This is a genomic window from Pseudomonas sp. Irchel 3F3, from assembly GCF_900187545.1.
GTDB classification, from domain to species: Bacteria; Pseudomonadota; Gammaproteobacteria; order Pseudomonadales; family Pseudomonadaceae; genus Aquipseudomonas; species Aquipseudomonas fortuita.
Window position 1 is genome coordinate 168,224 of the sequence record NZ_FYDS01000008.1, and the last position, 115,343, is coordinate 283,566.

The 115,343-nt window shown below is 62.6% G+C and carries 92 protein-coding genes and 1 tRNA gene (2 of these 93 running past the window's edge); 46 read left to right on the forward strand and 47 right to left on the reverse strand.

All coding sequences use genetic code 11. The features are described 5' to 3' along the window. From dgcA to CKW35_RS19230, 5 genes are all read left to right on the forward strand, one after another. On the forward strand, nt 1–613 hold the final stretch of the coding sequence (gene dgcA / locus CKW35_RS19210; RefSeq protein WP_016484521.1) for a dimethylglycine demethylation protein DgcA. It extends 1,448 nt beyond the left edge of the window; the window shows 613 of its 2,061 coding nt (coding positions 1,449–2,061); its start codon lies beyond the left edge, outside the window; its stop codon occupies nt 611–613. Between the two features lie 164 nt (nt 614–777). Further along, a complete protein-coding gene (gene dgcB / locus CKW35_RS19215) occupies nt 778–2,730 on the forward strand; it encodes a dimethylglycine demethylation protein DgcB (RefSeq protein WP_095116630.1) in 1,953 nt (650 codons plus the stop codon). Further along, nucleotides 2,730–3,962, forward strand: coding sequence for an electron transfer flavoprotein subunit alpha/FixB family protein (locus tag CKW35_RS19220; RefSeq protein WP_016484523.1), 1,233 nt, complete (start codon nt 2,730–2,732; stop codon nt 3,960–3,962). The genes dgcB and CKW35_RS19220 overlap by 1 nt, the downstream gene beginning before the upstream one ends. Before the next feature lie 10 nt (nt 3,963–3,972). Further along, nucleotides 3,973–4,743: an electron transfer flavoprotein subunit beta gene (locus tag CKW35_RS19225; protein ID WP_016484524.1), complete on the forward strand. Its 771-nt coding sequence runs from the start codon at nt 3,973–3,975 to the stop codon at nt 4,741–4,743. Nucleotides 4,744–5,510: 767 nt separating this feature from the next. Beyond that, nucleotides 5,511–6,317 carry an RHS repeat-associated core domain-containing protein gene (locus tag CKW35_RS19230; RefSeq protein WP_224372423.1) on the forward strand — a complete coding sequence of 269 codons (807 nt, stop codon included), beginning with the start codon at nt 5,511–5,513 and terminating at the stop codon, nt 6,315–6,317. A 78-nt stretch (nt 6,318–6,395) separates the two neighbouring features. Here CKW35_RS19230 and gbcA read toward each other — a convergent pair whose 3' ends face one another. Next, complete coding sequence (gbcA, locus tag CKW35_RS19235; protein ID WP_016484527.1) at nt 6,396–7,688, reverse strand: glycine-betaine demethylase subunit GbcA; 1,293 nt, start codon at nt 7,686–7,688, stop codon at nt 6,396–6,398. 308 nt (nt 7,689–7,996) lie between these two features. Between gbcA and gbcB the strand changes: the two genes are divergently transcribed. Next, entirely contained in the window at nt 7,997–9,097 is a 1,101-nt protein-coding gene (gene gbcB / locus CKW35_RS19245) for a glycine-betaine demethylase subunit GbcB (RefSeq protein WP_016484528.1), read from the forward strand. Nucleotides 9,098–9,218: 121 nt separating this feature from the next. Here the strand turns inward: gbcB and CKW35_RS19250 are convergent, their stop codons facing one another. Together CKW35_RS19250 and CKW35_RS19255 are read right to left on the reverse strand one after the other, a co-directional pair. After that, complete coding sequence (locus CKW35_RS19250; protein ID WP_095116632.1) at nt 9,219–9,674, reverse strand: transposase; 456 nt, start codon at nt 9,672–9,674, stop codon at nt 9,219–9,221. A gap of 528 nt (nt 9,675–10,202) precedes the next feature. After that, nucleotides 10,203–11,828, reverse strand: coding sequence for a methyl-accepting chemotaxis protein (locus CKW35_RS19255; RefSeq protein ID WP_060518026.1), 1,626 nt, complete (start codon nt 11,826–11,828; stop codon nt 10,203–10,205). 276 nt (nt 11,829–12,104) lie between these two features. Here CKW35_RS19255 and CKW35_RS19260 point away from each other — a divergent pair, with 276 nt between their 5' ends. From CKW35_RS19260 to mcpH, 3 genes are all read left to right on the forward strand, one after another. Then, nucleotides 12,105–12,335 carry a hypothetical protein gene (locus CKW35_RS19260; RefSeq protein WP_016484531.1) on the forward strand — a complete coding sequence of 77 codons (231 nt, stop codon included), beginning with the start codon at nt 12,105–12,107 and terminating at the stop codon, nt 12,333–12,335. Further along, nucleotides 12,332–12,634: a cell division protein ZapA gene (locus CKW35_RS19265; RefSeq protein WP_016484532.1), complete on the forward strand. Its 303-nt coding sequence runs from the start codon at nt 12,332–12,334 to the stop codon at nt 12,632–12,634. The genes CKW35_RS19260 and CKW35_RS19265 overlap by 4 nt, the downstream gene beginning before the upstream one ends. 120 nt (nt 12,635–12,754) lie before the next feature. Beyond that, the gene (gene mcpH, locus CKW35_RS19270) at nt 12,755–14,692 is read left to right on the forward strand and encodes a methyl-accepting chemotaxis protein McpH (RefSeq protein ID WP_016484533.1); all 1,938 of its coding nucleotides are present in this window, start codon (nt 12,755–12,757) and stop codon (nt 14,690–14,692) included. A gap of 105 nt (nt 14,693–14,797) precedes the next feature. Here mcpH and CKW35_RS19275 read toward each other — a convergent pair whose 3' ends face one another. Beyond that, nucleotides 14,798–15,838 (reverse strand): low specificity L-threonine aldolase, encoded by a 1,041-nt coding sequence (locus CKW35_RS19275; RefSeq protein WP_016484534.1) that lies wholly within the window; start codon nt 15,836–15,838, stop codon nt 14,798–14,800. A 319-nt stretch (nt 15,839–16,157) separates the two neighbouring features. On the opposite strand from CKW35_RS19275, the gene CKW35_RS19280 reads away from it, so the two are divergent. The 7 genes from CKW35_RS19280 to fdhA all read left to right on the forward strand — a co-directional run bounded on the left by CKW35_RS19280 (nt 16,158) and on the right by fdhA (nt 25,193). Beyond that, the gene (locus CKW35_RS19280) at nt 16,158–17,411 is read left to right on the forward strand and encodes a serine hydroxymethyltransferase (protein WP_016484535.1); all 1,254 of its coding nucleotides are present in this window, start codon (nt 16,158–16,160) and stop codon (nt 17,409–17,411) included. Between the two features lie 15 nt (nt 17,412–17,426). After that, entirely contained in the window at nt 17,427–18,677 is a 1,251-nt protein-coding gene (locus tag CKW35_RS19285) for a sarcosine oxidase subunit beta family protein (protein WP_016484536.1), read from the forward strand. A 14-nt stretch (nt 18,678–18,691) separates the two neighbouring features. Further along, on the forward strand, nt 18,692–19,027 hold the full coding sequence (locus CKW35_RS19290; protein WP_016484537.1) for a sarcosine oxidase subunit delta: 336 nt from the start codon (nt 18,692–18,694) through the stop codon (nt 19,025–19,027). Further along, on the forward strand, nt 19,024–22,038 hold the full coding sequence (locus CKW35_RS19295) for a sarcosine oxidase subunit alpha (protein ID WP_016484538.1): 3,015 nt from the start codon (nt 19,024–19,026) through the stop codon (nt 22,036–22,038). Before CKW35_RS19290 ends, CKW35_RS19295 begins: the two co-directional genes overlap by 4 nt. A gap of 181 nt (nt 22,039–22,219) precedes the next feature. After that, a complete protein-coding gene (locus tag CKW35_RS19300) occupies nt 22,220–22,852 on the forward strand; it encodes a sarcosine oxidase subunit gamma (protein ID WP_016484539.1) in 633 nt (210 codons plus the stop codon). Between the two features lie 12 nt (nt 22,853–22,864). Then, nucleotides 22,865–23,722: a formyltetrahydrofolate deformylase gene (purU, locus tag CKW35_RS19305; protein WP_016484540.1), complete on the forward strand. Its 858-nt coding sequence runs from the start codon at nt 22,865–22,867 to the stop codon at nt 23,720–23,722. A 271-nt stretch (nt 23,723–23,993) separates the two neighbouring features. Beyond that, a complete protein-coding gene (fdhA, locus tag CKW35_RS19310; protein ID WP_016484541.1) occupies nt 23,994–25,193 on the forward strand; it encodes a formaldehyde dehydrogenase, glutathione-independent in 1,200 nt (399 codons plus the stop codon). A gap of 58 nt (nt 25,194–25,251) precedes the next feature. Here the strand turns inward: fdhA and CKW35_RS19315 are convergent, their stop codons facing one another. Then, nucleotides 25,252–26,247: an RHS repeat-associated core domain-containing protein gene (locus CKW35_RS19315; RefSeq protein WP_083283738.1), complete on the reverse strand. Its 996-nt coding sequence runs from the start codon at nt 26,245–26,247 to the stop codon at nt 25,252–25,254. Between the two features lie 166 nt (nt 26,248–26,413). On the opposite strand from CKW35_RS19315, the gene CKW35_RS19320 reads away from it, so the two are divergent. Next, nucleotides 26,414–26,989, forward strand: coding sequence for a DUF2780 domain-containing protein (locus CKW35_RS19320; protein ID WP_023048954.1), 576 nt, complete (start codon nt 26,414–26,416; stop codon nt 26,987–26,989). A gap of 115 nt (nt 26,990–27,104) precedes the next feature. Here CKW35_RS19320 and CKW35_RS19325 read toward each other — a convergent pair whose 3' ends face one another. Together CKW35_RS19325 and CKW35_RS19330 are read right to left on the reverse strand one after the other, a co-directional pair. Continuing rightward, entirely contained in the window at nt 27,105–28,454 is a 1,350-nt protein-coding gene (locus CKW35_RS19325) for an APC family permease (RefSeq protein ID WP_070086837.1), read from the reverse strand. Between the two features lie 242 nt (nt 28,455–28,696). Further along, the gene (locus CKW35_RS19330) at nt 28,697–29,584 is read right to left on the reverse strand and encodes an acyltransferase (RefSeq protein WP_095116634.1); all 888 of its coding nucleotides are present in this window, start codon (nt 29,582–29,584) and stop codon (nt 28,697–28,699) included. A 182-nt stretch (nt 29,585–29,766) separates the two neighbouring features. On the opposite strand from CKW35_RS19330, the gene CKW35_RS19335 reads away from it, so the two are divergent. From CKW35_RS19335 to creD, 4 genes are all read left to right on the forward strand, one after another. Then, a complete protein-coding gene (locus CKW35_RS19335) occupies nt 29,767–30,267 on the forward strand; it encodes an ATP-dependent zinc protease (protein WP_095116636.1) in 501 nt (166 codons plus the stop codon). A gap of 92 nt (nt 30,268–30,359) precedes the next feature. Continuing rightward, complete coding sequence (gene creB, locus CKW35_RS19340; protein WP_023048955.1) at nt 30,360–31,040, forward strand: two-component system response regulator CreB; 681 nt, start codon at nt 30,360–30,362, stop codon at nt 31,038–31,040. Then, nucleotides 31,040–32,476, forward strand: a complete 1,437-nt coding sequence (creC, locus tag CKW35_RS19345) for a two-component system sensor histidine kinase CreC (RefSeq protein WP_095116638.1) — start codon at nt 31,040–31,042, stop codon at nt 32,474–32,476. The genes creB and creC overlap by 1 nt, the downstream gene beginning before the upstream one ends. A 107-nt stretch (nt 32,477–32,583) precedes the next feature. Then, nucleotides 32,584–33,912, forward strand: coding sequence for a cell envelope integrity protein CreD (gene creD / locus CKW35_RS19350; RefSeq protein ID WP_095116640.1), 1,329 nt, complete (start codon nt 32,584–32,586; stop codon nt 33,910–33,912). Between the two features lie 142 nt (nt 33,913–34,054). Here creD and CKW35_RS19355 read toward each other — a convergent pair whose 3' ends face one another. From CKW35_RS19355 to aceE, 5 genes are all read right to left on the reverse strand, one after another. Then, a complete protein-coding gene (locus CKW35_RS19355) occupies nt 34,055–34,678 on the reverse strand; it encodes a glutathione S-transferase (protein WP_016484549.1) in 624 nt (207 codons plus the stop codon). A gap of 3 nt (nt 34,679–34,681) precedes the next feature. Continuing rightward, entirely contained in the window at nt 34,682–35,350 is a 669-nt protein-coding gene (msrA, locus tag CKW35_RS19360) for a peptide-methionine (S)-S-oxide reductase MsrA (protein ID WP_016484550.1), read from the reverse strand. Between the two features lie 168 nt (nt 35,351–35,518). After that, entirely contained in the window at nt 35,519–38,206 is a 2,688-nt protein-coding gene (locus CKW35_RS19365) for a bifunctional diguanylate cyclase/phosphodiesterase (RefSeq protein WP_016484551.1), read from the reverse strand. Between the two features lie 313 nt (nt 38,207–38,519). Beyond that, on the reverse strand, nt 38,520–40,160 hold the full coding sequence (gene aceF, locus CKW35_RS19370) for a dihydrolipoyllysine-residue acetyltransferase (protein WP_016484552.1): 1,641 nt from the start codon (nt 40,158–40,160) through the stop codon (nt 38,520–38,522). 13 nt (nt 40,161–40,173) lie between these two features. After that, the gene (gene aceE, locus CKW35_RS19375; RefSeq protein WP_016484553.1) at nt 40,174–42,819 is read right to left on the reverse strand and encodes a pyruvate dehydrogenase (acetyl-transferring), homodimeric type; all 2,646 of its coding nucleotides are present in this window, start codon (nt 42,817–42,819) and stop codon (nt 40,174–40,176) included. 383 nt (nt 42,820–43,202) lie between these two features. Between aceE and glnE the strand changes: the two genes are divergently transcribed. From glnE to CKW35_RS19415, 8 genes are all read left to right on the forward strand, one after another. Next, nucleotides 43,203–46,136 carry a bifunctional [glutamate--ammonia ligase]-adenylyl-L-tyrosine phosphorylase/[glutamate--ammonia-ligase] adenylyltransferase gene (glnE, locus tag CKW35_RS19380; protein WP_095116642.1) on the forward strand — a complete coding sequence of 978 codons (2,934 nt, stop codon included), beginning with the start codon at nt 43,203–43,205 and terminating at the stop codon, nt 46,134–46,136. Nucleotides 46,137–46,362: 226 nt separating this feature from the next. Next, on the forward strand, nt 46,363–47,412 hold the full coding sequence (waaF, locus tag CKW35_RS19385; RefSeq protein ID WP_016484555.1) for a lipopolysaccharide heptosyltransferase II: 1,050 nt from the start codon (nt 46,363–46,365) through the stop codon (nt 47,410–47,412). Beyond that, nucleotides 47,413–48,471 (forward strand): lipopolysaccharide heptosyltransferase I, encoded by a 1,059-nt coding sequence (gene waaC, locus CKW35_RS19390; RefSeq protein WP_016484556.1) that lies wholly within the window; start codon nt 47,413–47,415, stop codon nt 48,469–48,471. Next, on the forward strand, nt 48,471–49,595 hold the full coding sequence (locus tag CKW35_RS19395; protein WP_016484557.1) for a glycosyltransferase family 4 protein: 1,125 nt from the start codon (nt 48,471–48,473) through the stop codon (nt 49,593–49,595). Before waaC ends, CKW35_RS19395 begins: the two co-directional genes overlap by 1 nt. Beyond that, nucleotides 49,592–50,398, forward strand: a complete 807-nt coding sequence (gene rfaP / locus CKW35_RS19400) for a lipopolysaccharide core heptose(I) kinase RfaP (protein WP_023048018.1) — start codon at nt 49,592–49,594, stop codon at nt 50,396–50,398. Before CKW35_RS19395 ends, rfaP begins: the two co-directional genes overlap by 4 nt. Beyond that, a complete protein-coding gene (locus CKW35_RS19405; RefSeq protein WP_016484559.1) occupies nt 50,398–51,132 on the forward strand; it encodes a lipopolysaccharide kinase InaA family protein in 735 nt (244 codons plus the stop codon). The genes rfaP and CKW35_RS19405 overlap by 1 nt, the downstream gene beginning before the upstream one ends. After that, on the forward strand, nt 51,129–51,881 hold the full coding sequence (locus tag CKW35_RS19410) for a lipopolysaccharide kinase InaA family protein (protein ID WP_016484560.1): 753 nt from the start codon (nt 51,129–51,131) through the stop codon (nt 51,879–51,881). The genes CKW35_RS19405 and CKW35_RS19410 overlap by 4 nt, the downstream gene beginning before the upstream one ends. Next, nucleotides 51,881–53,323 carry a lipopolysaccharide kinase InaA family protein gene (locus tag CKW35_RS19415; protein WP_060518008.1) on the forward strand — a complete coding sequence of 481 codons (1,443 nt, stop codon included), beginning with the start codon at nt 51,881–51,883 and terminating at the stop codon, nt 53,321–53,323. The genes CKW35_RS19410 and CKW35_RS19415 overlap by 1 nt, the downstream gene beginning before the upstream one ends. 18 nt (nt 53,324–53,341) lie before the next feature. Here the strand turns inward: CKW35_RS19415 and CKW35_RS19420 are convergent, their stop codons facing one another. The 8 genes from CKW35_RS19420 to CKW35_RS19455 form a co-directional block, all read right to left on the reverse strand. Continuing rightward, a complete protein-coding gene (locus tag CKW35_RS19420) occupies nt 53,342–56,128 on the reverse strand; it encodes a dermonecrotic toxin domain-containing protein (RefSeq protein ID WP_095116644.1) in 2,787 nt (928 codons plus the stop codon). Nucleotides 56,129–56,195: 67 nt separating this feature from the next. Further along, nucleotides 56,196–56,381, reverse strand: coding sequence for a hypothetical protein (locus CKW35_RS19425; RefSeq protein ID WP_016484563.1), 186 nt, complete (start codon nt 56,379–56,381; stop codon nt 56,196–56,198). Beyond that, nucleotides 56,378–57,490: a PepSY domain-containing protein gene (locus CKW35_RS19430; protein ID WP_016484564.1), complete on the reverse strand. Its 1,113-nt coding sequence runs from the start codon at nt 57,488–57,490 to the stop codon at nt 56,378–56,380. Before CKW35_RS19430 ends, CKW35_RS19425 begins: the two co-directional genes overlap by 4 nt. A 55-nt stretch (nt 57,491–57,545) precedes the next feature. Then, nucleotides 57,546–59,978, reverse strand: coding sequence for a TonB-dependent siderophore receptor (locus tag CKW35_RS19435; RefSeq protein ID WP_016484565.1), 2,433 nt, complete (start codon nt 59,976–59,978; stop codon nt 57,546–57,548). Nucleotides 59,979–60,126: 148 nt separating this feature from the next. Beyond that, nucleotides 60,127–61,083, reverse strand: a complete 957-nt coding sequence (locus CKW35_RS19440) for a FecR domain-containing protein (RefSeq protein ID WP_016484566.1) — start codon at nt 61,081–61,083, stop codon at nt 60,127–60,129. Continuing rightward, entirely contained in the window at nt 61,080–61,598 is a 519-nt protein-coding gene (locus CKW35_RS19445; protein ID WP_016484567.1) for an RNA polymerase sigma factor, read from the reverse strand. The genes CKW35_RS19440 and CKW35_RS19445 overlap by 4 nt, the downstream gene beginning before the upstream one ends. Before the next feature lie 235 nt (nt 61,599–61,833). Then, nucleotides 61,834–62,544 carry a PolC-type DNA polymerase III gene (locus CKW35_RS19450; RefSeq protein ID WP_095116646.1) on the reverse strand — a complete coding sequence of 237 codons (711 nt, stop codon included), beginning with the start codon at nt 62,542–62,544 and terminating at the stop codon, nt 61,834–61,836. Continuing rightward, on the reverse strand, nt 62,541–64,478 hold the full coding sequence (locus CKW35_RS19455) for a DUF294 nucleotidyltransferase-like domain-containing protein (protein WP_095116648.1): 1,938 nt from the start codon (nt 64,476–64,478) through the stop codon (nt 62,541–62,543). Before CKW35_RS19455 ends, CKW35_RS19450 begins: the two co-directional genes overlap by 4 nt. Nucleotides 64,479–64,594: 116 nt before the next feature. On the opposite strand from CKW35_RS19455, the gene CKW35_RS19460 reads away from it, so the two are divergent. Next, nucleotides 64,595–65,134 (forward strand): response regulator, encoded by a 540-nt coding sequence (locus tag CKW35_RS19460; RefSeq protein ID WP_060517998.1) that lies wholly within the window; start codon nt 64,595–64,597, stop codon nt 65,132–65,134. A gap of 120 nt (nt 65,135–65,254) precedes the next feature. Here CKW35_RS19460 and CKW35_RS19465 read toward each other — a convergent pair whose 3' ends face one another. Beyond that, nucleotides 65,255–67,432: a malate synthase G gene (locus CKW35_RS19465; RefSeq protein ID WP_095116649.1), complete on the reverse strand. Its 2,178-nt coding sequence runs from the start codon at nt 67,430–67,432 to the stop codon at nt 65,255–65,257. Between the two features lie 449 nt (nt 67,433–67,881). Between CKW35_RS19465 and CKW35_RS19470 the strand changes: the two genes are divergently transcribed. Continuing rightward, nucleotides 67,882–68,400 carry a glycine cleavage system protein R gene (locus tag CKW35_RS19470; RefSeq protein ID WP_016484572.1) on the forward strand — a complete coding sequence of 173 codons (519 nt, stop codon included), beginning with the start codon at nt 67,882–67,884 and terminating at the stop codon, nt 68,398–68,400. A 249-nt stretch (nt 68,401–68,649) separates the two neighbouring features. Here the strand turns inward: CKW35_RS19470 and rarD are convergent, their stop codons facing one another. The 4 genes from rarD to CKW35_RS19490 form a co-directional block, all read right to left on the reverse strand. Beyond that, nucleotides 68,650–69,537, reverse strand: a complete 888-nt coding sequence (rarD, locus tag CKW35_RS19475; RefSeq protein WP_016484573.1) for an EamA family transporter RarD — start codon at nt 69,535–69,537, stop codon at nt 68,650–68,652. 64 nt (nt 69,538–69,601) lie between these two features. After that, on the reverse strand, nt 69,602–70,576 hold the full coding sequence (locus tag CKW35_RS19480) for a serine/threonine protein kinase (protein WP_016484574.1): 975 nt from the start codon (nt 70,574–70,576) through the stop codon (nt 69,602–69,604). 164 nt (nt 70,577–70,740) lie between these two features. After that, nucleotides 70,741–71,505 (reverse strand): TOBE domain-containing protein, encoded by a 765-nt coding sequence (locus CKW35_RS19485; protein WP_016484575.1) that lies wholly within the window; start codon nt 71,503–71,505, stop codon nt 70,741–70,743. A gap of 59 nt (nt 71,506–71,564) precedes the next feature. Next, nucleotides 71,565–72,296 carry a ComF family protein gene (locus tag CKW35_RS19490; protein WP_095116651.1) on the reverse strand — a complete coding sequence of 244 codons (732 nt, stop codon included), beginning with the start codon at nt 72,294–72,296 and terminating at the stop codon, nt 71,565–71,567. Nucleotides 72,297–72,385: 89 nt separating this feature from the next. Here CKW35_RS19490 and bioB point away from each other — a divergent pair, with 89 nt between their 5' ends. From bioB to CKW35_RS19535, 9 genes are all read left to right on the forward strand, one after another. After that, nucleotides 72,386–73,444, forward strand: a complete 1,059-nt coding sequence (gene bioB / locus CKW35_RS19495) for a biotin synthase BioB (protein ID WP_016484577.1) — start codon at nt 72,386–72,388, stop codon at nt 73,442–73,444. Nucleotide 73,445: 1 nt separating this feature from the next. Then, on the forward strand, nt 73,446–74,618 hold the full coding sequence (bioF, locus tag CKW35_RS19500; RefSeq protein ID WP_023047097.1) for an 8-amino-7-oxononanoate synthase: 1,173 nt from the start codon (nt 73,446–73,448) through the stop codon (nt 74,616–74,618). Further along, nucleotides 74,611–75,342, forward strand: coding sequence for an alpha/beta fold hydrolase (locus tag CKW35_RS19505; protein WP_095116653.1), 732 nt, complete (start codon nt 74,611–74,613; stop codon nt 75,340–75,342). Before bioF ends, CKW35_RS19505 begins: the two co-directional genes overlap by 8 nt. Continuing rightward, nucleotides 75,335–76,165 (forward strand): malonyl-ACP O-methyltransferase BioC, encoded by an 831-nt coding sequence (bioC, locus tag CKW35_RS19510; protein WP_095116659.1) that lies wholly within the window; start codon nt 75,335–75,337, stop codon nt 76,163–76,165. The genes CKW35_RS19505 and bioC overlap by 8 nt, the downstream gene beginning before the upstream one ends. Nucleotides 76,166–76,175: 10 nt before the next feature. After that, nucleotides 76,176–76,856 (forward strand): dethiobiotin synthase, encoded by a 681-nt coding sequence (gene bioD / locus CKW35_RS19515; protein WP_016484581.1) that lies wholly within the window; start codon nt 76,176–76,178, stop codon nt 76,854–76,856. A 192-nt stretch (nt 76,857–77,048) separates the two neighbouring features. After that, entirely contained in the window at nt 77,049–77,345 is a 297-nt protein-coding gene (locus tag CKW35_RS19520; RefSeq protein ID WP_016484582.1) for a hypothetical protein, read from the forward strand. A gap of 288 nt (nt 77,346–77,633) precedes the next feature. Further along, on the forward strand, nt 77,634–79,439 hold the full coding sequence (locus tag CKW35_RS19525) for a phenylacyl-CoA dehydrogenase (RefSeq protein WP_016484583.1): 1,806 nt from the start codon (nt 77,634–77,636) through the stop codon (nt 79,437–79,439). 177 nt (nt 79,440–79,616) lie between these two features. Further along, nucleotides 79,617–80,900 (forward strand): diguanylate cyclase, encoded by a 1,284-nt coding sequence (locus CKW35_RS19530; RefSeq protein WP_016484584.1) that lies wholly within the window; start codon nt 79,617–79,619, stop codon nt 80,898–80,900. A gap of 124 nt (nt 80,901–81,024) precedes the next feature. After that, on the forward strand, nt 81,025–82,803 hold the full coding sequence (locus tag CKW35_RS19535) for an acyl-CoA dehydrogenase C-terminal domain-containing protein (protein WP_016484585.1): 1,779 nt from the start codon (nt 81,025–81,027) through the stop codon (nt 82,801–82,803). 280 nt (nt 82,804–83,083) lie between these two features. Here the strand turns inward: CKW35_RS19535 and CKW35_RS19540 are convergent, their stop codons facing one another. Beyond that, entirely contained in the window at nt 83,084–84,007 is a 924-nt protein-coding gene (locus CKW35_RS19540; RefSeq protein WP_016484586.1) for a LysR family transcriptional regulator, read from the reverse strand. Between the two features lie 210 nt (nt 84,008–84,217). Between CKW35_RS19540 and CKW35_RS19545 the strand changes: the two genes are divergently transcribed. Both CKW35_RS19545 and CKW35_RS19550 read left to right on the forward strand, forming a co-directional pair. Beyond that, nucleotides 84,218–85,498 carry an aspartate aminotransferase family protein gene (locus CKW35_RS19545; RefSeq protein ID WP_016484587.1) on the forward strand — a complete coding sequence of 427 codons (1,281 nt, stop codon included), beginning with the start codon at nt 84,218–84,220 and terminating at the stop codon, nt 85,496–85,498. A 152-nt stretch (nt 85,499–85,650) separates the two neighbouring features. Then, nucleotides 85,651–85,809, forward strand: a complete 159-nt coding sequence (locus tag CKW35_RS19550) for a YqaE/Pmp3 family membrane protein (protein WP_003177654.1) — start codon at nt 85,651–85,653, stop codon at nt 85,807–85,809. Between the two features lie 64 nt (nt 85,810–85,873). On the opposite strand, the gene CKW35_RS19555 is transcribed toward CKW35_RS19550, so the two are convergent. From CKW35_RS19555 to CKW35_RS19600, 10 genes are all read right to left on the reverse strand, one after another. Then, on the reverse strand, nt 85,874–86,797 hold the full coding sequence (locus tag CKW35_RS19555) for a heparin lyase I family protein (RefSeq protein WP_159971686.1): 924 nt from the start codon (nt 86,795–86,797) through the stop codon (nt 85,874–85,876). A 159-nt stretch (nt 86,798–86,956) separates the two neighbouring features. Next, the gene (locus tag CKW35_RS19560) at nt 86,957–88,795 is read right to left on the reverse strand and encodes a S9 family peptidase (protein ID WP_095116661.1); all 1,839 of its coding nucleotides are present in this window, start codon (nt 88,793–88,795) and stop codon (nt 86,957–86,959) included. After that, a complete protein-coding gene (gene pqqE, locus CKW35_RS19565; protein ID WP_023047100.1) occupies nt 88,761–89,921 on the reverse strand; it encodes a pyrroloquinoline quinone biosynthesis protein PqqE in 1,161 nt (386 codons plus the stop codon). Before pqqE ends, CKW35_RS19560 begins: the two co-directional genes overlap by 35 nt. Continuing rightward, nucleotides 89,893–90,168 (reverse strand): pyrroloquinoline quinone biosynthesis peptide chaperone PqqD, encoded by a 276-nt coding sequence (pqqD, locus tag CKW35_RS19570; RefSeq protein ID WP_095116663.1) that lies wholly within the window; start codon nt 90,166–90,168, stop codon nt 89,893–89,895. Before pqqD ends, pqqE begins: the two co-directional genes overlap by 29 nt. Continuing rightward, the gene (pqqC, locus tag CKW35_RS19575; protein ID WP_095116665.1) at nt 90,165–90,920 is read right to left on the reverse strand and encodes a pyrroloquinoline-quinone synthase PqqC; all 756 of its coding nucleotides are present in this window, start codon (nt 90,918–90,920) and stop codon (nt 90,165–90,167) included. The genes pqqD and pqqC overlap by 4 nt, the downstream gene beginning before the upstream one ends. A gap of 73 nt (nt 90,921–90,993) precedes the next feature. Next, complete coding sequence (gene pqqB / locus CKW35_RS19580) at nt 90,994–91,905, reverse strand: pyrroloquinoline quinone biosynthesis protein PqqB (RefSeq protein ID WP_016484592.1); 912 nt, start codon at nt 91,903–91,905, stop codon at nt 90,994–90,996. Between the two features lie 79 nt (nt 91,906–91,984). After that, nucleotides 91,985–92,056, reverse strand: coding sequence for a pyrroloquinoline quinone precursor peptide PqqA (pqqA, locus tag CKW35_RS19585; protein WP_008365141.1), 72 nt, complete (start codon nt 92,054–92,056; stop codon nt 91,985–91,987). A gap of 171 nt (nt 92,057–92,227) precedes the next feature. Continuing rightward, entirely contained in the window at nt 92,228–94,516 is a 2,289-nt protein-coding gene (pqqF, locus tag CKW35_RS19590; RefSeq protein WP_095116667.1) for a pyrroloquinoline quinone biosynthesis protein PqqF, read from the reverse strand. Nucleotides 94,517–94,573: 57 nt separating this feature from the next. Further along, complete coding sequence (locus CKW35_RS19595; protein ID WP_016484594.1) at nt 94,574–95,368, reverse strand: carbon-nitrogen hydrolase family protein; 795 nt, start codon at nt 95,366–95,368, stop codon at nt 94,574–94,576. Between the two features lie 14 nt (nt 95,369–95,382). Continuing rightward, entirely contained in the window at nt 95,383–97,065 is a 1,683-nt protein-coding gene (locus CKW35_RS19600) for an NAD(P)/FAD-dependent oxidoreductase (protein ID WP_060517982.1), read from the reverse strand. Between the two features lie 621 nt (nt 97,066–97,686). Between CKW35_RS19600 and CKW35_RS19605 the strand changes: the two genes are divergently transcribed. Further along, nucleotides 97,687–97,977 (forward strand): hypothetical protein, encoded by a 291-nt coding sequence (locus CKW35_RS19605; RefSeq protein ID WP_095116669.1) that lies wholly within the window; start codon nt 97,687–97,689, stop codon nt 97,975–97,977. Between the two features lie 4 nt (nt 97,978–97,981). Here CKW35_RS19605 and CKW35_RS19610 read toward each other — a convergent pair whose 3' ends face one another. The 6 genes from CKW35_RS19610 to rpsU all read right to left on the reverse strand — a co-directional run bounded on the left by CKW35_RS19610 (nt 97,982) and on the right by rpsU (nt 107,176). Next, entirely contained in the window at nt 97,982–98,443 is a 462-nt protein-coding gene (locus tag CKW35_RS19610) for an Lrp/AsnC family transcriptional regulator (protein ID WP_016484597.1), read from the reverse strand. Between the two features lie 244 nt (nt 98,444–98,687). Beyond that, nucleotides 98,688–98,764: transfer RNA gene (locus CKW35_RS19615), tRNA-Ile, on the reverse strand. Nucleotides 98,765–98,780: 16 nt separating this feature from the next. After that, on the reverse strand, nt 98,781–102,524 hold the full coding sequence (locus tag CKW35_RS19620) for a bifunctional diguanylate cyclase/phosphodiesterase (protein ID WP_016484598.1): 3,744 nt from the start codon (nt 102,522–102,524) through the stop codon (nt 98,781–98,783). Between the two features lie 229 nt (nt 102,525–102,753). Beyond that, entirely contained in the window at nt 102,754–104,604 is a 1,851-nt protein-coding gene (rpoD, locus tag CKW35_RS19625) for an RNA polymerase sigma factor RpoD (RefSeq protein WP_016484599.1), read from the reverse strand. A gap of 67 nt (nt 104,605–104,671) precedes the next feature. Continuing rightward, entirely contained in the window at nt 104,672–106,657 is a 1,986-nt protein-coding gene (dnaG, locus tag CKW35_RS19630; protein WP_016484600.1) for a DNA primase, read from the reverse strand. Between the two features lie 303 nt (nt 106,658–106,960). Beyond that, complete coding sequence (gene rpsU, locus CKW35_RS19635) at nt 106,961–107,176, reverse strand: 30S ribosomal protein S21 (protein ID WP_003255575.1); 216 nt, start codon at nt 107,174–107,176, stop codon at nt 106,961–106,963. Nucleotides 107,177–107,380: 204 nt separating this feature from the next. On the opposite strand from rpsU, the gene tsaD reads away from it, so the two are divergent. Next, nucleotides 107,381–108,406 (forward strand): tRNA (adenosine(37)-N6)-threonylcarbamoyltransferase complex transferase subunit TsaD, encoded by a 1,026-nt coding sequence (gene tsaD / locus CKW35_RS19640; protein ID WP_016484601.1) that lies wholly within the window; start codon nt 107,381–107,383, stop codon nt 108,404–108,406. 17 nt (nt 108,407–108,423) lie between these two features. On the opposite strand, the gene plsY is transcribed toward tsaD, so the two are convergent. Then, on the reverse strand, nt 108,424–108,993 hold the full coding sequence (gene plsY, locus CKW35_RS19645; RefSeq protein WP_095116671.1) for a glycerol-3-phosphate 1-O-acyltransferase PlsY: 570 nt from the start codon (nt 108,991–108,993) through the stop codon (nt 108,424–108,426). Between the two features lie 74 nt (nt 108,994–109,067). Between plsY and folB the strand changes: the two genes are divergently transcribed. Both folB and folK read left to right on the forward strand, forming a co-directional pair. Beyond that, nucleotides 109,068–109,424, forward strand: a complete 357-nt coding sequence (gene folB, locus CKW35_RS19650) for a dihydroneopterin aldolase (protein WP_016484603.1) — start codon at nt 109,068–109,070, stop codon at nt 109,422–109,424. Further along, nucleotides 109,415–109,924, forward strand: coding sequence for a 2-amino-4-hydroxy-6-hydroxymethyldihydropteridine diphosphokinase (gene folK, locus CKW35_RS19655; protein ID WP_016484604.1), 510 nt, complete (start codon nt 109,415–109,417; stop codon nt 109,922–109,924). Before folB ends, folK begins: the two co-directional genes overlap by 10 nt. 48 nt (nt 109,925–109,972) lie before the next feature. Here the strand turns inward: folK and CKW35_RS19660 are convergent, their stop codons facing one another. The 4 genes from CKW35_RS19660 to CKW35_RS19675 form a co-directional block, all read right to left on the reverse strand. After that, nucleotides 109,973–111,079, reverse strand: coding sequence for a multifunctional CCA addition/repair protein (locus tag CKW35_RS19660; RefSeq protein ID WP_016484605.1), 1,107 nt, complete (start codon nt 111,077–111,079; stop codon nt 109,973–109,975). Between the two features lie 55 nt (nt 111,080–111,134). Beyond that, nucleotides 111,135–112,703: a SpoVR family protein gene (locus tag CKW35_RS19665; protein ID WP_016484606.1), complete on the reverse strand. Its 1,569-nt coding sequence runs from the start codon at nt 112,701–112,703 to the stop codon at nt 111,135–111,137. Beyond that, nucleotides 112,700–113,974: a YeaH/YhbH family protein gene (locus CKW35_RS19670; protein ID WP_095116673.1), complete on the reverse strand. Its 1,275-nt coding sequence runs from the start codon at nt 113,972–113,974 to the stop codon at nt 112,700–112,702. The genes CKW35_RS19665 and CKW35_RS19670 overlap by 4 nt, the downstream gene beginning before the upstream one ends. A 141-nt stretch (nt 113,975–114,115) precedes the next feature. Then, a protein-coding gene (locus CKW35_RS19675; protein ID WP_016484608.1) for a PrkA family serine protein kinase crosses the window boundary here: on the reverse strand, nt 114,116–115,343 show its 3' portion. It continues 695 nt past the right edge of the window; 1,228 of the gene's 1,923 nt are visible here — the last part of the coding sequence; its start codon lies off the right edge, out of view — the gene reads right to left on this strand; the stop codon is at nt 114,116–114,118.

The following is a 115,343-nucleotide window of genomic DNA, read 5'->3' on the forward strand; positions in this document are numbered from 1 at the left end:
CGGCCATCCGTTCGTCGAGCAGAACGAGCACTGGGGCGCTGCCGAAGGGCTGGTGGTCAGCAGCTGGGACGTACTCGACGGCAAGGTTGCGCCGGGCAAGAACGTGCTGGTGTACGACACCATTTGTGAATTCACCGGCATGTCGGCAGCAGACTACATTGCCGACAAAGGCAGCCAGGTTGAAATCGTCACCGACGACATCAAGCCGGGCGTGGCCATGGGCGGCACGACCTTCCCGACCTACTACCGCAGCATGTACCCGAAAGAAGTGATCATGACCGGCGACATGATGCTGGAAAAGGTCTACCGCGAAGGCGACAAGCTGGTGGCGGTGCTGGAGAACGAATACACCGGCGCCAAGGAAGAACGCGTGGTCGACCAGGTGGTGATCGAGAACGGCGTGCGGCCTGATGAAGCACTGTACTACGCGCTGAAGGACGGCTCGCGCAACAAGGGCCAGATCGATGTGGAGGCGCTGTTCGCCATCAAGCCGCAGCCGATCCTCAGCCAGCCGGGCGAGGGCTACCTGCTGTATCGGATCGGCGACTGCGTGGCCCAGCGCAACGTGCATGCAGCGATCTACGACGCCTTGCGGCTGTGCAAGGATTTCTGATCCCGCGCGCCTAAACGCCGTAGACCCCTGTGGGAGCGGGCTTGCCCCGCGAATGCGTCAGCACCAACAACGATGTTGTCAGGCCGGACGTCTTCGCGGGACAAGCCCGCTCCCACAAGGGGCATAGCGGCGCAAGAATTCAGCTGTTGTTGTGGGAGCCTCCCATGTTGAACACCCTTCTACCCATCCTGCTGTTCGCTGCCCTTGGCCTGGCAGTGCTCGGCGCCCTGCGCCGGGTGCGCATGTGGCGGCGTGGCCGGGCTTCCAAGGTCGACCTGATCGGCGGCCTGCTGGCCATGCCGCGGCGCTACCTGGTGGACCTGCACCACGTGGTCGAGCGCGATAAGTACATGTCCAAGACCCACGTGGCTACCGCAGGCGGCTTCGTGCTGTCGGCCGCGCTGGCGATTCTGGTGCATGGCTTTGGCCTGCAGAGCAAAATCCTCGGCTACGCGTTACTGGTAGCCACGGTAATCATGTTTACCGGGGCCATCTTTGTCTTCAAGCGCCGCCTCAACCCGCCATCGCGCCTGTCCAAGGGGCCGTGGATGCGCTTGCCGAAGAGCCTGCTGGTATTCGCCGCAAGCTTCTTCATTGCCACCCTGCCGGTCGCCGGCATCCTGCCCGCCAACACGGGCGGCTGGGTGATGGTCGCCGTACTCGGCCTGGGCGTGCTGTGGGGTGTGTCGGAGCTGTTCTTCGGCATGACCTGGGGCGGCCCTATGAAGCACGCCTTCGCCGGTGCCCTGCACCTGGCCTGGCACCGCCGTGCCGAGCGCTTCGGCGGCGGCCGCTCCGCCGGTCTCAAGCCGCTGGACCTGGAAGACCCGAACGCGCCGCTGGGCGTGGAAAAGCCGGCGGACTTCACCTGGAACCAGCTGCTGGGCTTCGACGCCTGCGTGCAGTGCGGTAAATGTGAAGCCATGTGCCCGGCCTTTGCTGCCGGCCAGCCGCTGAACCCGAAAAAGCTCATTCAGGACATGGTCATCGGCCTGGCCGGCGGCACGGACGCCCAGTTCGCCGGCAGCCCGTACCCGGGCAAGCCGATCGGTGAGCATGGCGGCCACCCGCACCAGCCGATCGTCAATGGTCTGGTCGACGCCGAAACGCTGTGGTCGTGCACCACTTGCCGTGCCTGCGTCGAGGAATGCCCGATGATGATCGAGCACGTCGATGCCATCGTCGACATGCGCCGCCACCTCACCCTGGAAAAGGGCGCCACCCCGAACAAGGGCGCCGAGGTGCTGGACAACCTGATCGCCACTGACAACCCAGGCGGCTTCGCCCCCGGCGGGCGCATGAACTGGGCGGCCGACCTCAACCTGCAACTGCTGTCGGAGGTGAAAACCACCGACGTGCTGTTCTGGGTTGGCGACGGTGCCTTCGACATGCGCAACCAGCGCACCCTGCGTTCGTTTGTCAAAGTGTTGAAGGCCTCGGGCGTGGACTTTGCCGTGCTCGGCCTGGAAGAACGCGACAGTGGCGACGTTGCCCGCCGCCTGGGCGACGAAGCGACTTTCCAGCAACTGGCCAAACGCAATATCCAGACCCTGGCCAAGTACACGTTCCAGCGCATCGTCACCTGCGACCCGCACAGCTTCCATGTGCTGAAGAACGAGTACGGCGCATTGGGCGGCGACTACCAGGTGCAGCACCACAGCACCTACATGGCCGAACTGATCGCGGCCAACAAGCTCAACCTCGGCCAGCACAAGGGCGGCAGCGTCACCTACCACGACCCTTGCTACCTGGGCCGCTACAACGGTGAGTACGAAGCACCGCGTGAAGTGCTCAAGGCGCTGGGTATCGAAGTGCGCGAGATGCAGCGCTCGGGCTTCCGTTCCCGCTGCTGCGGCGGTGGCGGTGGGGCGCCGATCACTGACATCCCGGGCAAGCAGCGTATCCCCGACATGCGCATGGACGACATCCGGGAGACCGAGGCCGAGCTGGTGGCCGTGGGTTGCCCACAATGCACCGCCATGCTCGAAGGCGTGGTCGAACCGCGCCCGCAGATCAAGGACCTGGCCGAGCTGGTGGCCGACGTGCTGATCGAAGAGGACGCGCCGTCTGCCGCAAAGCCGCAAACGGCCAAACGTGAACCTGCGGAGGTGCACTGATGAGCGACATTATCCGCCGCGACCCACGCGCCGAGTGGATCGCCCGTAACCGCCTGCACCCGCTGCATGCGGCCATGCAGACGCAACAGACCAGCTGGATGGGGCCCAATGGCCTGATCCGCAAGAACCCCCATGCGATTGCCGCAGGCTTCATCGGCCCGGCCGGCATCAAGCGCATCGACCGCAGCGGCGCCCAGCAGGGTACCGGTGTGGGCGGGCGGCGCACGGCGGCGGCAGAGGTCAAGCTGCCGCTGCACCAGGTGCCGGCGCCGGCGTTCTACATCGCCGTGGTGCCGGACATGGTCGGTGGTCGCCTGAGCAGCCACGACCGCGATTTGCTCGGCCTGGCCCACAGCCTGGCCGGCAGTGACGGCGCGGTGCTGGCGGTGGTCTTTAACGAGCACAAGGAAAGCAACTTTTCCACAGCCGGTGTCGACCGCCTGCTGGTCATCGAGGGCGAGGCCTTCGAGGGTTATGCACCGGAGCAACTGGTGCAGGGCCTGCGGGCTGTGGATAACCAGTTCACCCCGCGCCACTGGCTGCTGCCCGACAGCCGCACCGGTGGCGGCGAACTGGGCCGACGCCTGGGCGCGGCGCTGGGCGAGCGCCCGGCCACGCGGGTGTGGCAGGTCAAGGACGGCCAGTGCATCGGCCGCGCCGGTGCTGGCCAGCAAGACCTGCAACGTGCCGTGCCACGGCTGATCCTCGCGGCCGCCGAGTGCGCGGAGCCGGTCAGCGAAACCCGTCACGAAGCCTTGCCGGTGGAGTTGTCCACACGCGTGGCGCGCAGCCTGTCGCGCATCGAAGACCTGGGCTCGGTGGCCGTGGACCCGGCCACCATTGCCATGGCCGAGGCCGAGTTCATCATCTCGGGCGGCAATGGGGTCAAGGACTGGGACCTGTACCACCAGGCCACCGCAGCCCTTGGCGCCACCGAAGGTGCCTCGCGGGTGGCGGTGGACGACGGCTTCATGCCGCGCAATCGCCAGGTGGGTGCCACCGGTACCTGGGTCACCGCGCGCGTGTACGTGGCTGTGGGCATCTCGGGTGCCATCCAGCACCTGCAGGGCATCGGCGCCTGCGACAAGGTGGTGGCGATCAACATGGACCCGGGCTGCGACATGATCAAACGGGCGGACCTGTCGGTGATTGGCGACAGTTCGGCGATTCTCAAGGCACTGATCGAGGCTGTGGACAACTACCGCAGCGGCGGCCAGCGCGACGCGGCATAAGGGCACGAGCATGAGTACGAAAGTGATCAGCCTGGTTTCCATCGGTGCCCACCCAAGCTCCGGGCGCGCTCGCCGCGCCGAGCAGGATGCCCGCGCCGTGGAACTGGGTTTGCAGCTGGCTGGGGATAACTTGCAGGTGGTCCATGCCGGCAACCCACAGGAAGAAGCGCTGCGCGCCTACCTGGGCATGGGCCTGGACCATCTTGACGTGCTGGAGCAGCCGGCCGGTGCCGATGTGCTGGGCGTGCTGGGGGATTACCTGCGCGACGCCGGGGCACAGCTGGTGCTGACCGGTAGCCAGGCCGAGACGGGTGAAGGCTCGGGCATGCTGCCCTTCCTGCTGGCCGAAAAACTTGGCTGGCCGTTGATCGTGGGGCTGGCTGAGGTGGAGTCGATCGAGAACGGCACCGCCCAGGTCTTGCAGGCGTTGCCGCGGGGCCAGCGGCGCCGGCTGAAAGTGCGCCTGCCGTTGCTGGCGACTGTGGATAACGCTGCGCCCAAGCCGCGCCAGAGCGCATTCGGGCCCGCGCGACGGGGTGTGCTGGCTGCGCGTAATGTGGCCATTGTCGAAGATGAGTTGCTGGCCGATGCCGAGTTGCAACCGGCCCGTCCCCGGCCCAAGCGCCTGAAGGTGATCAAGGCCAAGAGCGGTGCGGACCGCATGAAAGCAGCAACGGCAAAGGCCAGTGGCGGCGGTGGCAAGGTGCTGAAGGATGTTTCGCCACAGGAAGGTGCTGAGGCCATCCTCAAGCTGCTGGTGGAAGAGGGCGTGCTGCGCTAAAGCCTTACGCGCTCTTCGGCAAGCCCCCCTCACTCTGTGGGAGCGGGCTTGCCCCGCGAACACCGGCGCAGCCGGTGCCATGCACCGCGTCGCCAGCTTCGCGGGGCAAGCCCGCTCCCACAACGACCCCCTGATCTGTTGCAGGCACATTCCGCCTGTGCATAAGTCCCTCCTTTTCCCCACCACACCGCCAGATTTGACGGAAATGGCACAACCATCAGGTGCAACTCTGTTTTGCCCACGGAATCTGTTCGCCAAGGTGTGGATAAAGTGTTGGTGCATGGCTGGGGGCCATATATAACGGGGCTCAGAGAGTTTTGATCATAAACTGATCAAATGTGAGCCGGCTCCTCAGCCACAGATATGCGTGCGTCCCGCAGGTTTTGCCCACAATCGCTGTTAGCGGGTCTGTGGATAATCTGTTCGGCGCTACCTGAAAGCCGCGCAGCTCCTGGCTTGTGAGTGATTGATTAAGAAATGATCAAATGGGCATGGATATCTTCAGATCACTGATTTTCAAGGCGTTGAATCGCTTATCCACACCCGACGCGCTGCATGTTCGCGCTTTGTTCACAAACTCTGTTGGTGAGTCTGTGGATAAGGTGTATGGAGTCCTCTGTGGCCCAACAGTTAGGCTGCCTTGCTGGCTTTGATCAAAAAATGAGCAGTCATTCACCTGATATTTATGTCAGTAGCCACACCTTTCATTCACCGCTACGGTATTCCAAACAATTAAAACTTGTGCATAACCTATGGCGGCTCATTTTTTGACGACAGACCTGCAGCGCTCCGTGTTGCCAGGTCTGCACGCTTATTCACCTTACGGCTTCATGAAAACCAGCCCAGCACCGGTGCTGGCTTTTGGTGGCCAGCATCGTGATCCGCTCACGGGCAATTATCCGTTGGGCAATGGCCGTCGCTTCTATAGCCCGACCCTCTTGCGCTTTACGACCTGTGACTCGCTCAGCCCGTTTTCCAAGGGGGGTATCAATGGGTACGCCTACTGTGGCGGAGATCCGGTAAACCGGCATGACCCAAACGGTGCATTCTGGGGCGTCATACTCAGGGGCATTGGCTTGCTCTCCAGCGGTGCCACCTTCTCGGGCGCGACGGTTCGAACAATGAGGAATGTGGTCGGGCGCAGGTCGGCTGCTCGGTTGGCTAACGGCGTGCCCGCTGATTATCAGGAGCTACCGCTTACAGCCAGAATTTCGAACCAGCAGTTCAGTTTGACAGGCGCTTTTGGCGTAGCCGGGCAGGTGGTCGCCGCCGCCAACGGGGTGACCCCAAGCGTTCAGAGCGCTGTGGATCTCATCGCGCTAGGAAATACGGTCACAAATCTGAGCGGTGGTTTGACAGGAAATTTTGCCGCAGCACGTGAAGTAGCCCACTACATGCGGACTTATCCACGTGACACTCACCGGTTATTGGGGAATACGTTCATGGATTTGACGATGTTGGACGAGATGCTCTCTACCGTAGGCCGTGGGTTGGCATACGTAGGCAGAGGATTTGCAGCCGCTGCGAGCTGGATCAGGTCGTTACGATCGGTGCCTCATGATGTCCAGGTATAGGGAAATCTCCGAGCATACGGTTTGCCTGGCGCGCTCACGCTGTTAAGTTCGGAGCGCTGCCAGGCCACCGATGATGGTTTACTGCGCCTTCACCTCTTTCAGGTATGGAGCAGGCTCTGCGCCCAAGTTGGCCAACACGCGGTCGCTGTACCAGTCAATGAAGTTCACCACACCAAACTCGTAAGTCTTCGAGTAAGGCCCAGGCTGGTACGCCGTGGAGTTGATGCCACGCTGGTTCTCTTCCGCCAGGCGGCGGTCCTGGTCGTTGGTAGCGTCCCACACCTTGCGCATGCGCTCCGGGTCGTAATCGACGCCTTCGACCGCATCCTTGTGCACCAGCCACTTGGTGGTGACCATGGTTTCCTGGGCGCTGATCGGCCACACGGTGAACACGATCATGTGGTCGCCCATGCAGTGGTTCCACGAGTGCGGCAGGTGCAGGATGCGCATCGAGCCCAGGTCCGGGTTCTTGATGCGGCCCATCAGCTTCTGGCAGGCCTGTTTGCCGTCCATGGTCATCGATACCGTGCCTTTGAGCAGGGGCATGCGCACGATACGGTTACGCAGGCCATGGCTCTTGTGCAGGTACGGGATCTTTTCGGCTTCCCAGGCGGCGGCCGAAGCGGCCACGTGGTCCTTGAATTCCTGGCTGGCGCGCGGGTCGTTGGTGTCGTCCCACTCCAGCAGGGTTTGCAGCAGCTCCGGGTGCGAACCGCTGCAGTGGTAGCACTCGCGGTTGTTTTCCAGCACCAGCTTCCAGTTGGCCTTTTCCATCAAGGTGGTGTGCACCGCCACCTTGGTGTTCTCCATGTCGTACGGTTCCATGTAGTGTTCCAGGGTAGCCAGGAACTCGTCGATGGCAGGCGGGTTTTCTGCCAGGCTGATGAAGATATAGCCACCGGCCACCTTCACATGCACCGGCTTCAGGCCGTACTCCTTCATGTCGAAGTCGGCGCCCATTTCGGTGCCGGCGAACAGCAGGCGGCCGTCCAGTTCATAGGTCCACTGGTGGTAATGGCAGACCAGCTTGGCCACCTTGCCTTTGTCGCTGACGCACAAACGCGAACCACGGTGGCGGCAGACGTTATGGAAGGCGTGCACCTTGCCTTCGGCACCACGCACCACCAGGATCGGGTTTTTGCCGATCTGCAGGGTGATGTAGTTACCTTTCGCCGGAATTTCGCAAGTCATGCCAGCGATCAACCATTCTTTCTGGAAGATCTCCTGCATGTCGATCTGGAACAGACGCTCGTCGGTGTAGAAAGGCTGGGGCAGCGAGTAGGTGCGCTCGCGGGTCTGCAGCATCTCGGCGGTAGCCTTGCGTGCAGGTTCCAGTGGATCGCCCAGGCTCAGGGTTGCGGTGACGTCCATCGTGTATTCCTCGGGGCCGTGTGCGGCCGGCAAAAGGTGGCTAATCGTTGTTGTTGCCGCAAGGCGGTTATCAGCGGCTTTTTGTTTAAACAGCAGGCATGTTTATTTGCCGTGGAGTGTGCGTCCGAAGACGCCGCGAACCGTATCCATGGGCGACATGGCCGAATTGAATTACGACGCGCCAGCCCTTGTAGCGCGGGGCTGGTCGCGATAAGCACGCCGATGTCGCTGGCAGGAATGTACGTCGCTCTCAGCTTGCGCATTATCCAAGCCATAAAAAGCCCACTAGTCGGCTGCTGGAGATGAACATGTCCGATACCTTCCTCAATCCGGTCACCACCCAGACCTGGGCCAACGGCCGCCACATCGTGCGCTGCGTCAAGGTCATCCAGGAGACCTGGGACGTGCGCACCTTCTGCTTCATGGCCGACCAGCCGATCATGTTCTTCTTCAAGCCCGGGCAGTTCGTCACCCTGGAGCTGGAGATCGAAGGCAAGCCGGTGATGCGTTCCTACACCATTTCCAGTTCGCCGTCGGTGCCCTACAGTTTTTCGATCACAGTGAAGCGCGTGCCGGGTGGCTTGGTGTCCAACTTCTTGCACGACACCATGCACGAAGGCGCCGAACTGCCGGTACACGGCCCGGTGGGGCTGTTCAACGCCATCGACTTCCCGGCGGGCAAGGCGCTGTACCTGTCGGGCGGTGTCGGCATTACGCCGGTCATGTCGATGGCGCGCTGGTTCTATGACACCAACGCCAACGTCGACATGGTGTTCGTGCACAGCGCCCGTTCGCCGAAGGACATCATCTACCATCGCGAGCTGGAACAGATGGCCTCGCGCATCCCCAACTTCAGCCTGCATATCATTTGCGAGAAGCATGGCCTGGGCGAGCCATGGGCGGGGTACCGCGGTTACCTGAATCAGCGACTCATGGAACTGATCGCCCCTGACTACATGGAGCGCGTGGTGTTTTGCTGCGGCCCGACGCCTTATATGACGGCGGTCAAGCGCATGCTCGAAGCCGTCGGTTTCGACATGAAGAATTATCACGAGGAGTCGTTTGGTGCGACGCCGGCCGAGGCCAAGGCCGATGCGGTGGAGCACGCCGAACAGGCGGCCGACGCACCGGAGCTGGATGTATCCGACCTCAACCTGGTGGAGTTCATCGGCAGCGACAAGAGCATCCGCATCGCCCCGGGCGAGACTGTGCATGCGGCCGCAGCCAAGGTTGGCCTGATGATCCCGAAAGCCTGCGGCATGGGTATCTGCGGCACTTGCAAGGTGCTCAAGCTGGGCGGCGAAGTGGAGATGGAGCACAACGGCGGCATCACCGAAGAGGATGAAGCCGAGGGCTACATCCTGTCGTGCTGCAGCGTGCCGAAAGGGGATGTGCGGATCGATTACTGATCCTGTAAAGCCGGGGCTGCGTTGCAGCCCATTCGCGGGACGAGCCCGCTCCCACAGGTTAACCCCTGGTCTGAAGGTTTCGGTAAACCTGTGGGAGTGGGCTTGTCCCGCGAAAGGGCCATCAGATCCATACAGCATCCCAATGTGAGTAGTCGCCCGCACGGTCAACCAGCCCGGCTCTTATGGGATTGGCAACGATGTACCTCGCCACGTGCAGCACACTTTCTTTCCGCCGCAAGGCCCGGTTCTGATAGCCCGGCTGCCATATTTTCTTGCGTGACATGCCCCGCTGATAGAGCGCATGACTACTCCGTGATTTGAACCTGCGCATCAAGCAGCTCAACGTGCCACTTTGCAACTCAATCAGCCAATGCACATGGTCGGGCATGACCACCCAGGCCAGGGACCGGCAAAGCCCATCGAGCTCCGCCTGTCTCAGTTGCTGGATCACGCCACGGGCGTAGTTGAATTGAGTGAAGATCTGCTGACGTTCATGAGTGACCGTGGTCAGCAGGTAAAGCCCCCCCGGCTGAGAAAAACGGCCGCGGCGCAGCAGATGGGATTGGGCACGGTCCATGTGGGGTCCCTGATGTGAGAGCTGGGACAACACTAGGTGAGATGTCAGTGGCGTGCGGTGTGGAATGTTTTCTGGATGTTGGGTAGCAACGCTGGCCTCTTCGCGGGGCAAGCCCGCTCCCACAGGCTCACCGTACCCTTCAGATCAGCACAGACCCTGGGGGAGGCTCACCGTAGCCCTCACACCAGCCCCGAGCCTCTGGCAGGCTAACAGAATCCCTCAAGCCAGCGCCGAGCCTCTGGCAGGCTAACAGAATCCCTCAAGCCAGCGCCGAGCCTCTGGCAGGCTAGCAGAATCCCTCAAGCCAGCGCCGAGCCTCTGGCAGGCTAGCAGAATCCCTCAAGCCACCGCCGAGCCTCTGGCAGGCTAGCAGAATCCCTCAAGCCACCGCCGAGCCTCTGGCAGGCTAGCAGAATCCCTCAAGCCACCGCCGAGCCTCTGGCAGGCTAACAGAATCCCTCAAGCCAGCGCCGAGCCTGTGGGAGCGGGCTTGTCCCGCGAATGGGCCGCACAGCGGCCCCAGCATTGTCATGTACGGAACCGTGCCACCAACCCATTCAGGTCCACGGCCAAGCGCGACAGCTCAGCACTCGCCGCACTGGTCTGATGCGCCCCCGTAGCACTCTGCACCGACAGGTCATTGATGTTCACCAGGTTGCGGTCCACTTCCCGCGCCACTTGTGCCTGCTCTTCCGCCGCGCTGGCGATCACCAGGTTACGCTCGTTGATCTGTGCCACCGCCCCGGCAATGGTGTCCAACGCCAAGCCAGCACCGCGGGCGATGTTCAGCGTCGACTCGGCGCGTTCAGTGCTGGTGCGCATCGACTCCACTGCCTCTTCCGTGCCGCCTTGAATGCTGCCAATCATCCGTTCGATCTCGCTGGTCGACTGCTGGGTACGGTGTGCCAGCGCACGCACTTCATCCGCTACCACGGCAAAGCCACGGCCCGCTTCGCCGGCGCGCGCCGCCTCAATGGCAGCATTGAGCGCCAGCAGGTTGGTCTGGTCGGCCAGGCCGCGGATCACGTCGAGTACCTTGCCAATGTCGCGCGACTGTTCGGCCAGGTGCGTGATCAGTTTTGCTGTGGCCTGCACGTCACCGCTCATGCGCTCGATGGCGCCCACCGTCTCCATCACCAAGTCACGACCGTCGCCAGTGGAACGGCTGGCTTCACTGGATGCCTCTGAGGTACTCACGGCATTTCGCGCCACTTCCTCCACCGCGCTGGTCATTTCAGTCACGGCAGTGGCGGCTTGTTCAATTTCGTTGTTCTGCTGTTGCAGGCCACGGGCACTTTCGTCGGTGACGGCGTTCAATTCTTCGGCCGCCGAGGCCAGCTGGGTGGCGGAGCCGGCGATCTGCTGCAGGGTGTCGCGTAGCTTGTCTTGCATGCGGGCCATGGCACGCAGCAGGCGGGCGGCTTCGTCGGTGCCTTCGGCGCGGATGATGTGGGTCAGGTCACCGTCGGCGACCTGCTCGGCGCATTTGAGCGCCTCATCAATCGGCTTGACGATGCTGCGGGTCAACAAAAGGGCGCACGCGAATGTCAGCACGGTAGCGGCAACCAGCAGGCCGATCACCAGGGTGAAGGCAGTGTCGTACTGGCTGGCGGCCTTCTCGTTGGTGGAACGGGTCTGTTCGGTGTTGATACGCACCAGGGTTTCCATGACCTTGTTGATTTGCTCGGAGTTGGCCAGCAGGTCGCGGTTGAGCAGGTCGCGCAGTTCGTCGACGCGGCCGGCCTGGCTCAGGCTGCGCATGCGCGATTCCAGTTGGCGGTACTGGTTGAGCAACTGGCCGTACTGGTCGAACGCCGCCTGTTCATCACCGGCGGCGATCATCGGCAAATAGGCCTGGCGCGCACGGTCGATCTGGCTGTTGCGCTGGTCCAGCAGGTTGAGGGTATCGCTTTGGATGGCAGGCTCGCGGTTGATCAGCAGTCGATAGGACAGGGTGCGCATGCGCAGGTTGAGCGCGGTGATTTCGTCGAGGATCTTGATGCTGGGCACGTTGACTTGCTCGATGGCCACGCCCGCGTGGCGAATGTTGCCCATTTGCACCAGTGAGAAGATACCAAGGCCGAGCATCAGCAGGCCGATGAGCGCGAAGCCGAGCAGCGCGCGCGGGGCGATATTCATGTTGCGTAGAGACATGGAGGGGAAGATCCAGGCAAGGGATAAAGAGTGCGCGAAGTGCGACAAAACATGACTTGCCGGGCTATCGGTCGTGACTGGCCAGTCTTGAGCGCGCCCCGCTAAATTTGTGAGCGCGCTAACCTTTTCCTGACCGGCGGTTGACCCAGGTCGGAACAAGGGGGTGATTACCCTGTCAATCTGCGGGCCAGACACCTTGTGAATCCGATTTTTAATGGCGATGGGCCGCGCTTTTCTTTATCGTGTGCGCCCCTCGCAACAACCTGAGATAGACCCATGCTGGAAGCTTCCCTGAATCAAATTGAGCAACTGGTCAGCGACCTGATGCAGAAGAACGCTCAACTCACCGAGCAGAACACCGCCCTTGGCACGCAATTGGCCCAGGCCAAGGAAGAAAACGAAACCCTGCAGCTGTCGCTGATGGAGCAGGAAGAGAAGAACGGCAGCACCGCCGCCCGCCTGCAGGCCCTGGTTGATCGCGCCAGCGCTGGCGTTGCTGGCGCATGAGATTGCAAGAGCAGCCGGTCAATGTCGTGTCGATTCTCGGCATCGACTATTCGATCAAGGCGCCCGAAGGCCAGGAAGAAACCCTGGCCCAGGCGGTGCGGATGCTCAACACCGCCCTGAACGAAACCAAGCGTCAGTACCCGACCCTGATCGGTGACAAATTGCTGGTGCTGGCTGCCCTTAACCTGTGCTCCAAACAGGTTGAACTGCAGAAAGAACATCAGCAGACCCTTGCGCGTACCCAGGCGCAGATCGACGCCACGGTGGACGCCATCGTGCGGACCATTGCAGAGTCCTGATCGATAGCTGGGGCGCTTTGCGCCCCAAAGCCCCAACTCATTGTTCCAGGTCACTGGATTAACTGGATACGCAAGTGTATACACTTCTCGCAAAACAATAATGTGCGGGGGAGTAGGGGCATGCGTATCTGGCGCAAAAGCATCCAGTGGCAGTTGATCACCAGCATGGGCGCAGCCCTGTTGGCCAGCATCCTGGTGGTGGTCATCATCTTCACCGTGGCGCTCAACCGCCTCACCGACCGCTACCTGGTCGACACTGCCCTGCCTGCCAGTGTCGAGGCCATCCGCAATGACATCGAGCGCATGCTCGGCCAGCCACTGGTGGCTGCGGCGGACATTGCCGGCAACACGCTGCTGCGCGACTGGTTGGCTGCCGGTGAAGACCCCGCCCAGGCTGCGGCATTCATCGAATACCTGGGCGCCGCCAAACAGCGCAACCGCGCCTTCACCACCTTGTTTGCCTCGACCGAAACCGGCCATTACTACAACGAAAATGGCCTGGACCGTACCCTCAGCCGCAGCAACCCCAAGGACAAGTGGTTCTACGGCTACATCGACAGCGGCGCCGAGCGGTTTATCAACATCGACATCGACGGAGCCACTGGGGAGCTGGCGCTGTTCATCGATTATCGCGTGGAAAAGGCTGGCAAGCTGGTGGGCGTGGCCGGCATGGGCCTGCGCATGACCGAGCTGTCGAAGCTGATTCACGACTTCAGCTTTGGCGAGCATGGCAAGGTCTTTCTGGTACGTAACGATGGCCTGATCCAGGTGCACCCGGACGCTGCCTTCAGTGGCAAGCGCCAGCTCACCGAGCAGCTCGGTACGGACGCTGCCAAGGCTGTAATGACGGGCGGCGAAGGCCTGCGCAGCAGCCGCTTCAGCCGTGACGGTGAACGGTATCTGGCACTCGGCCTGCCCCTGCGCGACCTTGACTGGACCTTGGTGGCCGAGGTGCCGGAGTCGGAAATCTACGCGCAAATGCATCAGGCGGTATGGCTGACCAGCCTGATCGGTGGCGGTGTGGCCCTGGTGTCGCTGCTGCTGGTGGTGCTGCTGGCGCGCGGCCTGGTGCGGCCTATCCGCCGCGTTACCGCTGCGCTGGTGCAGATTGGCAGTGGCGCAGGCGACCTTAGCCACCGCCTGGATGACTCGCGCCAGGATGAGCTGGGTGACCTGGCCCGGGGTTTCAACCGCTTTCTCGACAGCCAGCGCAGCCTGATTGGCGAGGTTTTGCACACCTCCGAACGGCTGCATCGTGCGGTTGAGCAGGTAACCCAAGTGGTGGACAACACGGCCGAGCGCTCAGGGCGGCAACAGGAAATGACCGAAATGGTTGCCACTGCCGTGCACGAAATGGGCCTGACGGTGCAGGACATTGCCCGCAATGCGGGTGATGCGGCGCAGGCCTCGCAGTCGGCACGGGATGAAGCCTTGCAGGCGCGTGAGGTGGTACGGCGTTCGATTCAGGGCATCGAGGGCATGTCGGGCGACATCGTCAAGGCAGCCGATGCCGTCAGCCAGCTGGCCAACGAAGTCGCCTCTATTGATGAAGTTCTCGCGGTGATCCGCAGCATTTCCGAACAAACCAACCTGCTGGCGCTGAACGCAGCCATCGAGGCGGCGCGGGCCGGGGAGATGGGGCGCGGGTTTGCTGTGGTGGCCGACGAGGTGCGAACGCTGGCGCGACGTACGCAACTGTCCACCGACGAAGTGCAGCAGATGATCCAGCGCCTGAAGCAGGGCGCGGGTTCGGCGGTGAGCTCGATGCAGGCGGGGCAGCAGGCGACCGGCAGTGGCGTTGAATCAAGCCAGCGTACCGGGGCGTCGTTGGGCGCGATTACCGACCAGGTGGAACACATCAGCGACATGAACCATCAGGTGGCGACGGCGACCGAAGAGCAGTCGGCGGTGACCGAAGAGATCAACCGCACGGTGCAGGGGATTTCTGACCTGGCCCGGGAGACGGCGGCGGAAGTTCAGGGCTGCCGTGAAGAGTGCCAGGCGTTGCGTGGCTTGGCTGATGACCTGGCACGGCAGATGGGTGGGTTCAGGCTTTAGATCGGTGTGGGCTTCATCGCCGGCAAGCCAGCTCCTACAGGATCACCACAGGCCTGAGCCTTGTGTGGTCCATGTGGGGGCTGGCTTGCCGGCGATTGGGGCCTGTCAGGCGGTGATGATACTGCGGATATCCGCTGCCAGTTCGCGCACCCGCTCTTGCTCGGTATCCCAGGAACACATGAACCGTGCCCCGCCGCTGCCGATAAAGGTATAGAACCTCCACCCCTTGCCGCGCAGCGCTTCAATCGCAGGCTCCGGCATTTGCAGGAACACCCCGTTGGCCTCCACCGGGAACATCAGCTCCACCCCCGGCAAGTCACTCACCAACGATGCCAGCAACTGCGCGCAATGGTTGGCGTGGTTGCCATGGCGCAACCAGGCGCCATCTTCCAGCAGCCCCACCCATGGCGCAGACAGGAAGCGCATTTTCGACGCCAGTTGACCGGCCTGCTTGCAGCGGTAATCGAAGTCTTCGGCCAGTTGGCGGTTGAAGAACAGGATTGCTTCACCCACCGCCATGCCGTTCTTGGTGCCGCCGAAGCACAATACATCCACACCGGCCTTCCAGGTCAGCTCCGCCGGGCTGCAGCCCAGGAATGCGCAGGCATTGGTAAAGCGCGCGCCGTCCATGTGCAGGTTCAGCCCCAGCTCCTTGCAGGTCGCGCTGATCGCCTTCAGCTCGTCGGGGCGGTACACGGTGCCCACTTCTGTGGCCTGGGTAATGGTCACGACCCGCGGCTTGGGGTAGTGGATGTCCTGGCGCTTCAGCGCCACTTCGCGGATGGACTCTGGCGTCAGCTTGCCGTCGACGCTGGCGGCCGTCAGCAGCTTGGAGCCGTTGGAAAAGAACTCCGGCGCGCCGCATTCGTCGGTTTCGACGTGGGCGGTCTCGGAGCAAATGACGCTGTGGTAGCTCTGGCACAGCGAGGCCAGGGCCAGGGAGTTGGCGGCGGTGCCGTTGAAGGCGAAAAATACCTCGCAGTCGGTTTCAAACAGGTTGCGGAAGTATTCCGAGGCGCGCTCGGTCCATTGATCGTCGCCATAGGCGCGGTCGTGGCCGTGGTTGGCCTTTTCCATCGCCGCCCAGGCTTCGGGGCAGATACCGGAATAGTTGTCGCTGGCGAATTGTTGGCTCTTATCTGTCATGACACGGTCCTGTGAACGACGCAGAACAGCACTCTAAACCATCGATTCAGCGGTTGCCTATACAAGCTGCTTTCAGTGGGATCTGCGTCGGCCTCTTCGGGGGGCAAGCCAGCTCCCACAATGGCCATGCATACAGCAATCATTGTGGGAGCGGGCTTGCCCCGCGAAGAGGCCGGCAGCATCAACCCAAAGGCAATGTCGTAAACGCGCCATTGCAAGGCGTGCGCAGGCATCTGACCCGACCCCGCCAGTCATACCATCGCCACAAAGGGCCACAGTGCCCCACGACAAAAAAACGATCGCTGCCGGGAGATACACGATGTTCAGCAAGCAAGACCAGATCCAGGGTTACGACGACGCACTGCTGGCGGCGATGAATGCCGAGGAACAGCGCCAGGAAGATCACATCGAGCTGATCGCCTCGGAGAACTACACCAGCAAGCGCGTCATGCAGGCCCAAGGCAGCGGCCTGACCAACAAGTACGCCGAAGGCTACCCGGGCAAGCGCTACTACGGTGGCTGCGAGCACGTGGACAAAGTAGAAGCCCTGGCCATCGAGCGCGCCAAGCAGCTGTTCGGTGCCGACTACGCCAACGTACAGCCGCACTCCGGCTCGTCGGCCAACGGCGCCGTCTACCTGGCCCTGCTGCAGGCCGGTGACACCATCCTCGGCATGAGCCTGGCCCACGGTGGCCATCTGACCCACGGCGCCAAAGTGTCGTCCTCGGGCAAGCTCTATAACGCCGTGCAGTACGGCATCAACACCGACACCGGCTTGATCGACTACGACGAAGTCGAGCGCCTCGCGGTCGAGCACAAGCCGAAAATGATCGTTGCCGGTTTCTCGGCCTACTCCAAGACCCTTGACTTCCCACGCTTCCGCGCCATTGCCGACAAGGTGGGTGCGCTGCTGTTCGTCGACATGGCCCACGTAGCCGGCCTGGTTGCCGCTGGCCTGTACCCGAACCCGATCCCGTTCGCCGATGTGGTTACCACCACCACCCACAAGACCCTGCGCGGCCCTCGTGGCGGTCTGATCCTGGCCAAGTCGAACGAAGAGATCGAGAAGAAGCTGAACGCCGCTGTATTCCCGGGCGCCCAAGGCGGCCCGCTGATGCACGTGATTGCCGCCAAGGCCGTGTGCTTCAAGGAAGCGCTGGAGCCTGGCTTCAAGGCCTACCAGCAACAAGTGATCGAAAACGCCCAGGCCATGGCCCAGGTGTTCATCGACCGCGGCTACGACGTGGTGTCCGGTGGCACCGACAACCACCTGTTCCTGGTCAGCCTGATCCGCCAGGGCCTCACTGGCAAAGATGCCGACGCCGCCCTGGGCCGCGCGCACATCACCGTCAACAAGAACGCCGTGCCGAACGACCCACAGTCGCCGTTCGTCACCTCGGGCCTGCGCATCGGCACCCCGGCCGTCACCACCCGCGGCTTCAAGGTTGCGCAGTGCGTGGCCCTGGCCGGCTGGATCTGCGACATCCTCGACAACCTCGGTGACGCAGACGTCGAAGCCGATGTGGCGAAGAACGTCGCGGCGCTGTGCGCAGACTTCCCTGTTTACCGCTGAGTGGAGTAAACGACCATGCAACGCTACTCGGGCTTCGGCCTCTTCAAACACTCCCTCAGCCACCACGAAAACTGGCAGCGCATGTGGCGCACGCCCACCCCTAAAAAGGTGTACGACGTGGTTATCGTCGGCGGTGGCGGCCATGGTTTGGCCACGGCCTACTACCTGGCCAAAGAGCACGGCATCACCAACGTCGCCGTGATCGAGAAAGGTTACCTGGGCGGCGGCAACACCGCCCGTAATACCACCATCGTGCGTTCCAACTACCTGTGGGATGAGTCGGCGCAGTTGTACGAGCACGCCATGAAGCTGTGGGAAGGCCTGTCCCAGGACATCAACTACAACGTGATGTTCTCCCAGCGCGGCGTCTACAACCTGTGCCACACCTTGCAGGACATTCGTGACTCCGAGCGCCGCGTCAGCGCCAACCGCCTCAACGGCGTCGATGGCGAGCTGCTGAACACCGCCCAGGTCGCGGCCGAAATCCCGTACCTGGATTGCTCGAAGAACACCCGCTACCCGATCCTTGGCGCAACCGTTCAGCGCCGTGGTGGCGTGGCCCGCCACGACGCCGTGGCCTGGGGCTATGCCCGCGCTGCCGACGCCCTGGGTGTGGACCTGATCCAGCAGACCGAAGTGATCGGTTTCCGCAAGGAAAACGGCGCGGTCATTGGTGTGGAAACCAACAAAGGCTTCATCGGCGCCAAACGCGTCGGCGTGGTCACCGCCGGTAACTCCGGGCACATGGCCAAGCTGGCCGGCTTCCGCCTGCCGCTGGAATCGCACCCGCTGCAAGCGCTGGTATCCGAGCCGATCAAGCCGATCATCGACAGCGTGATCATGTCCAATGCCGTGCACGGCTACATCAGCCAGTCCGACAAGGGCGACCTGGTAATCGGTGCCGGTATCGACGGCTGGGTCGGCTACGGCCAGCGCGGCTCGTACCCGGTGATCGAGCACACCCTGCAGGCCATCGTCGAGATGTTCCCCAACCTCTCGCGCGTGCGCATGAACCGCCAGTGGGGCGGCATCGTCGACACCTCGCCGGACGCCTGCCCGATCATCACCAAGACCCCGGTCAAGAACATGTTCTTCAACTGCGGTTGGGGTACTGGCGGCTTCAAGGCGACCCCAGGTTCGGGCAACGTCTTTGCCGCGAGCCTGGCCAAGGGCGAAATGCACCCGCTGGCCGCGCCGTTCTCCATGGACCGTTTCTACAACGGCGCACTGATCGACGAACACGGCGCCGCCGCCGTCGCCCACTAACCGGAGACACCGTCATGTTGCATATTTTCTGTCCCCACTGCGGCGAGCTGCGCTCCGAAGAAGAATTTCACGCCTCTGGCCAGGCGCACATCGCCCGCCCGCTGGACCCTGCCGCTTGCTCCGACGAGGAGTGGGGTACCTACATGTTCTACCGTGACAACCCACGCGGTATTCACCATGAACTGTGGGACCACGTTGCCGGTTGCCGCCAGTACTTCAACGTCACCCGCGACACCGTGACCTACGAAATTCTGGAAACCTACAAGATTGGCGAAAAGCCGCAAGTGACCGCCAACGGTAAAGCTGCGAACGCACCGTCGACCGTCAAAGGCCAAGGGGAAAAAGTATGAGCCAGACCTATCGCCTCGCCAGCGGCGGCCGCATCGACCGCAGCAAGGTCCTGAACTTCACTTTCAACGGCAAGACCTACCAGGGTTATGCCGGTGACAGCCTGGCCGCTGCGTTGCTGGCCAACGGCGTAGACATCGTCGGCCGCAGCTTCAAGTATTCGCGCCCACGCGGCATCATCGCTGCCGGCACTGAAGAGCCGAACGCCATCCTGCAGATCGGTTCCAGCGAAGCCACCCAGATCCCGAACGTGCGCGCCACCCAGCAGGCGCTGTACGCCGGCCTGGTCGCCACCAGCACCAACGGCTGGCCGAACGTCAACAACGACGTGATGGGCATCCTCGGCAAGGTGGGCGGCAGCATGATGCCGCCGGGCTTCTACTACAAAACCTTCATGTACCCGAAATCGTTCTGGATGACGTACGAGAAGTACATCCGCAAAGCTGCAGGCCTTGGCCGTGCACCGCTGCAGAACGACCCGGACAGCTACGACTACATGAACCAGCACTGCGACGTGCTGATCGTCGGCGCCGGCCCTGCTGGCCTGGCCGCTGCACTGGCTGCTGCGCGCAGCGGCGCCCGTGTGATCCTGGCTGACGAGCAGGAAGAGTTTGGCGGTAGCCTGCTCGACAGCCGCGAAACCCTCGACGGCAAGCCTGCCGCCGACTGGGTCAACGCCGTGATCAAAGAGCTGGAAGGGCTGCCGGACGTGACCCTGCTGCCACGTGCCACGGTCAACGGCTACCACGACCATAACTTCCTGACCATTCACGAGCGCCTCACCGACCACCTCGGTGACCGCGCACCGATCGGCCAGGTACGCCACCGTGTGCACCGTGTACGCGCCAAACGCGTGGTGCTGGCGCCCGGCGCCCACGAGCGCCCGCTGGTGTACGGCAACAACGACGTACCGGGCAACATGCTGGCCGGTGCAGTCTCCACCTACGTTCGCCGCTACGGCGTGGCCCCGGGCCGCAAGCTGGTGCTGTCGACCAACAACGACCACGCCTACCGCGCCGCGCTGGACTGGCACGACGCTGGCCTGCAAGTGGTCGCCATCGCCGATGCCCGCCACAACCCACGGGGCTCGCTGGTTGAAGAGGCGCGTGCCAAAGGCATCCGCATCCTCACCTCCAGCGCCGTGGTCGAGGCCAAAGGCAGCAAGCATGTCACCGGCGCCCGCGTGGCGGCCATCGATGTGCAGGCGCACAAAGTCACCAGCCCAGGCGAAACCCTTGAGTGCGACCTGATCGCAACCTCCGGTGGCTACAGCCCGATCGTGCACCTGGCTTCGCACCTGGGCGGTCGCCCGGTATGGCGTGACGACATCCTCGGCTTCGTGCCGGGCGATGCACCGCAGAAACGTGAGTGCGTGGGTGGTATCAACGGCGTCTACGCCCTTGGTGATGTGATTGCCGACGGTTTCGAAGGCGGCGTTCGCGCAGCCACCGAGGCGGGCTTCAAAGCCTCTGTCGGCACCTTGCCAAAAACCGTGGCGCGCAAGGAAGAGGCCACCGTGGCACTGTTCCAGGTGCCGCACGACAAAGGCACCAAGGGGCCGAAGCAGTTCGTCGACCAGCAGAACGACGTGACCGCCGCCGGTATCGAGCTGGCCACCCGTGAAGGCTTCGAGTCGGTTGAGCACGTAAAACGCTACACCGCGCTGGGCTTCGGTACCGACCAGGGCAAACTGGGCAACATCAACGGCCTGGCCATCGCCGCTCGTTCGATCGGCATCACCATCCCGGAAATGGGCACCACCATGTTCCGCCCCAACTACACGCCGGTCACGTTCGGCGCGGTAGCGGGCCGCCACTGTGGCCACCTGTTCGAGCCCGTGCGTTTCACCGCCCTGCATGCCTGGCACGTGAAGAACGGCGCCGAGTTCGAGGACGTTGGCCAGTGGAAGCGCCCTTGGTACTTCCCCAAAGCCGGTGAAGACATCCATGCCGCCGTGGCCCGCGAGTGCAAGGCCGTGCGCGACAGCGTGGGCCTGCTGGACGCCTCGACCCTGGGCAAGATCGACATCCAGGGCCCGGACGCCCGTGAGTTCCTCAACCGCATCTATACCAATGCCTGGACCAAGCTGGACGTGGGCAAGGCCCGCTACGGCCTGATGTGCAAGGAAGACGGCATGGTGTTCGACGACGGCGTAACCGCCTGCGTTGGCGACAACCACTTCATCATGACCACCACCACCGGCGGCGCCGCCCGCGTGCTGCAGTGGATGGAGCTGTACCACCAGACCGAATGGCCAGAGCTGAAGGTGTACTTCACCTCGGTTACCGACCACTGGGCCACCATGACCTTGTCCGGCCCCAACAGCCGCAAGCTGCTCAGCGAGCTGACCGACATCGACATGGACAAGGAAGCCTTCCCGTTCATGACCTGGAAGGAAGGCAACGTCGGCGGCGTGCCCGCCCGAGTGTTCCGTATCTCGTTCACCGGTGAGCTCTCGTACGAAGTCAACGTGCAGGCCAACTACGCCATGGGCGTGCTGGAACAGATCATCGAGGCCGGTAAAAAGTACAACCTGACCCCGTATGGCACCGAGACCATGCACGTACTGCGTGCCGAGAAGGGCTTCATCATCGTGGGCCAGGACACCGACGGTTCGATGAACCCGGACGACCTGAACATGAGCTGGTGCGTTGGCCGTAACAAGCCGTTCTCGTGGATCGGCCTGCGTGGCATGAACCGTGAAGACTGCGTGCGCGAGAACCGCAAGCAGCTGGTAGGCCTGAAGCCGGTCGACCCGACCAAGTGGCTGCCGGAAGGCGCCCAACTGGTGTTCGACCCTAAACAGCCGATCCCGATGGACATGGTTGGCCACGTCACCTCCAGCTACGCGTCCAACTCCCTGGGGTATTCATTCGCCATGGGTGTGGTCAAAGGCGGCCTCAAGCGCATGGGCGAGCGTGTCTACTCGCCGCAGGCGGATGGCAGCGTGATCGAAGCGGAAATCGTGTCTTCGGTGTTCTTCGATCCGAAGGGTGAGCGGCAGAACGTCTAAGGCCCTGAGATAGGTCTGCTTGAAATGCAAGCCCTGTGGGAGCGGGCTTGCCCCGCGAATGCGATGGTGGCCTCACCGCCCTCTTCGCGGGACAAGCCCGCTCCCACAGGCCACCGCTAGCATTCGGGCATTGCATGTGACCTCTGGTCTTACGGACAACAGAATTCAAGGCAGGTAAGAAATGAGCGCTATCAACGTCTTCCAGCAAAACCCCGGCGCCGAGGCCAAGGCCCAGTCGCCACTGCACCACGCCGACCTGGCCAGCCTGGTTGGCAAAGGCCGCAAGAACGCAGGCGTGACCCTGCGTGAACGCAAGTTCCTTGGCCACCTGACCCTGCGTGGCGACGGCCATAACCCGGAATTCGCCGCCGGCGTGCACAAGGCCCTGGGCCTGGAGCTGCCAGTAGCCCTGACTGTGGTCGCCAATAACGACATGTCGCTGCAATGGGTCGGCCCCGACGAGTGGCTGCTGATCGTGCCCGGTGGCCAGGAACTGGCGGTCGAGCAAAAGCTGCGTGCAGCCCTTGAAGGCCAGCATATTCAGGTGGTCAACGTCAGCGGCGGGCAAAGCCTGCTGGAACTGCGCGGCCCGAACGTGCGCGAAGTGCTGATGAAATCCACCAGCTATGATGTTCACCCGAACAACTTCCCGGTGGGCAAGGCCGTGGGCACTGTGTTCGCCAAGTCGCAACTGGTGATCCGCCGTACCGCCGAAGACACCTGGGAGCTGGTGATTCGCCGCAGCTTCGCCGACTACTGGTGGCTGTGGTTGCAGGACGCTTCGGCCGAATACGGCCTGAGCATCGAGGCTTAAGGAGAGCAGAACATGAGTCGGGCACCGGATACCTGGATTCTCACCGCCGACTGCCCGAGCATGCTCGGCACCGTCGACGTGGTGACGCGTTACCTCTTCGAGCAGCGCTGCTACGTGACGGAGCACCACTCCTTCGATGACCGGCAGTCGGGGCGCTTCTTCATTCGCGTCGAATTCCGCCAGCCGGACGATTTTGACGAAACGGGCTTCCGTGCCGGCCTGGCCGAGCGCAGCGAAGCGTTCGGCATGGCTTTCGAGCTGACCGCACCGAACCACCGCCCGAAAGTGGTGATCATGGTGTCCAAGGCCGACCACTGTCTGAACGACCTGCTGTACCGGCAGCGTATCGGCCAGCTGGGCATGGACGTGGTTGCAGTGGTGTCCAACCACCCCGACCTCGAACCCCTGGCGCACTGGCACAAGATCCCCTATTACCACTTCGCACTCGACCCCAATGACAAGGCGGGGCAAGAGCGCAAGGTCCTGCAGGTGATCGAGGAAACCGGCGCCGAGCTGGTTATTCTCGCCCGTTACATGCAGGTGCTGTCGCCCGAGCTGTGCCGGCGCCTGGATGGCTGGGCGATCAACATTCACCACTCCTTGTTGCCAGGGTTCAAGGGCGCCAAGCCTTATCACCAGGCCTACAACAAGGGCGTGAAGATGGTGGGCGCCACGGCGCACTACATCAACAATGACCTGGACGAAGGGCCGATCATTGCCCAGGGGGTCGAGGTGGTGGACCACAGCCACTATCCGGAAGACCTGATTGCCAAGGGGCGGGATATCGAATGCCTGACCCTGGCGCGTGCTGTGGGGTATCACATCGAGCGGCGGGTGTTCCTCAACGCAAATCGGACTGTCGTTCTCTGACATCCTGTACCGGCCTCTTCGCGGGACAAGCCCGCTCCCACAGGTTCATCGCCATGTTCGAAAGAGCGGTGAGCCTGTGGGAGCGGGCTTGTCCCGCGAATGGCCTGACACCTTTGTGCCTGCCGCTAAAAGACATCCCTCTGTCGCTTCCAGTCAGTGCAACCCGCCCTATCAGGCCCACAATCTCCTGCATTCCAGTAACACATGCCGCCCACGGATGGCGGCGCTTCAACCAACGCTGCATAAATAAAAATCAAGCGAGGTAAAAGCAATGTCTGGCAATCGTGGAGTGGTATATCTCGGCGCCGGCAAGGTCGAAGTGCAACACATCGACTACCCGAAAATGCAGGATCCGCGCGGCAAGAAGATCGAACACGGCGTCATTCTGAAGGTGGTCTCCACCAACATCTGCGGCTCCGACCAGCACATGGTCCGCGGCCGTACCACTGCCCAGGTCGGCCTGGTCCTGGGCCACGAAATCACCGGTGAAATCGTCGAGATGGGGCGTGACGTCGAACGCCTGAAAATCGGCGACCTGGTGTCGGTACCCTTCAACGTTGCCTGCGGCCGCTGCCGCTCGTGCAAAGAGATGCACACCGGTGTCTGCCTCACCGTCAACCCAGCCCGCGCCGGTGGTGCCTATGGCTATGTCGACATGGGCGACTGGACCGGTGGCCAGGCTGAGTACGTGCTGGTGCCATACGCCGACTTCAACCTGCTGAAACTGCCGGACCGCGACAAGGCCATGGAAAAGATCCGTGACCTGACCTGCCTGTCCGACATCCTGCCCACCGGCTACCACGGTGCCGTGACGGCTGGCGTAGGCCCAGGCAGCACCGTATACGTTGCAGGCGCTGGACCGGTCGGCCTGGCCGCTGCAGCCTCGGCCCGCCTGCTGGGCGCTGCCTGCGTCATCGTCGGCGACCTGAACCCGGCCCGCCTGGCCCACGCCAAGTCCCAGGGCTTTGAAGTGGTCGACCTGTCCAAGGACACCCCGCTGCACGAGCAGATCATCGACATTCTTGGCGAGCCGGAAGTGGACTGCGCCGTCGACGCCGTCGGCTTCGAGGCCCGCGGCCATGGCCACGAAGGTGCCAAGCATGAGGCCCCGGCTACCGTGCTGAACTCGCTGATGCAAGTGACCCGCGTTGCCGGCAACATCGGTATCCCGGGCCTTTACGTGACCGAAGACCCAGGCGCGGTAGATGCCGCCGCCAAGATCGGCGCGCTGAGCATCCGCTTTGGCCTGGGCTGGGCAAAATCGCACAGCTTCCACACCGGCCAGACCCCGACCATGAAGTACAACCGCCAGCTGATGCAGGCGATCATGTGGGACCGTATCAACATTGCAGAAGTGGTAGGGGTGCAGGTGATCAACCTGGATCAGGCGCCGGAAGGGTATGGCGAGTTTGACGCGGGTGTGCCGAAGAAGTTTGTGATTGACCCGCACAAGATGTGGGGCGCGGCGTAATTCGGCTTCAACTAAAAGAGCCCCTCCAGTTGAGGGGCTTTTTTTTAGCTGTTTTCAATTATCGTGCATTTTGTATGTTGGTTTGCCCTGATCTCAGTGTCTTTATTTGGTTTTCAATTAGACGGTATTTTGTGGTTTCAAGGTGAATATCTCGTTTGATTTGTGAAAGTAATTTTTTCTCGTGAGTAGGCTTATTCCCGACGCTCTTTTGTCTGTTTATTGTTGAGGAAAGTTTGCTTTTTTCCGCCCCTAGAGCAACTAATCGATCTCCGCTACTTGTCAGTTCGGTCTGTAGATACATCGCTTGACGTGCATCACTGGGGGAAGAATATCCAATATTTAATTGATGGTTGGTGCGCGATTCTGCAAGTCTAGCTCCAGCCGGGGGGGGAGGCAGTGGTCTACCTTCATTCGGCCGGCGTTGTGGAGCCGCTGAATAATTGTTGGCAGCCCCGCTGGCGGGGCGATTGGGAGTAGTAGGAAGGTTGCGAGAGGGAGTTCTCAAGCCCATCATGTTGCCGAGCCCCTTCAGCGCTCTGATAATCAAGATTGACGCTTGTCCAGATGGATCTATTTTGTTGATCGGATCATTCTCGCAATAAGCGTAGGCGTTTACGCCACCATCGCCAAATGGGCTCTGATGTAAATCCGGATTGCAAAAACGTCTGAGTGTCGTACTGAATTGACGGTGTCCGTTACCTAAAATGTCCATTTGGCTCAACGGATCGCGCCATTGCCCATTGAAGAGGATTAGTGTTTTGATATCTTGGGAGGAGAGATATCCATAAGGTGATAGTGACACAGCCTCAAGTTGTATGCCGAGAACTGAATTGGCACGATCAATTGACAGTAAATTTGATTTTTCCGATGTTGCGAGCTGTGCAACGGGTGTTTCTTGCGCCCACATAATTTGCCGATGTCCCTTAGCCGATATTTCAGATGCCAGGTGCCCATTTTGGTAAAAGTGCATCACATCTGAAGTTGCCGATTTTTCGGGGCGTACCGTTGCGACATCAGCGTTTTTTAAAATTTGAGCTACTGGATTGTCGGTCATGGCTTGTTGCCTTCGGAGATGTATCTAGGGTGTTCAATTTGCATGCCCGAATTTGCCAGCACAACTAGCATATTTATCAGGTGGTTGGGCATTTGGAACAAACCCCTACACTTGGAGTCCAATACGCACGTTTCCCCAGCGCTCCCGGCCAACGAGGTCCCTCCTGATGAAAGCATTCACCCTGGCAACCCTGATGACTCTGGCCGCAAGCCCGGTGTTCGCCTTCAACCTCAGCGACGCCGCTAACGCCGTGACCGCTATGCAAAACCAGAAACAACAAGGCCAAGTGCAGGCACCCGAGGCGCAGGCCAATTTGCTTAACACCTTGGGCAGCGAATTGAAGATCACCCCCGAACAGGCCGTGGGTGGGGCAGGGGCAATGCTGGGCTTGGCGCGCAATAACCTGAGTACCGATGACTATGGGCAACTGACCAAAGCGGTACCTGGCCTGGACCTGCTGGCCGGGGCCAATGCGCTGGGCGGCTTGAGTGGCTTGGGCGATTTGCTGGGCAAGAACAGCGAAAGCCAGTCGGCCCTGAGCAACGCGCTGGGCAATAACGTGGAAAACCGCAGCGACCTGGACAGTGCGTTCAAGGCGCTGGGGATGGACACGGGGATGATCGGGCAGTTTGCGCCGTTGATTCTGCAGTACCTGGGGCAGCAGGGGATTGCCGGGTCGTTATTGCAGAATTTGGGTAGTTTGTGGACTACGCCGGCGCCGTTGGCCCAGCCTTCGGTCTAGGGGGTTGTAGGGGCAGTGTGGGTATCACCGCTGTGGAAGGCTGGCGCCGTCCTGTAGGAGCGGAGCGGCACAAGGCCGCTCCTACAAGGGGCCGCGCAGGCCTTGGGCTATTGGGTCAGGCGGCTTCTGTGAAGTCCACCAGGCGCACGGGGCGGCGGAAGCCGGCGGTCAGTATCGCCAAGTAGGCCAGGCCCAAGGCAAACCAGCACAGGCCAATCACCAGCGTCAGCGCCGACAGGCTGGTCCACAGCCACAGTGTCAGCCCCAACCCTACCAGCGGCACCACGCCATAGCTCAGCAGCCCCTTGGCATTACGCTGGCTGGCATCATCCAACAGATGCGTCTTCACCACCGCCAGGTTTACCGCCGAGAACGCCACCAGCGCGCCGAAGCTGATCAGCGAGGCGAGGGTAGCCAGGTCGATCACCAGCGCCAGCAGCGAGAAGGCTGACACCAGCAAAATAGCGAACACTGGCGTACCAAAGCGCGGCGACAGGTAACCAAAGCTACGGCGTGGCAGCACGTTGTCGCGGCCCATGGTGAACAGGATGCGCGACACCGCCGCCTGCGAGGCCAGCGCCGAACCCAGGCTGCCCGCAACATACGCGGCGGTGAAGAAGTTGGTGAGGAACTGCCCGCCCGCCTTGAACATCACCTCGTTGGCCGCTGCATCGGCATTGGCAAAGCTGCTGCCCGGCAGCACCAGCTGGCTGACATAGGCCAGCAGGGTAAACAGCAAACCGGCAAACAGGGTGGTGAGGATGATCGCCCTTGGCACGTCGCGGCGTGCGTCGCGGCATTCTTCGGCCAGGGTCGACACAGCGTCGAAGCCCAGGAACGACAGGCACAGCACCGCTGCGCCCGCCATCAAGTGGCCGAAGCCCGGTTTGCTGCCGTCACCCAGCAGCGGCGACAGCAGGTCGAGCGGCTGGCCGGCCAATGTCTGGCAGGACAGCGCGACAAACACGCCGATAAACACGATCTGCGCGCCAACGATCAGGTTGCTGGTCTTTGCCACCGAGTTGATGCCGACCACGTTCAGCACTGTCACCAGGGCGATGCAGGCGAGCACGAAAGCCCAGGCGGGTACTGCCGGGAAGGCGATGTTGAGGAACAGGCCGATCAGCAGGTAGTTGATCATCGGCAGGAACAGGTAGTCGAGCAGCAACGACCAGCCGGCGAGAAAGCCGATGTTGGGGCCGAAGGCCATGTTGGTGTAGGAATAGGCCGAGCCTGCAACCGGGAAGCGTTTGACCATGAAGCTGTAGGACGCAGCGGTGAACAGCATGGCCACCAGAGTGACCAGGTAGGCGCCGGCGGTGCGGCCACCAGTGAGTTCGGTGACGATGCCGTAGGTGGTGAAGATGGTCAGTGGGACCATGTAGACCAGGCCGAAGAACACCAGAGCGGGCAGGCCGAGGACACGGCGAAGCTGGGCGGGGGTGGAGCTAGATGGGTTGGCCATTGATCGATCCAGGCTTTTTGTAATTGTGCTTTGATCGATTTTTATCCACTTAGGTGGGGTGTGACAAAGAAGTAATCCTAATGTCGATTATTAGCCTGGGTTTTAATCGGGCATTTGTCGGGTATTCATTGGCCTCTTCGCGGGACAAGCCTGCTCCCACAGGTACCGCACACACCTGGGGAAGGGTGGAGTATCTGTGGGAGCGGGCTTGCCCCGCGAAGAGGCCGGTCCAGGATGACGGCTTAGCCAATCTCCGAGCGCAGTTGCTCGATCCGCTGGTCCTTCTGCACCCACACCTGATTCACCCAGGCCTGCACAGTCTGGCGGAAGGCCGGATCATTCTCGTAATCCCCCGCCCACAGTGCCGGGTCCAGCTCTCGCACCTGAATGTCGATAATCACCCGGCTAATGCTGCCATTGAGCAACGCCCAGAACCCCGGTGCCTGGTTGCCGGGGTACACGATGGTCACGTCCAGCAACGCATCCAGCTGCTCGCCCAATGCCGCGAGCACAAACGCCACGCCCCCTGCCTTGGGCTTGAGCAGGTAGCGGTACGGCGACTGTTGCTGCTGGCGCTTGGCTTCGGTAAACCGGGTGCCCTCCAGGTAGTTCACCACGGTCACCGGCTGGCGCTTGAACAGCTCGCAGGCCGCCTTGGTGATTTCCAGGTCCTTGCCCTTGAGCTCGGGGTGCTTTTCCAGAAACGCCTTGCTGTAGCGCTTCATGAACGGGTAATCCAGCCCCCACCAGGCCAGGCCGAGCAGCGGCACCCAGATCAGCTCCTTCTTGAGGAAGAACTTGAAGAACGGCGTGCGGCGGTTGAGGCTTTCGATCAACGCAGGGATATCGACCCAGCTCTGGTGGTTGCTCACGGCCAGGTAGGACGTGTCCTTGCGCAGGTTCTCCACGCCGCGGATGTCCCACTGGGTAGGAATGCACAGGGCGAAGATGGCCTTGTCGATTTCCGACCAGGTTTCGGCCACCCACATCACCGCCCACGAGGCATAGTTGCGGCCACGGCCCGGCAACACCAGCTTGAGCAGGGCGAAGACCAGCAGCGGGCAGATCAACACCACCGTATTGAGCAGCAGCAGAGTGGCAGTGAGAATGCCGGTCAGCAGGCGACGCATAAAGAGACTCTTGTTGTGGGAGATTAACGGTTGGCAATGATAAGCAGGGCCGTGGCCTACGCCAAATGTCCAATGCCCTGCGGCGGCAACAAATGTTTCACATTATGTTGATTAGGCTTGGCACAGCGAACCTATCCTGCCAGTGCAGTCTAAGCACTGACCCTTCTCAAGGAAGCCTGCTTGTGAAATCTCTGTTTGCCATGTTGTCACTGTTGGCGCTGCCAGTCATGGCCGCCGAGCCTACGATATACGGCCGGTACGAGAACATCGCCCTGCCCGAGCTGGGCGAAACCCTGAAAGCCAAGATGGACACCGGTGCCTTCACCGCGTCGCTGTCGGCCAAGGACATCGAGCTGTTCACCCGCGATGGCGAGGAATGGGTGCGCTTCCGCCTGGCGACCAAGGATTCCGATGGCAAGGTGTATGAGCACAAGGTCTCGCGCATCAGCAAGATCAAAGGCCGTGCCGATGAAGAGGAAGAAGGCGATGCGCCGGAAATCTCCAAGCGCCCGGTAGTGGACCTGGAGCTATGTCTGGGTGATGTGAAACGCACCGTGGAGGTGAACCTGGTGGACCGCAGCACCTTCAATTATCCGCTGCTGGTGGGCTCCAAGGCGCTGCGCGAGTTCAAGGCCGCGGTCAACCCGGCCAAGAAGTTTACCGCTGGCAAGCCTGACTGCTAAGCAGTAGCTGCAAGCTGCAAGTGAGAACAGATCAGTGTAAGTTCACGTGATCCGCTTTCACTTGAAGCTTGCAGCTTGAGGCTTGTAGCTCGATGCCCCATATCCTCATCGTCGAAGACGAAGCCGCCATCGCCGACACCTTGGTTTATGCCCTGCAGGCCGACGGCCACAGCACCGAATGGGTGACCTTGGGCGGCGCCGCCCTCGACCAGCAGCGACAGCGCCCAGCCGACCTGATCATCCTGGACATCGGCCTGCCCGACATCAGTGGCTTCGAAACCTGCCGCCAATTGCGCCGTTTCACCGAAGTGCCGGTGATGTTCCTCAGTGCCCGCGACGGTGAAATCGACCGGGTGGTGGGCCTGGAAATCGGTGCCGACGACTACGTGGTCAAACCCTTCAGCCCACGTGAAGTGGCTGCGCGAGTGCGGGCGATCCTCAAACGCATGGGCCCCAGGGCCGAGTCTGCCACCGATGCGGCGTTGTTCCAGCTCGACACCCTGCGCATGCAGATCACCTATCGCGGCCAGCCACTCACGCTGACCCGCCACGAATTCCGCCTGCTGCAATCGCTGCTGGAGCAGCCGCAGCGGGTATTCAGCCGAGAACAGCTGCTTGATGCCCTGGGGGTGGCCTCCGATGCAGGCTACGAGCGCACCATCGACAGCCATATCAAAAGCCTGCGCGCCAAGCTGCGCCAGGTAGCGGGTGACGCCGAGCCGATCCAGACCCACCGCGGCCTCGGCTACAGCTACAGCCCGGACCACGCCTGATGCGCCTGGGCATCCGGATTTTTCTGGTGTACTTCCTGTTCGTCGGCCTGGCGGGCTATTTCCTGCTCAACACGGTGCGTGAACAGATCCGCCCGGTGGTGCGCCAGTCATCCGAAGAAACACTGGTCGACACCGCCAACCTGTTGGCCGAGATCCTGCGCGATGACGTCAAGGCCGGCACCTTGAGCCAGAGCCGCCTGCCGCAAGTACTCAAGGCCTACGGCTCGCGCAGCCCGGGCGCGCAGATCTGGGGCCTGGCCAAGAACCAGGTCAGCCACCGCATCTATGTGACTGACGCCAAGGGCATCGTGCTGCTGGACTCCAGCGGTGAGGTGCTGGGCAAAGATTACTCGCAGTGGAATGACGTGCTGTTGACCCTGCGCGGCCAGTACGGCGCCCGCTCCACCCGCAGCGACCCCAATGATGAAAACACCTCGGTGATGCACGTCGGCGCACCGATCATCGACGACGGCAAGATCATCGGCGTGGTCACCGTGGCCAAACCCAACAGCTCGCTGCAGCCGTACATCGACCGTTCCGAGCGGCGCCTGCTCACGCTGGGTCTGGGGCTGATCGGCCTGGGCTTGCTGATTGGCGCGGCGCTGTCGTGGTGGCTGGCGCGATCGCTGCGCCGGCTGGCGCGTTATGCCCAGGCGGTCAGCGAGGGCGAGCGTGCCGCGTTGCCGCACTACAAGGGCGGCGAGCTGGCGCACCTGGCCCAGGCGGTGGAACGCATGCGCACCCAGCTGGAGGGCAAGGCTTATGTCGAGCGCTATGTGCATACCCTGACGCACGAACTGAAAAGCCCGCTGGCGGCCATTCGTGGGGCTTGCGAGCTGCTGCAGGACGAGGGCATGCCCGCCGACCAGCGCGCGCGCTTTGCCGGCAACATCGAGCGCGAGAGCGAGCGTTTGCAGCAGATGGTCGAGCGCCTGCTCAACCTGGCCAGGGTCGAGCAGATGCAGGCCCTGGAGGATGAACAGCAGGTGGCGCTGGCGGCGCTGGTGGACGAGTTGCTGTTGGCTCATGGGGCGCGGATCGAAGGCGCCGGTTTGCACGTGCGTCAGCGGGTGCCGGCGGGTTTGCGCTTGCTGTGTGATCCGTTCCTGATGCGCCAGGCGCTGGCCAACCTGCTGGATAACGCACTGGATTTCACCCCCGCAGGTGGCGCCCTGCTGTTTGACCTGGAGCGCGACGGCGAGCGGGTGGCATTGAGCCTGTTCAACCAGGGGCAGGCGATACCGGCATATGCCATCGGGCGGGTCAGCGAGCGGTTCTACTCGCTGCCGCGGCCGGGTAGCGGGCGCAAGAGCACCGGGCTGGGGCTGAATTTTGTGGCCGAGGTGATGCAACTGCATGGCGGGGCGTTGGCGGTGGATAACGTCGATGGCGGGGTGCGGGTGCGGTTGTGGCTGCCGGTGCGGCGTATCAGCTGAGATTGCCGGGGCTGCACAGCAGCCCCAAATACACTCAAACCACACAGGCTCTTCACACAGCCTCCACGCAAGACGCAGACACTGCGCCCACTGCCACTGGAGGCCCCATGAACAAGACCCTCGGTTACAAACTCGGCATGATCGCCGTGCTCATATTGCTGCTGCTCATCCCGCTGTTGCTGATCAACGGCCTGATCGATGAACGCCAGGCCCTGCGCGACAACGTGCTGCGCGACATTGCCCAAAGTGCCAGCTTCGACCAACAGCTCAGCGGCCCGCTGCTGGTGGTGCCGTACCGCAAGTACCAGCGCCGCTGGATCGAAAAGGACGGCGAGCGCACACAGGAAACCAGCACCATTGCCGGCCACCTGTACTTCCTGCCGGAAACCTTCGCCGCCGACCTGGGCGTGGACACCGAACTGCGTGCCCGCGGCATCTACCAGGCCCGGCTGTTCCACGCCAAGGGGCGTATCAGCGGCCGTTTCAAGCTCCCGGAGCGCTGGGGCATCGACAAGGACTTCGACGACTACCGCTTCGACAAACCCTTCCTGGTGGTGGGCATCAGCGATATCCGCGGCATCGAGAATGGCCTGGAGCTGAGCTTGGACGAACACAAGGTGCCGTTCGAGGCTGGCACCCAGCTCGACTGGATGCGCGGTGGCGTGCATGCCAGCCTGCCGGGGCTGGACGGCATGCAGGCACGGGAATTCAGCTACGGCTTCGACCTTGCATTACAGGGCACCGGCCAGTTGCACATCGTGCCGGTGGGGCGCACCAGCAACGTGGACATGCGCGCCAACTGGCCGCATCCGAGTTTTGTCGGCAACTACCTGCCCAACCGCCGCGACATCGATGCCCAGGGCTTCAGCGCCCACTGGCAGACGTCGTTCTTCGCCACCAACCTTGAGGATGCCCTGCGCCAGTGCGCCACCGCCGGGCAGTGCGCAGATTTCAGCGAGCGCAGCTTCGGCGTGAGCTTTGTCGACCCGGTGGACCAGTACCTGAAGAGTGAACGGGCGATCAAATACGCGTTGCTGTTCATTGCGCTGACCTTCGCCGGCTTCTTTCTGTTCGAGGTGTTGAAGAACCTGAGTGTGCACCCGGTGCAGTACATCCTGGTCGGCGTGGCGCTGGCGTTCTTCTACCTGCTGCTGCTGTCGTTGTCCGAGCACATTGGCTTTGGCCTGGCGTACGGGCTGTCGGCTTCGGCGTGTGTGCTGCTGATCGGCTTCTACCTGAGCCATGTGTTGCGCAGCCTGGGACGGGGGGTCGGGTTTGCGGCTGGGCTGGCGGCGCTGTATGCGCTGCTTTATGGGCTGCTGAGTGCCGAAGACTATGCACTGCTGATGGGATCGCTGCTGTGCTTTGGCTTGCTGGGGGTGTTCATGGTGCTGACCCGTCGGCTGGACTGGGCGCGGGTGGGGAGGTCGGCATGAGGGAGGACAGAGAAATCGGGCGGTGGCTGGCCCTGAGGATTGGGCAGCTGTTTCCTGCATTACCTAGGTGAAGCTTTCGCGGGCACGCCCGCTCCCACAGCACTCTACCTGTGGGAGCGGGCGTGCCCGCGAAGAGGCCCTGTCAGGCAACTGGAGATGTGGCGACCATCGACGGCCGCTTGGCCACTTCGGCATACCAGGCAGCCAGGCCTGGCTGGCGTTCACGCCAACCAAACTCCGGCTGACGCAAATCCAGATACCCCAGCGCACAGGCCACGCCAATCGCCGCCAGGTCGAACCCGGACATCAGCTCGGGCAGGTGCTCCTGCTCCAGGTTGGCCAGGCTACGGCGGATCTTGTCGCTCTGCGCCTGCAACCAGCCATCCCAGCGTTTGTCCTCTGGCCGCAAGAAACTTTCATAGCGCGACGACACCGCCGCATCCATGATCGCATCGGCCTGCGACACCAGGGTCATGCGCCGCCAGCGCGCCGAGCCTTCACGGGGCAGCAGTGGCAGGCCGACGTGTTGCAGGTCGAGGTACTCGCAGATCACCCGGCTGTCATGCAGCACGGTGCCGTCGTCCAGGCGCAGGGCCGGGATCTTGCCGATCGGGTTGTCCTGGTTGAGCTGCGGGTCGCCACTCACCGGGCTGATGTTTACCGCTTGCAGCTTTACCCGCTCAAGCTGCGAGGTCTCGTGCAGCACCACCATGACCTTGCGCACAAAAGGTGACAAGGGCGAGTGGAACAGGGTCATCGTGGTCATGGTTCAGTTGCCTTGCAGGCTGGGTGGCAGGCATACACCGGTGCCGCCGATGCCGCAGTAACCGTCCGGGTTCTTGGCCAGGTACTGCTGGTGGTACGCCTCGGCGAAATACACGGTCGGTGCCTGGTCGATTTCGGTGGTGATTTCACCAAAGCCGGCTTTGGTCAGTTCGGCCTGGTAGGCGTCGCGGCTGGCCTTGGCCTGTTCCAGCTGTTCAGGGCTGGTGCAGTAGATGGCCGAGCGATACTGGGTGCCGACGTCGTTGCCCTGGCGCATGCCTTGGGTGGGGTTGTGCAGTTCCCAGAACATCGCCAGCAACTCGCGGTAGCTGACCTTGTCTTTGTCGAACACCACCAGCACCACTTCGGTGTGGCCGGTCAGGCCCGAGCAGACTTCTTCGTAGGTAGGGTGCGGGGTGAAACCGCCGGCGTAGCCGACCACGGTGCTGACCACGCCTTCGCGCTGCCAGAAGCGCCGCTCCGCGCCCCAGAAGCAACCCAGGCCGAAGATGGCGAAGTCGATGGCGCCTTCAAAGAAGGGGCCGAGCAGCGGGGTGCCTTCGAACACGTAGTGGAACTCGGGCAGGCTCATTGGCGTTTCGCGGCCAGGCAGGGCCTGCTCCGCAGTTGGCATGACGTTTTTGTTCACCAGGATTTCCGAACGCAGGACCATGGCCGTTCCTCTGTGTTTATTCAGTGGGATAGGTGTTTGGGCATTCGCGGGCAGGCCCGCTCCCACAGGTACAGCACAGGTTCCAACGATTGTGGTGTTCCTGTGGGAGCGGGCGCGCCCGCGAAAGGGCCCGAATGGGTCCTATAGTGCCCGAGGTTTGAGCTGCTGTCAGGCCACTGGTCCGCGCGGATAACGCTTCAGCCGTTCGGCCAGCTCGCGCCCAGGGATCGGCCGGTCGAACAGGTAGCCCTGGCCCACGTCGCAGCGGTGCCGGCGCAGGAACGCCAGTTGCTCCGGCGTCTCGATACCCTCGGCCACCACCTTCAGCTTGAGGTTGTGGGCCATGGCCACCACCGCCGAGGTGATTTCCATGTCGTCCTGGTTATCCGGGATTTCGTTGATGAAGCTACGGTCGATCTTGAGGATGTCGATCGGAAACTTCTTCAGGTAGCTCAGCGATGAATAACCGGTACCGAAGTCGTCCATGGCAAGGGTCAGCCCCAAGGCCTTCAGCTCGTCCAGCTGGCGGTGCGTGTCTTCGCTGGCTTCCAGCAGCAGGCCTTCGGTCAGCTCCAGCTCCAGCAAGTGCGGGGGCAGGGCTTCTTCCTTGAGGATGCTGCTGATTGATGCCACCAGGTCCGGGTCGGAGAACTGCTTGGGCGACAGGTTGATGGCCACGTGCAGGTTGCCCAGGCCGGCCTCACGCAGTTGCTTGCTCATGCGGCACGACTGGCGGACCACCCACTTGCCGATGGGTATGATCAGGCCGGTTTCCTCGGCCACGCTGATGAACTGGTCCGGGCGGATCATGCCGCGCTCGGGGTGGTTCCAGCGCAACAACGCTTCCAGCCCCAGCAGGCGGCCGCTGCGCAGGCAGATCTTGGGCTGGTAGAACACCTCCAGCTCGTTCTGGGTCAGGGCGCGGCGCAGGTTGTTCTCGACGAACAGCTTGTAGCTGGCCTCGGCGTTGAGCACTTCAGTAAACACCTGCACCTGGTGCTTGCCGTTGGCCTTGGCCTTGTGTAGCGCAAGGCCTGCGTTCTTCATCAGGCTGGCCGGGTCGGTGCCATGCAGCGGCGCGCAGGCCAGGCCTACCGAGGCGGTGACGTTGATCAGCTGGTTGTCGACGAACATGGGTTTGTCGAGTGTGCTCAGCAACTGCAAGGCAACGCCCTGGCCATCTTGCAGGCTGGTGTCGTCGAGCAGCACGGCGAACTCGTTACTGGCAAAGCGCGCCAGGATGCCACCGCTGTGCAGGCTGTTGCGCAGGCGCCGGGCCAGGCTGATCAGCAGCTTGTCGCCGGTCTGGTGGCCGAGGCTGTCGTTGATGCGCTTGAAGTTGTCGATGTCCACCAGCAGCAGGCACATCGCGCTTTCGCCATCACGGACAAAGCGCTCGTCCAGGCTGCGGATGAACGCCGGGCGGTTGCCCAGGTTGGTCAGGTTGTCGGTGTAGGCCAGGCGCTCGATGCGCTGCTGGGCCAGCTTGGTCTGGGTGACGTCTTCGTAGATGCCGATGTAATGGGTCAGCTCACGATTGTCGCCGTACACCTTGGAAATCGACAGTTGGCCCCAGTAGGGCTCCAGGTTCTTGCGCCGGCTCTTGAACTCACCCTGCCAGCTATTGCCCATGGCCAGGCTGGAGGGCGAGTCGAACAGCAGTTCGCTCAGGTTTTCCAGTGCAGGCAGTTCGCCCAGGTGGCGGCCTTGCACTTCGTCAGTGCTGTACTGGGTGATGGCGGTGAAGCTCGGGTTCACGTATTCCACCCGGCCATCACGATTGACCAGCAGGAAGGCGCTGGCGCTTTGCTCCACTGCACGCTGGAACAAGTGCAATGCGCTGGCGGCAGCGCGCCGGTTGTGGTTGGTGATGACCTGGGCGAACTGGTCGGCCAGCTCCCCGGCAAAGGCGATTTCGTCCGATTGCCAGGCCCGTGGTTGGCCGCTCTGCTCCAGGCACAGCACGCCGACCACCTGGCCATCAACGCGGATACTGGCATCGAGCATGGCCTTGTTTTCCGGGCGCAGGCTTTGCGTCAGGGCGCGGGTGCGTGGGTCGTGGCCGGCGTTGTGGGCGTCGATGGCGCGGCTGGCGTGCAGCGCCTCGAGGTAGTCGGGGAAGCGGCTGGCATCGATAGCTTCAGGCTGGCGATGCTCCTGTGCGTCACGGTACCAGGCGGTGATCGGTTCCAGGCGCTGGTCGTCCAGGTGCCAGATGCTGGCGCTGTCGACCTTGTAGATTTCGCAGGCGCTTTGGGTGATCAGCTGGGCGGCTTCCAGCAGGGAGTTCTCGGCGCTGTAGCGCTGACGCGCCAGGCGCAGGATGAGGTCCTGCTGACCGCGTACGCGCTCCAGGTGTTCCAGTTGTTCTTGCTGGGCACGCTGGTTCAGTTGCAGGGCCAGTTGCAGGCGGTTGTTGCGCGACTCCAGGTCGCTGGCGCTCTCGCCAGGGTCGTCGGGCTGGTCGTCGAGCACGCTCATGTAGCCGCGCAACAGCTGGCGGTTGTGCTGCTTGTAGGCTTCACCGGTCTCCAGCAGGCGCAGCAACTTGCCTGGCGTGTGCAGGGAGTAGCGCACGCGGTAGTAGCCGCGCTGGGCCAGTTGCAGCTGGATCTCGTCGTGCAGCCGGTAACGGGCCTCGGGTTCCATCAGGCTGGCGTACGGCGCGTCCACCAGGGCACACAGGTCGGCGGCGTGCAGGCCAAAATGGCGCTCGCAGGCCGGGTCCAGATAGAGCATGGCCCAGGTGGCTTCGTTGAGCCTTTCGAAACGCAGCATACCGAGCCGCGAGGGCACGGGTAACGGCGTGACGACCTCGGCCGCCACACGGCTGGCGGCATCGGTTTGGCTTTTCATCGAAGACTCGCTTGAACAGGGAGCGCGGCCATGTAGCGGCAGCGGATTCGGCAAGGTTGCATCATGTCCCGAGGGCTGGCAAGCGGCCATGCTTGATGCTGTGGACAGGTTATCGGCGGGTGGGGCGGAAAACTTAGATCGCCTTGGGGTTTTTGCCGCCTGGGAGATCGAGCGCCGCGCGGGCGGCGCTCGATCTCCCAGGCGCCGAATACTTTCGCCGGACAAAAAAAGCCCCGCCAATTGACGGGGTTGAGGTACGAGCGTGGCAGCTCGAAAAGGGTACCGCCCCTCCGGGGAGGGGCAGCGGGCTGCCTTACAGCAGCATGGTGCGGATATCGCCCAGCACGTCGCCCAGACGCTTGGTGAAGCGCGCGGCGGCAGCGCCGTTGATCACACGGTGATCGTAGGACAGCGACAGCGGCAGCATCAGCTTCGGCTGGAAGGCCTTGCCATCCCACACTGGCTGCATGGTCGCCTTCGAGACGCCCAGAATAGCCACTTCCGGCGCGTTGACGATCGGCGTGAAGCCGGTGCCGCCAATGTGGCCGAGGCTGGAGATGGTGAAGCAGGCACCTTGCATGTCGTCGGCCGACAGCTTTTTGGTGCGCGCCTTCTCGGCCAGTGCAGCGGCTTCGGCAGCCAGTTGCAGCAGGCTCTTCTGGTCGACGTTTTTGATCACAGGGACCAGCAGGCCGTCCGGGGTGTCCACGGCGAAGCCGATGTGCACGTATTTCTTGCGGATGATGGCTTTGCCGCTTGGTGCCAGCGAGCTGTTGAAGTCCGGCAGTTCCTTGAGCAGGAAGGCGCAGGCCTTGAGCAGCAGTGGCAGCACGGTCAGCTTCACGCCAGCTTTTTCGGCCACGGCCTTCTGTGCAACGCGGAAGGCTTCCAGCTCGGTGATGTCGGCGGAGTCGAACTGGGTAACGTGCGGTACGTTCAGCCAGCTGCGGTGCAGGTTGGCGGCACCGACCTGCATCAGGCGGGTCAGGGCCACTTCTTCCACTTCACCGAACTTGCTGAAGTCCACTGCAGGGATCGGCGGGATGCCAGCGCCACCGGTTGCACCGGCGGCAGCCGGGGCTTCCTTGGCCTTTTGCATCATCGCCTTGACGTAAACCTGCACGTCTTCTTTCAGGATGCGGCCGTGCGGGCCGGTCGCAGCAACTGCGCCCAGCTCGACACCGAATTCACGGGCCAGCTGACGAACAGCCGGGCCTGCGTGAACCTTGGCGTTGTTGCCAGCAGCCGGTGCGGTAGCAGCCGGTGCAGGGGCAGCAGCAGGGGCAGCAGCTGCAGGCGCGGCGGCCGGAGCAGCCTCGGCCTTGGCTGGCGCCGGGGCAGCAGCTGGGGCCGGGGCAGCAGCCGGGGCAGCGCCCGCCACTTTCAGCTTGAAGATCAGGTCGCCAGTGCCGACTTCGTCTTCCAGCTTGCACAGTACTTCTTCGACCACGCCAGCGGCAGGCGACGGGATCTCCATGGAGGCCTTGTCGGATTCCAAGGTGATCAGCGACTGGTCGGCTTCGACGGTGTCGCCGACCTTGACCAGCACTTCGATGATCTTGGCCTTGCCCGACGAACCGATATCCGGCACGTGGATGTCCTGCACGCTGGCAGCAGCCGGGGCTGCGGCCGGAGCAGCAGGAGCGGCCTCAGCGGCAGGCGCTGGCGCAGCTGCCGGGGCAGCGGCCGCGGCCGGAGCCTCAGGCGCCGCAGCAGCGGCACCCTCAGCTTCCAGCACCAGCAGCTCGTCGCCTTCTTTCAGGCGGTCGCCCAGCTTGACCTTCAGTTCCTTGATGACGCCGGCCTTGGGAGCCGGGATCTCCATGGAGGCCTTGTCGGACTCCAGGGTCAGCAGGCTCTGGTCAGCCTCGATACGGTCACCGACCTTGACGAACAGCTCGATGATTTCACCTTCACCGCTGCCGATGTCAGGTACGCGAATGAGTTCGCTCACTTAAAAATACTCCTCAGCAGTCCAGTGGGTTGCGCTTGTCCGGGTCGATGCCGAACTTGACGATGGCGTCAGCCACAACCTTGGGTTCGATCTCGCCACGGTCAGCCAGGGCTTCCAGGGCAGCCAGTACCACGAAGTGGCGGTCGACTTCAAAGAAGTGACGCAGCTTCTTGCGGCTGTCGCTGCGACCGTAACCGTCGGTACCCAGGACCTTGAACTCTTTGCTCGGCACCCACTGGCGAATCTGCTCGGCGAACAGCTTCATGTAGTCGGTGGAGGCGATGACCGGGCCTTTGCGACCGTTCAGGCACTGCTCGACGTAGGTCTGCTGTGGCTTCTGGCCAGGCTTCAGGCGGTTGGCGCGCTCTACGGCCAGGCCGTCGCGACGCAGTTCGTTGAAGCTGGTGACGCTCCACACGTCGGCACCGACGTTGAACTCTTCACGCAGGATCTTCGCCGCTTCGCGGACTTCGCGCAGGATGGTGCCGGAGCCCATCAGCTGTACGTGGTGCGCGGCTTCGCGGGTATCTTCTTCCAGCAGGTACATACCCTTGATGATGCCTTCCTCGACACCGGCCGGCATGGCTGGCTGCTGGTAGGATTCGTTCATCACGGTGATGTAGTAGAAGATGTCCTGCTGCTCTTCGGTCATCTTCTTCATGCCGTCCTGGATGATCACCGCCAGCTCATAGCCGTAGGTCGGATCGTAGGTGCGGCAGTTCGGGATGGTACCCGCCATCATGTGGCTATGACCGTCTTCGTGCTGCAGGCCTTCACCGTTCAGGGTGGTACGGCCGGCGGTACCGCCGATCAGGAAGCCACGGGTGCGGCTGTCGCCAGCGGCCCAGGCCAGGTCGCCAATGCGCTGGAAGCCGAACATCGAATAGAAGATGTAGAACGGCAGCATCGGCTGGTTGTGGCAGCTGTACGAGGTACCGGCAGCGATGAACGACGACATGGCGCCGGCTTCGTTGATGCCTTCCTCGAGAATCTGGCCCTTCTTGTCTTCGCGGTAGAACATCACCTGGTCTTTATCGACTGGCTCGTAGAGCTGGCCGACCGACGAGTAGATGCCCAACTGGCGGAACATGCCTTCCATACCGAAGGTACGGGCTTCGTCCGGGATGATCGGCACGATGCGCTGGCCGATTTCCTTGTCCTTGACCAGCTGCGCCAGAATACGCACGAAGGCCATGGTGGTGGAGATTTCGCGGTCGCCCGAGCCGTCCAGGATCGCTTTCAGCGTTTCCAGGGATGGGGTCGGTACGCTGAAGCTCTTGGCACGGCGCTGTGGTACGAAGCCACCCAAGGCTGCGCGGCGCTCGGCCAGGTACTTGGCTTCGGCAGAACCTTCTTCCGGCTTGAAGAACGGCAGGTTCTCAAGGTCGGCATCCTTGACCGGGATGTCGAAGCGGTCACGGAAGTGACGCAGGCTCTCAACGTCGACCTTTTTGGTGTTGTGCGCAGTGTTCTTGGCTTCGCCAGCACCGGTGCCGTAACCCTTGATGGTCTTGGCCAGGATGACGGTCGGCTGCTCTTTGTGGTTCACAGCCTGGTGGTACGCCGCGTAGACCTTGTACGGGTCGTGGCCGCCACGGTTGAGCTTCCAGATCTCGTCGTCGGACAGGTCTTCGACCATGGCCTTGAGCTCTGGGGTGTTGAAGAAGTTCTCACGAACGTACGCGCCATCTTTGGCTTTGTAGTTCTGGTACTCGCCGTCGATGACTTCGTCCATGCGGCGCTGCAGGGCACCGTTGGTGTCCTTGGCCAGCAGTGGGTCCCAGAAACGGCCCCAGACCACTTTGTTGACGTTCCAGCCGCCGCCACGGAACACGCCTTCGAGTTCCTGGATGATCTTGCCGTTGCCACGAACCGGGCCGTCGAGGCGCTGCAGGTTGCAGTTGATGACAAAGATCAGGTTGTCCAGTTTCTCGCGGCCGGCCAGGGCGATTGCGCCCAGGGATTCCGGCTCGTCGCACTCGCCGTCACCCATGAAGCACCAGACCTTCTGCTTGCCGGCCGGGATGAAACCACGGGCTTCCAGGTACTTCATGAAGCGCGCCTGGTAGATAGCCTGGATCGGGCCCAGACCCATCGATACGGTCGGGAACTGCCAGAAGTCAGGCATCAGCCATGGGTGCGGGTACGAAGACAGACCGTTGCCGTCGACTTCCTGACGGAAGTTGTTCATCTGGTCTTCGTTGATGCGGCCTTCCATGAAGGCGCGAGCGTAGACGCCCGGCGAAGCGTGGCCCTGGAAGAAGATCAGGTCGCCACCGTGTTCTTCGGTCGGGGCCTGGAAGAAGTAGTTGAAACCGATGTCGTACAGGGTGGCGCTGGAGGCGAAGCTGGAGATGTGTCCGCCCAGGTCCGAGTCTTTCAGGTTGGTGCGCATGACCATGGCCAAGGCGTTCCAACGCACCATCGAGCGAATGCGGCGTTCCATGAACAGGTCGCCAGGCATGCGTGCTTCGTGGGTGACAGGGATGGTGTTGCGGTATGGCGTGGTGATCGCATACGGCAGCTGGGAGCCACTGCGGGTGGCCAGCTCGCCCATACGGGTCATCAGGTAATGAGCGCGGTCTTCGCCTTCTTTGTCGAGGACCGACTCCAGGGCATCCAGCCATTCCTGGGTTTCGATTGGATCGAGGTCTTGCATGGCTTGCTCCAGGGCGGAAAGGCAACCAGAATCGATTGCCTGAGATTGCGACTGGCCTTATGGGCAGACGTCGTGAATTCTTGGATTACCGGGGTGTCATCCGGCGCCGTGTAGTTTTACTACATTTGCTTGCGCATTTCATGCTTTTGCACGACATGAGTAGTAGTAAAACTACATTTCTGCGACGTTTGGTCGCACCTTGGCTTGTGAGGAAAAACGTTCATGGTGGTTGGCATTGTGATGCGAACGGGTACTTCTTGATGTTTGTTGCCAAGTTTTCGTTTTTTTCAGCTATTTCCAACTTTTGTACGACAGTCCAACCGTGGTCCGGCTTCCCCTTGGCCGCTTTTTCCCTTCTATTTCACGCCGATCAAGGATAGACCATGCGCCTGCCTTTGCCGTCCGATCTGCCCGCCACCCTCCAGCCACTGGTCGCTCGCAACCAGCAATTCCTGAGCGATGCAGTGGCCGCTCACCCTGACCTCGACCTGAACGCCTGGAGCACGGTGCACCGGCAACAATTCGATCAGGTTGCTGCCGCCAGCGACTTTGTTCTGGGCCTGGCCCAGCGCGAGCCAGCCATGCTCTTCGATCTGCTGGCCAGTGGCGAGCTGGAGCGGGGTTATGCGCCGGGGCAACTGCGCGGGCAAATCGCGGCGGCTGCCCAGGCTGCGCAAAGCGACGACGAGCTGGCACGTAACCTGCGCCGCGCGCGCAACCGCCAGCAGCTGCGCATCATCTGGCGCGACATCACCCGCCAGGCGGCGCTTGGCGAAACCTGCCGCGACCTGTCTGACCTTGCCGATGCCGCCATCGACGAAGCCTACCAATGGTTGTACCCGCGCCATTGCCAGCAGTTCGGCACCCCCATCGGCAACCGCAGCGGCCAGCCGCAGCACATGGTGGTGCTGGGCATGGGCAAGCTGGGGGCGGTGGAGCTGAACCTGTCGTCGGACATCGACCTGATCTTCGGTTTCCCCGAAGGCGGTGAAACCGAAGGGGTAAAGCGCTCGCTGGAAAACCAGGAGTTCTTCACCCGCCTTGGCCAGCGGCTGATCAAGGCGCTGGACCCGGTGACCGTCGACGGCTTCGTGTTCCGCGTCGACATGCGTCTGCGCCCCTATGGCTCGGCCGGCGCACTGGTGCTCAGCTTCAATGCCCTGGAGCAGTACTACCAGGACCAGGGCCGTGACTGGGAACGCTACGCGATGATCAAGGCACGGGTGGTGGCGGGCGACCAGGCGGCCGGCGCGCAGTTGCAGGAAATGCTGCGGCCGTTCGTGTACCGCCGGTACCTGGATTTTTCCGCAATCGAAGCGCTGCGCACCATGAAGCAGCTGATTCAGCAGGAGGTGCGGCGCAAGGGCATGGCCGACAACATCAAGCTGGGTGCCGGCGGCATCCGCGAAGTGGAGTTTATCGCCCAGGCCTTCCAGCTGATCCACGGCGGGCGCGACCTCAGCCTGCAGCAACGGCCGTTGCTCAAGGTGCTGGCCACCCTCGAGGGGCAGGGTTACCTGCCGCCGGCGGTGGTGGCCGAGCTGCGCGAGGGGTATGAGTTCCTGCGTTATACCGAGCACGCCATCCAGGCCATCGCCGACCGGCAGACGCAAATGTTGCCTGAAGGCGAAACGGACCAGGCGCGGGTGGCTTATATGCTCGGCTTTGCCGACTGGCACAGCTTCCACGACCAGCTGATGTACTGGCGTGGCCGTATCGACTGGCACTTCCGCCAGGTGATCGCCGACCCGGATGACGAAGACGGTGAGGGCGAACTGGTGGTGGGGGGCGAATGGTCGCCGCTATGGGAGCAGGCGCAGGACGAGGAAGCCGCTGGCCGGCAGCTGGAAGAGGCCGGGTTCAAGCAGCCCGTCGAAGCCCTGCGGCGTCTGGCCGGCCTGCGCTCCAGCCCGCAGCTGCGCTCGATGCAGCGTATCGGCCGTGAGCGCCTGGATGCCTTCATCCCACGGCTGCTGGCCCAGGCGGTGGAGCATGACAATCCTGACCTGGTGCTTGAGCGTGTGTTGCCGCTGGTCGAGGCGGTGGCGCGGCGGTCTGCCTACCTGGTACTGCTGACCGAAAACCCCGGCGCTTTGCGCCGTCTGCTGACGTTGTGCGCTGCCAGCCCGTGGATTGCCGAGCAAATTGCGCTGTACCCGCTGTTGCTCGACGAGCTGCTCAATGAAGGCCGCTTGTTCAGCCCGCCACTGGCCCCGGAGCTGGCCAGCGAGTTGCGCGAACGCCTGACGCGCATCCCCGAGGACGACCTGGAGCAGCAGATGGAAGCGCTGCGCCACTTCAAGCTGGCGCACAGCCTGCGTGTGGCTGCTTCGGAAATAAGCGGCAACCTGCCGTTGATGAAAGTCAGCGACTACCTGACCTGGCTGGCCGAGGCCATCCTCGACCAGGTGCTCGCCCTGGCCTGGCGCCAGACCGTGGCCCGCCACGGCCAGCCCAAGCGCAGCGACGGCAGCCTGTGCGACCCAGGGTTCATCATCATTGGTTACGGCAAGGTCGGCGGCCTGGAGCTGGGCCACGGCTCGGACCTGGACCTGGTGTTCATCCACGACGGCGACCCGCAGGCGGAAACCGACGGCACCAAGCCTATCGACAGTGCCCAGTTCTTCACCCGCCTGGGCCAGCGCATCATTCACCTGCTGACCACCCAGACCAACTCGGGCCAGCTGTACGATGTGGACATGCGCCTGCGCCCGTCCGGTGCTGCCGGCCTGCTGGTCAGTTCGCTGGGCGCATTCGAGCGCTATCAGCAGAACGAAGCCTGGACCTGGGAGCATCAGGCCCTGGTGCGGGCCCGCGTGCTGGTGGGTTGCAAGCAGGTGGGCACGGCGTTCGAAGGCGTGCGCGCCAAGGTACTGGGCCAGGCGCGCGACCTGGAAAAACTGCGCACCGAAGTGAGTGAAATGCGCGCCAAGATGCGCGGCAACCTCGGTACCAAGGCCACGGCTGCCGGTACTGCGGCCAACGCCTTCGAGGCCGGTGTGCCCTTCGATATCAAGCAGGATGCCGGCGGTATCGTCGATATCGAATTTATGGTGCAATACGCCGCTTTGGCCTGGTCTCATGACCACCCGGCCATACTCCGATGGACCGATAACATCCGCATTCTGGAAGAGCTGGAGCAGGCGAACCTGATGCCGGCCAGTGACGCGGTGCTGTTGCGTGAAGTGTACAAGGCGTTCCGCTCGGCTTCGCACCGCCAGGCCCTGCAGAAGCAGGCCGGGGTGATCGATGCGACGCAGTTTGCCGATGAACGCCGTGAAGTGCGGCGGATCTGGGGTGAACTGGGGTTGACTTGAGATTGTTGGGGCCGCTTTGCGGCCCATCCGCGGCACAAGGCCGCTCCCACATGGGAATGCGATCTCCTGTAGGAGCGGCCTTGTGCCGCGAATGGGCTGCAAAGCAGCCCTAAAGGCTCATGCCTCACCACCGGTGGTACACTGTCCGCCACATAGCCTGAATATAAAGAGGGGAGGCCAGGCTGTACCGCAGCCTGTAGCCTCCCCGAGCGTTTCTGGACTAAGCATGAGAATACTGATCATTGGCCCCAGCTGGGTCGGCGACATGGTGATGGCGCAGACCTTGTTCCAGTGCCTGAAACAGCAGCACCCCGACTGCGTGATCGACGTGCTGGCCCCCGAGTGGAGCCGGCCGATCCTGGAGCGTATGCCCGAAGTCCGTCAGGCCTTGAGCTTCCCGCTCGGCCACGGCGCGCTGGAACTGGCCACGCGCAGGCGCATCGGCAAATCCCTGGTCGGCCAGTACGACCAGGCCATCCTGCTGCCCAACTCGATGAAGTCGGCATTGGTGCCGTTCTTCGCTGGCATCCCCAAGCGCACCGGCTGGCGCGGCGAAATGCGCTTCGGCCTGCTGAACGATGTGCGCAAGCTGGACAAGGCCCGCTACCCGCTGATGATCGAACGCTTCATGGCCTTGGCGTACGCGCCCGGCGCCGAGCTGCCGCAGCCGTACCCGCGCCCCAGCCTGCAGATCGAAGCGCAAAGCCGCGAGGCTGCGCTGGCCAAGTTCGGCCTGGAGCTGGACCGCCCGGTACTGGCGCTGTGCCCTGGCGCCGAGTTCGGCGAGGCCAAGCGTTGGCCAGTCGAGCATTACGCGGCCGTGGCCGATGCGATGATCCGCCAGGGCTGGCAGGTATGGCTGTTCGGCTCGAAGAACGACCACCCGGTCGGCGAGCAGATCCGTGACCGGCTGATCCCGGGATTGCGCGAAGAATCCTCCAACCTGGCCGGTGAGACCTCGCTGGCCGAGGCCATCGACCTGATGTCCTGTGCCCATGCCGTGGTGTCCAACGACTCCGGCCTGATGCACGTGGCCGCCGCACTGAACCGCCCGCTGGTGGCGGTGTACGGCTCCACATCGCCCGGCTTTACTCCGCCGCTGGCCGACCAGGTGGAGGTGGTGCGCACCGGTATCGAGTGCAGCCCATGCTTCGACCGGACCTGCCGTTTCGGCCACTACAACTGCCTGCGCCTGCTGGACCCGGGCAAAGTCATCGCCGCCCTGCACAGCCTGAGCGGGCCGGACCTGATCGATACCGTGGCCGAGGTCGACTAAGTGCGGGTACTGATCATCAAGACTTCGTCGTTGGGTGATGTGATCCACACCCTGCCGGCGCTCACCGATGCCGCCCATGCCATCCCGGGCATCCGTTTCGACTGGGTGGTGGAGGAAGGCTTCGCTGAAATCCCCGGCTGGCACCCTGCGGTCGACCAGGTTATACCGGTGGCCATCCGCCGCTGGCGCAAGAACCTTTGGCAGACCCTCAAGAGTGGCGAGTGGAAGGCGTTCAAACAGCGTGTGCGCGAGCGCAAGTACGACCTGGTGATTGACGCCCAGGGCTTGGTCAAGTCGGCTTGGCTCACCCGCTACGTGAAGGCCCCGGTCGCCGGCCTGGACCGCTACTCGGCTCGCGAAGGCTGGGCCAGCCGCTTCTATGACCGGCGCCTGTCGGTTGCCACCGGCCAGCACGCGGTGGAGCGGGTGCGCCAGCTGTTTGCCATGGCCCTGGCCTACGACTTGCCAGAGGGCATAGGCGATTACGGGCTGGACCTGGAGCGCCTGCAGCTGCCGCCAGCAGCGCCTTACGTGGTGTTTTTGCATGGCACCACCTGGGCGACCAAGCATTGGCCCGAAGCCTACTGGCGCGAGCTGGCCGAGCGCATGGGCCGGCGCAAGCTGGAAGTGCGCCTGCCTTGGGGCAACGCCGCCGAGAAGGCGCGGGCCGAGCGCATTGCACAGGGCTTGAACAACTGCCAGGTGCTCCCCAAATTGAACCTTGCCGGGGTTGCCCGTGTATTGGCGGCGGCAAAAGCCTGTGTGGCGGTCGATACCGGCCTTGGCCACCTGGCTGCGGCACTCGATGTGCCGACCATTTCGCTGTTCGGCCCGACCAACCCGGGCCTGACCGGTGCCTACGGACGGACCCAGATTCACCAGGCCAGTGACTGGCCTTGCGCTCCCTGCCTGCAGAAGAAGTGCACCTATAAACCGAGCGCCGACGACCTGCGCCGGTTCGATCTGAAACGCGAGTGGCCGCTGTGCTTCACTCGCCTGAATCCCGAGCATGTGGCGGGCCGCTTGAGCGCGTTGCTGCTGGCTGAGGATGTCCGTTGATGCAACTGGCTTTCGTGCTTTACAAATATTTCCCCTTCGGCGGGCTGCAGCGCGATTTCATGCGCATTGCCCTGGAATGCCAGAAGCGGGGCCACCAGATCCGTGTGTACACGCTGATCTGGGAGGGTGACATTCCGCCTGGCTTCGAGGTGCTGGTGGCGCCGGTCAAGGCCATTTTCAACCACCGTCGCAACGAGAAGCTCAGCGCCTGGATGGCCGCCGACCTGGCCAAGCGCCCGGTCGACCGCCTGATCGGCTTCAACAAGATGCCGGGGCTGGACGTGTACTACGCCGCCGACGGCTGCTTCGAAGACAAGGCGCAGACCCTGCGCGGTGGGCTGTACCGCCGCTGGGGCCGCTACCGGCACTTTGCCGAGTACGAGCGTGCGGTGTTCGCCAAGGACGCCCACACCGAAGTGCTGATGATTTCCGAGGTGCAGCAGCCGCTGTTCATCAAGCATTACGGCACCCCGGTGGAGCGCTTCCACCTGCTGCCACCGGGTATTTCCCAGGATCGCCGCGCGCCGGCCAATGCTGCCGAGATCCGTGCCGAATTCCGCAAGGAATTCGACTTGGGCGATGACGACCTGTTGCTGGTACAGATTGGCTCGGGCTTCAAGACCAAGGGTGTGGACCGCAGCCTCAAGGCGCTGGCCGCGCTGCCATCGGCCCTGCGCAAGCGCACGAAGCTGATGGTGATCGGCCAGGACGACCCCAAGGTGTTCCAGTTGCAGAGCGCCACCCTGGGGCTGGGTGAGCAGGTGCAGTTCCTCAAGGGCCGCAGCGACATCCCGCGTTTCCTGCTGGGTGCCGACCTGCTGATTCACCCGGCGTACAACGAGAACACCGGCACGGTGCTGCTTGAAGCGCTGGTGGCTGGCCTTCCGGTGCTGGTGTCCAAGGTGTGCGGCTACGCCCATTACATTGCCGAGGCCGACTGTGGCCTGGTGCTGGACGAGCCATTCGAACAGGAACAGCTCAACGGCTACCTGCAACGCATGCTGGAAGACCCGCAGGCCCGCGCCAGCTGGTCGCGCAACGGCCTGGCGTTTGCTGAAACCGCCGATCTGTACAGCATGCCGCAGCATGCTGCCGACGTGATCCTGGGGCAGAAAACCGCATGAAGCTGATACTGGCCGAACCGTTCAAGCGCCTGTGGGCCGGGCGTGATGCCTTCGATGCCGTAGAGGCGCTGCAAGGTGAGGTCTATCGCGAGCTGGAAGGGCGGCGCACACTGCGTACCGAAGTGGCTGGCGAGGGCTTTTTCGTCAAGATCCACCGGGGCATCGGATGGGGCGAGATTTTCAAAAACCTGCTCACCGCCAAGCTGCCGGTGCTGGGTGCCGGCCAGGAATGGCGGGCTATCCAGCGCCTGCACGAGGTGGGCGTGCCGACCATGACCGCAGTCGCCTATGGCGAGCGTGGCAGTAATCCGGCCACGCAGCACTCGTTCATCATCACCCAAGAGCTGGCGCCGACCATCAGCCTGGAAGACTTCAGTATCGACTGGCTCAAGCAGCCGCCCGAACCGCGTCTGAAGCGTGCGCTGATCGCCGAAGTGGCAAAAATGACCGGCGGCATGCACCGTGCCGGCGTCAACCACCGCGATTGCTACATCTGCCATTTCCTGCTGCACACCGACCGCCCGGTGACGGCGGATGACTTCAAACTGTCGGTCATTGACCTGCACCGCGCCCAGACCCGGGCGACAATCAGCCGCCGCTGGCGCGACAAGGACCTGGCCGCGCTGTACTTCTCAGCGCTGGACATCGGCCTCACCCGGCGCGACAAGCTGCGCTTTTTGCAGGGGTACTTCCAGCGCCCGCTGCGGCAAGTGCTCAAAGACGAGGCCCGGTTGCTCGCCTGGCTGGAGTGCAAGGCGCAGAAACTCTACGATCGCAAACAACGCTATGGGGACGCGCTCTGATGGCGGGTTGGACACTGGCGCCAGGCTACGAACACCTGGCGGCGGACTTTGGCAGCCTCGATGCGGTATTTGCCCTGCAAGGCGAGCGCCTGACCCGCGACCCGCTCAGCGAAGTGGTGCGCATCGAGCGTGACGGGGTCAATTACTACGTCAAGCGCTACACCGGGGCTGGCAAGCACATGCGCCGCTACCTGGGCCGGCCGCGCATCAAAGCCGAATGGCAGAACCTCAAGCTGTTCGCCAAGTGGGGTATCCCTACTGCCGAAGTGGTGGCCTGGGGCCTGGAACGCAACGGCCTGGCCTTTGGGCGCGGGGCTATGATCACCCGCGAGCTGCCGAACACCGAAGACTTGTCTGCGCTGGCCGAACGCAACGATACACGCCTGGCCGACCGGGCCTGGGTCGACCATCTCAGTCGTCAGCTGGCGCGCCACACCCGGGTCATGCACGAGCACCGCTTTGCCCATAATGACCTGAAGTGGCGCAACCTGCTGGTCGACGACCAGGGCACGCTATTCTTCATCGATTGCCCCACCGGCGACTTCTGGCGCGGCTTCATGTGGCGGCACCGGATGATCAAGGACCTGGCGTGCCTGGACAAGGTGGCCAAATACCACCTGTCGGCCACCCAGCGCCTGCGTTTCTATCTGCAATACCGTGGCCGCGACCGGCTGAATGTGCGCGACAAAAAGCGCATTCGCCAGGTGCTGGGCTTTTTCGAGGGAAGGGAATGACCGATTACCTGGCCAGCGCGGACCTCGCGCTGCTCAAACGCCATGGCCTGGACGACTTCGAGGCGCTGTGGGCGCTGCAACTGGAGGCGGTGGATGAACCCAACACCGGCCGTGGTGGCTGGAGCAGCGTGTTCCGCCTGGAACTCGAAGGCAAGGGGTACTACCTCAAGCGCCAGAGCGACTACCTGACGCGCACCCTGCACCGGCCGTTTGGCGAGCCCACTTTTGCCCGCGAGTTTCGCAACATCAGCCGCTATCAGAAGCTGCACATTCCGGCCTTGCAGGCGGTGTTCTATGGCGAGCGCAAGCAAGGCGGCAAGCACCGCGCCATCCTGATGACCCGCGCGCTGGACGAGTGGGCCGATCTCGACAGCCTGTTGGCCCACTGGCCACAGCTGGGCGATGCCGAACGCAATGGCATCCTGCAGGCGTGCGGCCAACTGGCGCGTACCCTGCACAGCGCCGGCCAGGTGCATGGCTGCTTCTATCCCAAGCACATTTTCCTGCGCCAGCGACGAGAAGGCTGGGATGCACAACTGATCGACCTGGAGAAGACCCGGCCATTGCTGTTTGGCATGCGTGACCGCCTCAAGGACCTGGAGCCGCTGCTGCGTCGCGCCCGCGCCTGGAGCGAGGCTGATGTGCGCACGATGCTGGCGACTTACCTGGCGCAGCCGGCTGACAGCACGCTGGTCGATACCTGGCTGCAACGCCTGACGCAACGGCGTCGTGAAAAAGAGGCCCGCTGATGCGTTTGTCTGAACTGAAGGACGCCGGGCGCAGCCCGTCGTTGCCCCTGAGCATCACCCTGGCGGACGCCGCCGGCAGCGCCGAACTGCAACTGCTCAGCCTGCTGCGCGTCCTGCCCGGGCAGCGCTATGTGGGCGCTGGTGTGTGGCGCGGTATCCCGGTGCTGGCCAAGCTGCTGGTGGGCGGCAACGCCGCCCGGCATTTCCAGCGCGAACTGCAAGGTGTGAAATTGCTGGCCGAACATGGCTTGACCACGCCGAAGCTGCTGGCCGACGGCCTCAAGGAAGGCGAGGGCGGCTGGCTGCTCTTCGAATTCCTCGACGGCGCTGAGAGCCTGGCCGATGCCTGGGCGGCGGTGGAAAGCCTGCCGGTGCTGGCCGACGAACAACACCTGGTGCTGGGCGAAGCGCTCACGGCTGTCGCGCACATGCACGCTCAGGGCCTTTGGCAGGAAGACCTGCACCTGGACAACCTGCTGCGCCATGGCGGCAAGCTGTACCTGATCGATGGCGCCGGTATCAAGGCTGAAACGCCAGGCCAGCAGCTGTCGCGCCCACGTGTACTGGAAAACCTCGGCGTATTCTTTGCCCAGCTGCCCAAGCGCCTGGAACCTTTCATCGAAGAGCTGCTGGTCCACTACCTGCTGGCCAACGCCGAACATGCGTTGCCACTGGAAGCCCTGCAAAAGCAGGTGGACAAGGTGCGCAACTGGCGCCAGAAGGACTACCTGGACAAAGCGGGCCGCGAATGCAGCCTGTTCAGTGTCCAGCGCACACTCTCGGGGTTGCAGGCGATCCGTCGCAGTGAGGTCGAGGCCATGCAGCCGGTACTGGAGCAGGCCGATGCACTGATCGACAGGGGCCACCTGTACAAGACCGGTGGCGCCGCCAGTGTGGCGCGCATCGAGGTGAACGGTCGCAAGCTTGTGCTCAAACGCTACAACATCAAGAACACCGCGCACTGGTTCAAGCGCTTCTGGCGCCCGAGCCGTGCCTGGCATTCGTGGATCGAAGGCCACCGCCTGGAGTTCCTCGACATCGCTACGCCCAAGCCTTTGGCGGTGCTGGAGCAACGGGTCATGGGGCTGCGCAGCCGTGCCTATCTGGTCACCGAGTATGTCGATGGCCCGGACCTGACGGCATGCTTTGCGCCCTACGTCGAAAATGGCGATGCGCCCGAGGAACAGGTGGATGCGCTGGTGCATGTGATGCAGCAGCTGATTCGCGAGCGCATCAGCCATGGCGACTTCAAGGGCCATAACCTGTTCTGGGACAATGGCCGGTGGTCGCTGATTGACCTCGATGCCATGTGCCAGCACGCGACCCAGCTCAGCTTCGCCCCGGCCTACGCCCGGGATCGGGCGCGGCTGTTGCGAAACTGGCCGAGTGGCAGTGCCTTGTACCAGCGGCTGGACCGGTTATTGCCCAAGCTGGGCGATTAAGGCTGTCGATGCGGGCAGTCAGCGGGCTGGCAGTGGCTGATCTGGCAATGCCAGCCAGTCGCTGCTGCGCCCCGCCTGGCGAACGCGTATCAGCCACTGGCCATTCTCGTGGCGCAATACCGCCCACGGCGCCGCGCCAGCGCTGCTGGCGGCTGCCATCTGCAAGTGGTAACGGTCTGGCAGCAAGTGGCGGCGTAAAGGTAACTGCCCGCCCATGAGCACCAGGTACAGTTGATCTTCAGCCTGGTAGAGCCCCTGTTCGATGTTCAAAGGTGTGCCCGCCAGTGGCGCTTGCAGGTAGCAGTCCTGCAGCAGCTGCGTCAGGTCGGGCAGCCCGTCGTACCAGTGCACCGATGAGTCGATTACCCATTGCCCGTCGGCTCTGCGCTTGAGCGGCTGATGCAGGTAGGCATCTGGTTGGTCAGGGTCGATGGCCCGCCAGCGGTAGCCGTCGAAACTGACCTTGTAGTAGCGGTTGTCGTTGTCCTTGACGAAGTACAGCGACAGCCCGCCAAAGGCCGTGGGCTGTTCGTATACCCCTTCACCGTAGATGCCGTCTATGCGATAGCGCAGGTTGGTGCTGTCCGGTTGCGCCTGGAAGCGCGCGGGCAACGGCAATGGCGGTTGCTTTGGCATGCCACGCAGCGAACGGCGCAGCAGGCCAGAGCCTACATAACTGATCGCTGCATCATTGAGGTGGCTGAAGGCGTTGTAGGCGTGGCGCATCACCCCTTCCACATCCTCCTGCTTGAAGGCCTGCACGCCGTCCCAGATGTCGATGGCCATGCGGCCGATCGACAATGCCAACAGGGCTTGGTTGGGCAGCAGCAGGCTGATGAAGTCCACCAGGCGCCAGCTCAGCGCGATGATCGTTTGCGCATTCACTTCCTGGGTCGTCATGCTGTCGGCATCGGCCTGGGCGATCAGCGCCTGGACCTCGGCCCGGTAATAGACAAAAAACAGGTCATCGTTCACTGCAGGGGTTTTTACATGTGTGCCCAGGCGCCCCTTGTCCAGAAGGCGCTGCACCGTGGCTGCGGGTAGCAATGGCAGGCGCTGTGCAATGTACGCCTTCAGCCCGGGCTGCTGGCGCACAGTACGAAGCAGTTCGCGGGTGGTGCGAAAACGGCGCCATGCCCTGCGGTCCGGGGCATCCGGCGTATACAACACGCATGCCTGGGACTTGTAGGGGGTACTGTTGAGCAGCAGCACACCCTGCAGGGTGTGGCCCATGATGTTCAATTGTCGAACCGTGACCGGGTAGCCCGCCACCGGGGCGCGCAAGGTATTGTGCGGTTGATCCAGCACGGCGCACACCCAGTTGTAACCGTGCTCGAAAGGGTCTTCGCCGAAGTGCCCGGCGTAGCGTGCCTTGACTGCTTCTGCACGCATGCGCGCCAGGTTTACCCGGCTGTGTGCGGCCTGGCGCCACTTGCCGGTTCTGGAACCGATAAGTTGGGTATGCAGGTACATTGCGTAGCTGTCGCCCACGTTCAGTTCCCGGATCATGTTTTTCACATACTCCGCCGTTAGGCCAGGTGGTATGGCACACCCTCGGGCATGGACCATGCGCGCGGTAAGCCAGTAGTCGGTGTCGAACCATGGCAGGTTCTTCAGCGCCAGCTGTTCGAGCGTGTTGCTTTCCTCGACCATTTCCACCATCTCATCGCCCACGCGCTGCATGCCGGCGTAGGTGACGTAGGAGGAGGTGGCGAAGGGATGCATGACAGCGCCGGTACGGCGGGCGCGGACGATACTCACCTGAATCTCGCCCGGATCCGCGTCGTACCCCAGGTCGTAGCTCAGGCGCTCGCGCAGGCGTGCATTGGCCCAGCTCAGCAGGCTGTTGCGTTGCTTGAAGTCGTTGAGGCTAAGCACGCCGGGGGCTGCAGCCCGCTCGGCAGTTGCCACCAGCTCCTGCATGGTCTGCATGATATGGCTCAGGCCTTGCGCGGAGGTATTGCGCAGCCAGTTCGGCAGGTTCTTTTCAAGCAGTTGCGAATAGCGCGTCTGCAGGATGGGTTTGGCGCCGACTTCGTGCCGAAGCGCCATGGCCCTGTTCAGCCGGGCGTGCTGGTCGGTTATGTCGACGCTCCATAACCCGGGATCACTCAACCGCTGGCGCTGGGCTTCGATCACACTGTCGACCTGAGCCTCCAGCAGGCTGTCGGCATACCAGTCATAGCGCAGGCGATGCGACCGGCGCGCGCGGTCTGCCTGTTCCTCAAGGTACAGGTGCAGCAGTGGCCGGCTCTGGAGCGGATCCTCCAGGCGTTCGCAGAGCTCTTTGTGCAGTGCGGCAAGGGAATCGAATGCTTCGATACCCTGTGACAGGCTGCACAGCAAGGCGCTGCCTGCGGCGTCTTCTGCCGTGAGCATGTGGCCCTCGACGGTACTGGCAACGATGACCAGAGTGCCTGGCAGGTAGCTGCGCCAGTTGGGCCGCCGGTCTTCCAGCAGTACGCGGTACACCTGTGCCCGTTCGGCCAGAGGCAAGTGCCTGCGTTGTGAGGGCAATGGCTTCTCCAGGCAGGTGCGCAAGAGTTCGGCTTGCCCGTTGCTCAAGGTCTGGTCGGCCACGCGCAATTCGATTTCGGCCAGCATCAGCGCCTTGCGCAGTATCAGCAATTGCTGCCTGGGCGTGTTGCCCTGTTCATCGGCTGTGGCCCAGAAACTGGCCAGCTCGCCGTGTAGCCAGGTGCGCGTGCCGGAGGTGATGGGTTGGTTGAGGGCGATGGTGGGGAGGCCGTCGAGCAGGTCACCGATGTGTCGGTCGATCTGTTCCAGGTGTTCGAGGGGGCGCATGGGGCTGATCCTTGGCTGAGGAAAACCCCATGCTTGGCAATACCCGCAACTGCGTGGTGGTAGCGGGCTAGCGCCGCCGACGCCAGAACAGCCCGCGCACGCTCAGCAGGGCTGGAAGGCCCAGGCCGGCCCAGGCCAGCACGTCCCAACCACCGTCGCCCAGCAGCGCGGCGAACAGGCCCACGAAGCCCAGCAGGGCAATCAACGCTGGCCAGGCGAAAAGGCGCACAGTGGATTGCGACTGGTGGCTCATGTCCGCGCCTCCCTGGGTTTGCGCTGCTTGCCCCACCACAAGTAGAGGCCGCTGCCGAGCACGATGAGGGTGAGCACATCCAGGACCGCCCACAGTATTTGCATCGGCCGCCCGCCGTAGTCGCCAAAATGCAGCGGCTGCGACAGGCCCATGGCGTCCATGTACCAAGGGCGATCGCCTACGGCAGTCACTGCCAGGGTACGGGCGTCGATCAGCACCGGCGTGAACAGGTGCGAGGTCAGATGGGTGGAGCCGTTCATGAACACCGCGTAGTGGTGCTCGCTGGAAAAGCGCGTGCCGGGGAAGGCAATGAAGTCCGGGCGCATGCCAGGGGCGGCCTGTTCGGCAATCTGCAGCAGGCGTGTGGCTGGCGCGCGGTCGGTGAGCGGCGGGGCATTGCGATACGGTGCGACCATGGTTGCCAGGCTGTCGTTGCGCCAGGCGGCGATGACCAGGTCGGACAGGGCACTGATCACACCGGTCACGCCCACTGTCAACGCCCACGCCAGCGTAACCACGCCGAGCAGGTTGTGCAGGTCGAGCCAGCGCAGGCGGCGGGATTTTTCGTGGCGCACGGTGCCGAACGCCAGGCGGCGCATGAACGGCGCATACAGCACGGTGCCGGAGACGATCGCGACGATGAACAGTATGCCCATGAAGGCCAGCAGCAGCTTGCCGGGCAGGCCGGCGAACATGTCCACGTGCAGGCGCAGCATGACCATCATGAAACCGCCATTGGCGGCCGGCATGGCCACTGCCTCGCCGGTACGGGCGTCGAGCATGAAGGTGTGCGACAGGTTGGGGTCGGTGCCCGCAGTGGCGGCGGTGATGGCGACCACGCCGTTGGGTTCGTCTTCGTCGTAGCCGAAGTACTGCATGACCTCGCCGGGGCGATGCTGTTCGGCTTTCACTACAAGCTGCTGCAGGTCGAGGTGCGGGGTGCCTGCTGGCATTTCGCGCAGCTCGGGGGCGTCGCCGAGCAGGTGTTCGAGTTCGTGGTGGAAGATCAGCGGCAGGCCGGTGAGTGCCAGCAGTAGCAGGAACAGGGTACAGACCAGGCTGCTCCAGGTGTGGACCACGGACCAGCGGCGGATGGTGGGGCTTTTCATCACGGTACCGATTTTGTCTGTTGGAACCTGGGGCCGCAAGGCGGCCCCCGCTCATTCAGAACTTGTAAGTGGCGCTGGCGACAACGCTGCGCTCATCGCCGTAGTAGCAGTAGTACCCGTCGCAAGTAGAGAGGTAATCCTTGTTCAGCAGGTTGGTGGCATTGACCGCCACCGAGGCGCCTTGCAGGCTGCTGTTCAGGCGACCCAGGTCGTAATGCACCGACGCGTCGAATACGGTGTAGGCCTTGGCTTTGCCCAGGTAGGTATTGGCCTGGTCACCGTAGGTGTTGCCGGTGTAACGCGCGCCCAGGCCGATGCCGAAGCCGTCGAGCACGCCCGAGTGCCAGGTGTAGTCGCCCCAGATGGACGCCTGCTGGTTCGGCATCAGCTGCAGGCGGTTGCCTTTGAAATCGCCGTCCTGCACCTCGGACTTGGCCAGGGTGTAGGCGGCAATCACCTTCAGGTTTTCGGTCACATCGGAAACCGCTTCCAGCTCAAGGCCGCGGACTTTCACTTCGCCGGTCTGGCTGGTGATGGTCACCCCACCAACGGTGTCGGTGACCGCGACGTTTTTCTGGGTCAGGTCATACACGGCTGCCGACAGCAGGGTGTTGGAGCCTGGCGGCTGGTACTTCACACCCAGCTCCCACTGCTTGCCTTCGGTGGGTTTGAGCGGGTTCGTTGCCGACACACTGGCATTGCTGGAGGGCTGGAACGACTCGGCATACGACAGGTACGGCACGAAGCCCGAGTCGAACACATAGCTGATGGCTGCGTTGCCGCTGAACTTCTTGTCCCGCTGGGTACTGGTGGCATCATCCTGGTTGAAGAACTTGGTGCCGGTATGCACCCAGTCCTCGCGACCGCCCAGCGTCAGGCGCCAGTTGCCGAGTGCCATCTGGTCCTGCACATACAGGCCGGTCTGACGGGTTTTCTGGTTGTAGTCATAAAACGCGGTCGAGCGATCCGGGCGGGTGATCGGCAGCCCGTAGACCGGGTTGTTGACGTTGCTGTCCGGCACGTTGAAGCCGAAGATCGACAGGTAGTTGGTATTGACGCGCTGGTGGTCCAGGCCGATCAGCAGGGTGTGGGTAATGTCACCGGTGGCGAAGTCGGCCTGGAAGTTGTTGTCCACCGCGAACTGGCTGATGTCTTCATCGGTATTGGTCGACATGCGGCTGACTGTGCCGTCGTCTTGCACCGGGCCGCCCGGCGAATAGTAACTGCCAGGGGTGATGGTCTGGAACGACAGGTCCGACTTGGTATAGCGCAGGTTCTGGCGGAACTGCCATACGTCGTTGATGCGGTGTTCGAAGGCGTAGCCCAGCGCGTAGTAAGTGCGGTCGTAGAACTCGTAATCCGGGTCACCCAGGTTCTTGTGGTGCGAGATCTTGCCGAACGGCATGTCGATCTTGGTGCCCTGGATGGGCCGGAACTGGCTGGTGGCGCCGGTATCGTCGCGGGTGAACTGGGTCAACAAGGTCAACGTCGTGTCTTCGTCGATGTTCCAGGTCAGGCTTGGCGCGATGTTGTAGCGCTTGTTGTCGATATGGTCGATTTGTGTGCCGCTGTCACGGATCACGCCGCTGACGCCGTACAGAAAGCGGCCGTCGTCGTCGATCTTGCCAGTGCTGGCGAAGTTGATCTGACGATGGTTGTCGCTGCCATATTGCAGCTCGATCTCATGGGCGCTTTCGGCCTGCGGGCGGCGGCTGACCATGTCGAGCAGGCCGCCGGGCGGGGTTTGGCCATAGATCGAGGAGGCCGGGCCACGCAGCAGGGCGAGGCGGTCGAGGTTCCAGGTTTCGGCTTTGGGGTTGGCGTACACGCCGCGTGGCAGCGGCAGGCCATCGAGGAACTGGGTGGGCTCGAAGCCGCGCACGCGCATCCAGTCATACCGCGTGTCGCTACCGAAACTGGCCGACACGATGCCCGGCATGTAGCGCACGGCGTCATCCAGGCTGTGCACGCCACGGTCTTTCATCTGCTCGCGGGTGGCAATGGAGATGGAGCGGGGGGCTTCCACCAGTGCGGTGTCGGTTTTGGTGCCAGCGGCGGTGCGTTTGGCCAGGTAACCCTCTACCGGCCCCCAGGCACTTTCAGAAACGCTGGCGGCGTTCACGGTGGTTTCTGGTAGCGCCAGGCTGCCATCCGGCACCGCCACCAGGCTGTAGCTGCCCACGGTGCTCTGTTGCAGCTGCAGGCCGGTACCGCGCAGGGCGGCTTGCAGGGCGCCAAGGCCGTCGTACTGGCCGCTCACCGCGGCCGAAGTGCGGCCGCTGACCAGTGCCGGGTCGATGGCCAAGGCGATGCCCGCCTGGCTGGCGATCTGGTTGAGGGTGGTGGCTAGCGGCGCGCTGGGCAGGTTGTAGGCGCGCGCAGTGGATGGCTCGGCGGCGAACAAGGCAGGGCTGGACAGCGGGGCAGCCAAGCCGATGGCCAGGGCCATGAGGCTGGGGCGCAGGATACGATCAACGGCACGGGACATGCGGCGGTTCCTCGACGGGTAAGTGCTTGCTGCTTCCTTGCCGAGCGAGATCTGAAAAGTGACAGGGCGAATCTGAAAAATATTGAGAATTATTTGGAGTGTGTACTGGCCTGTTCGCGTGCAAGCCCGCGAACAGGGCAGTGAAGGTTTACTTGGGAACGACGTTCACCCACCACTGGGTATGCCGCTCGATCTTTACCGGCAAGGCCGGCACCAGCGACTCCAGCGCCAGGTTGGTGTCGGTCAGCGGGAAGCTGCCAGTCACGCGCAGGTCTGCAACTTGCTCGTCTACCCCGAGGTAGCCGCTGCGGTATTTGCCCAGCGCGGCCAGCAGTTCGCCCAGGCGCACGTTGTCCACCACCAGCATGCCACGGGTCCAGGCATCGGCCCCGACCGGTACTGCGCCGACCTGGCCGAGGCCGTTGGCGTTCATCAGCACTTGCTGGCCTTCACGCAGCACTTGTTCGTCGCCGCTGTTATGCGGCATGGCGGCGACCGAGGCTTGCAGCACTTCCAGGCGTGTACCGCCGGCTTCGCGGCGCACCAGGAAACGCGTGCCAAGGGGACGCAGGCGACCGTCGTCGGTGCGTACCAGCAGCGGGCGGGGGTCTTGGTGGCCGGTTTCGACCGAGATTTCGCCCTGATGCAGCACGATGACCCGCTGCTCGCCTGCGTAGTCGATGTCTACCGCGGTGTGGGTGTTCAGGCTCAGCAGTGTGCCGTCCTCCAGGCGCAAGGTCCGCAGCTCACCCGTGGCCGTGCGCTGGTCGGCCAGCCAGTAGCTGGGGGCCAGTGACGGTGCGCCGACCCAGGCCAGCAACGAACCGAGCAGGACCATGCTGGCCAGCCCGCTGCCAACTTTACCGATGCGTCGACGCAGGCCGGCGCGCGATTGCAGCAAAGCCTGGCGTGCCGGGCCGGCCGCAGCGCTGACGCGTTGGTCCATGGCGCCGAGCTGACGCCAGGCACGTGCGTGTTCTTCGCTGGCGGCATGCCAGCGCATGAACGCGTTGCGCTCATCCGGCGTGCCGCTGGCGTCGCCGAGGCTGAGTTTCCAGGCGATGGCGTCTTCCAGTACCTGGGACGAAACCGGTGCATTGCTCACGTCGGCTCCCCGTACAGGGCCACATAGCACTGGCGCATGCCTTGGGCGATGTACTGGCGCACCCGTGATACTGAAACGCCCAGGCGCTCTGCGATTTCGGCATGGCCCATGCCGTCCAGGCGGTTGTGCAGGAACGCTGCGCGGGCCTTGCTCGACAGCTTGCCGAGCAGGCGGTCGATGGCTTTGAGGTCTTCAAGGATAAGGTGCAGCGCTTCCGGTGAGGGGTGTTCGGCTTCCGGGATCAGTGCCAGCTCGGCGAGGTAGGCCTGTTCCAGTGCGGCGCGGCGGAAATGGTCGAACATCAGCCCCTTGGCCACGGCGGCCAGAAAGGCGCGGGGTTCGCGGGGCGTATCCAGCTGGTCGCGGCCGAGCAGGCGCACGAAGGTGTCCTGGCTCAGGTCTTCGGCACGTTGGCGACAGGCCATGCTGCGTTGCAGCCAGGCGAGCAGCCAGCCGCGGTGGTCGCGGTACAGCGCACCGACCAGATCGGCGTGTGGGCTCTGTGCAGAAGACAAGCAGCGTCCCCCCGGAACGAATGCATTAACTAACGATAATTATTCGCGATTGTTGCAGAGGGGAGGGGGTGGGTGCAATGGACGCTTATCGGATTGCCATCACTAGGGATGTGTTGCCTGTGCCGGCCTCTTCGCGGGTAAACCCGCTCCCACAGGTAATCCACAGTATTCAAGGCTGTGAGATCCCTGTGGGAGCGGGCGTGCCCGCGAAGAGGCCAGCAAGGCCAATACAAAGCTAAAGGCCGTGACTCTGCACGTTACGCCTGCGCCACCCACGCAACCGCTGCTCCAGCTGCAACGGGCTGTCCAGTTGCTGGCGCCGGGCCTGGCTGAACAGGATCAGCGCCAGCTCTGCGGTCACCTGGGCATCGGCACTGGCATGGTGGCGTTCCTCCACCTGCAAACCAAACCGCGCCACCCAGTCATCCAGCCCGGCCTCGCGCAACACTGTGTCGGGGTTGAGCATCGGCGCCAGTTCGGCAACGTCGAGGAACGGTGACTGCAAGCGATACCTAAGGCTCTCTTTCAGCGCACGGGCCAGCATGCGCTGGTCGAATGGCGCATGAAACGCCAGCACCGGGCTGTCGCCAATGAAGTCGAGCAAATCGAGCAAGGCCTCGGCCGGGTCGCAACCGGCGGCCAGGGCGCTCGGGCCCAGGCCGTGGATCAGCACGCTGGCGTTGGTCTTCTGCAAAGGCCGGTGCAGGGTACGTTCGAACTGCTGGGCAAAATCGATGGCGCCATCTTCGATGGCCACTGCTCCAATCGACAGCACCTGGTCCCGGTTGGGGTTGAGCCCGCTGGTTTCCAGGTCCAGCACTACCCAGCGCTGTTCGCGCAGGGTACACACCCCCAGCGGCGTGGGCTTGGGTAACCGGGCCAGGCGCTGGCGTGTGCTGTGGTCCAGCTCGGGCGCGCTGGGGCGCAGCCACGCGAACAGGCTCATAACTGGTACCGCAAGGCCAGGCTGCTTTGCAGGCGCTGGGCCTGGCGCAGGGACTCGCGCAGGATGCGCCGGTCCAGGTGGTTGAGGCTGTCCGGGTCGAGCCGGTTGGAGTAGGGCAGGTTGTCGCGCGCCTGGCGTTGGTGCTGCTGCATGCGGGTTTGCTGAATGAAATGGTAAGCCTCTTCATAGGCCGCGCCGTCCAGTGGCTCGATCACGCCCTTGGCTACCAGCTGGCGCAGCCGTTCCAGGGTATTGCAAGCACCGACGCCATTGGCCAACGCCAGTAGACGGGCGCCGTCGACGAAGGGTGTCAGCCCCTGGACCTTGAGGTCGAGGGTGGCGGCCTTGTCGTTGCCCTGGCGGGTCAGCACGAATTCGCGCAGGCGGCCCACCGGTGGGCGCTGGCGCAGGGCATTGTCGGCCAGCATGCGCTGGAAGATGCGGTTGTCGGCCACCTGCTCCAGCAGGCCCTGGCGCAGTTGCTCGCAACCTTGCTCATCGCCCCACACCACCCGCAGGTCGAAGTAGATGCTCGAACCCAGCAGGTTCTCCGGGCTGGCCTCGCGCACAAAGCCGGCAAAGCGCCGTGCCCACTCGCTGCGCGACAGGCACAAGTCAGGGTTGCCCGCCATGACGTTGCCCTTGCACAAGGTAAAGCCGCACTGGGCCAGGCACTGGTTGATGTATTGCGCGAGTGGCAGCAGGCGGGCACGGATGGCGTCGGCTTCGGTACGGTCTAGCGCTTCGAAGAGGATGCCGTTGTCCTGGTCGGTGTTCAGGGTCTGCTCGCGGCGCCCCTCGCTGCCAAAGCACAACCAGCTGAACGGCACGCCCGGGTCGCCGCGCTCGGCCAGCGCCAGCTCGATCACCCGGCACACGGTGTGGTCGTTCAGCAGGGTGATTATCTGGGTGATCTGCGTGGACGATGCGCCGTGGGCGAGCATGCGCTCGACCAGTTGGCTGATTTCCCCACGCAGCGAGACCAGGGTGTCCAGCCGCGGCGCATGGCGGATGGTGCGCGCCAGGTGCACCAGGTCGACCCGTTGCAGCGAGAACAGGTCACGCTCGGAAACCACACCGCACAGGCGCCGGTTTTCCACCAGGCACACATGGGCGATATGCCGCTCGGTCATGGCCATGGCCGCGTCGAAAGCGCTGGCCTGAGGGCTGAGGTAGAAGGGTTTGACTGTCATGTGCCGCTCGATGGGGGCGCCCAGGTCGGCATCCGCCGAGGCCACCACCTGGCGCAGGTCGCGCAGGGTGAAAATGCCGGTGGGGTAGCGCTGCGGGTCGACCACCACGATGCTGCCGACCTGCTGCTCGTGCATCAGCCGCACGGCTTCGCGCAAAGACATGTCGCCACTGCACACCACCGGATGACGCATGGCCAGTTCACCCAATGGCGTGTTCAGCGAGTACTGGGTGCCGAGGGTTTCCACGGCACGCTGTCGCACCTGCTGGTTGACCTGGTCGAGCAGGCTGCTGACTCCGCGCAGGGCAAAATCCCGAAACACTTCAGACATCGAGAACACGCGGATGAACGCGGCCTTGTTCAACTGCAGGCAGAAGGTATCTTCACCGGCCAGGTGCTCGGTGCGGGTGGCCCGCTCGCCCAGCAGGGCCGCCAGCGGGAAGCACTCGCCACTGGTGATTTCGAAGGTGGTTTCCACGCCAGGCTTGACCAGGTGCTGGCGCTCGCCAACCACGCGGCCCTGCTTGACGATGTAGAAGTGCTCGATCGGCCCGTCGGCAGGCTTGACGATGCTCTCGCCGCAGGCATAGAAGCGCAGCTGGCACTGCTCGACCAGGTAGGCCAGGTGGCTGTGCTCCATCTGGTTGAACGGCGGAAAGCGCTGCAGGAACTGCAGGGTGCCCTGAATGTTCTGCAGTACTGCTGTCCTGCCCGCCTGGCTGTAGGCGTCCTTTTTGCTCATGAAACTGACCGTATCGCTATGCCGAACTATATATATCTATATATAGGTGCCGGCCCTGTTGTTTTCTGCCTCCATGGTCGGCTTGCGGCGGGGTGGTGCCCATTGGACGTAAGTCTATGAAGGCCCCTGTCAAAGACCCGACGAAAGGCGAAACGGGTTACGCGAGTAATGTGGTCCTAAGGCTGAAGCGGAATTTTTTTGACGAGATGAGCATGCCTGAGCACACCGACATCTTGAGCGACGCCGAGCGTGAGGCATTGGCCGTGGTGAGTGCACCTGTGGCACCCAGGCCGTTGGTGCTGGTGGTGGATGACAACGCGGTTAACCGCGAGGCGCTGATCGTGTACCTGAAAAGCCGGGGCATCGATGCGGTGGGGGCGGACGGGGCAGAAGAAGCCAGGTTGTACCTGCATTACCAGCAACGGATTGCTTTGATGATCACCGATTTGCGCATGCAGCCAGAGGACGGTCTGGACCTGATCCGGCAGATTCGCGAGTCGGAGCGCGCAGCGTTGTCGATCATCGTGGTGTCGGGCGACACCGATGTGAAAGAGGCGGTGGACGTGATGCACCTGGGGGTGGTGGATTTCCTGCTCAAGCCGGTCGACCTGGGCAAGCTGCTGGAACTGGTGAAGAAAGAACTGAAAATAGAGTGATGCACAAAGGGGCTGCTTTGCAGCCCATTCGCGGCACAAGGCCGCTCCTACAAGGGTTATGCGTTCCCCTGTAGGAGCGGCCTTGTGCCGCGAATGGGCCGCAAAGCGGCCCCTTGCGGTTTACAGCCCGTTACGCGCCTTGAACTCGCGGCGACGGCGGTGCAGCACCGGCTCGGTATAGCCGTTCGGCTGTTTGCCACCTTCTACCACCAGCTCTACAGCCGCCTGGAACGCGATGTTGTCGTCGAAGTTCGGCGCCATCGGGCGGTACAGTGCGTCACTGGCGTTCTGCTGGTCGACCACCACGGCCATGCGCTTGAGGCTTTCCAGCACCTGCTCCTGGCTGACCACGCCATGGCGCAGCCAGTTGGCCAGCAGCTGGGCGGAAATGCGCAGGGTGGCACGGTCTTCCATGAGGCCGACGTTGTTGATGTCTGGCACCTTCGAACAACCCACACCCTGGTCGATCCAGCGCACCACGTAGCCGAGGATGCCCTGGGCGTTGTTGTCCAGCTCGTTGCGGATTTCTTCGTCCGACCAGTTGGTGTCGGCGGCCAGCGGGATGGCCAGGATGTCGTCCACCGATGCCGGGGTGCGCGAGGCCAGTTCACGCTGACGCGCCTGGACGTCCACCTTGTGGTAGTGCAGGGCGTGCAGGGTAGCGGCCGTCGGCGACGGTACCCAGGCGGTGTTGGCACCGGCCAGCGGGTGAGCGATCTTCTGCTCGAGCATGGCGGCCATCAGATCGGGCATGGCCCACATGCCCTTGCCGATTTGCGCACGCCCTTGCAGGCCGGTGGCCAGGCCAACGTCGACGTTGTTGTTCTCGTAGGCGCCGATCCACTTCTCGTTTTTCATGGCGCCCTTGCGCACCACGGCGCCGGCTTCCATCGAGGTGTGGATTTCGTCGCCTGTGCGGTCAAGGAAACCGGTGTTGATGAACGCCACGCGCTCGGCGGCTGCCTTGATGCAGGACTTGAGGTTGACCGTGGTACGGCGCTCCTCGTCCATGATGCCAACCTTGACGGTGTTGCGCGGCATGCCCAGCAGGTCTTCGACCTGGCTGAAGATTTCCGCGGCGAAGGCGACTTCTTCCGGGCCGTGCATTTTCGGCTTGACGATGTACACGCTGCCGCTGCGGGTGTTCTTGCGGCTGGTGTTGCCGTTGAGGTTGTGCAGGGCGATCAGGTTGGTGAACAGGCCGTCCTGGATGCCTTCGGGGATCTCGTTACCTTGGGCGTCGAGGATCGCCGGGTTGGTCATCAGGTGGCCAACGTTGCGCACGAACAGCAGCGAACGGCCATGCAGGGTCACGCTGCCGCCGTTGGGCGCGGCGTACTCGCGGTCCGGGTTCATGGTGCGGGTGAAGGTTTTACCACCCTTGGTCACGGTTTCGGCCAGGTCGCCTTTCATCAGACCCAGCCAGTTGCGGTAGACGATGACCTTGTCGTCGGCGTCGACGGCGGCAACCGAGTCTTCGCAGTCCATGATGGTGGTCAGCGCCGACTCCATCAGGATGTCTTTGACGCCAGCGGCGTCGGTGCTGCCAACCGGAGTGCTGGCATCAACCTGGATCTCGAAGTGCAGGCCGTTGTGCTTGAGCAGCACGGCGGTCGGTGCAGCAGCATCACCGTGGAAGCCGATGAGCTGGGCATCGTCACGCAGGCCGGTGTTGCTGCCGCCTTTGAGGGCAACAATCAGCTTGCCGCCTTCGATGCGGTAGCCGGTGGAGTCGACGTGCGAGCCGGCAGCCAGTGGCGCGGCTTCGTCGAGGAAGGCGCGGGCGAAGGCGATGACCTTGTCGCCACGGGCCTTGTTGTAACCCTGGCCTTTTTCGGCGCCGCCTTCATCGCTGATGGCGTCGGTGCCGTACAGGGCGTCATACAGCGAACCCCAGCGGGCGTTGGCGGCGTTCAGGGCGAAACGGGCGTTCATCACCGGAACAACCAGCTGCGGACCGGCCATGTGGGCGATTTCTTCGTCCACGTTCTGGGTGGTGGCCTGGAAATCGTCGGCTTGTGGCAGCAGGTAGCCGATTTCCTGGAGGAATGCTTTGTAGGCGACGGCGTCGTGGGCCTGGCCTTTGCGTGCCTGATGGTAGGCGTCGATCTTGGCTTGCAGCTCGTCGCGCTTGGCGAGCAGGGCTTTGTTCTTTGGAGCGAGGTCATTGATGATCTTCTCTGCACCCGCCCAGAACTGCTCGGCGACGATGCCGGTCCCGGGGATGGCTTCGTTGTTCACGAAGTCGTACAGGACCTTGGCGACCTGAAGGCCACCGACTTGAACGTATCCAGTCATTGCTTGCCTCACTCTGCTCAGCTATTTCGCTCTTCTGTATTAAGCCTGTAGCGCTTCTCTAAACACGGCACCAGTGCGTGCCCCCGGGTTGTACCGGGCGCGGCTGGGTGCGGCTTGCCAGACAGGCCGGCAGGCAGTGTGCGTATTTTCACAGGCGCCTTGGCAGACATCCAAACGACGTTTTGTAGTCCGCGCCACGGGATACTACATGAAGCAGTAGGCCGGGCAAAATCAGACTAAAAGCGCCGTTATGCGACCCGTTGGTCGCGTATGGTCACGCTGGGAGTGGGTATGTTCGCAAAAAACAGGTGGATTGTTCCAGATAAATCTTGAAACAGTACACGATTCGTTGTGCTGGCCGCCCTGCGGCAGGTTGCCGCGCCTTGCCTATACTGAGTCGATCCCCCGATTTACTGCCGCCGGGCGCGGTCCGACACGAGGAAGGGCTTGTGGATCATCTTGTACTGACTGTTATCGCCCCTGACAAGGCCGGCCAGGTCGAACGCATTGCCCAGTGCATCGCCGACCACAGTGGCAACTGGCTGGAAAGCCGCATGTCGCGCATGGCCGGGCAGTTTGCCGGCATCTTGCGGGTGGCGGTGCCGGCAGAGAATTATGCTGAACTGGTGGCGTCGTTGCAGGGGTTGGCGAGGTATGACATTCGGGTGCTGATTGCCGAGAGCGGTATTGAACCGTCGTGCACCTGGAAGCCGATTGCCATGGAGCTGGTGGGGAATGACCGGCCGGGGATCGTGCGCGACATTACCCGGTTGCTGGCGGATCTGGGCGTGAACCTTGAGCGGTTTACCACTGAGGTACGGCCGGCACCGATGAGCAGCGAACCACTGTTTCATGCAGATGCCTTGCTGGCGCTGCCGTTGACCCTTTCGCTGGACGAACTGCAGCAGAAGCTGGAGAGCCTGGCGGATGATTTGATGGTGGAGTTGAAGTTGCGGGCGGAGGATTGATCCGACATTGCCGGGGGCTGCATCGCAGCCCCGTGCGGTTATCCCGATATCACGGGGAAGGCCCTGTGGATAACCTGGGGGTGTAGCGCTCCAGCCCAGGTACCCTGTGCCTTGCACGGTTTTGATCAAAAAACGTTCAAGTTTCAGCCGCTTGTGCACAAAGCACGGGGACGAGGGTGTGGATAACCTTTGGAGATGTCGCTGCAGGCCACGAACCACGTGGCCTGCATGGTTTTGATCATTTAATGATCAGCTTCGCTTGCGCAAACTCATCCACGCATCAACGCTGTAAATCGCCAGACCCGCCCAGATGAACATGAACGCCACTAAGGTGCTCGACGACAAATGTTCATCGAACAGCAGGACGGCCTGCAACAGCACCAAGGTGGGCGCCAGGTACTGCAGGAAGCCCAAGGTGGTATACGGCAGGTGCCTCGCCGCAGCGTTGAAGCACACCAGCGGTATCAGCGTTACCGGCCCGGCAGCCATCAACCACAAGGCTTCGCTGCTGGTGTAAAACGCCCCTTGGGCACTCATCGCCGCCGGGTGCAGCAGCAGCCAGCCAAGGGCCAGCGGCACCAGCATCCAGGTTTCCACCACCAGGCCCGGCAATGCCGCTACTGGCGCCTGTTTGCGAATCAGCCCGTAGAAGCCGAAGCTCAACGCCAGCACCAGCGACACCCAAGGCAGGCTGCCTACCTGCCACACCTGCTGGGCTACGCCTAGGGCGGCCATGCCCACCGCCAGCCATTGCAGGCGGCGCAGGCGCTCGCCAAGTATCAGCATGCCCAGCAACACGTTGATCAGCGGGTTGATGTAGTAACCCAGGCTGGCCTCGAGCATGCGGCCGTTGTTTACCGACCACACATAGGTCAGCCAGTTGCCGGCGATCAGTGCACCGCTCAGCGCCAGAATGCCCAGCCGGCGCGGGTTGTCACGCAGTTCGCGCCACCAGCCGGGGTGTTTCCACACCAGTAGCAGCAGCGAGCCGAACAGTGCCGACCAGAGCACCCGGTGGACAATGATCTCCACTGCCGGGACGTTCTGGATTGCCTTGAAGTAAATGGGGAACAGGCCCCAGATGATGTAGGCGCTCAGGCCCAATATGTACCCGCGACGCGGGTTTGCGGCGTGCATGCAGAATCCTTGCTTAGGTAGCTAAATATAGCGACCCCTATTGTAGACAGAGACGTCCCTACCTCTAGAACAATTTCAGGGGTGGCTCATCCAGCGCAGCCATCTGCTCGCGCAGCGCAAGAATCTGGTCGCCCCAGTAGCGTGGCTGGCCAAACCAGGGGAAGCTGGGCGGGAATGCCGGGTCGTCCCAGCGCCGCGCCAGCCAGGCGCTATAGTGCAGCTGGCGCAGGGCACGCAACGGCTCGATCAGGGCCAGTTCGCGCGGATCGAAATCGTGGAACTCGTTGTAACCGTCGATCAGTTCGGCCAGTTGCCCCAGGCGCTCCTCGCGGTTGCCCGCCAGCATCATCCACAGATCTTGCACTGCCGGGCCCATGCGGCAGTCGTCAAGGTCGACCACGTGGTACACCTCGTCTCGGTGCATCAGGTTGCCGGGGTGCAGGTCGCCGTGCAGGCGGATGAGCTGGTGCGGTGTGCGGGCGTAGATGTCCTCGACACGCTTGAGCACGTCGCGTGCTACGGACTCGAAGGCCGGCAACAGTTCGCGCGGGACAAAACCACCGTCCAGCAGGGTGTTCAGCGAGGCGTGGCCGAAGTTCTCCACAGCCAGGGCCTCACGGTGCTCGAATGGTTTGATGGCGCCTACGGCATGCAGGCGGCCGAGCAACTGGCCAAGGCGGTAGAGCTGGTCGAGGTTGCCGGGCTCCGGAGCGTGGCCGCCGCGGCGCGGGAACAGAGTGAAACGGAAGCCCTGGTGCTCGAACAAGGTGCGGCCGTCGTGCTGCATCGGCGCAACCACAGGCACCTCGCAGTCGGCGAGTTCGGCGGTGAAGCTGTGTTCTTCGAGGATCGCCGCATCTGTCCAGCGGCCTGGGCGATAGAACTTGGCGATCAGCGGCTGAGCGTCTTCAATGCCCACCTGATAGACGCGGTTCTCGTAGCTGTTCAGTGCCAGCACCCGGGCGTCGCTGAGAAAGCCGATACTTTCCACTGCGTCCAGGACCAGGTCGGGGGTGAGGGTGTCGAAGGGGTGGGACATGGTGACTCCGGAGGGTAAGCAGCGTGGGGCCATGGTAACGCGTTATGCCTGTACCGGCCTCTTCGCGGCTAAAGCCGCTCCCACAGGTTTTGTGCACATGTCTCAGGCGGCGCGTTCCCTGTGGGAGCGGGTTTACCCGCGAACCGCGCTGAAGCGCGGCCAGGCTATGCAGGAACCCCGATCAACACATAGGACGGATGAAACTGCACCTGCACCGCACTGCCCGCCGCCACCGGCTGCCCAGCCAACCAGTGCGCCTCGGCAATGGCACACAATGTCTGCCCATTGCCCAACGCCAGCCGGAGCTCACTGGGCCCGTCATCCTCTGCCAGCACCTCTTCCACCGTTGCGTTCAAGCAGTTGCTGCCCGCTTCGGGGGCTTCCCCCTCCGCCAGCAACCGTACCCATCCCGCCTTGAGCAGCGCCACCACCATCGTCCCCAGTGTCAGCTCCAGCCGCGCGGTGCTGTCGTGGGTGATCAGCGCATCAATCTCCAGCCCGCCGCCTAACGCCAGGCTGACGCGATCATATCGGCCTTCACGACGCAGGCCGCTGACCTGGCCCTGCAGCTGGTTACGCGCACTGGTGCGCAGCATCAGGCGCCCGAGCAGGTCGAGGTCGCTGGATTCTTCGGCGGCTTCAAGCATTTGCGCCTGCAGTGTCTGCAGCCGTTGATACAGGCGCAGCACCCGCTCGCCTTCCGGCGACAAGCGCGCACCACCACCGCCACGGCCACCGGTGCTGCGCTCGACCAACGGCTGGCTGGCCAGGTTGTTGAGCTCGTCGATGGCATCCCAGGCAGCCTTGTAGCTGATACCCGCTGCCTTCGCTGCGCGGGTGATCGAGCCTTGCTCGGCAATGTGCTGCAGCAGTGCGATGCGCTGGGGGCGGCGGGCGATGTGCTGGGTGAGAAGCGTGGGTAGGGGCATGGGCGTTCGGTCGTTATAGTCAGAATGGATAGTGTGCAGGAGCGGCGATCCGCGCCTGGTCAGATATACCCCGGCTTGGGCGTACGTGCCAGGCAATACACATCCACCCGCCGCGCGCCTGCCCTGCGTAGTGCCTGGGCAATAGCTTGGGCAGTGGCACCGGTGGTCAATACATCATCGACGATGGCGACATGCTTGCCTTTCAGTTCACGGGTTGCAGCAAACGCCTGACGCAAATTGTGCCGCCGTGCCTTGGCGTCCAGACGTTGCTGTGCCGGTGTCTCGCGCGTGCGCGCCAGTATTCGCTCATCGCAATTTACCCCCAATTGCGACCCCAGCCACCGCCCAAGCATTCCTGCCTGGTTGAACCCACGCTCGCGCAGTCGACGCTTGGCCAGGGGTACAGGCAACAGCAGGTCAGGACGGGGCAGCCCTTCGGTAAAGCGATGCATTAGCCCATGCCCCAACAATTCAGCCATCAGCCGGCCCAGAGGCCACTGACGGTTGTGCTTGAAGCGGCTGATCAACGTGTCCACCGGAAAACCGAAATGCCACAGCGCAACGACCTTATCGAAGGCCGGCAAGCGCTGGGAACACTGGGCGCAGGTCAGGCCGGCCATGGGCAAGGGCAAGGCACAACGCAGGCAGTGGTCACCCAGCCATGGCAGTTCCTGCTCGCAGGCGATGCACAACGGGTAGTGCTGCTCGGCAGGCTCATCGCACAATAAACACGATTGATTAATAAGTGAGCACTTGTAAACCAGTCTTTTCCAGTGTGGTTGACAGTTCATGGGCCTTCCGTAACTATGCGAGCTATCCGTGATGCGCTTGTGGGCTTTCCTGTCCCGGCGCCAGCTTCAGCCTAAACAAGGAAACGCCGATGAGCGCCAGCACAACTGCAACAACACGTCACGACTGGTCCCTGGCCGAGGTCAAGGCGCTGTTCCAGCAACCGTTCAATGACTTGCTGTTCCAGGCGCAAACCGTGCACCGCGCGCATTTCGACCCTAACCGGGTGCAGGTGTCGACCCTGCTGTCGATCAAGACCGGCGCCTGTCCGGAAGATTGCAAATATTGTCCACAGTCCGGCCACTACAACACCGGGCTGGAAAAACAGAAGCTGATGGAAGTGCAGAAGGTGCTGGAAGAGGCTGCCCGCGCCAAAGCCATCGGTTCTACCCGCTTCTGCATGGGCGCGGCGTGGAAGCACCCGTCGGCCAAAGACATGCCCTACGTGCTGGAAATGGTCAAAGGCGTGAAGGCCATGGGCCTGGAAACCTGCATGACCTTGGGCAAGCTCGACGAGGAGCAGACCCGGGCCCTGGCCCAGGCCGGCCTGGACTACTACAACCACAACCTCGACACCTCACCGGAGTTCTACGGCAGCATCATCACCACCCGCACCTATAGCGAGCGCCTGCAGACCCTGGCTTATGTGCGCGATGCGGGGATGAAGATCTGCTCTGGCGGCATCCTGGGCATGGGCGAGTCGCTGGACGACCGCGCCGGCCTTCTGATTCAGCTGGCCAACCTGCCCGAGCACCCGGAGTCGGTGCCGATCAACATGCTGGTCAAGGTTGCCGGCACGCCGCTGGCCGAAGAAGAGGACGTCGACCCGTTCGACTTTATCCGCATGCTGGCCGTCGCCCGCCTGCTGATGCCCAAGTCGCACGTGCGCCTGTCCGCCGGCCGCGAGCAGATGAACGAGCAAATGCAGGCCTTGGCGTTCATGGCTGGCGCCAACTCGATCTTCTACGGCGAAAAACTGCTGACCACTGCCAACCCACAGGCCGACAAAGACATGCAATTGTTCGCACGCCTGGGCATCAAGCCAGAAGCGCGTGAGGAGCATGCCGACGAAGTGCATCAGGCGGCCATCGAGCAGGCGTTGGTCGAACAGCGCAGCAGCGAGATGTTCTACAACGCTGCATCGGCCTGATATGGCCTTCGACCTGGCGGCGCGCCTGGCCGAACGGCGCGCCGCAGACCTGTATCGGCAGCGGCCGCTGCTGGAGAGCCCCCAAGGGCCCGAAGTGGTGGTCGACGGCCAGCGGCTGCTGGCCTTCTGCAGCAATGACTACCTGGGCCTGGCCAACCACCCTGAGGTGATCGCCGCCTGGCAGGCCGGCGCCGAGCGCTGGGGCGTGGGGGGAGGGGCCTCGCATTTGGTGGTGGGCCACAGTACGCCGCACCATCAGGTTGAAGAGGCGCTGGCCGAACTGACTGGGCGCCCGCGTGCGTTGTTGTTCTCCACGGGCTACATGGCCAACCTGGGCGCCATCACCGCGCTGGTGGGGCAGGGCGATACGGTGTTGCAAGACCGCCTGAACCACGCCTCGCTGCTGGATGGCGGGCTGCTCAGCGGTGCACGCTTCAACCGCTACCTTCACAACGACCCGGCCAGCCTGGCCAGCCGCCTGGAGAAGGCCGTTGGCAATACGCTGGTTGTGACCGATGGCGTGTTCAGCATGGACGGCGACGTGGCCGACCTGCCGGCGCTGGCCAAGGTCGCACGCGCCCGCGGTGCCTGGCTGATGGTCGACGATGCCCATGGCCTGGGCACCCTCGGCGCACAGGGCGGCGGCATCGTCGAGCACTTCGGCCTGGGCCTGGAAGATGTGCCGGTGCTGATCGGTACGCTGGGTAAGGCTTGCGGTACGGCTGGCGCTTTTGTTGCCGGCAGCGAAGCGTTGATCGAGACACTGGTGCAGTTCGCCCGCCCCTACATCTACACCACCAGCCAGCCACCTGCGCTGGCCTGCGCCACGCTCAAGAGCCTGGAGCTGCTGCGCCGTGAAACCTGGCGTCGCGAGCACCTGACAGCGTTGATTCGCCAGTTCCGCGAAGGTGCGCAGCAGATCGGGCTGGCGTTGATGCACAGCCCGACGCCGATCCAGCCGATCATGATTGGCGACAGCGCACAGGCCCTGCGCCTGTCGCGTATGTTGCGCGAGCGCGGCTTGCTGGTGACCGCCATCCGCCCGCCCACCGTACCGGCCGGCAGCGCACGCCTGCGGGTAACCCTGAGCGCCGCGCACAGCGAGGCGCAGGTGCAGCTATTGTTGAATGCATTGGCCGAGTGTTATCCACAACTGGAGAACGCCGATGCGTAATCGTCTTGTACTGCTGCCCGGCTGGGGCCTGGGTACTGCTTCACTGGAGCCGCTGGCGGCCAGCCTGCGCGCCCAGGATACCCGCCTGCAGATAGAGCTGATGCCACTGCCGGAATTGGACCACAGCGATGTGCAGGGTTGGGTGGATCACCTGGACCGCAAGCTGCCCAGCAATGTCTGGCTGGGCGGCTGGTCGCTCGGTGGCATGCTGGCCAGCGCGCTGGCGAAACAGCGCGGCGATTACTGCTGTGGCCTGCTGACCCTGGCCAGCAACCCCAGTTTCGTCGCCCGGCCAGACTGGCCCCATGGCATGCCCGAAGACACCTTCGGCACCTTCCTCGATGGCTGCCGCAGCCATACACAGGTGACCCTCAAACGCTTCCGTACCTTATGCAGTGATGGCGCCCTGCAGCCGCGCACGTTGCTACGCCAACTGGGTGTTGGTGTGCCGGACACCGACCCGCTGTACCTGGGCACCGGCCTTGAGGTGCTGGCCAAGCTGGACACCCGCGAAGCACTGCAGGCCTATGGCGGCCCGCAATTGCACCTGTTCGCAGGCAGCGATGCATTGGTGCCGGCAGAGGCAGCGACGGCGTTGAGCGAGCTGCTGCCTGATGTGGAGGTGGGCCTGGTCGAAGACAGTTCCCACGCGTTCCTGCTGGAGTACCCACAGGAGTTGGCGGCGGGCATCAAGAGTTTCCTGCATGAGAGTGGCGATGACTGACCTTTCCCGTCCGACCCTGCCCGGAGCATTGCCCGGCGCATTGCCCGACAAACGCCAGGTGGCGGCTTCGTTCTCCCGCGCTGCGGCCAGCTACGATAGCGTGGCAGCCTTGCAGCGCGCTGTCGGTTTGAACCTGCTGGAGCAGTTGCCAGCAGGCATGCAGCCGTCGCACTGGCTGGACCTGGGCAGTGGCACTGGCCATTTCAGCCGAAAGTTGGCCGAGCGTTTCGCACAGGCCAGCGGTGTGGCAGTGGACATCGCCGAAGGCATGCTGCGCCACGCCCGGCATGAACAGGGTGGGGCGCGCTACTACGTGGCCGGTGACGCCGAGCGTTTGCCGCTGCGAGATGCCAGTGTCGACCTTGTGTTCTCCAGCCTGGCCGTGCAGTGGTGCGACCAGTTCGCCAGTGTGCTGGCCGAGGCGTTGCGGGTACTGCGCCCGGGAGGCGTAATGGCCTTCAGCAGCCTGTGCGTGGGGACATTGGGCGAATTGCGTGCCAGCTGGCAGGCGGTGGACGGCCTGGTGCATGTGAACCGCTTCCGCCGGTTTGAAGATTACCAGCGCCTGTGTGCCGACAGTGGCTTTGCACAACTTGGGCTGCAGCGCTGCCCGCATGTGCTGCACTACCCGGATGTACGCAGCCTGACCCATGAACTGAAGGCGCTGGGCGCACACAACCTCAACCCGGGTCGCCCCTCAGGCCTCACCGGCCGCGCCCGCATGCAGGGCCTGTTGCAGGCCTATGAGGCATTTCGCCAGCCCGAGGGGCTGCCAGCCACCTATCAGGTGGTCTATGGTGTGTTGCGCAAGCCACAGGCGTAAGGGGAGCGAGATGAGCCAGGCCTATTTCATTGCCGGTACCGACACCGATGTCGGCAAGACCACCATCGCCGCCGGGCTTTTGCATGCGGCGCGCTTGCAGGGCATGAGTACTCTGGGTGCCAAGCCGGTGGCCTCCGGCTGCACGATGACAGCGAAAGGCTTGCGCAACAGCGATGCCCAGGCGTTGATCGACGAAAGCACGATCAAGTTGCCCTATGAGCAGGTCAACCCGTTTGCCTTCGAGCCTGCGATTGCCCCGCATGTGGCGGCGCGTGAGGCGGGGGTTACGTTGGCTGTTCCGGAGCTGCTGGCGGCAATGCGCAATGTGCTGCAACAAAATGCCGATTTCACCTTGGTCGAAGGGGCAGGTGGCTGGCGCGTGCCACTGTCGGGCCTGGAGAATCTTTCCGACCTTGCCGTTGCGCTGCAGTTGCCGGTGATTCTTGTGGTTGGGGTGCGCTTGGGTTGCATCAGCCATGCCTTGCTCAGCGCCGAGGCCATCGAGCGTGACGGGCTGCAACTGGCCGGGTGGGTGGCCAACATCATCGAGCCCCGTACTTCGCGACTTGAAGAGAATCTGGCGAGCCTGGCGGAGCGCTTGCCGGCGCCTTGCCTTGGGCGGGTGCCCAAATTGAAGCAAGCCAGTGCCGATATGGTGGCTGAACACCTTCAGCTGGATCTGCTGGATTAGCCGTTTCCACGCCCGGCCCCTTCGCGGGGGAAACCGCTCTTGTAGAAGCTGGCTTGCCGGCGATAGGGCCGGTGCAGGAATACCCAAGGCCTATCAACTGGCACCAGGCCATTATGCTTTTAAACGGGCCTTTTCGCGCCCAGCCTGTTTTAATTAGGCCTGTTCGTCATCCAGCGTCAATGGAGTCCTGACATGGAAATCACCGGTAGCTCCGCTTATTACGCGGGCCTGAGCGCTATCCAGACCGGCCAGAACCGGGTCGATCAGGCCGCCGGCCAGATCGCCAACACCACCGCCGAACGTACCGCCACCAGCCAGTCCAGCGATTTTCAGGCCGAACGCCTGCGTTCGGTCGACCGCAGCCAGCAGATGGACATGGCCACCAGCGTGGTGCAAATGGCCGTAGGCAAAACCGAAGTCGAACTTGGCGCAAAGGTGGTCAAGGCATCCGACGAAATGCTCGGCCGGATCATCGACACCTACGCCTGACAGATCCCCCTTCAATTAAACACAGCCCCTGTGGGAGCGGGCGTGCCCGCGAATGCGTCAGGTCAGGCTTCTTTAATGTCTGGCCGGGCCCTTTTCGCGGGCACGCCCGCTCCCACAGAGGCGGCGATTTTTCTGGGTGTGGCGTAAACGCCATTTTTCGTGGCGCAAATGGCACCATAGTCCAACCTTGACAGAAGGCGGAGCTAAACGTAAGTTTCAAACAACTGTTTGATAGACGGCCGCCAAGAGCTGGTCACCCCCACAGAACTGACCCAGAGGTTCATCGCAATGCCTGATTACAAAGCCCCCTTGCGTGATATCCGCTTCGTTCGCGACGAACTGCTTGGCTATGAGGCGCACTATCAGAGCCTGCCGGGCTGCCAGGACGCCACGCCTGACATGGTCGACGCGATCCTTGAGGAAGGTGCGAAGTTCTGTGAGCAGGTGCTGTCCCCGCTGAACCGTGTGGGTGACCAGGAAGGCTGCACCTGGAGCGAATCGGGTGTTAAAACCCCGACCGGCTTCAAAGAAGCCTACGAGCAGTTCGTCGAAGGCGGCTGGCCGAGCCTGGCGCATGACATCGAGCATGGCGGCCAAGGCCTGCCGGAGTCGCTGGGCCTGGCCTTGAGCGAAATGGTTGGCGGTTCGAACTGGTCGTGGGGCATGTACCCTGGCCTGTCGCACGGTGCGATGAACACCATTTCTGCGCACGGCACTGCCGAGCAGCAGCACACCTACCTGACCAAGCTGGTGTCCGGCGAATGGACCGGCACCATGTGCCTGACCGAGCCGCACTGCGGTACCGACCTGGGCATGCTGCGCACCAAGGCCGAGCCACAGGCCGACGGCAGCTACAAAGTGTCGGGCACCAAGATTTTCATTTCGGCCGGTGAGCACGACATGGCCGGCAATATCGTCCATATCGTCCTGGCCCGCCTGCCGGATGCACCGGCCGGTACCAAAGGTATTTCGCTGTTCATCGTGCCGAAGTTCCTGCCTGACGCCGAAGGCGGTGTGGGCGAGCGCAACGGCGTGAGCTGCGGCTCCATCGAGCACAAGATGGGCATCCACGGTAACGCGACCTGCGTGATGAACTTCGATGCTGCAACCGGCTACCTGATCGGCCCGGCCAACAAGGGCCTGAACTGCATGTTCACCTTCATGAACACGGCTCGCCTGGGTACCGCGCTGCAAGGCCTGGCCCACGCCGAAGTGGCGTTCCAGGGTGGCCTGAAGTACGCCCGCGAGCGCCTGCAGATGCGCTCCCTGACTGGCCCGAAAGCCCCGGACAAGGCCGCTGACCCGATCATCGTGCACCCTGACGTGCGCCGCATGCTGCTGACCATGAAGGCCTTTGCCGAAGGCAACCGCGCGATGGTGTACTTCACCGCCAAGCAGGTGGATATCGTCAAGTACAGCCAGGACGAAGAGGAGCGCAAGAAGGCCGATGCCCTGCTGGCGTTCCTGACCCCGATCGCCAAGGCGTTCATGACCGAAGTCGGTTTCGAAGCGGCCAACCACGGCGTGCAGATCTATGGCGGCCACGGCTTCATTGCCGAGTGGGGCATGGAGCAGAACGTACGCGATAGCCGTATCTCGATGCTGTACGAAGGCACCACTGGCATCCAGGCCCTCGACCTGCTCGGCCGTAAAGTGCTGATGACCCAAGGCGAGGCGCTGAAGGGCTTCACCAAGATCGTGCACAAGTTCTGCCAGGCGCAGGAAGGCAATGAAGCGGTCAAGGAGTTTGTCGAACCGCTGGCGGCCATCAACAAGGAGTGGGGCGAGCTGACCATGAAAGTGGGCATGGCCGCCATGAAGGACCGCGAGGAAGTGGGCGCGGCCTCGGTCGACTACCTGATGTACTCCGGCTACGCTTGCCTGGCCTACTTCTGGGCCGACATCGCCCGCCTGGCAGCCGAGAAGCTGGCAGCCGGCACCAGCGAAGAGGCCTTCTACACTGCCAAGCTGCAGACTGCGCGCTTCTACTTCCAACGTATCCTGCCGCGTACCCGTACGCATGTGGCGACCATGCTGTCGGGTGCCAACAACCTGATGGCGATGGACGAAGAGCACTTCGGCCTGTCGTACTGATCTATCCGCTGTAGCGAAAACCCGCCTGCCCTCACCGGCAGGCGGGTTTTTTTATTTTTCAGGTTCAGCGCGTTCCTGCACCGGATGGCATCTGAAACGAAATTCAACTGTTCATGTGCGCTGCCGATGAAGTGAGGGCACAATGCCACTATTGATCTGCCGGGTTGGAGATTACCCTTGTTTCGTCTTAACGCTGTTCGCGCAAGCCACTTCCTGCCTTCGCTGTTCCTGTTGCTGGCAGGGCTCGCCGCAGCCTATGTGAGAGACCTCAGTGTCTTTTTCACATCGCTGTTCAACGTCCTGCCCACCTTGGTCCTGTTGCTGGGCGGTGCCTACTGCGCGGTTTACCGTCGCCAGCGTGAGTTGTTCATGATGCTCACGGTGTACATCGCCTACTACCTGCTCGACACCCAGACCGACTTCTACCGTGACCATGGCCGCGTGCGCGAGGACGCGGCCGTGATCTTCCACCTGGTGTGCCTGCTGCTGCCCGCTCTGTTCGGGCTATACGGCGCCTGGCAAGAACGTACCCACCTGCTACAGGACATGGTCGCTCGCGGCGCCGTGCTGTTCGCAGTGGGCAGCGTGGCGGTAGCCCTTGAACAAAGCTACCCTGAAGCATTGCTGACCTGGCTGGCGGAAATCCGCTGGCCCACCTTGCATGGCCAGTGGATGAGTCTGATCCAGATGGTCTACCCGTTGTTCATCGGCGTTTTCCTCCTGCTGGTGGTGCAATACCTGCGCGCACCGCGGCCGTTGCACGCCGCGTTGATAACCGGGTTGCTGGGTATTTTCTGGATGCTGCCGCAGACCTTCATCTTGCCGTTCACCCTGAACATCATGTGCAGCCAGGTGATGTTGATGATCGCCGCAGCGGTTGCGCACGAGGCCTACCAGATGGCCTTCCGTGACGAACTGACCGGCCTGCCGGGGCGCCGTGCGCTGAACGAGCGCATGCAGCGCCTGGGGCGCAACTACGTAATCGCCATGACCGATGTGGACCACTTCAAGAAATTCAACGACACCCACGGGCATGATGTGGGTGACCAGGTGTTGCGCCTGGTTGCCAGCCGCTTGTCCAAGGTGACCGGCGGTGGCCGCGCGTATCGCTATGGCGGTGAGGAGTTCGCCTTGGTGTTCGCCGGCAAGACGGCCGAGGAATGCGTGCCCCACGTGGAGGCCGTGCGCGAGGTGATCGCCAACTATGTGATGCACCTGCGCGACCAGAACAGCCGTCCACAGGACGATACCAGCGGGCGCCAGCGGCGGGCGGGCAGCAGCGGCGGGACGGTGTCGGTCACCATCAGCATCGGTGTGGCCGAGCGCCAGGTTGACCACCGTAACCCCGAAGCGGTGCTGAAATCTGCTGACCAGGCGCTGTACAGCGCTAAAGGCGCGGGGCGCAATTGTGTCATGGTGCATGGGCAGCAATCGCAGCGTGGGGCGGTGCGTACGGCGTGACCGTAGAAGACTATGCGGTCAAGTGATGACCCTATGTCTCGTAAAAGTTGTTCGGTTACACTGCCATCAACCCCAGTGTCGCGGTTCCCCGAGACCGCCCCGACCCGACTAGTGAGAGGTTGTCATGGCTGACTATAAAGCGCCCCTGCGCGACATGCGCTTCGTACTGAATGAAGTCTTCAACGTGGCCGAGCAGTGGGCGCAGTTGCCCGGGCTGGCAGAGGTAGTCGATGCCGACACCGCCATGGCCGTGCTGGAAGAAGCCGGCAAGGTCACCGCCAAGACCATCGCGCCGCTTAGCCGCGCCGCCGATGAAGAAGGCTGCCGCTGGGACAACGGTGCGGTAAGCACACCGGCCGGTTTCATCGAGGCCTACAACACCTACGCCGAAGGCGGCTGGGTAGGCGTGGGCGGCGACCCGGTGTTCGGTGGCATGGGCATGCCCAAGGCCATCTCGGCTCAGGTCGAGGAAATGGTCAATGCCTCCAGCCTGGCCTTTGGCTTGTACCCGATGCTTACTGCAGGTGCCTGCCTGTCGATCAATGCCCACGCCAGCGAAGCGCTGAAGGCCAAGTACCTGCCGAACATGTATGCGGGTGTGTGGGCTGGGTCCATGTGCCTGACCGAGCCGCATGCCGGTACCGACCTGGGCATCATCCGCACCAAGGCCGAGCCTCAGGCCGACGGCAGCTACAAGGTCAGCGGCACCAAGATTTTCATCACCGGCGGCGAGCACGACCTGACCGAGAACATCATCCACCTGGTACTGGCCAAGCTGCCGGATGCCCCGGCGGGGCCGAAAGGCATTTCGCTGTTCCTGGTGCCCAAATTCCTGGTCAATGAAGACGGCAGCCTGGGCGCGCGCAACCCGGCGACATGCGGCTCGATCGAGCACAAGATGGGCATCCAGGCCTCGGCCACCTGTGTGATGAACTTCGACGAAGCGGTCGGTTACATCGTCGGTGAGCCGAACAAGGGCCTGGCGGCCATGTTCACCATGATGAACTACGAGCGCCTGGGCGTGGGTATCCAGGGCCTGGCCTCCGCCGAACGCTCTTACCAGAACGCAGTGGAATATGCTCGCGACCGCCTGCAGAGCCGCGCCCCGACAGGCCCGCACGCCAAGGACAAGGCCGCCGACCCGATCATCGTCCACCCGGACGTGCGCCGCATGCTGCTGACCATGAAGGCGCAGATCGAGGGTGGCCGCGCCTTCTCGACCTATGTGGCCATGCAGCTGGACAGTGCCAAGTACAGCGAAGACGCCGCCGTGCGCAAGCGCAGCGAAGAGCTGGTGGCACTGCTGACACCGGTGGCCAAGGCGTTCCTCACCGACCTGGGGCTGGAGAGCACTGTGCACGGCCAGCAGGTATTTGGTGGGCATGGTTACATCCGTGAGTGGGGGCAGGAGCAGTTGGTGCGTGATGTGCGCATTACGCAGATCTACGAAGGCACCAACGGCATCCAGGCCCTCGACCTGATGGGGCGCAAGGTGGTGGCCAGCGGCGGGGCGTACTACAGACTGTTCTCCGACGAGATTCGCCAGTTCATTGCCAGCGCAGGCAGCGAACTGGACGAGTTTGCCAAGCCGTTGGCTGCCAGCCTCGACCAGCTCGACGGGCTGACCGAATGGGTGCTTGAGCAGGCCAAAGGCAACCCGAATGAAATCGGCGCGGCGTCGGTCGAGTACCTGCATGCCTTTGGTTATGTGGCCTATGCCTACATGTGGGCACTGATGGCGCGGGCGGCCAAGGCGGGTGAGGGGGACGAGGCGTTCTACTCGGGCAAGCTGGGGACGGCGCGGTTCTACTTTGCACGGTTGCTGCCACGTGTGGATTCGCTGGTGGCTTCGGTGAAGGCGGGGAGTGAGTCGCTGTTCCTGCTGGATGCCGAGCAGTTCTGACATGTTTTTGGGCCGCTTTGCGGCCCCCAGCCATGGCATTTCTGGGAACGAATCCTCTTTGTAAGCATTTTCCTACACGACGTGGTGACTTTTCACCACTGTTCTAAGATTGGATCCACGGTTAATCTTTACCACATGGACGTTGCGCAGGAAGCGCAAAGGACAGATCAAGGAAGACGACGAAGGACCACCTGCCAGGATGGCGGGGCGATACGGATGTCACAGGGAAACAGTCTGGAAAACCCCGCTTCGGCGGGGTTTTCTTTGTGCGCGTGTTTTTTCAGGCCAGCACATCCAGCGGCGACGCCCCCAACAGGCGGGCGTCCGTCTCCTCCTCCAGTAGCGTGCGCAGCAGTTCCACAGAGGCCTGCTGGCGCTGTGCATCGCGGAACACCAGGCCAACCTTAAGCGGCACCCGCGGCTCGCTCAATGGCTTCCACAGCAGCCCTTGATCATCCTCGGCAGCCTCCTTGGCCCGCCCCGGCAAAATGGTGGCCAGTGCCGTGTGCGCCAGGCTGTCGAGAATGCCCGCCATGTTGTTCATCTCTGCCTGCACGTGTGGCCGTCGGCCTTGGCTGGCCAGTTGCGCCTGCCAGATCTGGCGGATCTGGAACTCCTCACCCAGCATCAGCATGGGCAACTCGGCGGCCTGGCGGATGGACACCTTCTTGAAATCCTTCAGGGGGTGGGTATCGGGTATGACCAGTTGCAGTTCATCTTCGTACAGCAGCAGGCCATGCAGCCCTGGCTGGCGCGGTGGCAGGTAGCTGATGCCGATATCCAGGCTGCCGTTGAGCAGCCGCCGTTCTATCTCCAGCCCCGACAACTCGTATATCTGCACGACAAGGTGCGGCTGTGCCTTGCGCAGCCGTTCGAGCAACTGTGGCACCAGGCTGGGCCGCACGGTCTGCAACACGCCGATAGCCAGGGTGCGCAGCGACTGGCCCTTGAAGTTGCGCATGGCCTCGTGGGCGCGTTGCAGGCCATCAAGCAATGGCAAGGCGTGGTTGTACAGGGTATGGGCAGCCAGGGTGGGCAGCAGGCGCTTGTTGCTGCGCTCGAACAAGCTCAGGTCCAGGCTGTGTTCCAGCTGACGGATTTGCTGGGAGAGCGCCGGTTGGGAAAGCGACAGGCGCTCGGCGGCGCGGCCCACGTGACCTTCTTCGTACACCGCGACGAAATAACGCAGTTGGCGGAAATCCATAAGTAACACTTATCGAAAATGCTGGAAAAACGAAATGGTCGAAAACCCTCGTGAAGCCTAGTCTATCGCCGTATTCCAAAGGGTTACAGCAGTCATCAGGCTGATTGTTACCCAGGATGAAAAACACTTTTGATAGGCAAGGCAAAATATAGAGTGTCGGCGTCAAGACCGCACCGTGGCCGCCCTTTACCGTGATTGGTTGGAGCCCTGATGAACCTGTTCAACCTGCGCCGTTCGGCACCTGCCGCTGTCGCCGAGCCCAAGCGTGCGCCGGTGATCGTGCCGCAGGCTGATGAGTTGTCGCGTGATCGCCTGATGCCCGGCGTCGAACGTGCAGCGCAGGTGTTCGTGCGAGGGCAGGGCTCCTGGTTGTGGGACAACGAAGGGCATGCCTACCTGGACTTTACCCAGGGCGGTGCGGTCAACAGCCTGGGCCACAGCCCCAGCGTGCTGGTGAAAGCGCTGGGCAACCAGGCCCAGGCACTGATCAACCCGGGTTCGGGCTTTCATAGCCGTGGCTTGCTGGGGTTGGTCAACCGCCTGTGCCAGAGCACCGGCAGCGAGCAGGCCTACCTGCTTAACAGCGGTGCGGAGGCCTGTGAAGGTGCGATCAAGCTGGCCCGCAAGTGGGGCCAACTGCACCGCAACGGCGCTTACCACATCATCACTGCCAGCCAGGCCTGCCACGGCCGCAGCCTGGGTGCGTTGTCGGCGTCTGACCCGTTGCCGTGCAACCGCTGCGAGCCTGGCCTGCCGGGCTTCAGCAAGGTGCCGTTCAATGATCTGGCTGCCCTGCACGCCGCAGTGGATTCGCGCACCGTGGCCATCATGCTGGAGCCCATCCAGGGCGAGGCGGGTGTTATCCCCGCCACGCTGGAGTACCTCAAGGGTGTGGAAACGCTGTGCCGTGAACTGGGCATCCTGCTGATCCTCGATGAAGTGCAGACCGGTATCGGTCGTTGTGGCGCGCTGCTGGCCGAGGAGCTCTACGGAGTGCGCGCGGACATCATCACCCTGGGCAAAGGCCTGGGCGGCGGGGTGCCACTGGCTGCGTTGCTTGCCCGGGGTACAGCATGCTGCGCCGCGCCTGGCGAACTGGAAGGCAGCCACCACGGTAATGCGCTGATGTGCGCCGCCGGCATGGCGGTGCTGGACACCGTGCTGGAGCCGGGCTTTTTTGCCCAGGTGCAGGATAACGGCCGCCACCTGCGCGAAGGCCTGAGCCGCCTGGCCGGGCGCTATGGCCAGGGTGAAGTACGCGGGCAAGGCCTGCTGTGGGCCCTGCAGCTAAAGGAAAGCCTGGCCCGCGAGCTGGTGGCGGCCGCCCTGCACGAAGGCCTGCTGCTCAATGCGCCGCAAGCGGATGTGGTGCGTTTTTCGCCAGCGCTGACCGTGAGCAAGGGCAACATCGATGAAATGCTGTTGCGCCTGGCACGCGCCTTTGCGCGCCTGCATGCCCAGCAGCAGGCCCGCCGCGAGGTGCCGGCGTAGCTGTTTAGCAAGACCGAGAATTCTACGAACCGTCTGGCGTTCCTGCGCATCGCCCCTGGCCTGTTTCATTCGGCCCGGGGCGTTTTTTTTGGCTGGTGGAACCTCTGTGGCGAGCGGCTAGTCTTTGATGTAACCCTTCAGGAGAGACTCGCATGGACTTTATTCGCATCATCATTGCCATTCTTTTGCCTCCGCTGGGGGTGTTTCTGCAGGTGGGGTTTGGCGGGGCGTTCTGGCTGAATATTCTGCTGACCCTGCTGGGATACATTCCAGGGATCGTGCACGCGGTATACATCATCGCCAAGCGCTGAGGCGCCGGGGGTTGAAGACATGCCGGTCTTCCACCCCCGCAACAGCCATCAGTTTCGAAGCTGACTATGCAATGCGTTTTACCATGAGTTTGTCGACGTAGTGTTTCAGCGCGTTCAGTGGGAACCCGGTATTGTAAGCGCCCCATTTCAAGTAATGCCGGGCAGGGGAGAATGTCTGGCACACGAGGGTACAAGGATCTTTTTCATCGGGTTCCCTGGGTTTTCCTTCCCGGTCGGCCGTGAATTTCTGGGGCGCATTATCCAGAAAGAGCTGAACGGTACCGATATCTTGGTCACTGGAGAGCAGAACCCGAATTCGGATGTCGTACCACTTGTCCGCTTCAATTCGCGTCCACCAGACCACCTTGTGTTTTTCACCATCAAGCCGGGTGTTGTAGTGCGTCATTTCAAACCGGCCGGCCTGCACCTTCATGAAGAAAGGGTAGATATTGCTGCCCTCGGACTTCCACTGAAAGATTACATAATCGCCATAGGGCGCGTTGTCGACGTCCGGAAACTTGCTGCTCCAACAGAAGTCGTAAATCTGATTTTCTTCCCAGCCTTCATAGACCTCGTAGGGTGCCACATTCACTTTGATGGAGTTTGACTCGCACCGGTAATTGGTCGGGTGGGCGGGTTTGTCAAACAGCCAGACTTTTCCTCGCTCGGTATCGTGGACTACCTTGAGGCTGGCACCCGTGTCCGAACCGCCTGTTTCGACCATTCTGAACAGGTCATTGGGTGCTTTCTGCTCATCTTCCTGGGTGCGGTCGAGGGGTGTGGTTGACCCGACCCACATCAGAAAGTTGTCAGGGACACTGGGTGGGCAGCGCTCCTCTTTAACTTCCGGCTGGTTCTTTTCAAGGATTGCACCTTGGGTTTTATACGGTGATAACCATTGCAGCCATAGCGCCCATGCCCGCATTACAAAAGGCTTATGGCCATTTTTTTGATCTTTGAGGAGTGCTTCGTGTTCGTCTTTTTCCATCATGGCGGCCCATTGTCAATTTACAATAGCCGCCGCCCTGATAGCGCATCCATTCAGATTCAAGGGCGGCGCGAATACCGCGACGTTAGGGCCTGAACCAAGACACGTCTACTGACAGAATTGCCAGGTAATCGTGGGTTTGCCGAATGCAAAGCACACTTAAACTTTATTGTGTTGAGGGTTGATCACGTTGCTAAAGAACAGCCACTCCTGTTCCAGCGCATGCGCCAGGTTATTTGCCTGTCGGAAGCCGTGCCGTTCGAGTGCATAGAAATGCCCCTCTGCCTGAACACCCTTGGCCTGGAGTGCTGCGAGCATTTTTCGGGTCTGCTCCGGTACCACTACCGCATCCAGTTCACCCTGGAAGAAAATCACTGGCGCCCTGATGCTGTCTGCATGCAGAAGAGGGGTGCGTTGGCGATAGCGTTCGGCATCCTGCTGCGGGTCGCCGATCAGCCAGTCCAGGTAATCCCCTTCGAACTTGTGCGTGGCACGGCCCAGGGCCAGCGGGTCGCTGACCCCATAGAGGCTGGCGCCGGCGCGGAACACGTCATGGAACGCCAAGGCGCACAGGGTGGTGTAGCCCCCAGCACTGCCGCCGCGGATGAACGCCTTGTGCTGGTCGACCAAGCCCTGAGCAGCCAGGTATTCGACCGCCGCGCAAGCATCGGCCACATCGCTCTCACCCCAGCGCAGGTGCAGTGCCTGGCGGTAGTCACGGCCATAGCCGGTGCTGCCCCGGTAGTTCAGGTCGGCCACGGCAAAGCCGCGTTGAGTCCAGTACTGGATGCGTGGGTCCAGCACGGGATAGCAGGCTGACGTCGGCCCGCCATGGATGAACACCACCAGCGGTGCAGCGCCCTGCGACTGTAATGGCGGGTAGAAGAAACCATGCGCCTGCTCGCCTTCACTGCCGTAGTGGAAAGACTGCGGCAGGCTGATCTGTTCCGCCGGCAGTATTTCGGCACCACCGGCCAGCACGCGTACCTCGTGGTTGCGGCGGTCAATGCCAATCACTGCCGGCGGGCTGATGGGCGAGGCGGCGATGGCATACAGGTGTTCGCTGTCCATGGCCAGGCTGCGAAAGCGTGTGTAGGCACTGGCGTAACGCGCCATGCGGCCATCTTCAGCACGCAGCCCCAATTGCCCGAAGCCGTCTTTGAACCAGCTGGCCAGGTAGCTTTGCGGCCCCAGCGCCAACCAGGTGCAGGTGCCCATTTGCCAAGGCGCTGCCGCGTGGTCGGCAAGCTCCGCAGGCAACACCTGCCAGTGGCCATCGACTTCGCCCCAGGGCTGCCAGAAGCCGTTGCGGTCGGACAGACAGTAGAGACGGCCTTTGTCATCGAAGCGCGGCTGCTGCAGCGATTCGTCATCGCCGGCCACGCACTGCGCGGGCCCCCAATGGCCACTGCTGTCGCGGACGCGGCACATCAGCCGGGTGACGGTCCAAGGCTGTGCCGGGCGGTCCCATTCGACCCATGCCAGTCGTTGGCCATCGGCACTCACAGTGGGTGAGGCATAGAAATCGGCGCCCTCGGCCAACACCTCGCGGCTGCTGTCACCCAACGCAACCAGACGATGCTCTACCTGCTCGGCATGGCGTTCCTCGACGGCCAGCACCTGGCCACCGTGCCACTGCACATCGCCGTAGCGGCAGCTGCCGTCCTGGGTGAGCGCACGCGGTGGCAAATCGTCCAGCGGCTGGGTGTAGACCTGCTGGTCCTTTTCGTTGACGAACACCAGCCCGTCGCCACCCAGGCAGAAGCTGCCCCCGCCATACTCGTAGACCCGGCTGCGCACACTGAAGCCATCCGGGGTCAGGCATCTAGCCTGGTGGTACAGCCAGTGCCAGATACGGCAAGCACCATCGGCCGGGCGAAATTCAATCCAGAACAGCCCGTCGGCACTGACTTTGAGTTCCGTGAAGTCGGTGCCGGCGGCTACCGCCTGGGCCGCGCTGAATTCAGCCGCGGGCGATGACACGGGAGTTTCGATCATTGCGGAAGGTCATCTGTTCAATGGCGAGCTGGGCGGTTTCCGCCTCCTCGCGGGCCTTGAGGATGATGCCGTGGTCGGCCGACTTGGCGCACACAGGGTCGGCGTTGCTGGCATCGCCGGTCAGCATGAAGGCCTGGCAGCGACAGCCGCCGAAGTCCTTTTCTTTTTCGTCGCAGGAGCGGCATGGTTCGCGCATCCACTCATAACCACGGAAGCGGTTGAAGCCAAACGACTCATACCAGATATGGTGCAGGTCGTGGTCGCGTACATTGGGGAACTGCACCGGCAGTTGGCGGGCGCCGTGGCAGGGCAGCGCGGTGCCGTCCGGGGTGATGGTGAGGAACAGGTTGCCCCAGCCATTCATGCAGGCCTTGGGGCGCTCTTCGTAGTAATCCGGGGTGACGAAAATCAGCTTGCACGGGCTGCCCTCGGCTTTGAGCTTGTCCCGGTACTCATTGGTGATGCGTTCGGCCCGCTCCAGCTGTGCGCGGGTCGGCAGCAGCCCCAGGCGGTTGAGGTGCGCCCAGCCGTAGAACTGGCAGGTGGCAAGCTCGACGAAGTCGGCTTCCAGGGCAATGCACAGCTCGATGATGCGGTCGATCTTGTCGATGTTGTGCCGATGGGTGACAAAGTTGAGCACCATCGGGTAGCCGTGGGCCTTTACCGCACGGGCCATCTCCAGCTTTTGCGCAAAGGCCTTCTTCGAACCGGCCAGCAGGTTGTTGACCTGCTCGTCGCTGGCCTGGAAGCTGATCTGGATATGGTCCAGGCCGGCCTTCTTGAAGTCGGCGATGCGCGCTTCGGTCAGGCCGATACCCGAGGTGATCAGGTTGGTGTAGTAACCCAGGCGGCGGGCTTCGCCGATCAAGTCGGCTAGGTCCTGGCGCACCAGCGGTTCACCGCCGGAAAAGCCGATTTGCGCGGCGCCCATTTCCCGCGCTTCGGCCATCACCTTGAACCACTGTTCGGTGCTCAGCTCCTGACCCTGGGCGGCGAAGTCCAGCGGGTTGGAGCAGTACGGGCACTGCAGCGGGCAGCGGTAGGTGAGCTCGGCCAGCAACCACAGCGGCAGCCCGACCTCGGGCGTGGGCGGTAACTCAGGCGAGGACGATCCAGTGTTCGGCACGGGCCACCTCCATGAACTGCTCGATGTCTACGGCTACGTCCGGAGCATCGGGGAATTGCTGTTCGAGTTCGCTGATGATTGCTGCCACGTCACGCTGGCCGTCGATCAGGCCACCGATCAGGCTGGCGCTTTCGTTGAGCTTGATCATGCCCTCGGGGTAAAGCAACACATGGCCCTTTTGCGCTGGCTCGTACTGGAAGCGGTAGCCAGGGCGCCAGTTCGGCACCTGCTTGCGATCAAAACTCATAGGGTGATCCCCTTGTGCCACACCCGGTCCTGGGTGACGGAGTGATAAGGCGGGCGGTTCAGCTCGTAGGCCATGCTCATGGCGTCGAGCATGCTCCAGAGGATATCCAGCTTGAACTGCAGGATCTCCAGCATACGCTCCTGGCCCGCGCGGGTGGTGTAGTGCTGCAGGGTAATCGCCAGGCCGTGCTCCACGTCACGGCGGGCCTGGCCCAGGCGGGTGCGGAAGTACTCGTAGCCGGCCGGGTCGATCCACGGGTAGTGCTGCGGCCAGCTGTCCAGGCGCGACTGGTGGATTTGCGGGGCGAACAGTTCAGTCAGCGAGCTGCTGGCCGCTTCCTGCCAGCTGGCGCGGCGGGCGAAGTTGACGTAGGCGTCCACGGCAAAGCGTACGCCTGGCAGTACCAGCTCCTGGGAGCGTAACTGGTCCGGGTCGAGGCCGACGGCCTGGCCCAGGCGCAGCCAGGCTTCGATGCCACCGTCCTCGCCGGGTGCGCCGTCGTGGTCGAGCAGGCGCTGGATCCACTCGCGGCGTACTTCGCGGTCCGGGCAGTTGGCCAGGATCGCGGCATCCTTCATCGGGATGTTGACCTGGTAGTAGAAGCGGTTGGCTACCCAGCCCTGGATCTGCTCGCGGCTGGCGCGCCCCTGGTACATCGCCACGTGGTACGGGTGATGAATGTGGTAATAGGCGCCCTTGGCGCGCAGGGCCTGCTCGAATTCGGCAGGTGACATTGGCAGTGCATCGCTCATTCGGCTGGCTCCTGTAAAGCTGAGTCTCGGCTCGATCCCACAGGGGAACTAAGTTGCTTGTGCGAGCTCGTTGTTACAACTCGATGCTCATGCCATCGAAGGCAACTTCGACGCCCCGGCGCAGGACTTCGGCGCGCTCGGGTGAGTCTTCGTCGAGAATCGGGTTGGTGTTGTTGATGTGGATAAGTACCTTGCGCTGGCGCGGGAAGCCGTCGAGGACTTCCAGCATGCCACCGGCCCCGTTCTGCGCCAGGTGACCCATTTCGCGGCCGGTGCGGGTGCCCACACCGCGGCGCTGCATCTCGTCGTCTTCCCACAGGGTGCCGTCGACCAGCAGGCAGTCGGCACCGTGCATCATCGTCAGCAGCTTGTCGTCTACCTGCCCCAGGCCTGGGGCATAGAACAGCTTGCCGCCGGTGCGAGTGTCCTCGACCAGCAGGCCCAGGTTATCGCCCGGGTGCGGGTCGAAGCGGTGTGGTGAGTAGGGCGGCGCGGCGCTGCGCAGGGGGAACGGAGTGAAGCGCAGGTTGGGGCAGGCGTCGATCACGAAGCTGCCTTCCAGCTCGATGCGGTTCCACTGCAGGCCACCGTTCCAGTGGCTGAGCATGTTGAACAGCGGGAAACCGGTGGTCAGGTCCTGGTGGACCATGTCGGTGCACCACACCTGGTGTGGGCAGCCCTCACGCAGGCTCAGCAGGCCGGTGGTGTGGTCGATCTGGCTGTCCAGCAGGACGATGGCGTTGATGCCGGTGTCGCGCAGGGCCCGGGCCGGCTGCATTGGCGCAAAGCCTTGCAGTTGGGCGCGGATGTCGGGCGAGGCATTGCATAACACCCAGTGCACGCCGTCGTCGGACAGGGCGATGGATGATTGAGTGCGCGCCGTTGCCCGCAGGGTGCCGTCACGGTAGCCCTTGCAGTTGACGCAGTTGCAGTTCCACTGCGGGAACCCACCACCGGCGGCGGAGCCGAGAACCTGGATGTACATGGCCACTCTCTATGCAGAAAACCGTATCGTAAAAACGAAAACGCCCCGGCGGGCCGAGGCGTTGAGGCGCAAGCCTGGCTTAGCGGCTTGCGAAGTACATGGTGACTTCGAAACCGATACGCAGGTCAGTGTAAGCAGGTTTGGTCCACATGGAATTACTCCTTCCGAATGAGGGTTGGGTTGCTCAGCTACTACTTGGGTACCGCCATGGCTCGGCAGTTCCCTGAAACTGGGATTGCGCTATCTTACAAGAAAAATTTGTACTGAAAGGTTAATTATTCGAAAAGCGCCGTTGCGATTGGCGTAACAATCGAGAGGTTGTTCACGGCCATTCGAGGGCTGGCGCGGCAGCGTTGGCCAAGCAGAGCCAAGGGCAATCCTTATCGAGCAGGGTGCCCAGCAGCTGGTCCAGATCCGTCTGCCGCGTCTTCAAGATAGCCTTGCGCAGCTCATCCAGCCTGCCAGGTTGTGTAGCCAGGTGTGTCTGCCATGCCCATTCGGCAACGTCGGCGTTGGCCATGGCGGGCTCGTCGAATTGCCCGGCCAAGGCCAGGCGAGCGCCCGGATCCAGCGTGATGCCTTGGCGCAGGAGGGTAAACAGGTGGTCGAGGATCTGCGCCTGGCGGGTATGCGGCGACTGCACGCCAAACAGCAGGCCGCCGACGCCCTCGACCTGACGAAAGGTACTGAATACCGCGTAGCCCAGTTGCAGCTCTACCCGCAGCCTTTGGTAAACCGGGCCTTGCAGCAGTTGTGCGAGCAGCCGCCCGCTGGCTTCGCTGGCCGCAGGTAGCGGGCAGAACAGCAGCAGGGCGTGTTCACTTCCCGGTACTTCTGCGTGCTGCCAACGGTGTCTGGCCCATTTCGGCAAGGGGCCAGGCAGCGAGCCTTGCCCAGGGCACTGCTGCAACGCGGTGCCCAAGGCGCCCAGAGCGACATCGTCGAACCCTGTGGCAAGGCCATGCCAGTGTGTGTGCTGCCACAGGCTGTCGAGTTGCGGCTGTGCCGGCGTGCAGGCAGGCATACTGGCGGGGTGGGCGCCCAGTACCGCATCGGGCAGTTGCTTGAGCAAGGCCCTGATGGGGATCAGTGGCGGTGCCGTTGCCGCGTAGGGCCGCCAGCAGTTTTCTCCTGGCATGAGCATGAGTGCCAGGGCCTGCTCCACAGCCCGAAGCACTGCTGCCGGTTGCCCTGCGCAGCGCAATTGCCAGTATTCGCCAACAGCACTGAACAGCAGTTGCACCGACGCGCGCTCGCAACGCTCCTGCAATGGGGCCAGCGCTTGTTCCAGCACCGCCTGCATGCGCTGGCGCAAGGGCGAAGGCACGTGCCAGCGCAGGTACAGCGCAGCGCACTGACGGGTACCAGGCAGCACGTCGCTGGTTTTCAGGGCCGGCGGTAGAGGTTGCGCTGGGGCATTGGGCACATCTGCCATGAGCAAGGGGTCGACCGGGGGCAGCTGCCATTGCCCGTGCGCTTGGCTCGGCAGGCCCTTCAGCAGTGCACTGAGGGCCAGCAGACCTTGCGCGTCCAGTTTGGCGAACGGCTGGCCCGTGCTGTCCCGGCGGGCCAGCTCAAGCGCGCCGGCGCTGCGTGCGCGGCTGCGCTGCAGCAGGCCGAATGCGTGGTTGATCTGCTCAAGGTCGGCCTGGCGGATGAAGCCGAACCAACCTTGCAGCAGGGCATCTGCTTCCTCCTGGTTGGCGCTTGCGCTCAGTTGCAAGTCAATGCGCCAAAGTAACTGCCCGGCGAAGTTGTACAGCATCTCGGCCTTGAAGCTTTGCAGCCAGCCACGTTGGCGCAGCGCATCCAGCCAGGTACCTGGGCGGTTGTCACCGAGGCAGCTGATCAGTAATTCCAGCGCCTGCTCGGCACCTGCCGGGAGCTGTTCATGGGTAAAGACCAGGCGCGCGCGCGTTGGCGACAATGACGGTGGCAGCGTTTGTGGCACCGGCGTGCCCGTTGCGAACAGGCTGGCATGCTGCCTGCCCAGCTGCTCCAGCTCATCCAGAGACTGTGGGCCACACAGGCTCAAGGTTATCTGGCCGCCTTGGTAATACCGTTGGTGAAAACCTTCGAGGGCTTGCTGGAAGGCAGGGTTCTGCAAGGCCAGGGTGTGCCGGTTACCGGCGTGAAAAGCGCCTAGCGGATGGCCCTGCGACACCGATTGCAGCAAGGCGAACTGCTGCTGAGCCTGCGGGTCGCGCGACCAGGCAATGAACTCGGCGTGGATCACTTCGCGTTCACGGCGTTGGCGCTCGATGCCCAGGTCGGGCTCGGCCAGCATCTGGCACAGGCGCTCAAGCCCTCCGGCCAAGGCATTGGTCGGGACTTCGAAGAAAAAGTCTGTGGCGCGCTCCCGGGTGCTGGCGTTGACCTGGCCGCCGAGAGCCTGGACGTAGCGCATCAGGCCGTCGTCCAAGGGGAACCGCGCGGTGCCGAGGAAGAAAAGGTGTTCGAGGAAGTGGGCCAGGCCGGGCCACCTGGCGGGCGCGTCGTGGCTGCCCGCGTGCACCCGCAATGCAGCAGCCGAGCGCTTCAGGCGCGGGGCGTGGCGCAGGGTCAGCTGCAGGCCGTTGGCGAGCGTGAGATGGCGAGTGGTGTCAGGCATGGGAACTCCGGTAACTGCGGTCCATGCTAACCCATTTGTTTGCAGGCCCGGCCCCAGTCAGCTTTTACGCAAGTGCAGTTCCTGGCGCAGGTCTGTCAGGTAAGGAAATGCCTCCCGCCCCTGCACCACCCGTTCATGCTCCAGCTCCGCCAGCAGCAGGCATTCATCCCGCCCGGCCATGGCCAGCAGGCTGCCATCCGGGCCGATGATGCTGCTCTGCCCGCAATATTGGATCGGGTCTTCCGAGCCGCAATAGTTGGCATACACCAGGTAGCACTGGTTTTCCTGCGCCCGCGCCCTCACGGTCACCTGGCAGATGAAGTCGTACGGGGTCATGTTCGCCGTCGGCACCAGGATCAGTTCGGCACCGTCCAGCGCCAGGCGTCGGGCGTTCTCCGGGAACTCGATGTCGTAACAGATCAGCAGCCCGACTTTCCAGCCGTCCAGTTCCACCACCGGGAAGTGGTCGGGGCCTGCGCTGAACATCGAGCGGTCCAGATCCCCGAACAGATGGGTCTTGCGGTAGTTGCTCAGGCTGCGGCCGTGCGCATCAATCAACTGCACACTGTTGTAGATCGCACCATCATCGCCGCGCTCGGGATAGCCGTAGACAATAGCGATACGGTGCGCCTGGGCAATCTCCACCACGCCCATCGCCGCCGGTCCATCGCTGGCTTCGGCCAGCCGCTCTACCTGGGCCAGGCCGATGTTGTAGCCGGTCAGGAACATTTCCGGGCACACCAGCAGTTGCGCGCCGCGCTCGGCAGCCAGCTGGGCCTGGTGGTGCAGCCGTTGCAGGTTACCGGGCACGTCCAGTGGCTTGGGAGCGCCCTGGAACAGAGCAATGCGCATGGTGCCTCCTTGTGTCAGTCTGCCAGGGCGATCGGGCCGATCTCGTCAAACACATCGCCCGGGCCGGGGTTGTCCGGGTGGGTCTGGCCACCGAAGTGGTTCATGATACCCCACACCGCATTCAGCGATGTCTGCACCGCGCCTTCCACCCACGCCGGGGTCCACGACACGTCGTCACCGGCGATGAACATGCCGCGCTGCTCGGCAGGCATGTCTTGCTGCATGAAGTGCGCGTACATGCGCTGGTTGTAGCGGTAGTGGCCCGGCAGTGCGCCTTTGAAGGCGCCGAGGAAGTGCGGGTCTGCCTCCCAGGAAATAGTGATTGGGTCGCCGATGATGTGCCCGGCGATATCGGTCTTGGGGTAGATCTTCTTCAGCGCATCCAGGGCCAGCTGGACGCGCTTTTCCACGGGGTGCGGCAACATTTTCAGCGCGTCGCTCATCCAGGCGTAGGACAGGCAGATCACACCCGGCTTGTCGTCGCCGTTGTCGAACAGGTAGGTGCCGCGGGTGAGGCGATCGGTGAGGGTCATGCTCATCAGGTCGCGGCCGGTTTGCGGGTCCTTGTCCTTCCAGAACGGCCGGTCGACCATGACGAAGGTCTTCGACGACTGCATGTAGCGGGTGCGGTCCAGCGCCATCCACATCTTTTGCGAAAACAGCGATTCCTCGCAGTCGATCTGGGTGGTCAGCAGCCAGGTCTGGCAGGTGGCGAGCACGGCGCCGTAGTGGCGGGTGTCGCCCCAGTTGTCGGTGACCGCCAGGCGGCCATCGGCGGCACGGGCAATGCGCTTGACCCCGGTGCGCGGCGCACCGCCATGCAGGCCACTCAGGCTGGTGCCCTCCGGCCAGTGGGCGCAGCGCTCAGGCACATGGCGCCAGATACCTTGCGGCACCTGCTCCACTCCGCCCACGACCAGGTGTTGGTGGTCGTCGCAGTTGGTCATCACCACGCGGAAAATTTCCAGCATCGAGTTGGGGAAGTCCGAGTCCCACCCGCCGGTGCCGAAGCCGACCTGGCCAAACACTTCGCGATGCTGAAAGCTCAGTTTGGCGAACGAGCGCGAGGTGGCGACGAAGTCGTAGAAGGTGCGGTCATCCCACAGTGGGACCAGCTTGTTCCACAGTTCCTTCAGGCGCGGTACATCCCGGTCGCGGATGGCCTGCTGGATGTCGGCGAACTGGGCGCCGCTTTCCAGCGCATCGGCCCAGGCGTCGGCTACTTCGTGGAACAGCTTGGGCAGGTCGGTGGTTTTTTCGGCGTAGTAGGTCTGGCCTTCCAGGTCGATCACTGTGCTGCCCGAGGCCGGGGTCAGCGGGTTGGGGAAGGGCTTGGTTTCCAGGCCCAGCTTGTCCACGTAGTGGTAAAAGGCAGTGGACGACACCGGAAAGCGCATGCCACCGAGTTCGGCGATGATTCCGTCGGTGCCGTTGAAGGCTTGCGAACGCAGCCTGCCACCCAGCTTGGAGGCCTCGTACACCACCGGCTTCAAGCCCAGTTTCATCAGCTCGTAGGCCGCCACCAGGCCGGCGATACCAGCACCCACGATTGCCACTTCCTCACCGTGACGCTCAGCTGGGATGCTGCCCAGGCCTGCGGGGTGTTCCAGCCAGTCGTCGAAAGCGAAGGGGAAGTCCGGGCCGAAGATGGTGATCGGCTTCTTGCCGTCGGCGGGGTGGCGGTTTTTCTTGTTCATGAAGTGACCTTGCCAGAGAGGCTGCGCGGGTGGCGGAGCCTGAGTATAGGAGATGGCTGGAGGTCATTTTAAGGCGTGGGGGAATCGTAATTAAGGTGCATATTGGCGTCTTAATGTATTACTTTTCGTCGAAAAAGTAAGTTTAAAATTATTTATGACGAAGTGCTTGTAGTGCGATTTGCTGTGCCTATCAGGTCGAGCGCCGCCCGCGCGGCGCTCGATCTGATAGGCGCAGTAAATTGCAAGGCAAGCACCTGGTGGCCTCATGCGGCCTCTCTGGCGGGCATAAGTACACTTTGGACGGGGTCTGATCAGCCAATTCCTACACCCAACGCTCGAATTAAAGAATTACCCTACGCTCGCTATCGCCTCAGTCTGGCATCGCGGCAACGGCTTCATCGTTAACTTCACCGGGTCGCCGAAAATTCGGTGATCGGGCGTGAGAACCCGCTGATCTTTCTAGAGGCGCACTGTTATGGCAGCTGTGCGCGGGCAGGCTTTGCCTGGCCGGGTATGCGCCTCCAAGTTCGCCGGTTCTCACCTCGCGCATGGCTGCCACCCAATTCCCGTGAGAAGGAAGCGATTGGCCGCCAGTCATCCCTGTGATCTGGAGGCTATACCATGACTGACCGTTTGCCCGATCAACCTGTAAAACTGCAACCCACCGCTGAAAAGCCCTTCTGCAACTGCGAATCCAGCCACCCGCCGCTATTCGCCATCCGTCCTGGCATCGACGCCGCCGACGCTCTAGTCCACGCCTGCCTGCTGGCCCGTGGCCTCAACCAGATTGCCACTGACTACGCCCAGCACCACGCCCCCGAGCGTAGCCGAGACATCGTCTGGTCGATGCAGCATTCTGCCGAGAGCCTTTCGGCGATTCTGGAGGGGCTGCTCGACGGCCAGGAGACCTGATTGATCAGAGCGGCTGTCCGCGATCCACCTTGCTGCTGAGAATGATCGACGTGGTGGTTTTTTCCACCCCGTCGACACTGCCGATCTGGTCGAGCAACTGGTCCAGTTGCTCAGGTGAGTCCGTAAGCAGCCAGGCCACATAGTCGAATTCGCCGCTTACCGCACACAGCTGCTGCACCTGGCCCATGGCACTCAGGCGGCGTACCACTTCCTTGCCGGAGCGCGGCTGCACCTTGATCCCCACATACGCCTGCAGCCCGCCACCCAGCACCCGCTGACCCAGACGTACGCCATAACCGGAGATGACCTTGTTCTTCTCCAGACGCTCCAGGCGCGAATTGACGGTGGTGCGGGCGATACCCAGCTGGCGGGCGAGGGTGGCGACACTTTCGCGGGCGTTGATTTGCAGCAGGGCGATCAGTTGGCGATCGATTTCATCCAGCGTGATGGAGCGGGAATCCGACATGGCGAGTCTCTTCGGTTGGCCTGCTAGCCTAGCCAGCGAGTGGCAATCAGGGCAAGGCCGGAGTGCCGTGTACTCAAGGACAACAAGCTGCGCTTTCTCTTGACCCCCGCGGCGGCCTGGCCCGGCGTCATGCCCGGCACATGCAGCAGCGACCCGGGGCAGGGCGTGCACGGAAAAAGCGGGCGTGTTTGCGCAGTTGGTCTACAGGCAAAAAAAAGCCGCGCATTTGCGCGGCTTTCGTATGTGGTGGGCCCACACGGACTTGAACCGTGGACCAAAGGATTATGAGTCCTCTGCTCTAACCAACTGAGCTATAGGCCCTCAGTAAGTGGCCGGATTATAACGGGGGTTTCGCACCTGTGCCATCTGAAAGATCCGATAGTGCTATGCGAAGAAACGCTGTCGCGAACTCCTCGGGCGGCAGTGGCAGGCTGACGATGTAGCCTTGGATCTGCTCGCAGCCCTCGGCCGCCAGGAAGCGTTGCTGGGCCTGGTTTTCCACACCTTCGGCAATGATGGTCAGTTGCATGCTGCGGCCCAGGGCAATGATTGCACGGGCGATGGCGGCATCGTGCGGGTCGTCGGGCAGGCCGCGGATGAACGACTTGTCGATCTTCAGAATGTCCAGCGGCAGGCGCTTGAGATAGCTCAGCGATGAATAGCCGGTGCCAAAGTCGTCGATGGCCAGTTGCACGCCCAGTTTTTTCAACTGGTACAGCACGGCCAAGGCCTCTTCAGCTTGGCTCATGATGAAGTTTTCGGTGATCTCCAGCTGCAAGTCACCTGCCTTGAGTTGGTGATGCTTGAGCAACTGTTCGATGCGCCGTGCCAGGTGCGGCTGGCGTAGCTGGGCGCCCGCGAGGTTGATCGACAAGGGGCCGAAGGGTTCGTAGTGCTGCTTCCAGGCCTGCATCTGCTGGCAGGCCTGTTCCAATACCCAGTCGCCGAGCTGGAGGATGGTGCCGTTCTCCTCCGCCAGGTGGATGAAGTGCTCCGGGGGCACTTCACCAAAGGTCGGGTGGCTCCAGCGGATCAGCGCCTCGGCGCCGACCAGGCTCTGGGTCTTGAGGCTGAGCTTGGGCTGGAAGCACAGGCTCATTTCGTTGCGTTCGACGGCACGGCGCAGTTCGTGTTCCAGAGCAATGCGTTCGCTGGCCTGGGCGGTGAGGTCGCGGGTGTAGGCTTCGACGCGGTTGCGGCCCTTGGCTTTGGAGCGGTACATGGCAGCATCGGCGTTGCGGATCAGTGTGGCAACGTCGCTGCCATCCTGTGGATAAAGGCTGATGCCGATGCTGGCGCTGGTGAAAAACTCATGCTCACCGGCCTGGAACGGTGCGATGAAGCAGGCCAGCAGCTTGTTGGCGATGGTACTGGCGTCACTGGGCTTGTGCAGGCCGGGCAGCAGGATGATGAACTCGTCGCCGCCCAGGCGGGCCACGGTGTCGACATCACGCACCTGCTCCTTGAGGCGCTGGGCAATGCCCTTGAGCAGCAAGTCGCCGACCGGGTGGCCAAGGCTATCGTTGATGTGCTTGAAGCGGTCGAGGTCGAGGAACAGCACCGCACCCTGGCGGTTGGACACCTGCGCGCAGGTGAGCACGGCCTGCAGGCGGTTCTCGAACAAGGCACGGTTGGGCAGGCCGGTCAGCGGGTCGTGGTGGGCCTGGTAGTCGAGCTTGGCCTGGGCATGCTTGAGGCTGGAAATGTCGGCGAACACAGCAACGAAGTGAGTGATCTCGCGGTCGCTGTTGCGCACGGCGCTGATGGTCAGCCAGCCGGGGTACAGTTCGCCGTTCTTGCGCTTGTTGTAGATCTCGCCTTGCCAGTGACCCTCGGCGGTGAGCTGGTGCCACATGGCGGCATAGAAGGCGCTGTCGTGCTGGCCGGATGCAAGCAGGCGCGGGGTCTGGCCGAGGGCTTCGATTTCGCTGTAGCCGGTGATTTCGCTGAAGGCACGGTTGACGGCACTGATGCGCTGGTCGATATCGGTGATCAGCACGCCTTCGGCAGTGTTCTCGAACACGGTGGCGGCCAGTTGCAGTTTTTCCTGCATCAGGTGGCGCTCGGTGATGTCGCGGGCGATGGTCAGCATGCAGTCGACGCCGGCAATCGGCAGGGGCCTGGCGGACAGCTCGCACAGGCGGACCTGCCCGTCGCTGCGGCGGATGTGGCAGGTGAAGTCACGCACGAAACCGTCGCGGTTGAGCTGGTCGACCAGGCGTTTGCGTTCGTTGAGGTCGACCCAGATACCCAGGTCCAGCGAGGTCTGGTCGATCGTCGGGTTCAGGTCATAGCCAGTCAGACGGCAGAAGCCTTCGTTCACCTCAAGCAGCAAACCGTCGCTCTGGCGCGACAGCAGCAGGCCGTCGGGCGAGGCGTGGAAGGCCTTGGCGAACTTTTCTTCTGAAGTTTGCAGCTGCTGCTGGGTCTCCTTGAGCTGGCTGATGTCGCGAACTGCCACAACCAGCGCGGGGGTGCCGTCCAGTTCGAAGGTTTCGGCCGAAGTCAGGCCGGTGAAGAGTTGGCCATTACTGCGGCGAAAGCTCATCTCAAGGTTGCGGATGCCACCTTGGTGCAGGCGCTCAAGCAGCGGCGGGCCGGAGCCTTCGACGCCCCACAGGTTCAGGTCGGTGGCGCTGCGGCCAAGCACCTGGTCCGGGTTCAGGCCAATCTGCTCTTCGAAGGCTTCGTTCACCTCCAGCAGGCAGCCGTCGCTGTGGCGGGCAATCAGTAGAATGTCGGGGCACTGCTGGAACACCGAGGCAAACTTTTGCTCGGAAAGACGCAGGGCGTCCTCGGTGCGCTTGGTTTCGCTGATGTCGATCATCAGCCCGCGCATCACCGGCTGGTGCCCGTGTTCGATCATGCTGACAATGTTGCGTATCCACAATGGCTGACCGTCGGCCCGTATCACCCGATAGTCCAGGCTGTGGTCGCGTCCGGCTGCGGTTTCGCTGTCGCAGTATGCCTGCGCCCAGAGCGCGTCCTCCGGGTGCAGGATGCTGCGCCAGAAGCCCGGTTTGAGCCAGTCGCCAAGCGGGTAACCCAGCAAGTCTTCGGCGTGCGGTGAGACATAGCTGTAGGTGAAGTCGTTGGCGTCGGCTTCCCAGGCGATGGCTGACAGGCTCTCGACCAGGCCGCGGTAGTGGTACTCACTGCTGCGCAGCTCCTGCTCCAGGGCGATGCGCCGGGAAATTTCCGAGCTGAGGCGGCGGTTGATACGGATGACCACGGCCAGAACGGCCATCAGCAAAAGGACTGTTGGCAAGCCATATACCAGCAGGTCGGACCAGAACATCCGTTGGTCGACCACGTTACCCACCCAGCGCTGCTGGATCTGGCTGACTTCGCCGCTGCTCATGTCAGCCATGACTTTGTCCAGAATGCCCACCAGCACTTTGTTGTCACGTGGTGCGGCCATGGCCAGCTGATAGCGGTAGGGCGTTTCACCACTGACGTAGAGGCCGTCGAGCTTGAGCTGTCGCAGGCTCCAGATGCTTGACGCCAGGTCGCCGACCACCGCGTCCACTTGATCGGTAGCCAAGGCCTGCAGTGTGGAGCTGACATTGGGCAGCGCCACCAGGTTGAGGTCGGGGTGATGGGTACGCAGCAGTTCGTGCGGGGCGTAATTTTCGACTACGGCAATCTTCAGGCCATACAGGTCGTCCAGTTTGCGCGGTTGGACACCGCCTTTGTGGGCGAGGATGACGATCGGGAAGTCGAGGTACGGACGGGTGAAGGCCAGGTAGCCTTGGCGTTCGGGCGTGGACATGATGCCTGGCAGCAGGTCGATGCGGTTATCCCGTGCCTGCGCCAGTACCTCGGTCCAGCTGCTGGGCTCGACCGGTTTGAGCGTCACGCCCAGGCGTTGCTGGATCGCAGCGATGTAATCGGCGGCCAATCCCTGGTACCGGCCCTCCTGGTCGCGAAACTCGAACGGTGGCCAAGAGGCGTCTACACCCAGGCTCAGCTGCGGGTGGGCAGCCAACCAGGCTTTTTCCTCGTCTGTCAGGGTCAGGGCGCCGGCCGTCGTGTTCCACAGAATCAGGAGCAGCAACAGAATGGCCGGCATAAGTGGCATAGCAGCCTCGCATTCTTGGGGTCTGACGTCGAGTGTAGACGGGCATTGCGCAAGCGTGGGGTAAGCGAGATACGTGTAGGTGCAGCCTTGTGCTGCGAAAGGGCCGGTATGGGCGGAGGTGTTCGGTGACCCGGATGGCCTCTTCGCAGCACAAGGCTGCTTCTACAGGGACCGCGAGTGCTTCAAAAGGCAGAAAAGAAAAACCCCGGCCTGGGCCGGGGTTTTGTCATCACTCGTCGAGGAAGGAGCGCAGGTGCTCGCTGCGAGTCGGGTGGCGCAGTTTTCGCAACGCCTTCGCTTCGATCTGACGGATCCGCTCACGCGTTACGTCAAACTGCTTGCCCACCTCTTCGAGGGTGTGGTCGGTGTTCATGTCGATACCGAAACGCATGCGCAGCACTTTGGCTTCGCGTGCAGTCAGGCCCGAGAGCACGTCACGGGTGGCTTCCTTGAGGCTTTCGACCGTGGCCACATCAATCGGGGACTGCATGGTCGAGTCCTCGATGAAGTCGCCCAGGTGCGAATCTTCGTCGTCACCGATCGGGGTTTCCATGGAGATCGGCTCTTTGGCGATCTTCAGTACCTTGCGGATCTTGTCCTCAGGCATTTCCATGCGCTCGCCCAACTCTTCCGGGGTCGGTTCGCGACCCATTTCCTGCAGCATCTGGCGGGAAATACGGTTGAGCTTGTTGATCGTCTCGATCATGTGCACCGGAATACGGATGGTGCGTGCCTGGTCGGCGATCGAGCGGGTAATCGCCTGCCGGATCCACCAGGTGGCGTAGGTCGAGAACTTGTAGCCGCGACGGTATTCGAACTTGTCCACCGCCTTCATCAAGCCGATGTTGCCTTCCTGGATCAGGTCAAGGAACTGCAGGCCACGGTTGGTGTACTTCTTGGCGATGGAAATCACCAGACGCAGGTTCGCCTCGACCATTTCTTTCTTGGCGCGGCGGGCCTTGGCTTCGCCGATCGACATGCGACGGTTGATGTCCTTGATCTCGGCAACGGTCAGGCCGGTTTCGGTCTCAAGGTCGATCAGCTTCTGCTGGCAAGCAACGATGGCGGCGTCCTTTTCACCCAGGGCGGCAGCCCATTTGGTGTTGCGCTTGGCCAGGTCACCGCTCCAGGTCTGGTCGGTTTCGTTGCTGGGGAACATGCGCAGGAAGTCGGCACGCGGCATGCGGGCATCACGCACACACAGCTGCATGATGGCGCGTTCTTGCTGACGCAGACGGTTCAGTGCATCACGAACACGTTCTACCAGCACCTCGAACTGCTTGGGTACCAGCTTGATCGGCATGAACAGGTCGGCGAGGGCTTGCAGGGCCTCGATGCTTTCCTTGTGGGCACGACCGTTCTTCTTCACGACCTTGACAGTCGCCTGAAGCTGGTCGGATACCGCACCGAAACGCTGGGCTGCGACTACCGGGTCCGGACCGCTCTCGGTCTCTTCCTCGTCGTCACTGCCTTCGGACTCTTCCTCTTCGTCGTCGGACTCTTCCTTCGCGGCTGCGGCCTTGGCGCCAGGGATCGGCACCTCTTCGGTCGGCGCGGCGATGTTGTCGTCAGGGTCGATGTAGCCGCTGAGCACGTCGGACAGGCGGCCACCCTCGGTGGTGACGCGGTCATATTCGCTGAGAATGTAATCGACAGTACCCGGGAAGTGGGCGATGGCGCCCATCACTTCACGGATGCCTTCCTCGATACGCTTGGCGATTTCGATCTCGCCTTCGCGGGTCAGCAGCTCGACGGTACCCATTTCGCGCATGTACATGCGCACCGGGTCAGTCGTGCGGCCGATATCGGTTTCAACTGCCGCCAACGCAGCAGCGGCTTCTTCGGCCGCGGCTTCGTCGGTGTCGGCTTCCGCCAACAGAAGGGCATCCGCATCCGGAGCACTCTCGAATACGTTGATCCCCATGTCGTTGATCATGCGGATGATGTCTTCCACCTGTTCAGGATCTGAAATATCCTCAGGCAGGTGGTCGTTGACCTCCGCGTAAGTCAGGTAGCCCTGCTCACGACCGCGGGTGATCAACTCTTTGATACGAGACTGCTGTTGCGCTTTTCCGGACATAACACCCTATCCACTGAAGGTCTTGGCGGGCAAAAAACAAGCCGAGGATTATACCCGAGCATGGGCCTCACGCGCCAGATGAGGTCGGCGTTTGTGCGGGAACTTTCCGGCTCAGCAAGGCGAGGAGCTGGGTTTTTTCCTCGCTGGTCAATTCACTTTGACGTGATTTCCTGAGCAGTTGTTCCAGGCTGCGCTCGCGTTGGCGGGCGGACAAGCTAGTTATAGTGTCGAAAAACTGTTGTTCAAGGTTGTCGGCCACGATCAGCCATTCCTTTTCCGCCAGGGCCCGCAGCAGGCGGCCCTGTTCGGTGCCATGCCAACGTGCAATCAGCTGCATTGAGCTTAGCCCAGGATTTTTCTGTGCGGCTTCGATCAATGCCACCAACAGCTGGCTGTACAGGTGTTCTTCGTCGGCAAAGTGGCTGGCATCTTCGACCTTTCCGGCCAGCAACGGGTGGTGCAGCAGGGTGCGCAGGGCCGCCAGGGTAGGTGGTTCGACCGGTGCTGGCACGCGCGGTGGCGCTTCGTCACGTTGCTGCCAGGGCTTGCCGCCCTTGCGGTTCTTGTCCCAGGGTTTGTCGCTCCACTGCTTTTTACCGCCGCCCTTGTTCGGCTTCCATGCCGGTTCCTGCTGAGCGGGGGCGAAGTCGTGCTGCGGCGGCATGTCGCCGAAATCAGGGGTGTAGCTGGCCATGGCATCGTAGTCGTAGCCAGGGTCGTAGTCCGGCACGCTACTGGCTGGCGGAGCTTGTTGCGCCAGTTGCTCGACCTGTTGTGGGTCCAGGCCGGTGATTTCTTTCAGGCGGTTGCGCATCAGTTGGCGCAGGTTGGCCCCGGGGATCTTTTCGATCAACGGTGCGGCCAGGGTCGCCATGTGCGCCTTGCCTTCCAGTGATCGCGGGTCGGCTTCAGCGCCCAGTTGCTCGAAGAAGTAATCGGCCAGCGGCTGGGCGTGCTGGTTGATGCGGGCCTTGAAGGCATCGGTGCCTTCGGCACGCACCAGGCTGTCTGGGTCTTCGCCCTCGGGCAGGAACAGGAAGCGCGCGCGGCGGCCGTCCTGCAGGTTCGACAGGGTTGACTCCAACGCACGCCAGGCGGCCTTGCGCCCGGCCTGGTCGCCGTCGAAGCAGAACAGCACGCTGGGCACTACCCGGAACAAACGCTTGAGGTGCTCTTCGCTGGTGGCGGTGCCAAGGGTGGCCACGGCGTTGCGCAGGCCCTGTTGAGCCAGCGCGATGACGTCCATGTAGCCCTCGACGACGATGATTTCGTCGAGGTTGCGGTTGTGCTTGCGCGCCTCGTACAGCCCGTACAGTTCCTGGCCCTTGTGGAACACCGGGGTTTCCGGGGAGTTCAGGTACTTGGGTTTGTCGTCGCCCAGTACCCGGCCGCCGAAGGCGATGATGCGCCCGCGGCTATCACGGATGGGGAACATTACCCGGTCGCGGAAGCGGTCGTAGCGCTTGCCGCTTTCGGCGTTCTCGATCAGCAGGCCGGCATCGATCATCACCTTTTGCTGCAGGGTGTCGGCCCCCAGGTGCTTGAGCAGGTTGTCCCAGCCGGGCGGGGCGAAACCCAGGCAGAAATCGCGGGCGATCTCTCCGGACAGGCCGCGGCCTTTGAGGTAGTCCACTGCGGCCTTGCGGGTCGGGTGGCTGCGCAGGGCCTGGCGATAGAACTCCGAGGCGGCGTCCAGCAGCGGGTACAGTGGCGAGTCGGTTGGCTGGCGAGGCTTCTGGTCGCGGCGCCCTTGCTCGCGGGGCACTTCCATGCCTGCGGCGCGGGCCAGTTCTTCGACAGCCTGGGGGAAGTCCAGGTTGTCGTGGTCCATGACGAAGCCCAGGGCGTTGCCGCCGGCGCCGCAGCCGAAGCAGTAGTAGAACTGCTTGTCGGGGCTGACCGTGAAGGAAGGGGTCTTCTCCTTGTGGAACGGGCAGCAGGCGGAGTAGTTTTTGCCGGTTTTTTTCAGCTGGACGCGCGAACTCACCACGTCGACGATGTCGAGGCGGTTGATCAGGTCGTCAATGAAGCTCTGGGGAATCAGCCCGGCCATGGCAGTCTCGTCATCTGGCAACTGGCAAGTCTAATCGCTCACGCGCCGAATAGGGCGAGTGCTGATTGGGGAAGTGTGAGGGAGTGTGTGCTCGTCGCCAGCCCCTAAGGGCCCGTCAGTCGGACGTGCACGTCTGGTCATACAACAAGAAAGACCAGCTCTGACGTTTCAGGCAGGTTGCCCCGTATGCAGTTCGCATGAGCTTGTGCAGGGCCTTGAGCTAGCTGCTCAAGTTTGAAGCGACCGCTGCCATCGCCCGGTGGTTAACCGGGCAGGGCAGAAGCTTTGCGTAGAACGCCTGTATTAGTACAGACGAACGGCGCGGCGCTGTTCGCGCTGAACTTTCTTGGCGTGACGCTTAACAGCAGCAGCTGCTTTGCGCTTACGCTCTGCGGTCGGCTTCTCGTAAAACTCGCGGCTACGAACTTCAGCCAGTACACCGGCTTTTTCGCAGGAGCGCTTGAAACGACGCAGAGCTACGTCGAAGGGTTCGTTCTCTTTAACTTTGACGGCTGGCATCCAGGGCTACCTTAATTCATTACCGGGGTAGACGTGCTCCTGGCAAAACAAAGGTGTGCTGGAGAACGTCGGTTTTCAAGGGTTGCGGATGTTAACCCTTAGCAAGCCGGAATGCAAAGCCTCTGATCGAAAACCGCTGGTCGGCGTCCGACACGGGGACTATCATGCGCGCCTTCGAATTCAGCCCCCACAAGGGACGAGCCCATGCTAGTACTGGGATTGGAAACATCCTGCGACGAAACTGGCGTCGCATTATACGACAGCGAGCGCGGCCTGCTGGCCGACGCACTGTTCAGCCAGATTGACCTGCACCGCGTGTTTGGCGGTGTGGTGCCTGAACTGGCCTCGCGTGACCACGTAAAGCGCATGTTGCCGCTTATCCGCCAGGTGCTGGAGGAGGCGGGTTGCGTCGCCACCGAGATCGACGCCATCGCCTACACCGCGGGTCCTGGCCTGGTCGGGGCATTGCTGGTGGGCGCCTCGTGCGCCCAGGCGCTGGCCTTTGCGTGGGACATTCCGGCGATTGGCGTGCACCACATGGAAGGCCACTTGCTGGCGCCCATGCTGGAACAAAACCCACCTGAGTTTCCGTTCGTCGCTTTGTTGGTTTCGGGCGGCCACACCCAGCTGGTACGTGTCGATGGTATCGGCCAGTACGAGCTGCTGGGCGAGAGCCTGGACGATGCCGCCGGCGAAGCGTTCGACAAGACCGCCAAGCTGATCGGCCTTAACTACCCCGGCGGCCCGGAAATCGCGCGCCTGGCCGAGCAGGGCGTACCTGGGCGCTTCGTGTTCCCGCGGCCGATGACTGACCGCCCGGGGCTGGAATTCAGCTTCAGCGGCCTCAAGACCTTTGCCCTCAACACCTGGCAGCAATGCAAGAATGCTGGCGACGACAGTGAGCAAACCCGTTGCGACCTGTCCCTGGCATTCCAGCAGGCGGTGGTGGAGACTTTGACCATCAAGTGCAAGCGGGCGCTCAAGCAGACTGGCCTCAAACGCCTGGTCATCGCGGGTGGCGTGAGTGCCAACAAGGCCTTGCGTGCGTCGCTCGAGGACATGCTCGGCAGCATCAAGGGCAACGTGTACTACGCGCGCCCGCAGTTCTGTACCGACAACGGCGCGATGATCGCTTACGCCGGTTGCCAGCGCCTGTTGGCCGGGCAGCAGCAGGACCTGGCGATCAGCGTGCAGGCACGCTGGCCGATGGAGCAGTTACCGCCGCTGTAGTGTTTGATGGCGAACGTTCAGAAGTGCCGTTCGCGCCCCGCGAACAGGTCGCGCAGGTTTTTGCGGTGGCGCCATACGATCAACACGGTCAGCACGGTGATCGGCAGCAAGGCTTCGGGCTCGCGCCAGGCCAGCAATGGCAAGGTCAATGGCGTGGCAATCAGCGCCGCCAGCGAGCTGGTACGGGTGAGGTAGAAGGTCAGCAGCCAGGCGCCGATCGCCAGCAGCGCGGCCGGAAAATACAGGCCCATGAGCATGCCGGCAGCCGTCGCCACGCCCTTGCCGCCCTGGAAACGGAAGTACAGGGGGAACAGGTGGCCCAGTACCGCGCATACGCCCACCCAGGCCTGCGCGTGCAGGTCCAGCCCGGCAAGGCGGGCGAGCAATACCGGCAAAAGGCCCTTGCACAGGTCGCCAAGCAGGGTCAGGATCGCCATTTTGCGGCCCGCCAGGCGTAGCATGTTGGTGGCGCCGGCATTGCCTGAGCCGCTGGAACGCGGGTCCGGGCTGCCCGAAAGGCGGCTGAGGAGAATGGCGAAGGACAGCGAGCCGAGCAGGTAGGCGAACAACGCCAGTAACCAAAACATGCTAACTATTCCGGGCGAGGACGCCCTGATTCTAACGGCGCCAGTCGCCCTTGTCGTGCTGTGGAGAGAAGTGCTTGGACAGAGTGTTCATCGAAGGCCTGGAAGTCGATACCGTCATCGGTGCCTATGACTGGGAGCGGGATATTCGCCAGTGCTTGCGCCTGGACCTGAGCTTTGCCTGGGACAACCGCCCGGCCGCAGCGGGTGATGAGCTGAGCCTGGCGCTGGACTATGCCAGTGTGTCGGCGCGCATCCAGGCGTTTGCCGAGCAGGCGCGTTTCGAGTTGGTGGAAACCTTTGCCGAGCGCCTGGTGGCAACGCTCATGGAAGAATTCCATATCCCTTGGGTGCGGCTGAAGCTGACCAAGCCGGGTGCGGTACCAGCGGCCCGTGGCGGTGTTGGCGTGGAGATCGAGCGCGGATGTCTCTGAGCACGGTTTACCTGGGCCTTGGCAGCAACATCGACCGTGAGGCGCATTTGTGCGCCGGGCTCGATGCGTTGGCGGGCATCCTCACAGACATGCGCTGCTCGCCGGTGTTCGAAAGCCAGGCGGTGGGGATCAAGAGCGGGCCGTTCATCAATTTCGTGGTGACCGGGCAAACCGCGCTGCCGCTGATCGAACTGGACCGTCGATTGAAGTTCATCGAGGCCGAGAATGGCCGTTACGCGCCGGACCGCAAAGGGCTGCCGCTGGATATCGACGTGCTGATGTATGACGATCTGCACGGCACGTTCGATGGGCTGGTGTTGCCTCGGGCCGAGATCCTGAAGAACGCTTTTGTGCTGTGGCCGCTGTCGTTACTGGCCCCTCAGCTGATGCATCCGGGCGCGGGCAAGACCATGGCCCGGTTGTGGCAAGAGGCACAGATTGACCAGGTACTGGCCCCGGTCGCCTTCGAGTGGCGCGGTTTGCAGCTGACCCCCGCTTAAGCCTGTTTCGGCCCTTTCGCGGCTAAAGCCGCGAAAGGGCCGGGAAGGTCAGACGAGTTGGTAAGCCTCAAGCGCTTTCAGCCGCTCGGCTTTGAGCGCTTCGCCCAGGGCCTGGCCAGTCAGCCCGGCCTGTACCAGTGGTTTCACATCCACCGCTCGCGCCGCCGCTGCTGCGCCTCGCAGGTAATCGGCCTGTGGATAACCTTGCTCGCCATCGCCCAGCGCCGCCATCTCGCAGACCACCACAAAGTCCTCGAACCGCTGCGGCCTCCTGTAAACATCGAACTTCTGCAACAGTTCCAGCAGTGCCGTGGCAGGCAGCTCCAGCGCCTGATTCGCCTGCGCCAGGCATTCGCCTGTCAGCAGGGCCAGTTCCTGGCACTCACGCGGTGCCTTCAGACGCTGGTTGACGGCTTTTATCGAGGCCGGTGCCAACCCGCGCAACAGGCAGGCCCAGCGCACGTGCAGGGGCTGTTCATGCGCTGCTGCCTGCTCCAGCGCCGCCAAGGCCTGTGCATCGTCAACAAGCTCAGGCAGCATGGCCGGCAGGGCGTCGCAATCGCGCAGCACCTGGAAGAAAACCTGGGGTTTTGCCTCCATCAGCGCCCGCTCGATCTCCTTCCAGCTGCGCTCGGCAGTCAGCGCCTGCAGTTCGCCAGAGGCACTGATCTGGCGCATCAGTGCAAGCGTTTCTTCGGCAACCCGGAAACCCAGCGGTGCATACCGGGCAGCAAAGCGCGCAACGCGCAGAACGCGCAAGGGATCTTCGGCAAATGCCGGAGAAACGTGGCGTAAAATTCGATTTTCCAGATCGTCTTTGCCATGGTGGGGGTCGTACACCGTCCCCGCTTCGTCCTCGGCCATCGCGTTGATGGTCAAATCACGGCGGATCAGGTCTTCTTCCAGGGTGACGTCAGGGCTGGCGTGAAAAGTGAACCCGCCATAACCGCGCCCGCTCTTGCGCTCGGTACGGGCCAGGGCATATTCCTCACCGGTTTTCGGGTGCAGGAACACCGGAAAGTCTGCGCCTACCGGCCTATAGCCTTTGGCGTGCATTTCTTCGACGGTGGCGCCTACCACCAGCCAGTCGATATCGCTGACGGGGCGGCCGAGCAGGCGGTCGCGCACGGCGCCGCCGACTTTGTAGATGTGCATGTGCAACTCTCCATAACGGCCGACAGGATAACCCGTCGGCCGTTATGGCGGTGCACTAGAGATGGTGAATGACTGCCAGGTCCATGCGCCCGTAGTCCGCACTTTCGCCATGCTCGCCACGGGGTGGCATGTGGTGGGTTTTCATCACTTGCTCGCCCTGCACGGTCTCCAGGTGGATATCGAAGCCCCACAGGCGATGCAGGTGCTTGAGCACTTCCTCGGTAGAGTCGCCCAGCGGTTTGCGGTTGTGTTGCTGGTGGCGCAGGGTCAGCGAGCGGTCACCGCGACGGTCGACGCTCCAGATCTGCACGTTCGGTTCACGGTTGCCCAGGTTGTACTGCGCGGCCAGCAGCTCACGAATCACCCGATAGCCGGCTTCATCGTGAATGGCTGGCACCAGCAGGTCGTCGCGCTGGTCGTCATCAAGGATGCTGAACAGCTTGAGGTCGCGCATCACCTTGGGTGACAGGTACTGCAGGATGAAGCTCTCGTCCTTGAAACTGCTCATGGCGAACTTGATGGTAGATAGCCAATCACTGCCTGCAATGTCGGGGAACCAGTGGCGATCTTCCTCGGTCGGGTTCTCGCACATGCGGCGGATGTCGGTGTACATCGCAAAGCCCAGCGCGTAGGGGTTGATGCCGCTGTAATAGGGGCTGTCGAAGCCGGGCTGGAACACCACGCTGGTGTGCGACTGCAAGAACTCCATCATGAAGCCTTCGGTGATCAGCCCTTCGTCGTACAGGTCGTTCATCAGCGTGTAGTGCCAGAAGGTTGCCCAACCTTCGTTCATTACCTGGGTCTGGCGCTGCGGGTAGAAGTACTGGGCGATCTTGCGCACGATGCGCACCACCTCACGCTGCCAGGGTTCGAGTAGCGGGGCATTCTTCTCGATGAAATAGAGGATGTTTTCCTGTGGTTCGGCGGGGAAGCGCGCATCATCGCGTTCATTACCCCGCTCGGCGCTTTTCGGGATGGTGCGCCACAGGTCGTTGATCTGGCGCTGCAGGTGCTCCTCGCGTTCTTTCTGTCGGCGCCGTTCCTCTTCTGCGGAGATAGGGTAGGGCCGCTTGTAGCGGTCCACGCCATAGTTCATCAGGGCATGGCAGGAGTCGATCAGGTCTTCCACAGCGTCGATGCCGTGGCGCTCTTCGCACTGGGCGATGTACTGCTTGGCAAACACCAGGTAGTCGATGATCGAGCTGGCGTCGGTCCAGGTGCGGAACAGGTAGTTGCCTTTGAAAAAGCTGTTGTGGCCGTAGCAGGCGTGGGCAATCACCAGTGCCTGCATGCACATGGTGTTTTCTTCCATCAGGTACGCGATGCACGGGTCGGAGTTGATCACGATCTCGTAGGCAAGGCCCATCTGGCCGCGGCTGTAGGACTTCTCTGTGCTGAGGAACTGCTTGCCGTAGGACCAGTGGTGGTAACCCAGCGGCATCCCGACCGAGGCATAGGCGTCCATCATCTGCTCGGCCGTGATGACCTCGATCTGGTTGGGGTAAGTGTCCAGGGCGTAACGTTCGGCCAGGCGGCTGATTTCCCGGTCGTAGGTCTGGATCAGCTCGAACGTCCACTCGGACCCGGTGGAAATGGGTTGGCGTCTCTGTGCTCTGGCGGTCATGTGGCTAACCTGCGCTGAAAGAGTTCACGGAAGACCGGGTAGATGTCGCCGGCCGATACCAACTGCTGCTGGGCGAACGTGTCGGGGAATGCTTCGCCGATGCGCTCGTATTCATACCACAGCGCCTGGTGCTCACGGGGAGTGATCTCGACGTAAGTGTAGTACTGCACGTGCGGCATGATCTGCTTGGAGAGGATGTCGCGGCAGATTGGCGAGTCGTCATTCCAGTTGTCGCCGTCCGACGCTTGGGCGGCGTAGATGTTCCAGTCGCTGGCCGGGTAGCGTTCGGCCATGATCTCCTGCATCAGCTTGAGCGCGCTGGAGACGATGGTGCCGCCGGTTTCCCGTGAGTAGAAGAACTCTTCCTCGTCGACTTCCCGGGCGCTGGTGTGGTGGCGGATGAACACCACTTCGATGCGGTCGTAGTTACGCTTGAGGAACAGGTACAGGAGGATGAAGAAGCGCTTGGCGATGTCCTTGGTGGCCTGGGTCATGGAGCCGGAGACGTCCATCAGGCAGAACATCACCGCCTTGGAACTGGGGTTGGGCTGCTTGACCAGCAGGTTGTATTTGAGATCGAAGGTGTCGAGGAAGGGCAGGCGGTTAATGCGTGCCTTCAGGCGCTCGATTTCCTGTTCGATTTCCTGGATATCGGTGAAGTTGTCCGGCTCCTCGACCCGCAGGCGTTCGAGTTCCTTTTGTGCTTCGCGCAGCAGTGCGCGGCTGCTGCCGGTCAGGGCAATACGCCGGGCATGCGCCGAGCGCAGGGTGCGCACGATGTTGATGCGTGACGGATTGCCCTCGTTGGCTATACCTGCGCGTACGGTCTTGAAGGTGTCGGTGCCGGTCAGGTGACGTTTGACCAGGTTGGGCAGTTCGAGATCCTCGAACATGAACTCGAGAAACTCTTCCTGGGTGATCTGGAAGACGAAGTCATCCATGCCGTCGCCGGAGTTGCCCGCCTTGCCGCGGCCGCCGCCACCCCCGCCGCCACCTTGGGGCCTGGGGATATGTTCGCCGGCAGTGAATTCCTTGTTGCCGGGGTGCACAACGGTCTGTTTACCCCCACGACCGTGGTGGAGCACGGGTTCGTCGATGTCGCGGCCCGGAATGCTGATCTGCTCGCCATGTTCCATGTCCATGATGGAACGGCGGCTTACCGCCTCTTCGACGGCTTTCTTGATGTGTTCACGGTACCGCCGCAGGAAGCGCTGGCGGTTGACCGTGCTCTTGTTCTTGCCGTTCAGGCGTCGGTCTATAACGTAGCTCATGGTCCCTCCGGTGACTGGATGCAGCTGCAAGCCACGAGCTTCAAGCTGCAAGAAAGAGCAGCCACCGCGGCTGCAAGCTGTGGCGTAGACAGAAGCGCCGACGCCGGGCAGCTTGCAGCTTGCGGCTAGAAGCTTGCCGCTTTATTGCGATTTCCTGACCCGCAGGTACCATTCCGACAGCAGGCGAACCTGTTTGTCGGTGTAGCCACGCTCCACCATGCGCGTGACGAAGTCGTTGTGTTTCTGTTGGTCTTCCTTGCTGGCCTTGGCGTTGAAGCTGATGACCGGCAGCAGGTCTTCGGTGTTGGAGAACATTTTCTTCTCGATCACCACCCGCAGCTTTTCATAGCTCAGCCAGCTCGGGTTCTTCCCGTTGTTGTTGGCACGGGCACGCAGCACGAAGTTGACGATTTCGTTGCGGAAATCTTTCGGGTTGCTGATACCGGCCGGTTTCTCGATCTTCTCCAGCTCTTCGTTGAGGGCGATGCGGTTGAGGATTTCGCCGGTCTCCGGATCGCGGTACTCCTGGTCCTGGATCCAGAAGTCGGCGTACAGCACGTAGCGGTCGAAAATGTTCTGGCCGTATTCGCTGTAGGACTCCAGGTAGGCGGTCTGGATTTCCTTGCCGATAAATTCGATATAGCGCGGTGCCAGGTACTCCTTCAGGTAGCGCAGGTAGCGTTCGCGCACTTCGGCAGGGAACTGTTCCTGTTCGATCTGCTGTTCAAGCACATACAGCAGGTGAACCGGGTTGGCCGCAATTTCGTGTGGGTCGAAGTTGAAGACTTTGGAAAGGATCTTGAAGGCGAAGCGGGTCGACAGGCCGTTCATGCCCTCGTCGACGCCTGCCGAGTCCCGGTACTCCTGGATCGACTTGGCCTTGGGGTCGGTGTCCTTGAGGTTCTCGCCGTCGTAGACGCGCATCTTCGAGTAGATGTTGGAGTTCTCTGGCTCCTTGAGGCGCGAAAGTACCGTGAACTGGGCGAGCATCTTGAGGGTGTCTGGCGCGCAGTGGGCCTTGGCCAGCGAGCTGTTGATCAGCAACTTGTCGTAGATCTTGATCTCATCGCTGACGCGCAGGCAGTACGGCACCTTGACGATGTAGATCCGGTCGATGAACGCCTCGTTGTTCTTGTTGTTGCGGAAGGTGTGCCACTCCGATTCGTTGGAGTGGGCCAACAGGATGCCGGTGTAGGGAATGGCACCCAGCCCCTCGGTACTGTTGTAGTTACCTTCCTGGGTGGCCGTGAGCAGTGGGTGCAGGACCTTGATCGGGGCCTTGAACATCTCGACGAATTCCATCAGGCCCTGGTTGGCCCGGCACAGCGCGCCCGAATAGCTGTAGGCATCGGCGTCGTTCTGCGGGAAT

Bases quoted from the DNA above. Each gene is read 5' to 3' on its own strand.
- dgcB (WP_095116630.1), top strand. From the start codon at position 778: ATGTTGAACACCCTTCTACCCATCCTGCTGTTCGCTGCCCTTGGCCTG.
- CKW35_RS19220 (WP_016484523.1), top strand. From the start codon at position 2,730: ATGAGCGACATTATCCGCCGCGACCCACGCGCCGAGTGGATCGCCCGT.
- CKW35_RS19225 (WP_016484524.1), top strand. From the start codon at position 3,973: ATGAGTACGAAAGTGATCAGCCTGGTTTCCATCGGTGCCCACCCAAGC.
- gbcA (WP_016484527.1), bottom strand. From the start codon at position 7,688: ATGGACGTCACCGCAACCCTGAGCCTGGGCGATCCACTGGAACCTGCA.
- gbcB (WP_016484528.1), top strand. From the start codon at position 7,997: ATGTCCGATACCTTCCTCAATCCGGTCACCACCCAGACCTGGGCCAAC.
- CKW35_RS19250 (WP_095116632.1), bottom strand. From the start codon at position 9,674: ATGGACCGTGCCCAATCCCATCTGCTGCGCCGCGGCCGTTTTTCTCAG.
- CKW35_RS19255 (WP_060518026.1), bottom strand. From the start codon at position 11,828: ATGTCTCTACGCAACATGAATATCGCCCCGCGCGCGCTGCTCGGCTTC.
- CKW35_RS19260 (WP_016484531.1), top strand. From the start codon at position 12,105: ATGCTGGAAGCTTCCCTGAATCAAATTGAGCAACTGGTCAGCGACCTG.
- CKW35_RS19265 (WP_016484532.1), top strand. From the start codon at position 12,332: ATGAGATTGCAAGAGCAGCCGGTCAATGTCGTGTCGATTCTCGGCATC.
- mcpH (WP_016484533.1), top strand. From the start codon at position 12,755: ATGCGTATCTGGCGCAAAAGCATCCAGTGGCAGTTGATCACCAGCATG.
- CKW35_RS19275 (WP_016484534.1), bottom strand. From the start codon at position 15,838: ATGACAGATAAGAGCCAACAATTCGCCAGCGACAACTATTCCGGTATC.
- CKW35_RS19280 (WP_016484535.1), top strand. From the start codon at position 16,158: ATGTTCAGCAAGCAAGACCAGATCCAGGGTTACGACGACGCACTGCTG.
- CKW35_RS19285 (WP_016484536.1), top strand. From the start codon at position 17,427: ATGCAACGCTACTCGGGCTTCGGCCTCTTCAAACACTCCCTCAGCCAC.
- CKW35_RS19290 (WP_016484537.1), top strand. From the start codon at position 18,692: ATGTTGCATATTTTCTGTCCCCACTGCGGCGAGCTGCGCTCCGAAGAA.
- CKW35_RS19295 (WP_016484538.1), top strand. From the start codon at position 19,024: ATGAGCCAGACCTATCGCCTCGCCAGCGGCGGCCGCATCGACCGCAGC.
- CKW35_RS19300 (WP_016484539.1), top strand. From the start codon at position 22,220: ATGAGCGCTATCAACGTCTTCCAGCAAAACCCCGGCGCCGAGGCCAAG.
- purU (WP_016484540.1), top strand. From the start codon at position 22,865: ATGAGTCGGGCACCGGATACCTGGATTCTCACCGCCGACTGCCCGAGC.
- fdhA (WP_016484541.1), top strand. From the start codon at position 23,994: ATGTCTGGCAATCGTGGAGTGGTATATCTCGGCGCCGGCAAGGTCGAA.
- CKW35_RS19315 (WP_083283738.1), bottom strand. From the start codon at position 26,247: ATGACCGACAATCCAGTAGCTCAAATTTTAAAAAACGCTGATGTCGCA.
- CKW35_RS19320 (WP_023048954.1), top strand. From the start codon at position 26,414: ATGAAAGCATTCACCCTGGCAACCCTGATGACTCTGGCCGCAAGCCCG.
- CKW35_RS19325 (WP_070086837.1), bottom strand. From the start codon at position 28,454: ATGGCCAACCCATCTAGCTCCACCCCCGCCCAGCTTCGCCGTGTCCTC.
- CKW35_RS19330 (WP_095116634.1), bottom strand. From the start codon at position 29,584: ATGCGTCGCCTGCTGACCGGCATTCTCACTGCCACTCTGCTGCTGCTC.
- creB (WP_023048955.1), top strand. From the start codon at position 30,360: ATGCCCCATATCCTCATCGTCGAAGACGAAGCCGCCATCGCCGACACC.
- creC (WP_095116638.1), top strand. From the start codon at position 31,040: ATGCGCCTGGGCATCCGGATTTTTCTGGTGTACTTCCTGTTCGTCGGC.
- creD (WP_095116640.1), top strand. From the start codon at position 32,584: ATGAACAAGACCCTCGGTTACAAACTCGGCATGATCGCCGTGCTCATA.
- CKW35_RS19355 (WP_016484549.1), bottom strand. From the start codon at position 34,678: ATGACCACGATGACCCTGTTCCACTCGCCCTTGTCACCTTTTGTGCGC.
- msrA (WP_016484550.1), bottom strand. From the start codon at position 35,350: ATGGTCCTGCGTTCGGAAATCCTGGTGAACAAAAACGTCATGCCAACT.
- CKW35_RS19365 (WP_016484551.1), bottom strand. From the start codon at position 38,206: ATGAAAAGCCAAACCGATGCCGCCAGCCGTGTGGCGGCCGAGGTCGTC.
- aceE (WP_016484553.1), bottom strand. From the start codon at position 42,819: ATGCAAGACCTCGATCCAATCGAAACCCAGGAATGGCTGGATGCCCTG.
- glnE (WP_095116642.1), top strand. From the start codon at position 43,203: ATGCGCCTGCCTTTGCCGTCCGATCTGCCCGCCACCCTCCAGCCACTG.
- waaF (WP_016484555.1), top strand. From the start codon at position 46,363: ATGAGAATACTGATCATTGGCCCCAGCTGGGTCGGCGACATGGTGATG.
- CKW35_RS19395 (WP_016484557.1), top strand. From the start codon at position 48,471: ATGCAACTGGCTTTCGTGCTTTACAAATATTTCCCCTTCGGCGGGCTG.
- rfaP (WP_023048018.1), top strand. From the start codon at position 49,592: ATGAAGCTGATACTGGCCGAACCGTTCAAGCGCCTGTGGGCCGGGCGT.
- CKW35_RS19405 (WP_016484559.1), top strand. From the start codon at position 50,398: ATGGCGGGTTGGACACTGGCGCCAGGCTACGAACACCTGGCGGCGGAC.
- CKW35_RS19410 (WP_016484560.1), top strand. From the start codon at position 51,129: ATGACCGATTACCTGGCCAGCGCGGACCTCGCGCTGCTCAAACGCCAT.
- CKW35_RS19415 (WP_060518008.1), top strand. From the start codon at position 51,881: ATGCGTTTGTCTGAACTGAAGGACGCCGGGCGCAGCCCGTCGTTGCCC.
- CKW35_RS19420 (WP_095116644.1), bottom strand. From the start codon at position 56,128: ATGCGCCCCCTCGAACACCTGGAACAGATCGACCGACACATCGGTGAC.
- CKW35_RS19425 (WP_016484563.1), bottom strand. From the start codon at position 56,381: ATGAGCCACCAGTCGCAATCCACTGTGCGCCTTTTCGCCTGGCCAGCG.
- CKW35_RS19430 (WP_016484564.1), bottom strand. From the start codon at position 57,490: ATGAAAAGCCCCACCATCCGCCGCTGGTCCGTGGTCCACACCTGGAGC.
- CKW35_RS19435 (WP_016484565.1), bottom strand. From the start codon at position 59,978: ATGTCCCGTGCCGTTGATCGTATCCTGCGCCCCAGCCTCATGGCCCTG.
- CKW35_RS19450 (WP_095116646.1), bottom strand. From the start codon at position 62,544: ATGAGCCTGTTCGCGTGGCTGCGCCCCAGCGCGCCCGAGCTGGACCAC.
- CKW35_RS19455 (WP_095116648.1), bottom strand. From the start codon at position 64,478: ATGAGCAAAAAGGACGCCTACAGCCAGGCGGGCAGGACAGCAGTACTG.
- CKW35_RS19460 (WP_060517998.1), top strand. From the start codon at position 64,595: ATGAAGGCCCCTGTCAAAGACCCGACGAAAGGCGAAACGGGTTACGCG.
- CKW35_RS19465 (WP_095116649.1), bottom strand. From the start codon at position 67,432: ATGACTGGATACGTTCAAGTCGGTGGCCTTCAGGTCGCCAAGGTCCTG.
- rarD (WP_016484573.1), bottom strand. From the start codon at position 69,537: ATGCACGCCGCAAACCCGCGTCGCGGGTACATATTGGGCCTGAGCGCC.
- CKW35_RS19480 (WP_016484574.1), bottom strand. From the start codon at position 70,576: ATGTCCCACCCCTTCGACACCCTCACCCCCGACCTGGTCCTGGACGCA.
- CKW35_RS19485 (WP_016484575.1), bottom strand. From the start codon at position 71,505: ATGCCCCTACCCACGCTTCTCACCCAGCACATCGCCCGCCGCCCCCAG.
- CKW35_RS19490 (WP_095116651.1), bottom strand. From the start codon at position 72,296: ATGAACTGTCAACCACACTGGAAAAGACTGGTTTACAAGTGCTCACTT.
- bioB (WP_016484577.1), top strand. From the start codon at position 72,386: ATGAGCGCCAGCACAACTGCAACAACACGTCACGACTGGTCCCTGGCC.
- bioF (WP_023047097.1), top strand. From the start codon at position 73,446: ATGGCCTTCGACCTGGCGGCGCGCCTGGCCGAACGGCGCGCCGCAGAC.
- CKW35_RS19505 (WP_095116653.1), top strand. From the start codon at position 74,611: ATGCGTAATCGTCTTGTACTGCTGCCCGGCTGGGGCCTGGGTACTGCT.
- bioC (WP_095116659.1), top strand. From the start codon at position 75,335: ATGACTGACCTTTCCCGTCCGACCCTGCCCGGAGCATTGCCCGGCGCA.
- bioD (WP_016484581.1), top strand. From the start codon at position 76,176: ATGAGCCAGGCCTATTTCATTGCCGGTACCGACACCGATGTCGGCAAG.
- CKW35_RS19520 (WP_016484582.1), top strand. From the start codon at position 77,049: ATGGAAATCACCGGTAGCTCCGCTTATTACGCGGGCCTGAGCGCTATC.
- CKW35_RS19525 (WP_016484583.1), top strand. From the start codon at position 77,634: ATGCCTGATTACAAAGCCCCCTTGCGTGATATCCGCTTCGTTCGCGAC.
- CKW35_RS19535 (WP_016484585.1), top strand. From the start codon at position 81,025: ATGGCTGACTATAAAGCGCCCCTGCGCGACATGCGCTTCGTACTGAAT.
- CKW35_RS19540 (WP_016484586.1), bottom strand. From the start codon at position 84,007: ATGGATTTCCGCCAACTGCGTTATTTCGTCGCGGTGTACGAAGAAGGT.
- CKW35_RS19545 (WP_016484587.1), top strand. From the start codon at position 84,218: ATGAACCTGTTCAACCTGCGCCGTTCGGCACCTGCCGCTGTCGCCGAG.
- CKW35_RS19550 (WP_003177654.1), top strand. From the start codon at position 85,651: ATGGACTTTATTCGCATCATCATTGCCATTCTTTTGCCTCCGCTGGGG.
- CKW35_RS19555 (WP_159971686.1), bottom strand. From the start codon at position 86,797: ATGGAAAAAGACGAACACGAAGCACTCCTCAAAGATCAAAAAAATGGC.
- CKW35_RS19560 (WP_095116661.1), bottom strand. From the start codon at position 88,795: ATGATCGAAACTCCCGTGTCATCGCCCGCGGCTGAATTCAGCGCGGCC.
- pqqD (WP_095116663.1), bottom strand. From the start codon at position 90,168: ATGAGTTTTGATCGCAAGCAGGTGCCGAACTGGCGCCCTGGCTACCGC.
- pqqC (WP_095116665.1), bottom strand. From the start codon at position 90,920: ATGAGCGATGCACTGCCAATGTCACCTGCCGAATTCGAGCAGGCCCTG.
- pqqB (WP_016484592.1), bottom strand. From the start codon at position 91,905: ATGTACATCCAGGTTCTCGGCTCCGCCGCCGGTGGTGGGTTCCCGCAG.
- pqqF (WP_095116667.1), bottom strand. From the start codon at position 94,516: ATGCCTGACACCACTCGCCATCTCACGCTCGCCAACGGCCTGCAGCTG.
- CKW35_RS19595 (WP_016484594.1), bottom strand. From the start codon at position 95,368: ATGCGCATTGCTCTGTTCCAGGGCGCTCCCAAGCCACTGGACGTGCCC.
- CKW35_RS19600 (WP_060517982.1), bottom strand. From the start codon at position 97,065: ATGAACAAGAAAAACCGCCACCCCGCCGACGGCAAGAAGCCGATCACC.
- CKW35_RS19605 (WP_095116669.1), top strand. From the start codon at position 97,687: ATGACTGACCGTTTGCCCGATCAACCTGTAAAACTGCAACCCACCGCT.
- CKW35_RS19610 (WP_016484597.1), bottom strand. From the start codon at position 98,443: ATGTCGGATTCCCGCTCCATCACGCTGGATGAAATCGATCGCCAACTG.
- CKW35_RS19620 (WP_016484598.1), bottom strand. From the start codon at position 102,524: ATGCCACTTATGCCGGCCATTCTGTTGCTGCTCCTGATTCTGTGGAAC.
- rpoD (WP_016484599.1), bottom strand. From the start codon at position 104,604: ATGTCCGGAAAAGCGCAACAGCAGTCTCGTATCAAAGAGTTGATCACC.
- dnaG (WP_016484600.1), bottom strand. From the start codon at position 106,657: ATGGCCGGGCTGATTCCCCAGAGCTTCATTGACGACCTGATCAACCGC.
- rpsU (WP_003255575.1), bottom strand. From the start codon at position 107,176: ATGCCAGCCGTCAAAGTTAAAGAGAACGAACCCTTCGACGTAGCTCTG.
- tsaD (WP_016484601.1), top strand. From the start codon at position 107,381: ATGCTAGTACTGGGATTGGAAACATCCTGCGACGAAACTGGCGTCGCA.
- plsY (WP_095116671.1), bottom strand. From the start codon at position 108,993: ATGTTTTGGTTACTGGCGTTGTTCGCCTACCTGCTCGGCTCGCTGTCC.
- folK (WP_016484604.1), top strand. From the start codon at position 109,415: ATGTCTCTGAGCACGGTTTACCTGGGCCTTGGCAGCAACATCGACCGT.
- CKW35_RS19660 (WP_016484605.1), bottom strand. From the start codon at position 111,079: ATGCACATCTACAAAGTCGGCGGCGCCGTGCGCGACCGCCTGCTCGGC.
- CKW35_RS19665 (WP_016484606.1), bottom strand. From the start codon at position 112,703: ATGACCGCCAGAGCACAGAGACGCCAACCCATTTCCACCGGGTCCGAG.
- CKW35_RS19670 (WP_095116673.1), bottom strand. From the start codon at position 113,974: ATGAGCTACGTTATAGACCGACGCCTGAACGGCAAGAACAAGAGCACG.